The sequence below is a fragment of the Streptomyces sp. NPDC005492 genome (genome assembly GCF_040605995.1).
Lineage (GTDB): Bacteria > Actinomycetota > Actinomycetes > Streptomycetales > Streptomycetaceae > Streptomyces.
Map to the genome: position 1 here is coordinate 1 of NZ_JBEXDX010000028.1, position 112,956 is coordinate 112,956.

At 70.9% G+C, this 112,956-nt stretch carries 100 protein-coding genes and 1 pseudogene; 47 read left to right on the forward strand and 54 right to left on the reverse strand.

Annotation, left to right across the window (positions count from 1 at the left end; all coding sequences use genetic code 11):
* Positions 1–99 precede the first annotated feature (99 nt).
* From ABZT04_RS30350 to otr(A), 4 genes are all read right to left on the reverse strand, one after another.
* Positions 100–1,341, reverse strand: a complete 1,242-nt coding sequence (locus ABZT04_RS30350) for a family 16 glycosylhydrolase (protein ID WP_356060173.1) — start codon at positions 1,339–1,341, stop codon at positions 100–102.
* A 131-nt stretch (positions 1,342–1,472) separates the two neighbouring features.
* A complete protein-coding gene (locus ABZT04_RS30355; RefSeq protein ID WP_356060174.1) occupies positions 1,473–2,066 on the reverse strand; it encodes a VanZ family protein in 594 nt (197 codons plus the stop codon).
* A gap of 42 nt (positions 2,067–2,108) precedes the next feature.
* A complete protein-coding gene (locus ABZT04_RS30360; RefSeq protein WP_356060175.1) occupies positions 2,109–2,771 on the reverse strand; it encodes a DUF4230 domain-containing protein in 663 nt (220 codons plus the stop codon).
* 266 nt (positions 2,772–3,037) lie between these two features.
* The gene (gene otr(A) / locus ABZT04_RS30365) at positions 3,038–4,897 is read right to left on the reverse strand and encodes a tetracycline resistance ribosomal protection protein Otr(A) (RefSeq protein ID WP_356060176.1); all 1,860 of its coding nucleotides are present in this window, start codon (positions 4,895–4,897) and stop codon (positions 3,038–3,040) included.
* A 195-nt stretch (positions 4,898–5,092) separates the two neighbouring features.
* On the opposite strand from otr(A), the gene ABZT04_RS30370 reads away from it, so the two are divergent.
* Entirely contained in the window at positions 5,093–6,046 is a 954-nt protein-coding gene (locus tag ABZT04_RS30370; protein WP_356060177.1) for a ribose-phosphate diphosphokinase, read from the forward strand.
* Positions 6,047–6,101: 55 nt separating this feature from the next.
* Positions 6,102–7,295: an elongation factor Tu gene (gene tuf, locus ABZT04_RS30375; RefSeq protein ID WP_356060178.1), complete on the forward strand. Its 1,194-nt coding sequence runs from the start codon at positions 6,102–6,104 to the stop codon at positions 7,293–7,295.
* Here tuf and ABZT04_RS30380 read toward each other — a convergent pair.
* Complete coding sequence (locus tag ABZT04_RS30380; protein ID WP_356060179.1) at positions 7,288–7,725, reverse strand: anti-sigma factor antagonist; 438 nt, start codon at positions 7,723–7,725, stop codon at positions 7,288–7,290. The genes tuf and ABZT04_RS30380 overlap by 8 nt on opposite strands.
* 81 nt (positions 7,726–7,806) lie before the next feature.
* Positions 7,807–8,256, reverse strand: coding sequence for a MarR family transcriptional regulator (locus tag ABZT04_RS30385; RefSeq protein WP_356060180.1), 450 nt, complete (start codon positions 8,254–8,256; stop codon positions 7,807–7,809).
* Positions 8,257–8,371: 115 nt separating this feature from the next.
* Between ABZT04_RS30385 and ABZT04_RS30390 the strand changes: the two genes are divergently transcribed.
* Together ABZT04_RS30390 and ABZT04_RS30395 are read left to right on the forward strand one after the other, a co-directional pair.
* Positions 8,372–9,826 (forward strand): aldehyde dehydrogenase family protein, encoded by a 1,455-nt coding sequence (locus tag ABZT04_RS30390; protein WP_356060181.1) that lies wholly within the window; start codon positions 8,372–8,374, stop codon positions 9,824–9,826.
* A 25-nt stretch (positions 9,827–9,851) separates the two neighbouring features.
* Positions 9,852–10,958, forward strand: a complete 1,107-nt coding sequence (locus ABZT04_RS30395; RefSeq protein ID WP_356060182.1) for an NAD(P)-dependent alcohol dehydrogenase — start codon at positions 9,852–9,854, stop codon at positions 10,956–10,958.
* A 215-nt stretch (positions 10,959–11,173) separates the two neighbouring features.
* On the opposite strand, the gene ABZT04_RS30400 is transcribed toward ABZT04_RS30395, so the two are convergent.
* Entirely contained in the window at positions 11,174–12,124 is a 951-nt protein-coding gene (locus tag ABZT04_RS30400; RefSeq protein ID WP_356060183.1) for an NADP-dependent oxidoreductase, read from the reverse strand.
* A 71-nt stretch (positions 12,125–12,195) separates the two neighbouring features.
* Between ABZT04_RS30400 and ABZT04_RS30405 the strand changes: the two genes are divergently transcribed.
* The gene (locus ABZT04_RS30405) at positions 12,196–13,143 is read left to right on the forward strand and encodes a helix-turn-helix domain-containing protein (protein ID WP_356060184.1); all 948 of its coding nucleotides are present in this window, start codon (positions 12,196–12,198) and stop codon (positions 13,141–13,143) included.
* 58 nt (positions 13,144–13,201) lie between these two features.
* The gene (locus tag ABZT04_RS30410) at positions 13,202–14,029 is read left to right on the forward strand and encodes a hypothetical protein (RefSeq protein WP_356060185.1); all 828 of its coding nucleotides are present in this window, start codon (positions 13,202–13,204) and stop codon (positions 14,027–14,029) included.
* 7 nt (positions 14,030–14,036) lie between these two features.
* Here the strand turns inward: ABZT04_RS30410 and ABZT04_RS30415 are convergent, their stop codons facing one another.
* Positions 14,037–14,600 (reverse strand): TetR/AcrR family transcriptional regulator, encoded by a 564-nt coding sequence (locus ABZT04_RS30415; RefSeq protein ID WP_356060186.1) that lies wholly within the window; start codon positions 14,598–14,600, stop codon positions 14,037–14,039.
* Positions 14,597–14,959 (reverse strand): DUF1304 domain-containing protein, encoded by a 363-nt coding sequence (locus ABZT04_RS30420; RefSeq protein WP_356060187.1) that lies wholly within the window; start codon positions 14,957–14,959, stop codon positions 14,597–14,599. The genes ABZT04_RS30415 and ABZT04_RS30420 overlap by 4 nt, the downstream gene beginning before the upstream one ends.
* A gap of 256 nt (positions 14,960–15,215) precedes the next feature.
* Between ABZT04_RS30420 and ABZT04_RS30425 the strand changes: the two genes are divergently transcribed.
* Genes ABZT04_RS30425 through ABZT04_RS30445 form a run of 5 tightly spaced genes read left to right on the forward strand, consistent with a single transcriptional unit; the run spans position 15,216 to position 19,536 of the window.
* On the forward strand, positions 15,216–16,925 hold the full coding sequence (locus ABZT04_RS30425) for an ATP-binding protein (protein WP_356060188.1): 1,710 nt from the start codon (positions 15,216–15,218) through the stop codon (positions 16,923–16,925).
* The gene (locus tag ABZT04_RS30430) at positions 16,922–17,332 is read left to right on the forward strand and encodes a roadblock/LC7 domain-containing protein (RefSeq protein WP_356060189.1); all 411 of its coding nucleotides are present in this window, start codon (positions 16,922–16,924) and stop codon (positions 17,330–17,332) included. Before ABZT04_RS30425 ends, ABZT04_RS30430 begins: the two co-directional genes overlap by 4 nt.
* The gene (locus ABZT04_RS30435) at positions 17,329–17,700 is read left to right on the forward strand and encodes a DUF742 domain-containing protein (RefSeq protein WP_356060190.1); all 372 of its coding nucleotides are present in this window, start codon (positions 17,329–17,331) and stop codon (positions 17,698–17,700) included. The genes ABZT04_RS30430 and ABZT04_RS30435 overlap by 4 nt, the downstream gene beginning before the upstream one ends.
* Entirely contained in the window at positions 17,681–18,286 is a 606-nt protein-coding gene (locus ABZT04_RS30440; protein ID WP_356060191.1) for an ATP/GTP-binding protein, read from the forward strand. Before ABZT04_RS30435 ends, ABZT04_RS30440 begins: the two co-directional genes overlap by 20 nt.
* The gene (locus ABZT04_RS30445) at positions 18,283–19,536 is read left to right on the forward strand and encodes a cytochrome P450 (RefSeq protein WP_356060192.1); all 1,254 of its coding nucleotides are present in this window, start codon (positions 18,283–18,285) and stop codon (positions 19,534–19,536) included. The genes ABZT04_RS30440 and ABZT04_RS30445 overlap by 4 nt, the downstream gene beginning before the upstream one ends.
* A 69-nt stretch (positions 19,537–19,605) precedes the next feature.
* Here ABZT04_RS30445 and ABZT04_RS30450 read toward each other — a convergent pair whose 3' ends face one another.
* The 3 genes from ABZT04_RS30450 to ABZT04_RS30460 all read right to left on the reverse strand — a co-directional run bounded on the left by ABZT04_RS30450 (position 19,606) and on the right by ABZT04_RS30460 (position 23,956).
* Positions 19,606–20,637: a 7-epi-alpha-eudesmol synthase gene (locus ABZT04_RS30450; RefSeq protein WP_356060193.1), complete on the reverse strand. Its 1,032-nt coding sequence runs from the start codon at positions 20,635–20,637 to the stop codon at positions 19,606–19,608.
* A 177-nt stretch (positions 20,638–20,814) separates the two neighbouring features.
* Positions 20,815–22,446 carry an amidohydrolase gene (locus ABZT04_RS30455; protein WP_356060194.1) on the reverse strand — a complete coding sequence of 544 codons (1,632 nt, stop codon included), beginning with the start codon at positions 22,444–22,446 and terminating at the stop codon, positions 20,815–20,817.
* A gap of 19 nt (positions 22,447–22,465) precedes the next feature.
* Complete coding sequence (locus ABZT04_RS30460) at positions 22,466–23,956, reverse strand: APC family permease (RefSeq protein ID WP_356060195.1); 1,491 nt, start codon at positions 23,954–23,956, stop codon at positions 22,466–22,468.
* A gap of 133 nt (positions 23,957–24,089) precedes the next feature.
* On the opposite strand from ABZT04_RS30460, the gene ABZT04_RS30465 reads away from it, so the two are divergent.
* From ABZT04_RS30465 to ABZT04_RS30475, 3 genes are all read left to right on the forward strand, one after another.
* Positions 24,090–24,809: a helix-turn-helix domain-containing protein gene (locus ABZT04_RS30465; RefSeq protein WP_356060196.1), complete on the forward strand. Its 720-nt coding sequence runs from the start codon at positions 24,090–24,092 to the stop codon at positions 24,807–24,809.
* A 16-nt stretch (positions 24,810–24,825) separates the two neighbouring features.
* Positions 24,826–25,290, forward strand: coding sequence for a pyridoxamine 5'-phosphate oxidase family protein (locus tag ABZT04_RS30470; protein ID WP_356060197.1), 465 nt, complete (start codon positions 24,826–24,828; stop codon positions 25,288–25,290).
* Positions 25,291–25,446: 156 nt separating this feature from the next.
* Positions 25,447–25,839 (forward strand): VOC family protein, encoded by a 393-nt coding sequence (locus tag ABZT04_RS30475; RefSeq protein ID WP_356060198.1) that lies wholly within the window; start codon positions 25,447–25,449, stop codon positions 25,837–25,839.
* Positions 25,840–25,845: 6 nt separating this feature from the next.
* Here ABZT04_RS30475 and ABZT04_RS30480 read toward each other — a convergent pair whose 3' ends face one another.
* Positions 25,846–26,148 (reverse strand): DUF4235 domain-containing protein, encoded by a 303-nt coding sequence (locus tag ABZT04_RS30480; protein WP_356060199.1) that lies wholly within the window; start codon positions 26,146–26,148, stop codon positions 25,846–25,848.
* A gap of 104 nt (positions 26,149–26,252) precedes the next feature.
* Between ABZT04_RS30480 and ABZT04_RS30485 the strand changes: the two genes are divergently transcribed.
* Entirely contained in the window at positions 26,253–27,236 is a 984-nt protein-coding gene (locus ABZT04_RS30485) for a cation diffusion facilitator family transporter (RefSeq protein ID WP_356060200.1), read from the forward strand.
* Positions 27,237–27,315: 79 nt separating this feature from the next.
* Here the strand turns inward: ABZT04_RS30485 and ABZT04_RS30490 are convergent, their stop codons facing one another.
* Positions 27,316–27,765, reverse strand: coding sequence for a nitroreductase family deazaflavin-dependent oxidoreductase (locus ABZT04_RS30490; RefSeq protein ID WP_356060201.1), 450 nt, complete (start codon positions 27,763–27,765; stop codon positions 27,316–27,318).
* 197 nt (positions 27,766–27,962) lie between these two features.
* Between ABZT04_RS30490 and ABZT04_RS30495 the strand changes: the two genes are divergently transcribed.
* The 3 genes from ABZT04_RS30495 (at position 27,963) to ABZT04_RS30505 (ending at position 29,988) form a co-directional block, all read left to right on the forward strand.
* Positions 27,963–28,403, forward strand: coding sequence for a nuclear transport factor 2 family protein (locus ABZT04_RS30495; RefSeq protein WP_356060202.1), 441 nt, complete (start codon positions 27,963–27,965; stop codon positions 28,401–28,403).
* A gap of 142 nt (positions 28,404–28,545) precedes the next feature.
* A complete protein-coding gene (locus ABZT04_RS30500) occupies positions 28,546–29,769 on the forward strand; it encodes a cytochrome P450 (protein WP_356060203.1) in 1,224 nt (407 codons plus the stop codon).
* A 12-nt stretch (positions 29,770–29,781) separates the two neighbouring features.
* Positions 29,782–29,988, forward strand: a complete 207-nt coding sequence (locus ABZT04_RS30505; RefSeq protein WP_356060204.1) for a ferredoxin — start codon at positions 29,782–29,784, stop codon at positions 29,986–29,988.
* Here the strand turns inward: ABZT04_RS30505 and ABZT04_RS30510 are convergent.
* Entirely contained in the window at positions 29,963–30,871 is a 909-nt protein-coding gene (locus ABZT04_RS30510; protein WP_356060205.1) for a sigma-70 family RNA polymerase sigma factor, read from the reverse strand. The two genes, ABZT04_RS30505 and ABZT04_RS30510, sit on opposite strands and share 26 nt — an antisense overlap.
* Before the next feature lie 68 nt (positions 30,872–30,939).
* Here ABZT04_RS30510 and ABZT04_RS30515 point away from each other — a divergent pair, with 68 nt between their 5' ends.
* Positions 30,940–31,614: an NAD(P)H-dependent oxidoreductase gene (locus ABZT04_RS30515; protein WP_356060206.1), complete on the forward strand. Its 675-nt coding sequence runs from the start codon at positions 30,940–30,942 to the stop codon at positions 31,612–31,614.
* A gap of 2 nt (positions 31,615–31,616) precedes the next feature.
* Here the strand turns inward: ABZT04_RS30515 and ABZT04_RS30520 are convergent, their stop codons facing one another.
* Entirely contained in the window at positions 31,617–32,168 is a 552-nt protein-coding gene (locus ABZT04_RS30520) for a helix-turn-helix domain-containing protein (protein WP_356060207.1), read from the reverse strand.
* A 98-nt stretch (positions 32,169–32,266) separates the two neighbouring features.
* On the opposite strand from ABZT04_RS30520, the gene ABZT04_RS30525 reads away from it, so the two are divergent.
* Together ABZT04_RS30525 and ABZT04_RS30530 are read left to right on the forward strand one after the other, a co-directional pair.
* Positions 32,267–32,725, forward strand: a complete 459-nt coding sequence (locus ABZT04_RS30525) for a nuclear transport factor 2 family protein (protein ID WP_356060208.1) — start codon at positions 32,267–32,269, stop codon at positions 32,723–32,725.
* Between the two features lie 9 nt (positions 32,726–32,734).
* Positions 32,735–33,265, forward strand: a complete 531-nt coding sequence (locus ABZT04_RS30530; RefSeq protein WP_356060209.1) for a flavoprotein — start codon at positions 32,735–32,737, stop codon at positions 33,263–33,265.
* Here the strand turns inward: ABZT04_RS30530 and ABZT04_RS30535 are convergent.
* The 6 genes from ABZT04_RS30535 to ABZT04_RS30560 form a co-directional block, all read right to left on the reverse strand.
* Positions 33,262–34,116: a hypothetical protein gene (locus ABZT04_RS30535; protein WP_356060210.1), complete on the reverse strand. Its 855-nt coding sequence runs from the start codon at positions 34,114–34,116 to the stop codon at positions 33,262–33,264. The two genes, ABZT04_RS30530 and ABZT04_RS30535, sit on opposite strands and share 4 nt — an antisense overlap.
* 255 nt (positions 34,117–34,371) lie before the next feature.
* Positions 34,372–35,682 (reverse strand): alpha-glucosidase/alpha-galactosidase, encoded by a 1,311-nt coding sequence (locus ABZT04_RS30540; protein ID WP_356060211.1) that lies wholly within the window; start codon positions 35,680–35,682, stop codon positions 34,372–34,374.
* A 38-nt stretch (positions 35,683–35,720) separates the two neighbouring features.
* Complete coding sequence (locus ABZT04_RS30545) at positions 35,721–36,548, reverse strand: carbohydrate ABC transporter permease (RefSeq protein ID WP_356060212.1); 828 nt, start codon at positions 36,546–36,548, stop codon at positions 35,721–35,723.
* Positions 36,545–37,492, reverse strand: a complete 948-nt coding sequence (locus ABZT04_RS30550) for a sugar ABC transporter permease (protein ID WP_356060213.1) — start codon at positions 37,490–37,492, stop codon at positions 36,545–36,547. Before ABZT04_RS30550 ends, ABZT04_RS30545 begins: the two co-directional genes overlap by 4 nt.
* Before the next feature lie 24 nt (positions 37,493–37,516).
* Positions 37,517–38,812 carry an ABC transporter substrate-binding protein gene (locus tag ABZT04_RS30555; protein ID WP_356060214.1) on the reverse strand — a complete coding sequence of 432 codons (1,296 nt, stop codon included), beginning with the start codon at positions 38,810–38,812 and terminating at the stop codon, positions 37,517–37,519.
* Between the two features lie 10 nt (positions 38,813–38,822).
* A complete protein-coding gene (locus ABZT04_RS30560) occupies positions 38,823–39,791 on the reverse strand; it encodes an endo alpha-1,4 polygalactosaminidase (RefSeq protein ID WP_356060215.1) in 969 nt (322 codons plus the stop codon).
* Between the two features lie 259 nt (positions 39,792–40,050).
* On the opposite strand from ABZT04_RS30560, the gene ABZT04_RS30565 reads away from it, so the two are divergent.
* Positions 40,051–41,022: an aldo/keto reductase gene (locus ABZT04_RS30565; RefSeq protein ID WP_356060216.1), complete on the forward strand. Its 972-nt coding sequence runs from the start codon at positions 40,051–40,053 to the stop codon at positions 41,020–41,022.
* 7 nt (positions 41,023–41,029) lie between these two features.
* On the opposite strand, the gene ABZT04_RS30570 is transcribed toward ABZT04_RS30565, so the two are convergent.
* Positions 41,030–41,749 carry a phytanoyl-CoA dioxygenase family protein gene (locus ABZT04_RS30570; protein ID WP_356060217.1) on the reverse strand — a complete coding sequence of 240 codons (720 nt, stop codon included), beginning with the start codon at positions 41,747–41,749 and terminating at the stop codon, positions 41,030–41,032.
* 576 nt (positions 41,750–42,325) lie between these two features.
* On the opposite strand from ABZT04_RS30570, the gene ABZT04_RS30575 reads away from it, so the two are divergent.
* Positions 42,326–44,128 carry a ricin-type beta-trefoil lectin domain protein gene (locus tag ABZT04_RS30575; protein ID WP_356060218.1) on the forward strand — a complete coding sequence of 601 codons (1,803 nt, stop codon included), beginning with the start codon at positions 42,326–42,328 and terminating at the stop codon, positions 44,126–44,128.
* A gap of 2 nt (positions 44,129–44,130) precedes the next feature.
* On the opposite strand, the gene ABZT04_RS30580 is transcribed toward ABZT04_RS30575, so the two are convergent.
* The 4 genes from ABZT04_RS30580 to ABZT04_RS30595 form a co-directional block, all read right to left on the reverse strand.
* Complete coding sequence (locus ABZT04_RS30580; RefSeq protein WP_356060219.1) at positions 44,131–44,625, reverse strand: universal stress protein; 495 nt, start codon at positions 44,623–44,625, stop codon at positions 44,131–44,133.
* Between the two features lie 16 nt (positions 44,626–44,641).
* Complete coding sequence (locus tag ABZT04_RS30585; RefSeq protein ID WP_356060266.1) at positions 44,642–45,892, reverse strand: arsenic transporter; 1,251 nt, start codon at positions 45,890–45,892, stop codon at positions 44,642–44,644.
* Positions 45,893–45,962: 70 nt separating this feature from the next.
* Entirely contained in the window at positions 45,963–46,673 is a 711-nt protein-coding gene (locus ABZT04_RS30590) for a DUF4232 domain-containing protein (protein WP_356060220.1), read from the reverse strand.
* Between the two features lie 124 nt (positions 46,674–46,797).
* A complete protein-coding gene (locus ABZT04_RS30595) occupies positions 46,798–48,168 on the reverse strand; it encodes a serine/threonine-protein kinase (RefSeq protein ID WP_356060221.1) in 1,371 nt (456 codons plus the stop codon).
* 46 nt (positions 48,169–48,214) lie between these two features.
* Here ABZT04_RS30595 and ABZT04_RS30600 point away from each other — a divergent pair, with 46 nt between their 5' ends.
* Entirely contained in the window at positions 48,215–48,766 is a 552-nt protein-coding gene (locus ABZT04_RS30600; RefSeq protein ID WP_355911171.1) for an RNA polymerase sigma factor, read from the forward strand.
* 21 nt (positions 48,767–48,787) lie between these two features.
* Here ABZT04_RS30600 and ABZT04_RS30605 read toward each other — a convergent pair whose 3' ends face one another.
* Positions 48,788–51,163: a SpoIIE family protein phosphatase gene (locus ABZT04_RS30605; RefSeq protein WP_356060222.1), complete on the reverse strand. Its 2,376-nt coding sequence runs from the start codon at positions 51,161–51,163 to the stop codon at positions 48,788–48,790.
* 256 nt (positions 51,164–51,419) lie between these two features.
* On the opposite strand from ABZT04_RS30605, the gene ABZT04_RS30610 reads away from it, so the two are divergent.
* Positions 51,420–54,518, forward strand: a complete 3,099-nt coding sequence (locus tag ABZT04_RS30610) for a glycoside hydrolase family 2 TIM barrel-domain containing protein (protein ID WP_356060223.1) — start codon at positions 51,420–51,422, stop codon at positions 54,516–54,518.
* Positions 54,519–54,566: 48 nt separating this feature from the next.
* Here ABZT04_RS30610 and ABZT04_RS30615 read toward each other — a convergent pair whose 3' ends face one another.
* Positions 54,567–55,307, reverse strand: a complete 741-nt coding sequence (locus ABZT04_RS30615) for an alpha/beta hydrolase (RefSeq protein WP_356060224.1) — start codon at positions 55,305–55,307, stop codon at positions 54,567–54,569.
* A 326-nt stretch (positions 55,308–55,633) separates the two neighbouring features.
* Between ABZT04_RS30615 and ABZT04_RS30620 the strand changes: the two genes are divergently transcribed.
* On the forward strand, positions 55,634–57,877 hold the full coding sequence (locus ABZT04_RS30620) for a glycoside hydrolase family 9 protein (RefSeq protein ID WP_356060225.1): 2,244 nt from the start codon (positions 55,634–55,636) through the stop codon (positions 57,875–57,877).
* 227 nt (positions 57,878–58,104) lie between these two features.
* Here ABZT04_RS30620 and ABZT04_RS30625 read toward each other — a convergent pair whose 3' ends face one another.
* Positions 58,105–59,571 (reverse strand): cytochrome bc complex cytochrome b subunit, encoded by a 1,467-nt coding sequence (locus ABZT04_RS30625; protein ID WP_356060226.1) that lies wholly within the window; start codon positions 59,569–59,571, stop codon positions 58,105–58,107.
* Entirely contained in the window at positions 59,568–60,497 is a 930-nt protein-coding gene (sigJ, locus tag ABZT04_RS30630; protein ID WP_356060227.1) for an RNA polymerase sigma factor SigJ, read from the reverse strand. The genes ABZT04_RS30625 and sigJ overlap by 4 nt, the downstream gene beginning before the upstream one ends.
* A gap of 168 nt (positions 60,498–60,665) precedes the next feature.
* Here sigJ and ABZT04_RS30635 point away from each other — a divergent pair, with 168 nt between their 5' ends.
* Both ABZT04_RS30635 and ABZT04_RS30640 read left to right on the forward strand, forming a co-directional pair.
* Complete coding sequence (locus ABZT04_RS30635; protein WP_356060228.1) at positions 60,666–62,279, forward strand: DHA2 family efflux MFS transporter permease subunit; 1,614 nt, start codon at positions 60,666–60,668, stop codon at positions 62,277–62,279.
* Positions 62,276–62,887, forward strand: coding sequence for a hemerythrin domain-containing protein (locus ABZT04_RS30640; protein ID WP_356060229.1), 612 nt, complete (start codon positions 62,276–62,278; stop codon positions 62,885–62,887). Before ABZT04_RS30635 ends, ABZT04_RS30640 begins: the two co-directional genes overlap by 4 nt.
* A gap of 12 nt (positions 62,888–62,899) precedes the next feature.
* Here the strand turns inward: ABZT04_RS30640 and ABZT04_RS30645 are convergent, their stop codons facing one another.
* Together ABZT04_RS30645 and ABZT04_RS30650 are read right to left on the reverse strand one after the other, a co-directional pair.
* Positions 62,900–63,589, reverse strand: coding sequence for a 2OG-Fe(II) oxygenase (locus ABZT04_RS30645; RefSeq protein WP_356060230.1), 690 nt, complete (start codon positions 63,587–63,589; stop codon positions 62,900–62,902).
* 29 nt (positions 63,590–63,618) lie between these two features.
* A complete protein-coding gene (locus tag ABZT04_RS30650) occupies positions 63,619–64,116 on the reverse strand; it encodes a methylated-DNA--[protein]-cysteine S-methyltransferase (protein WP_356060231.1) in 498 nt (165 codons plus the stop codon).
* A gap of 137 nt (positions 64,117–64,253) precedes the next feature.
* Here ABZT04_RS30650 and ABZT04_RS30655 point away from each other — a divergent pair, with 137 nt between their 5' ends.
* Positions 64,254–64,499, forward strand: coding sequence for a hypothetical protein (locus ABZT04_RS30655; protein ID WP_355911205.1), 246 nt, complete (start codon positions 64,254–64,256; stop codon positions 64,497–64,499).
* A 3-nt stretch (positions 64,500–64,502) separates the two neighbouring features.
* The gene (locus tag ABZT04_RS30660; protein ID WP_355911208.1) at positions 64,503–64,880 is read left to right on the forward strand and encodes a toxin Doc; all 378 of its coding nucleotides are present in this window, start codon (positions 64,503–64,505) and stop codon (positions 64,878–64,880) included.
* 13 nt (positions 64,881–64,893) lie between these two features.
* Here ABZT04_RS30660 and ABZT04_RS30665 read toward each other — a convergent pair whose 3' ends face one another.
* Complete coding sequence (locus tag ABZT04_RS30665) at positions 64,894–65,787, reverse strand: helix-turn-helix transcriptional regulator (RefSeq protein WP_356060232.1); 894 nt, start codon at positions 65,785–65,787, stop codon at positions 64,894–64,896.
* A gap of 137 nt (positions 65,788–65,924) precedes the next feature.
* Here ABZT04_RS30665 and ABZT04_RS30670 point away from each other — a divergent pair, with 137 nt between their 5' ends.
* A complete protein-coding gene (locus ABZT04_RS30670) occupies positions 65,925–66,788 on the forward strand; it encodes an oxidoreductase (RefSeq protein WP_356060233.1) in 864 nt (287 codons plus the stop codon).
* A gap of 389 nt (positions 66,789–67,177) precedes the next feature.
* Positions 67,178–68,818: an RICIN domain-containing protein gene (locus tag ABZT04_RS30675; RefSeq protein WP_356060234.1), complete on the forward strand. Its 1,641-nt coding sequence runs from the start codon at positions 67,178–67,180 to the stop codon at positions 68,816–68,818.
* Here the strand turns inward: ABZT04_RS30675 and ABZT04_RS30680 are convergent.
* The 3 genes from ABZT04_RS30680 to ABZT04_RS30690 form a co-directional block, all read right to left on the reverse strand.
* A complete protein-coding gene (locus tag ABZT04_RS30680; protein WP_356060235.1) occupies positions 68,811–69,788 on the reverse strand; it encodes a 2-hydroxyacid dehydrogenase in 978 nt (325 codons plus the stop codon). The two genes, ABZT04_RS30675 and ABZT04_RS30680, sit on opposite strands and share 8 nt — an antisense overlap.
* A gap of 49 nt (positions 69,789–69,837) precedes the next feature.
* Positions 69,838–70,533, reverse strand: coding sequence for an alpha/beta fold hydrolase (locus ABZT04_RS30685; RefSeq protein WP_356060236.1), 696 nt, complete (start codon positions 70,531–70,533; stop codon positions 69,838–69,840).
* Between the two features lie 350 nt (positions 70,534–70,883).
* Positions 70,884–71,435, reverse strand: coding sequence for a hypothetical protein (locus tag ABZT04_RS30690; protein WP_356060237.1), 552 nt, complete (start codon positions 71,433–71,435; stop codon positions 70,884–70,886).
* A 369-nt stretch (positions 71,436–71,804) separates the two neighbouring features.
* On the opposite strand from ABZT04_RS30690, the gene ABZT04_RS30695 reads away from it, so the two are divergent.
* Positions 71,805–72,242, forward strand: coding sequence for a protease inhibitor (locus tag ABZT04_RS30695; RefSeq protein WP_356060238.1), 438 nt, complete (start codon positions 71,805–71,807; stop codon positions 72,240–72,242).
* A gap of 150 nt (positions 72,243–72,392) precedes the next feature.
* On the opposite strand, the gene ABZT04_RS30700 is transcribed toward ABZT04_RS30695, so the two are convergent.
* Both ABZT04_RS30700 and ABZT04_RS30705 read right to left on the reverse strand, forming a co-directional pair.
* Positions 72,393–72,770, reverse strand: coding sequence for an STAS domain-containing protein (locus ABZT04_RS30700; protein WP_356060239.1), 378 nt, complete (start codon positions 72,768–72,770; stop codon positions 72,393–72,395).
* 240 nt (positions 72,771–73,010) lie between these two features.
* Entirely contained in the window at positions 73,011–74,513 is a 1,503-nt protein-coding gene (locus ABZT04_RS30705) for an MFS transporter (RefSeq protein WP_356060240.1), read from the reverse strand.
* 122 nt (positions 74,514–74,635) lie between these two features.
* Between ABZT04_RS30705 and ABZT04_RS30710 the strand changes: the two genes are divergently transcribed.
* The 3 genes from ABZT04_RS30710 (at position 74,636) to ABZT04_RS30720 (ending at position 76,454) form a co-directional block, all read left to right on the forward strand.
* Positions 74,636–75,478 carry an alpha/beta hydrolase gene (locus ABZT04_RS30710; RefSeq protein ID WP_356060241.1) on the forward strand — a complete coding sequence of 281 codons (843 nt, stop codon included), beginning with the start codon at positions 74,636–74,638 and terminating at the stop codon, positions 75,476–75,478.
* A gap of 100 nt (positions 75,479–75,578) precedes the next feature.
* Complete coding sequence (locus ABZT04_RS30715; RefSeq protein ID WP_356060242.1) at positions 75,579–75,920, forward strand: metalloregulator ArsR/SmtB family transcription factor; 342 nt, start codon at positions 75,579–75,581, stop codon at positions 75,918–75,920.
* A 6-nt stretch (positions 75,921–75,926) separates the two neighbouring features.
* Positions 75,927–76,454 carry an SRPBCC family protein gene (locus ABZT04_RS30720; RefSeq protein WP_356060243.1) on the forward strand — a complete coding sequence of 176 codons (528 nt, stop codon included), beginning with the start codon at positions 75,927–75,929 and terminating at the stop codon, positions 76,452–76,454.
* A 4-nt stretch (positions 76,455–76,458) separates the two neighbouring features.
* On the opposite strand, the gene ABZT04_RS30725 is transcribed toward ABZT04_RS30720, so the two are convergent.
* From ABZT04_RS30725 to ABZT04_RS30740, 4 genes are all read right to left on the reverse strand, one after another.
* Entirely contained in the window at positions 76,459–79,275 is a 2,817-nt protein-coding gene (locus tag ABZT04_RS30725; RefSeq protein ID WP_356060244.1) for an NHLP bacteriocin export ABC transporter permease/ATPase subunit, read from the reverse strand.
* 1 nt (position 79,276) lies between these two features.
* The gene (locus ABZT04_RS30730) at positions 79,277–81,499 is read right to left on the reverse strand and encodes an NHLP family bacteriocin export ABC transporter peptidase/permease/ATPase subunit (RefSeq protein ID WP_356060245.1); all 2,223 of its coding nucleotides are present in this window, start codon (positions 81,497–81,499) and stop codon (positions 79,277–79,279) included.
* On the reverse strand, positions 81,496–82,302 hold the full coding sequence (locus tag ABZT04_RS30735) for an HlyD family efflux transporter periplasmic adaptor subunit (protein WP_356060246.1): 807 nt from the start codon (positions 82,300–82,302) through the stop codon (positions 81,496–81,498). The genes ABZT04_RS30730 and ABZT04_RS30735 overlap by 4 nt, the downstream gene beginning before the upstream one ends.
* A gap of 94 nt (positions 82,303–82,396) precedes the next feature.
* Positions 82,397–82,612 carry a type A2 lantipeptide gene (locus tag ABZT04_RS30740; protein ID WP_356060247.1) on the reverse strand — a complete coding sequence of 72 codons (216 nt, stop codon included), beginning with the start codon at positions 82,610–82,612 and terminating at the stop codon, positions 82,397–82,399.
* A 662-nt stretch (positions 82,613–83,274) separates the two neighbouring features.
* Here ABZT04_RS30740 and ABZT04_RS30745 point away from each other — a divergent pair.
* Positions 83,275–84,651 (forward strand): S1 family peptidase, encoded by a 1,377-nt coding sequence (locus tag ABZT04_RS30745; protein WP_356060248.1) that lies wholly within the window; start codon positions 83,275–83,277, stop codon positions 84,649–84,651.
* Between the two features lie 82 nt (positions 84,652–84,733).
* On the opposite strand, the gene ABZT04_RS30750 is transcribed toward ABZT04_RS30745, so the two are convergent.
* Complete coding sequence (locus ABZT04_RS30750) at positions 84,734–86,830, reverse strand: SpoIIE family protein phosphatase (protein WP_356060267.1); 2,097 nt, start codon at positions 86,828–86,830, stop codon at positions 84,734–84,736.
* 546 nt (positions 86,831–87,376) lie between these two features.
* Here ABZT04_RS30750 and ABZT04_RS30755 point away from each other — a divergent pair.
* Positions 87,377–87,679 (forward strand): annotated as a pseudogene (locus ABZT04_RS30755) (LuxR C-terminal-related transcriptional regulator); the annotation flags it as partial.
* On the opposite strand, the gene ABZT04_RS30760 reads toward ABZT04_RS30755, so the two are convergent.
* The 4 genes from ABZT04_RS30760 to lanKC all read right to left on the reverse strand — a co-directional run bounded on the left by ABZT04_RS30760 (position 87,602) and on the right by lanKC (position 95,144).
* Positions 87,602–89,893: an ATP-binding cassette domain-containing protein gene (locus ABZT04_RS30760; RefSeq protein ID WP_356060249.1), complete on the reverse strand. Its 2,292-nt coding sequence runs from the start codon at positions 89,891–89,893 to the stop codon at positions 87,602–87,604. The pseudogene ABZT04_RS30755 and the gene ABZT04_RS30760 overlap by 78 nt on opposite strands.
* 442 nt (positions 89,894–90,335) lie before the next feature.
* Positions 90,336–92,240 (reverse strand): ABC transporter ATP-binding protein, encoded by a 1,905-nt coding sequence (locus ABZT04_RS30765; RefSeq protein ID WP_356060250.1) that lies wholly within the window; start codon positions 92,238–92,240, stop codon positions 90,336–90,338.
* Positions 92,241–92,331: 91 nt separating this feature from the next.
* A complete protein-coding gene (locus tag ABZT04_RS30770; protein WP_033278838.1) occupies positions 92,332–92,448 on the reverse strand; it encodes a SapB/AmfS family lanthipeptide in 117 nt (38 codons plus the stop codon).
* A 74-nt stretch (positions 92,449–92,522) separates the two neighbouring features.
* A complete protein-coding gene (gene lanKC, locus ABZT04_RS30775; protein WP_356060251.1) occupies positions 92,523–95,144 on the reverse strand; it encodes a class III lanthionine synthetase LanKC in 2,622 nt (873 codons plus the stop codon).
* Between the two features lie 207 nt (positions 95,145–95,351).
* On the opposite strand from lanKC, the gene ABZT04_RS30780 reads away from it, so the two are divergent.
* From ABZT04_RS30780 to ABZT04_RS30805, 6 genes are all read left to right on the forward strand, one after another.
* Complete coding sequence (locus ABZT04_RS30780) at positions 95,352–97,796, forward strand: SpoIIE family protein phosphatase (protein WP_356060252.1); 2,445 nt, start codon at positions 95,352–95,354, stop codon at positions 97,794–97,796.
* A gap of 80 nt (positions 97,797–97,876) precedes the next feature.
* Positions 97,877–98,161, forward strand: coding sequence for a hypothetical protein (locus ABZT04_RS30785; RefSeq protein ID WP_356060253.1), 285 nt, complete (start codon positions 97,877–97,879; stop codon positions 98,159–98,161).
* Positions 98,162–98,252: 91 nt separating this feature from the next.
* The gene (locus tag ABZT04_RS30790) at positions 98,253–99,320 is read left to right on the forward strand and encodes a glucose-1-phosphate thymidylyltransferase (protein WP_356060254.1); all 1,068 of its coding nucleotides are present in this window, start codon (positions 98,253–98,255) and stop codon (positions 99,318–99,320) included.
* Entirely contained in the window at positions 99,317–100,288 is a 972-nt protein-coding gene (gene rfbB, locus ABZT04_RS30795; RefSeq protein WP_356060255.1) for a dTDP-glucose 4,6-dehydratase, read from the forward strand. The genes ABZT04_RS30790 and rfbB overlap by 4 nt, the downstream gene beginning before the upstream one ends.
* A complete protein-coding gene (gene rfbD, locus ABZT04_RS30800; protein ID WP_356060256.1) occupies positions 100,288–101,169 on the forward strand; it encodes a dTDP-4-dehydrorhamnose reductase in 882 nt (293 codons plus the stop codon). The genes rfbB and rfbD overlap by 1 nt, the downstream gene beginning before the upstream one ends.
* Complete coding sequence (locus ABZT04_RS30805; RefSeq protein ID WP_356060257.1) at positions 101,166–101,969, forward strand: class I SAM-dependent methyltransferase; 804 nt, start codon at positions 101,166–101,168, stop codon at positions 101,967–101,969. The genes rfbD and ABZT04_RS30805 overlap by 4 nt, the downstream gene beginning before the upstream one ends.
* Here ABZT04_RS30805 and rfbC read toward each other — a convergent pair.
* The 5 genes from rfbC to ABZT04_RS30830 form a co-directional block, all read right to left on the reverse strand.
* Positions 101,959–102,567: a dTDP-4-dehydrorhamnose 3,5-epimerase gene (gene rfbC, locus ABZT04_RS30810; RefSeq protein WP_355911290.1), complete on the reverse strand. Its 609-nt coding sequence runs from the start codon at positions 102,565–102,567 to the stop codon at positions 101,959–101,961. The two genes, ABZT04_RS30805 and rfbC, sit on opposite strands and share 11 nt — an antisense overlap.
* Positions 102,568–102,620: 53 nt before the next feature.
* Entirely contained in the window at positions 102,621–104,588 is a 1,968-nt protein-coding gene (locus ABZT04_RS30815) for a glycosyltransferase family A protein (protein WP_356060258.1), read from the reverse strand.
* 147 nt (positions 104,589–104,735) lie between these two features.
* Positions 104,736–105,329, reverse strand: a complete 594-nt coding sequence (locus tag ABZT04_RS30820) for a hydrolase (protein ID WP_356060259.1) — start codon at positions 105,327–105,329, stop codon at positions 104,736–104,738.
* Between the two features lie 30 nt (positions 105,330–105,359).
* Entirely contained in the window at positions 105,360–106,757 is a 1,398-nt protein-coding gene (locus ABZT04_RS30825; RefSeq protein WP_356060260.1) for an MFS transporter, read from the reverse strand.
* Positions 106,754–107,215, reverse strand: coding sequence for a MarR family transcriptional regulator (locus tag ABZT04_RS30830; RefSeq protein ID WP_356060261.1), 462 nt, complete (start codon positions 107,213–107,215; stop codon positions 106,754–106,756). The genes ABZT04_RS30825 and ABZT04_RS30830 overlap by 4 nt, the downstream gene beginning before the upstream one ends.
* An 86-nt stretch (positions 107,216–107,301) precedes the next feature.
* Here ABZT04_RS30830 and ABZT04_RS30835 point away from each other — a divergent pair, with 86 nt between their 5' ends.
* Both ABZT04_RS30835 and ABZT04_RS30840 read left to right on the forward strand, forming a co-directional pair.
* Entirely contained in the window at positions 107,302–107,805 is a 504-nt protein-coding gene (locus tag ABZT04_RS30835; protein ID WP_356060262.1) for a metallophosphoesterase, read from the forward strand.
* A 38-nt stretch (positions 107,806–107,843) separates the two neighbouring features.
* Positions 107,844–109,256, forward strand: a complete 1,413-nt coding sequence (locus tag ABZT04_RS30840; RefSeq protein WP_356060263.1) for an MFS transporter — start codon at positions 107,844–107,846, stop codon at positions 109,254–109,256.
* 215 nt (positions 109,257–109,471) lie between these two features.
* Here the strand turns inward: ABZT04_RS30840 and ABZT04_RS30845 are convergent, their stop codons facing one another.
* Entirely contained in the window at positions 109,472–110,572 is a 1,101-nt protein-coding gene (locus tag ABZT04_RS30845; RefSeq protein ID WP_356060264.1) for an XdhC family protein, read from the reverse strand.
* A gap of 178 nt (positions 110,573–110,750) precedes the next feature.
* Here ABZT04_RS30845 and ABZT04_RS30850 point away from each other — a divergent pair, with 178 nt between their 5' ends.
* Positions 110,751–112,718 carry a translation factor GTPase family protein gene (locus ABZT04_RS30850; RefSeq protein ID WP_356060265.1) on the forward strand — a complete coding sequence of 656 codons (1,968 nt, stop codon included), beginning with the start codon at positions 110,751–110,753 and terminating at the stop codon, positions 112,716–112,718.
* Positions 112,719–112,956 lie beyond the last annotated feature (238 nt).

Consider the following 112,956-nt stretch of genomic DNA (forward strand, 5'->3'; position numbering starts at 1 on the left):
GCCTACACGATGGGTCCCCAAATCCCGCAGGGGACCGTCGACTTGGGGAACGGTCGGTGGAGACAAGTTCACCTGGTTGCCGCACTAGGCCTTACGAGGTCAGCCGACCGTCCACTTCTGGTTGGCGGCGCCCGAGCAGGTCCAGATCTGGAGCGGCGTGCCGTTGGCGGAGTTGTTGCCGGTGACGTCCAGGCACTTGTTGGCCTGTGGGTTGACGATGTCGTTCGCCGAGCTGACGGCCCACTGCTGGGCGGCGGAGCCGTTGCAGTCGTAGAGCTGGACCTTGGTGCCGTCGGCGGTGCCGCCACTGGCCACGTCCAGGCACTTGCCGAGGGCGCGGATCGTGCCGTCGGAGCCCACGGTCCACTGCTGGGCCGCCGAGCCGTTGCAGTCGTAGAGCTGGACGGCGGTCCCGTTGGCGGAGTTCGCCCCGTTGACGTCCACGCACTTGCCGGCCAGGCCCTTGATCGCCACGCCCGCCGCCGTGTCGCTCGTGGTCACCGACACCGAGTCCACCACGAGCTGGGCCGGGAAGGCCGTGGCGCTGTTCGGGTCGCCCGGCCAGTCGCCGCCGACCGCCAGGTTGAGGATCAGGAAGAACGGCTTGTTGAACACCCAGGTGTTGCCGCCCACGTCGGCGGGCGTGCGGGTCTCGTAGACGACACCGTCCACCGACCACTTGATCGAGTTGGGCGCCCAGTCGACGGCGAAGGTGTGGAAGGCGTCCGCGAAGGCCGCGCCGTTCGCCAGCGTGTAGGCGGCGCCGATCCCGTTGGCGCCGGAATAGCCGGGGCCGTGGATGGTGCCGTGGACCGTGGAGGGCTCGAAGCCGACGTTCTCCATGACGTCGATCTCGCCCGATCCGGGCCAGCCGGCCGTACCGATGTCGGTGCCGAGCATCCAGAACGCGGGCCACATGCCCTGCCCGCGCGGGATCTTCATCCGGGCCTCGACGTGCCCGTACTGCGCGCTGAACTTCCCGGAGGTGTTCATCCGGGCCGAGGTGTACTGGCAAGTGCCGTACCAGCACTGGTAGTTGGCGGGGTTCTCCTTCTTGGCCGTGATCACCAGGTGGCCCTGGCCGTCCAGGGCCGCGTTGTTGGTGCCCGATGTGTAGTACTCACGCTCGTGGTTGTTGACGTTGTCGCCGGTCTCCTGCGTCCACTTCGAGGAGTTGACGGCACTGCCGGCCGCCCCGTCGAAGGTGTCGGAGAACGTGACGGCGTCGGCCTGTGCTGCCGAGGAGGAGTCGGCCCGCGCCGGACCGATCGCGGCGGACGCGACCAGTGCGGCGGACAGAGCGGCGAAAAGACATCTGCGGAGCATGCGTGGGGAGGCCACGGCATTCCCTTCTGTACGGCGGCCGTGGGGACCGACACGCCGACCGGGGTGGGGGGTGAAAGCGTCGCCTCTTGATTTAAGAAGTGAGATAAGGGGAGCGTCAATACCTTGGTACGGACCAGTAGTTGAAGTCAGGGAGCGGTCTTCGACGCTTTGGCCGCCTTGGATGTCTTTGTCGTCCTGGCCGCCTCCACAGGCTTCCGCGCGTGCAGCGTCCGGCCGAGCCGGCGCCCGAGCAGGACCCAACCGATCAGCGCGCCCGAGGTGTTGAGGATGACGTCGTCGATGTCGAAGGCCCGCCCGGTGATCAGCGCGCCCTGCGCGAACTCCACGAGGAGCATCACGGTCGCCGTCAGCAGCAGCACCTTCAGGATGCCGCGCGCCCGGGGCGCGAACACGGGTATCAGCACCCCGAACGGGATGCCGAGGACCACGTTTCCGCCGATCTGCTTGACGGCGTCCCGCAGGGCGGGCTGATCGACATAGGCCTTCAGGGAGCGGCCCGGATGCAGGTTGGTGTGCACGAGCGCCTTGGACGCGGGCGACGGTTCCAGGGTGAGCTTGGCCAGTACGACAGCGAACCCCACCATGAAGACGAACCCGAGCAGCATCGCCAACAGGCGTACGGCAAGGGGTAGTTTATGGCGCCCGCGGTCGGGCCGGCTCGGCGTCGACGCGGGCTCCGTCTTCTTGGTTGTGCGCAGGCGCGGGACAGTACGGGCCATGCCGTGCTCCTCCAGTGTGGTCAATGGTCCAGCAGCGTCCGGTCAGGCGCTGTAGGTGATCTTCACGTCGGTGAAGCCGAGCGAGCCGAGGAGTCCCTTGAGCATGTTGGTGGTGTTCGTCTCGGCGCGCGTGGTCAGGCCGCTGGTCTTCGCCGCCTCCCCGATGTGCTTGGAGGCGAGCTTCTGCACGGCCTGCTCGCTGTTGGGGTTGTCGGAGAAGATGTCGCCCAGGCGGTCCAGCAGGCCGCGCTGCTTGGAGACCGTGTAGGAGTGGTCCGGGTCGAGCGCGGGCTTGCCGAGAGTCGCGTGTGGCAGCTTGATGCTTGCCGATGTGCGGTCGTCGTTGACCGTCACGTCCTGCTTGCCGAGCTTGCCCAGGTCGACATAGCCCTCCACGGTGCCCGCTCCGACGTACAGCGTGCGGGTGCCGCGGATCGCGTCGGGCAGGTACTTGGCGTCCTTCTCCAGATCCACGACGACCTGGAAGTTGCCGGAGGCCGCGTCGTAACGGCTCATGTCCTGAATGGACTTGAGCAGGGCCGGGCCGGAACGGTCGTGGGTCTCGGTGCCGAAGATGTCGCGCAGGCCCGGGAGCACGGCCAGCCTGAGCCCGGCGAACAGCACGGCGATCACGACGACGACGGCGGTGAGCACCTTCGCCCAGCCCGGCATGCGCCGGTTCACACGGCTGATGGAAGTCGTCATGGGGACGGCCCTCCCTTCCTCGGTATGCGCATGCCCCCCAAATGCCCTGTCAGACCGACCTGTTGGTCGAACGGTCAACCTGACGGGAGCACGGAGGGCGCACAGGGGTGAAAAGTCACGGTTCCGGCCCGCCGGGAGACCCGGATGACCGCAGTCAGCATTTCCCGGCCGCGTCACCCCATGCGTCCCGTGACCGATCCGGAGTCTGGTCCGCTCCGTCCTGTGACACTGGCCGCGGATTCCCCGACCGCACTGGTCAACACCCCTCAGTGGAACCGCAGTTCACGGTCCCCGGACGGACGTGACCACCACATCCCCTCACCGTGCGTGAGCCCGGGCAGGGCCAGTTCCATGTCCCGCACCCGGCGGGCCGGCAGCTCGCCGGTGATCAGCCAGGTGCCGACGCCTCCGGTCGTGCCCGTGAACTCGGCGCGACAGGAGGCGAGGTGTGCGGTCACCGGTGCGAGCGCGCTCAGGGGTACCTCTGTCTCGAACGCGACGTACGGCTCGTACAGCCGCGTCCGCGCCAGCCGCAGCGCCCGGCGCAGCACGATCGGGGTGAGGCCGCGGAAGTCGGCCGCCGTGCTGAGCGGGGCGACGAACCCGGACCGGATGAGGGTGACCCGGTAGTCCGTGACGGGTGCGCCATGCAGCCCGCGGAGCAGAGTCGCGTGGACGGTGTCCTCGACGGCCTGGTGGAACGCGCGGGGGAGGGCGCCGAGTTCGGTCTCGTACGCGAAGACCCCGCCGGAGCCGCGCGCTCCCGGTTCCACGCGCAGCCCGACCGTCGCCCAGTAGCGGGTGCGGTCGTGCCACGGCAGTTCGTCGCAGGCCTCGCCGGTCCCGGCCGGGCGTTCCAGGAAGCGCACCCGGCTCGGCTCGAAGTCGGCCTCGATGCCGAAGTCCTGGACGAGGGTCGCCGCGAGGACCTCCTTCTGGACCTCGCCGTACAGGAGCAGCGCGGTCTCCCCGGATTCGGTCGGCCGCGCGTGCAGCAGCGGGTCCTGGTCGGCCAGCGTCAGCAGGGCCGAGCGCAGGGCCGCCGACTGCTCGCGCCGCCGCGCCCGGACCACCGTCTCCAGGGTCGGCGGCGCGAACTGCGGTGCCCGCTCGGTGAGTTCACCGAGCCGGTCGCCGACCCGGATGTCCTTCGGGCCGGTCAGCGCGCCGATGTTCCCGGCGGTGAGCGGGCCGGACCGGCCGATCACATCGAGCCGCGTGACCCGGCCGGAAACCTCCACGGCCCGGCCGTCCGCCCCGTGCCGGCGGAACGTGAGCCGCTGCTGCGGGGCCACCTCACCGTCGTAGAGCCGCAGATACGCGGTCCGCTCGCGGCCCGGGCCGGGGCGGACCGCGAAGACCGTGCCCCTCGGGGTGCCCGGGCCCGTGGTCGGGGCCGGCGTCAGCCGGGTCAGGTGCTCGACGAGTTCGGGGACGCCCTGGCCGCCGAGGGCCGAGCCGAACAGGAGCGGGTGGACCGAACCGTCGGCGGTGCGGGCGGCGAGGGCCTTGCGCAGGTCGTCCGGGGTGGGGTGCGGGCCGTCGACGACGGCCGCGAGGATGTCCGGGTCGACGTCGGCGAGTGCCTCGGCCAGGTCCGGGTCGCCGGGCGGCCGGGGTCGGACGCGGGCGCCGGGTGTGCCGAGGTCCGTCACGTCCGTCAGCGGGACGATGTGCGGGGTCAGCAGGCGCCGGACGTCGGCGAGGAGGGTGTCGGCGCGGGCCCCGGCCCGGTCGATCTTGTTGACGAAGACGAGCGTGGGCAGCCGTAGCCGCCGCAGGGTCCGCATCAGGACCCGCGTCTGCGCCTGGACGCCCTCCACGGCGGACAGCAGCAGGACCGCGCCGTCGAGCACCTCCAGGGCGCGCTCGACCTCCGCGACGAAGTCCGAGTGGCCGGGGGTGTCGATCAGGTTGATCTGGGTGTCGCCGGACGTGAACGCGGCGACGGCCGAGCGGATGGTGATCCCGCGCTGCCGCTCGATCGCGCCGTCGTCCGTACGGGTGTCACCGGCGTCGACGCTGCCGAGCCGGTCGATGGCGCCGTGGTCGAACAGCAGCCGCTCGGTGAGGCTGGTCTTACCGGCGTCGACGTGGGCCAGGATTCCGATGTTCAGGGTGTGCATGCGTGGTCGAGTCCTCGAGAACCGTCGTCCAGTGGGGAGGCTGGTGGATTCCGAGGAGTCGGCGCATCTGGGGTTCCTGACGTGAGGCGTGGATGGACGCGGTCATCATGACGTGCGCCGTCGGGGCGTCCGCAACCGGTTTTCGGGGTCAGTAGCATGAGGCACGGCCGGGAATGATCATGCGAGGAGCAGATCGTGCGAGACATCGCCGTGTTCAGCGGGAGTGCCCACCCCGAGTTGGCGAAGGAGGTCTGCGCGCATCTCGGTGTACCGCTCAGCCCCACCCGCGTCAGCCGGTTCGCCAACGACTGCCTGGAGGTACAGCTTCAGGCCAACTGCCGGGAACGGGACGTCTTCCTGATCCAGCCGCTGGTCAAGCCGGTCCAGGAGAACCTGGTCGAACTGCTGTTGATGTGCGACGCGGCGCGCGGCGCCTCCGCCGGGCGGATCACCGTCGTCATGCCGCACTACTCCTACGCCCGCTCCGACAAGAAGGACGCCCCGCGCATCTCGATGGGCGGCCGGCTGGTCGCCGACCTGATGGTGGCGGCGGGCGCGAGCCGCGTGCTGGCCATGACCCTGCACTCGCCGCAGGTGCACGGCTTCTTCTCGGTCCCGGTCGACCATCTGCACGCGCTGCGCGAACTCGCCGTCCACTTCCGGCAGTACGACCTCTCCCGCACCACCGTCGTCTCACCGGACCTCGGCAACGCCAAGGAGGCCGCCGCGTTCGCGCGGCTGATCGGCGCCCAGGTGGCGGCCGGTGCCAAGCAGCGGTACGCGGACGACCGGGTCGTCATCAGCTCCGTCATCGGTGACATCGCGGACCGGGACGTCATCGTCCTGGACGACGAGATCGCCAAGGGCAGCACTGTCCTCGAACTCCTCGACCGGCTGCGGGAGTTGGGGCCGCGCTCGATCCGAGTGGCCTGTACCCACGGCCTGTTCGCGGCGGGCGCGCTGAAACGGATCGGGGAGCAGCCCGACGTACTGGAGATCGTCTGCACCAACACGGTGCCGGTGCCCGAGGAGGAGCGCACCGAGAAGCTGCGCATCCTGTCCATCGCCCCGGCGCTCGCCGAGGCCGTCCGCCGCATTCACAACGGCGAGTCCGTCAGCGCCCTGTTCGACGCGCCGCCGAACGAATAGACAGGAAGGGACGGAGCAACGCTCGGCAGCACCGAGGTGATCAGGAGGACTCGCCGTGGCGAAGGCGAAGTTCGAGCGGACGAAACCCCATGTGAACGTCGGCACCATCGGTCACATCGACCACGGCAAGACCACCCTGACGGCGGCCATCACGAAGGTGCTGCACGACCGGTTCCCCGACCTCAACCCCTTCACGCCGTTCGACCAGATCGACAAGGCGCCCGAGGAGCGGCAGCGCGGCATCACGATCTCGATCGCCCATGTCGAGTACCAGACCGAGCACCGGCACTACGCGCACGTCGACTGCCCCGGGCACGCCGACTACATCAAGAACATGATCACCGGCGCCGCTCAGATGGACGGCGCGATCCTGGTCGTCGCGGCCACCGACGGTCCCATGCCCCAGACCAAGGAACACGTACTGCTGGCCCGGCAGGTCGGCGTGCCGTACATCGTCGTCGCCCTCAACAAGACGGACATGGTCGACGACGAGGAGATCCTGGAACTGGTCGAGCTGGAGGTGCGGGAACTGCTCACCGAGTACGAGTTCCCCGGCGACGACCTCCCGGTGGTCAAGGTGTCCGCGCTCAAGGCCCTGGAAGGGGACCCCGAGTGGACCGCCTCGGTGCTCGAACTCCTCGCGGCCGTCGACGAGTTCGTGCCCGAGCCGGTACGGGACGTGGACCGGCCCTTCCTGCTGCCGATCGAGGACGTCTTCACCATCACCGGGCGCGGCACGGTCGTCACCGGCCGGATCGAGCGCGGGGTGCTGAGGGTCAACAACGAGGTGGAGATCATCGGCATCCACCCGCAGAAGACCAGGACGACCGTCACCGGCATCGAGATGTTCCGCAAACTCCTCGACGAGGGCCGGGCCGGCGAGAACGTCGGACTGCTGCTGCGCGGGGTCAAGCGCGAGGACGTGGAGCGCGGCCAGGTCGTCATCAAGCCCGGATCGGTCACCCCGCACGTCGAGTTCGAGGCCCGCGCCTACATCCTGTCCAAGGACGAGGGCGGCCGGCACACGCCCTTCTTCCACAACTACCGCCCGCAGTTCTACTTCCGCACCACGGACGTGACCGGTGTGGTGACCCTGCCGAAGGGCACCGAGATGGTCATGCCGGGCGACAACACGACCATGCATGTCGAGCTGATCCAACCGATCGCGATGGAGGAGGGGCTGAAATTCGCGATCCGCGAGGGCGGCCGGACGGTGGGGGCGGGGCAGGTCACCCGCATCATCAGGTAGGCGTGGTCTCCGCCTCCTCCAGGGCCGCGTCCAGTGTGGGCCGGGGCGGCAGCAGTTGCGCGAGTCCGGTGATCCGGAGGATGCGCAGGGTCAGCGGATGGGTGCAGACGAGGTACAGCCTGCCGCCCCGGTCCAGCACCCGAAGCCGGGCACGGAAGAGCAGGCGGAGGCCCGAGCAGTCGAAGAACTCGACGTGCCGCAGGTCCAGCACGACGCGTGCGCCCTGCCTGCCGGTCACCCGGTCCAGATACGGGATGATCTCCATCGCCGCGGCGATGTCGATCTCGCCGCGTAACTCCAGCACCGTGAACCCCCGTTCCCGGTGAATGTGCAGAAACCGGGTGAGTGGTGCGGGTTCCTGCTGCACGACCACATCCCCTCCAACAGCCCCCGCCCTGCAAGTTACCCTCGATGGAGTGAATTTGAGCATGTTCGATTGACATATGTCTTCGAATCGAGCCAGAGCTTTCTGTGATGTGCGCGGCACGGACCGCCCCGGCGTGCGCCCGGCCTACGACAGGGCGTGCCAGGCCTTGGTCAGTGCCTGGCGGAACTGCTCGCTCTGGTGCGCCGTGAGCTCGCGCACCATCCGCTCCTCCAGCTCCCGCACCGGCTCCGCGCAGTCCGTCAGCAGTTCGCGTCCCTCGCCGGTCAGCAGGATCAGCAGCTCGCGCCGGTTGCGCGGATTGCGCTCCCGGCGGATCAGCCCGCGCCCCTCCAGCGAGCGGACCAGGTCGGCGATGGACTGCGCGGTGACGAAGGAGTCCCGGGCCAGTTGTGCCGCGGACAGGCCGTCGTGTCGCTCCAGGACCGTGAGCGCGGTGTACTGGAGTGCGGTGATGCCGTACGGCTTGACCAGCTCGTCCAGATGTGAGCGGACGACCAGCTCCACCTGCTTGACCATGTACAGCAGGGACGGGGGTGCCTTCGTTGGCTGGGATGTTGCCTGGGTGCCGACCATGGATTCAGCCTAGAGCATTGACAGGAAACCTGTCTGTAATGAGACTGCGGACCAGACGAGCAACCAACAGGAATCCTGTTGGTTGAAATCTTGGCAACGATGCTGAGGAGTGGCGATGACCGCCTTCGAGATCGAACCCGGCCGCCTGTTCGTCGGCGGGCAGTGGCGCGAGGCCGCCGACGGAGCACGCACCGAGGTGGTCGACCCGTCCCGGGGCCGGGTCGTCACCACGGTCGCCGAAGCGGGCCCCGCCGACGTGGACGCGGCCGTCCGCGCCGCCCGTGAGGCCTTCGACAGCGGCCACTGGTCCGGGCTCAGCGGCCGTGAGCGCGGCCGGGTCCTGCACCGCGTCGCCGAACTCATCCGAGAGAACGCCGACGAACTCGCCCGACTGGAGAGCCTCGACGTAGGCAAGCCCATCACCCTGTGCCACGCCGTCGACGTGACCAACGCGGCCAACGACTACGAGCACTACGCCGCCCTCGCGTACTCGCTGGACGGCGCGACCCGCGACACCCCCCTCAACGCGCTCGCCTACACCAAGCGCGAGCCGCTCGGCGTGGTCGCGGCGATCACCCCCTTCAACTTCCCCCTGATCCTTGCCGGTTCGAAGCTCGCGCCCGCCCTCGCGGCAGGCAACACGGTGGTCCACAAGCCCGCCGACGAGACCCCGCTCAGCGCCCTCTACATGGCCGGACTGCTCCAGCGGGCGGGCGTCCCGGACGGTGTCGTCAACGTCGTCACCGGCGCCGGACCGGTCGCGGGCGAGGCCCTGCTGCGGCACCCGGGCGTCGACAAGATCGCCTTCACCGGCTCCACCGCCGTCGGCCGGCACGCCGCCAGTGTCGCCGGTGAGAACCTCACCCCCGTGACCATGGAACTGGGCGGCAACGCGGCCCACATCGTCTTCGAGGACGCCGACCTGGAGAAGGCGGTCGGCGCGGTCATCAAGGGCTTCGTCTTCAACACCGGCCAGTTCTGCATGGGCGGCCCCCGCCTGCTGGTGGCCCGGCCCGTCTACAGCACCCTCCTCGGCATCCTCGCCGACGCCGTCCCCGGCGTCCCGCTCGGCGACCCCCGGCTGCCCGAGACCGTCGTAGGACCGATGGCGGGGGAGAAGCATCTGCGGAAGGTCGAGGAGTACGTCGAACTCGCCCGCAAGGAGGGCGCTCGGATCGTCTGCGGCGGCGAACGGCTCGATCTGGACGGCGGCTACTACTACAAGCCCACCGTCATCGCCGACCTCGCCAACGACTCCCGGGTGATCCAGGAGGAGATCTTCGGCCCGGTCCTCACCGTGCAGCCCTTCGACACCGAGGACGAGGCCGTCGAGCTCGCCAACTCCACGCCGTACGGCCTGGCTTCGGGTGTCCAGACCGGCAACCTCGCCCGCGCCCACCGCATCGCGGACCGGCTCCAGGCGGGCATCGTCTGGGTCAACGACTGGGCGATGCTCGACCCCGCCGTCCCCTTCGGCGGTGTGAAGGACTCCGGCTTCGGCCGCGAGTACGGCCCCGAGGGCCTCGCCGCGTACACCCGGACCAAGTCCGTCGTCGTCTCGCTCGACTGACCGCCACCACCTAGGAGTTCGCACGATGTCCACCACCACGCGCGCGGCCGTCGTCGAGTCGGGCGGCGCACCGTTCACCCTCGCCGACGTCGAACTGGCCGAGCCCGGCCCGCACGAGGCACTCGTCCGGGTCGTCGCAACAGGCCTCTGTCACACCGATCTTGGCGTGGCGAGCGGCGGACTGCCCTTCCCGCTTCCCGGAGTTCTCGGTCACGAGGGCGCCGGTGTCGTCGAGGAGGTCGGCTCCGCCGTCACCGGTGTCGCACCCGGCGACCATGTCGTCCTGTCCTTCACGTCCTGCGGCGACTGCCGCAACTGCCAGGGCGGCCACCCGGCGTACTGTGCGACCTGGCTGCCGCTGAACCTCATCGGGGGTCGCCGCGCCGACGGCAGCAGCACCATCAGCCGGGGCGGAGAGCCGCTCGGCGGGCACTTCTTCGGTCAATCCTCTTTCGCCGAGCGGGCGTTGGTCGACGAGCGCAGCCTGGTGAAGGTCGACCCGGAGGTGCCGCTGGAGTCGATCGCCCCGCTGGGCTGCGGAGTTCAGACGGGAGTGGGCGCCGTCTGGAACGTCCTCAAGCCACGGCTCGGCGACACGGTGGTGGTGCTCGGCGCCGGGGCGGTCGGGCTCTCCGCCGTGATGGCCGCCGCCCTCACCCCCGCCACCCGCATCATCGCCGTCGATAGGATCGCCGAACGCCTGCTGCTGGCAAAGGAGTTGGGTGCCACCCACACCGTCAACGCCGGGGAGGCGGACCTCGGCGAGGCCCTCGCGGTGCTGACCGACGGACAGGGTGCCGACGGCATCGTCGAGACGACCGGCAGTGTCGCCGTCCTCCGCCAGGGCGCCGACGCGCTCGCCGCCCGGGGCACGCTGGTCGTCGTGGGGGCGCCGCCGTTCGGCAGTGAAGTCGCCCTGGACGTCAACGGGTTGCTCCCCGGGAGGCGCATCGAGGGTCTCACCCTCGGTGACAGCGAGACACAGAGCTTCATCCCCGCGCTGGTGCGGCTGGTGAAGGAGGGGCGGCTCCCGCTGCACCGCCTGATCACGACCTATCCCTTCGCGGACATCGACCAGGCGGTGCGGGACATGAGCGCGGGCAAGGCCATCAAGCCCGTGCTCACCTTCTGACCGGGCCGACCGCCTGCGGCTGGGGCAGCCGTTTCCGACCGGCTGGCTGTTTTCGGCCGGGCCGACTGTTTCCGACTGGGCTGCCTGTCTTCGACCGGTTGGCTGTTTCCGAACCGGCCGGCCGTCTTCCACCGGCCGGCCGTCGTCAACCGGCTGACGATGTCCCGCCGGGCCGGCCATGTACGACAGGCCGGCCGGCCCGGCCGTTCTCCGGCTCAGTCGACCGTCAGCACCAGCTTGCCCGCGGTGCGGCCGGTGCCGCCGAGCGCGTGTGCCTCGGCGGCCTCGGCCAGCGGGAACGTCCCGGCGATCGTCGCGCGCAACTTGCCCGCCTCGACGAGGTCCGCGACGGCCTCCATATGGGCGCGGTCGGAGTCGACGAGCATGCGCACCGCCCGTACTCCCAGCCGTTCGGCCTCCTCATAGAAGTCGTCCTTGCCGATCGGCGAGATCGAGACCACGACCCCGCCCGGCCGCAGCACCCGCAGCGAGCGGAGCGAGGTGTCGCCGCCGAGCGTGTCCAGGACGACGTCCACGTCCTTCACGGCCTCGGCGAAGTCCGTCTCCCGGTAGTCGATCGCCTCGTCCACGCCCAGCTCGCGCAGGAAGTCGTGCTTGCCCGCGCTCGCCGTGCCGATCACGTACGCGCCCCGCGCCTTCGCGATCTGCACGGCCACATGCCCGACCCCGCCGGCCGCCGCATGGATCAACACCCGCTGTCCCGACCGCAGTTCGGCCGCCTCGACCAGCGCCTGCCACGCCGTCAGCGAGACCAGGGGCAGCGCGCCCGCCTGGACGTGGTCGATCCCGGCCGGCTTGCGGACGAAGAAACGGGCCGGCGCGGCCACGTACTCGGCGTGCGCACCGTGCCCGAACGGATAGGACAGCATCCCGAAGACCTCGTCGCCGGGCGAGAAGCGGGCGACGCCGATGCCGACCGCCTCGACGACACCCGAGACGTCCCAGCCGAGGACGAAGGGCGGCTCGCCGAGGAAACCGCCGTTGGCCCGGTGCTTCCAGTCGGTGGGGTTGACCCCGGCGGCCCGCACCCGGATCAGGATCTCGTTCGGGCGCGGCGCGGGCCGCTCCACCTCGGCCACTTCCAGGACCTCGGGGCCGCCGAGAACGTGCTGAGTGATGACGCGCATGGTGTTCACAGTGCTCATGGTCGTCCAGCCTGCCGGGAGCCGCACGGCAAGAAAATGGCATGATGGCCAACCTTCGATAGGATCGTGCCATGCAGCATGTGGAACGGGTCGTGGTCCTGGCGCTCGACGGCGTCTACCCCTTCGAACTGGGCATCCCCAGCCGGATCTTCGGCGCAGCCGGTGGCCGCTACGAGGTTTTGACCTGCACCGTCGACGGCCGCCCGGTGCGCACCAACGCCGACTTCTCGATCGCGGTGGACCACGGACCCGAGATCCTCGAAACGGCGGACACGGTCGTGGTGGCCTCCATGGCGACCACGCACATCCCGACCGGGCTCCCCGCCGAGATCGCCGACGCCCTCGCCCGGATCCGCCCGGACGCCCGGATCGTCTCGATCTGCACGGCCGCCTTCGTGCTCGCCGCCGCCGGCCTCCTCGACGGCCGCCGCGCCACCACCCACTGGCATGTCGCCGACCGCCTCCGCGCCGAGTACCCGAAGGTCGAGGTCGACCCGGACGTGCTCTTCGTCCACGACGGCCGGATCCTCACCTCCGCCGGAGCGGCCTCCGGCGTCGACGTCTGCCTGCACATCGTGCGCACGGACCACGGCAGCGAACTGGCCAACTTCGTGGCCCGCTGCTGCGTCGTCCCCCCGTTCCGTGACGGCGGCCAGGCCCAGTACATCCAGCGGCCGGTGCCCGAGTCCGGTGCCACGAGCACGGCCGCCACCCGCGAATGGGCCCTCACCCGCCTCGACGAACCCCTCGCGCTGACCGACCTCGCCCGTCACGCGGGCATGAGCCTGCGCACCTTCGCCCGCCGCTTCCACGACGAAGTGGGGCTCAGCCCCGGCCGCTGGCTGATCCAGCAGCGGGTCGTCCGCGCCCGCGATCTGCTGGAGGCCAGCGACCTCTCGGTCGACCAGATCGCGGGCCGCGTCGGCTTCGCGACCGGCGCGTCCCTGCGCCAGCACCTGCACGCGGCGATCGGGGTGTCCCCGCAGGCATACCGGCGTACCTTCCAGGAAACCCGCTGACCCCGAACGTTCCGGGCCACCCGCACGTCGTAGGAACAACACGCGAGGGGGATGGGTCATGCGCAGAGGGCTCGCGGCGGTTGCCGCGCTGGTGGCCGCGACGGCGGCGGGATGTGGCACCGAGGACGGGGCGGACGTCGTGGTCGCGGGCACCCCGCCCGCCACGCCCTACGCCGGACCGCTGTACGTACGGGCCACCGGCTCCGACGAGTGGGGCGCCGCGGGCCGGGCGCTGGAGTGCGACGGCGAGATGTACCCGGGCGACGGCGCCGAGGCGTGGAGCAAGGGCGACGGCGGCAAGACCCCCGAGGGCGGCCTGCGGGCGTACTTCGACATCGAGCAGCCGGACGTGCCGCACACCGGCTACCGCGTCGAGCGCGAAGAGAGCGGGCGCGTCCTGTTCTCGTACGACGTCGACGGCCGTACGAAGGTCGCCGTCGTCGTCGCCAAGGACCAGAAGAACAGGCCGGGTTGGGGCCCGGAGAGCAGCGCCTCCTGCGACCCGGCCGAACTCCCGGCGGGCTTCGCCGAGGCGCACGGATACGAGATCTGGACCGACCGGGACGGGCATCGCGTGCCGACCACACGGGTGAGCAGCTCGGTCGGCGCCGCCCACTGCGACTGGCAGAAGGCGCACTTCCTGCAGACCGGCAAGGACGAGAAGGCCAGGCTGTACGCCCGCGATCCGGACGGGGTGCTGCCGTCCGGCATGCTCACCGCCCCCTACGATGGCGACGTCCCGATGCCCGCGACCGCCCGCGACACCGGATACCGGTACCGCCACTGGCAGTTGTGGCTCACGGCCGACGCGTCGAAGGCCTACGTCCGCACACCCGACGGCGTGGAGGCCTGGCCGCTGGTGAAGACCGGCGTGGCCTGTCAGTGAGCCGGTGTCACCGGCTCATGTGCAGGGCGACCAGCAACTGCCATACCTGGTCGGCGATTTCCTCCGCCGTGCCCTCCAACAGCCCGTGCAGCCAGTCGGCCAGGACCCCGCCGAAGGTCCCGGCGACCGCCGAGGCGACGAGCGGGGCGTCCGCCGCACCCGCGAGTTCACGCTCACGCAGGCTGTAGGCGCGCAGGTCCCGGTGCAGGACCCGGCCGAGCGGACCGCCGCCGCCCGGGCTCAACAGAGCGCGGTACAGGGCCGCGTGGGGGAGCAGCCCGGCGAAGAACTCCGGCAGCGCGGGCGGCGCGTGCACCGGATCGGGCCGGCCGCGCCAGGCGTGCAGCGCCTCCACCGCCTCCCGTACGACATCGGCGCAGGCGTCGACCGCAAGCGCTTCCAGGCCGTCGTAGTGGACGTAGAACGTGGCCCGGCCGACCCCGGCCCGGCGCACCAGCGCGGCGACGCCGACCTCCTCCAAGGGGTGCTCGGCGCACTCGTCGAGGAGAGCCTGGCGCAGCCGTGCCCGGGTGCGGGCGGCCCGCCGGTCCTCGGGCTCGGCGCGGCTCACCGGGCGATCAGGACGGCGGCCAGGGCCAGCGCGCCGGGCAGCGCCTGCGCGAACAGGATGCGCCGGTTCGCCGTCACCGCGCCGTACACACCGGCGACCAGGACACAGCTCAGGAAGAACACCTGGGCGCGGAAGCCGGTCGGGTCGGCGGCGATCAGGCCCCAGATGAGACCCGCGGCGAGGAAGCCGTTGTACAGGCCCTGGTTGGCGGCCATGGGCGCGGTGGCTCTCGCCATCTCGGGGTCGAATCCGTGCAGCCCCCGCCCGGGCTTCTTCTGCCACAGGAACATCTCCAGCACCAGGATGTACAGATGCAGCGCGGCCACCAGCCCCACCAGCACGTTCGCGAGCGTTTCCATGATCAGCAGACTCCTCGTCGTCTTGGACAGGTGTCCACTATAGCTGGACACATGTCCATGTTCAGACTTTCCGGAGAGTGACGGAACCCTCACTTCCGCAGGGCCGTGAGGTTGATCTTTTACGGTTCAAACCCGATAAGCTCCCCTGCGGCGCAGCGAGTTGACCTGATCGTGACCGGTCGGCTCGCGGTCGTCCTCCTGAGTGCGGTCTGTCCTCGCACACCCCTGTTCGTTCGTGTCGCTTCGAAGGATGCAGATGGAACTCGCCACTCCGCCACCGGCGGCGCGGGCCCCTGGCGCCTGGTACGGCTGGTGGCTGATGCCGCTGGCCTTAGGAGGTGGAACCGTCGCCGCCACGTGTCTGAGCCCGGAGCGAATAAGCGAAAGCGTCGCCGGAGCGGCGGCGACCGCGGCCAGTGCCGTGTGCGTACGACTGCTTGTCCGGACCCAGGCTCAACTGCGCCGTTCCGAAAGCGGTTTCCGCACCGCGCAGGCCGAGCACTCCCAGCAGTGGCAGCAGCATGTGACCGGCCTGGAGCGGAAGTTCAGCGCCGAACGCGCCACCCTGGAGGCGCAGTTGGCCGAGCACGCCGGCGCCTACGACGCCCAGCTCGCCGACCGTCGCGACGCCTACGAGGCACAACTCACCGAGCAGGCAAGGGCGTACGAGGAGCGGCTGACCGCGCAGTCCGAGTCCTACGAGAGCCGGCTCGCCGACCAGGCCGAGGTGTGGCAGGAGCGGCTCGCCCACCAGCTCGGCGCGGTGGCCCGGCTCGCCGACGAGCAACTCCCGGAAGCGCTCAGGCAGTTGCGCGCGGGTGACGCCATCGACGACCTGCTGCCGGTCGCGAACCAGTGCGCGAAGGTCAGCGCCGAGTTGCAGGCCGAACTCCGCAAGGTGCTGCGGATCTCGCTCATCGGCGTGGAGGAGGAGTTCAACCGCTCCACCGCAGCCGAGCAGGCCGTCATCAGCATCGGCAACCGTATCCACGTACTGACCGGCAAGCTCCGCGGCCGCCTGCACGAACTCCAGGGCGAGCACGGGCGGTTGCCCGCCGTGGCGCGCGGTCTGATGGAGCTGGACCAGGAGATCGGCCCTGCCGACTGTCTCGCCGCGAGCGTCGGTGTGCTCGGCGGCTCGGACCGCCCCGGCCGGCAGTGGCAGGAGCCGCAGCGGCTGCTCAGCGTGGTGCGCGGTGGCATCGGCCGTATCAAGGACTTCCAGCGGGTCGACGTACGCCAGTTGCCCGAACTCGGCGTCGACGGCGGGCTGGTGGACCACCTCACGCTGATCTTCGCCCACCTCCTGGACAACGCGGCCCGCTACTCCCCGCCCACCGAGCCGGTGATCGTCTCCGGCAAGGAGGTGCCCAACGGCGTCGGCATCGAGATCCAGGACTCCGGCAAGGGCCTGAGCGAGGAGTCCAAGCGCGAGGCCGAACACGCCCTGGCGGGTACCGGCGGCGGATCCGGGCTCGGCGGTATCTCGGAGGACGCCAGCATCGGTCTCCGTGTCGTCGGCACCCTCGCCCGCCGCTACGGCATCCGCGTCACCTTCGCCGACTCGCCCTGGCTCGGCACCTCGGTCGTCGTCGTGGTCCCGCACAAGTACTTCAGCCAACTGCCTCCGGCCGCCGTGACCGGCACCCCGTCGTTCCAGGCTGCCGCGACCGCCGCGATGACACGTGTGCGGACCGGCGCCGAGACCCCGGCCGAAACCGTTCCGGCGGAGGACACCACACCCGGCGGGCTGCCCAGGCGCCGTAGCAAACGCGGCGAGACGGCGCGGTCCGGGCCGGCCGGGCGGACGGGGGAGATGGCCGTCTCCGTCGTCCCGCCCGACGCCTCCTTCACCGGCCTGGCCGCCTTCGCCACCGCCGGACGGGAGACCGCGGCGGAGGAATCGGCGTCCGCGGGCCGTGAGTCCACCGAGCACAGCACTGAAGAGAGCGACAAGTCCACATGACGCAGCAGGGAACCGACGTGAGCTGGGCGCTCCGCGATCTGGTGGAGAGCATCCCGGAGATCCGCTTCGCCCTGGTGGCCTCCAGCGACGGCAAGGCGATCACCTCCTTCGGTGCGGAGGACCCCGACGACGTGGACCGCTTCGCCGCCGTCGTGGCCGGACTGCAGGCGCTGGCCCAGCCGGTCGCCGAGCAATTCCCCAAGTACGCGGGGCAGTTGAGGCTGGCGATGATCGAGGTCGACGGCGGCCATCTCTTCGTCGTCCGCGCGGGTGTGGAGACCTATCTCGGCGTACTGGCCCGCGAAGGCCTCGACCAGGGCCTGCTCGGACACCAGATGCGGGACCTGGCCCGCAGGATGGGCGAACTCCTCGGCACCACCGCCCGCCTGGAGGATCACTCTGGATGAGTGCTCCCCGCCGGCCCACTGACCCGTCCGGCCTTGAGCGCTACTACGTCCTCACCCGAGGACGCAGCGGACCGGGCGGTTCGGCGTCGAGCCTCGACGTGGCGACCCTCATCGTCTCCCGCACCGCACCCGTACCGGGCATACAGCACGAGCACGAGGAGATCCTCCGGCGCTGCCGCGAGCCGCTGTCGGTGGCCGAACTCGGCGCCCATCTCGGGCTCCCCTTCAACATTCTCGCGGTGCTGCTGGCGGATCTGCTGGAGGCGGACCGCGTCGAAGCCCGTGACCCCATCCCGGCGCACGGCGCCGGCCGCGGGCCCGACCTCGCGCTGCTTGAGGAGGTACTCAGTGGACTTCAAAGGCTTTGACCGACCCGGCTCGGCGGCCGGTGACGGTGTTCGCTCGGTGAAGGTGATGATCGCCGGCGGCTTCGGCACCGGGAAGACCACGATGGTCCGCTCGGTCAGCGACATCAAGCCGCTCACCACCGAGGAGACCCTCACCGAGGCGAGCGCCGACGTCGACCACCTCATCGGGGTGGCCGACAAGACGCAGACCACCGTCAGCCTGGACTTCGGCAAGATCGGCATCAACGACGAACTGGTCCTCTACCTGTTCGGGACGCCCGGCCAGGAGCGGTTCTGGTTCCTGTGGAACGGGCTGTTCAAGGGCGCGCTCGGCGCGGTGGTCCTGGTGGACACCCGCCGGCTCGCCTCCAGTTTCCGGGCGATCGAGGAGATGGAGCGGCAGGAGGTGCCGTTCGTCATCGCGCTGAACGTCTTCCCCGACTCCCCGCGGTTCCCGGTCGACGAGATCCGCGACGCCCTGGACATCGCCCCGGACATCCCGGTCGTGGCCTGCGACGCCCGTGACCGCTCCTCCAGCCGTGACGTACTGGTCGCGCTGATACGGCACCTGAAGGACCGCTCGGCCGTCGCACTGGAGCCCCGATGAACGACCAGACGTTAAACGGCCCCGACGCCCCGCGCGGCTGCCCGGTCGACCACGGCTCGGGCGAGGACCTCACCCGGCTGTACGGGCCGGAGGCGGCGACCGACCCGAGGGGCATCTACGAGCGGCTGCGCAAGGAACACGGCTCCGTGGCACCGGTGTTGCTCGAAGGCGACGTGCCCGCCTGGCTGGTGCTCGGCTACCGCGACAACCGGCGGGTGCTGGACAGCCCCCGCCAGTTCACCCGGGACGCGCGGATGTGGCGGGACTGGCGGGAGGGCCGGGTCTCGGAGACCTCGCCGTTGATCCCGATGGTCGGCTGGCGTCCCGACTGCGTCTCGCAGGACGGCGAGCCGCACCGCAGGCTGCGCGGCGCGGTGACCGACGGACTGCTCGCCGCGTCCGGCCGCGGCGTCCGGCGGCACGCCACCTACTTCGCGAACAAGCAGATCGACGCGTTCGTCGGCACCGGCCGCGCCGACCTGGTGGCGGAGTACGCCGAGTACCTCCCGATGCTCGTCCTCACCCGCGTCCTGGGGCTCCCCGCGGCGGACGGGAACCGGCTCGTCGAATCCAGCGCGCAGGTCCTCAAGGGCGGCGAGGACGCCCTCCTGCACAACGACCGCATCATCGAGATCCTCGGTGAACTCGCCGACCGTAAAAGGGCCGAGCCCGGCTCCGACTTCACCACCGCGCTCATCGGGCACCCCGCGGGACTCGACGCGGAAGAGGTCGTGATGCATCTGCGGCTGGTGCTGATCGCCGCGCACACCACCACCAGCAATCTGCTGGCGCGGGTGCTGGAGCGGATCCTCACCGACACCTCGCGGCTGTCCGGCCTGGTCAGCGGTCAGTTGACCATCTCGGCCGTCGTCGAGGAGGTCATGTGGGACACCCCGCCGCTGGCCGTGCTGCCGGGCCGCTTCGCCTCGGCGGATCTCGAACTCGGCGGCCACCGTGTCGAGGAGGGCGATCTGCTCGTCCTCGGCCTGACCGCGGGCAACGTCGATCCGGAGATCCGGCCCGACGCGGAGGTGTCCATGCAGGGCAACCAGTCGCATCTGGCGTTCAGTTCGGGGCCGCACGAGTGCCCTGGGCAGGGAATCGGGCAGGCGATCATCGAGGTCGGCGTGGATGTGCTGCTGCATCGGTTGCCGGGGCTGCGACTCGCCGTAGCGGCGGAGGAACTGACGTCCACGGCGTCCACGTGGGAGTCCCGACTGGACTGTCTGCCGGTCGAGTTCGCGGTGTGACGGCAACGGGTGCGCGGGGGCCGGCCGCGCACCCTGAAGGGCGTGGCCGCCGCCGGCGGCCACGCGGGGTCAGACGGCCAGCAGGTCGTCCACCGACCCCTTGCCCGCCAACTCCGCGGTGACCGCCGGGCCTTCTTTCCCCGCCGCGTAACGGCCCGACACCAGCGCCCACTCGTAGTTGCCGTTGATCCAGTGCTGGATGGCCTCGACGCCTTTCCGCACCCGGATCCGTTCGTCCTCGTCCAGCCCCAACTCGTCGCACATGTGAGGGACTTGGGCCTCCAGTCCGAGGTACTCGGTGAGGCACGCGTTCGTCATCCGGTACGCCTCCCCGGCCGCCTCCTCCCAGGAGCAGCCGCGTTCGCGGTGGAGCACGGCTATCAGGTTGTGGCCGTCGCCCCGGCGCCGCTCGCGCTCGAAGGAGTGGATGTCGTTCATGAAGCCGATGGTGTCGGCGGCGAGATCACGCATGCGTTCCATCAGCGGATGCGCCTGTACCTGGGCCGGCACCTCGAAGCCGCTGCTGCGTTCCCCGGCGTCGATGCTGTGGTGGATGCCGACCGTACGGCGCCGGAACTCCGTGTACTCGTCGAGGTCCAGCGTGCCGGCGATACCCCGGGCCGCCAGGTCGACCTCCTCGCAGTGCGCCACCAGGAACCGTCCCCAGGACGCCGCGAACCGGGTCCGCCAGGTCAGGGACATGCCGTCCGAGAGGTGGTCCCACACCTGGGCCCAGGCCACGGTGATCGGGCAGACCACCCGCGGCCTGCTGCCCGCCGGACGCAACGGCGTCACGATCAACTCCCGTGCGACCTCCAGGATCCGGTCGGCGCGGTCGGGCCGGTTCGCGTCGAACTGGTCGTCGAAGAGGAACGCCAGCGAGAACCAGTTCATCAGGACGACCATGTCGGCGGCCGACGCGTGCGGATAGGTGCGGGCCGCCGCCTGCGGGAGATCCCACGACCGGTACTCCTCGAACCCGGCCTGGCTGCGCACCAGACCCATGTCCCAGATCCAGCGCAGATGGCGGGCTCGGGCGTACTCCAGATGATCGCTGACGGGAGTGTCGAAGGGGAGATCGAAGGTGACGTCCTGAGGCATGCGCTTCCTTTCGGGAGACGGAACACGGGAGTCCCCCACTGCGAGCGGGCGGTCCGTACGACCGCCCGCGACCTCGAACTACGCTTCCTGGTACGAAAGTTGAACCGAGAAGCGGTACGAGGCTGCCCAGAGCGTAAATGATCTACGCGGTGCCCCGGTCGTGATCTCCGTTACTGCTCACGCCTCCTGAGCTGCGTACACTCCCACCCCTCCCACATAGGTCAGAGCCACCCTCGTCTCCGCGATCTCCTCCGGCGGATTGGCGAACGGGTCGCGGTCCAGGACCACCAGATCCGCCAACGCCCCCGCCGCCACCCGGCCGGTGTCGTCCAGATGGTTCGCGTACGCCGAACCCGCCGTGTACGCCGTGATTGCCTCCGCGAGCCCGAGCCGCTCGCCGGGCAGGAACACCGGCCCGGCGCTTCCGGGTTCGACCCGGTTGACCGCGACATGGATGCCCTGGAGCGGATCGGGACTGCTGACCGGCCAGTCGCTCCCCGCCGCGAGGGTGGCACCGGAGCGCAGCAGCGCCCCGAACGGGTACTGCCACAAGGCGCGTTGGGGTCCGAGGAAGGGAATCGTCAGCTCGTCCATCTGCGGTTCGTGCGCGGCCCACAGCGGCTGGATGTTCGCGACCGCACCGAGCCGAGCGAACCGCGCCACGTCGTCGGGGTGCACCACCTGAAGGTGCGCCAGATGCGGCCGGGAGTCGCTGGGGCCGTTCACTTCCCGCGCCGCCTCGACCGCGTCCAGCGCGTTCCGTACGGCCCGGTCGCCCAGCGCGTGGAAGTGGCACTGGAAGCCGAGAGCGTCCAACTCGGTGACGTACTTGGGCAGTTGCTCCGGGTCGATGAAGTCGGTGCCCCGATTGGCCGTGGCGCAGCCGCACTTGTCGAGATAGGGGTCCAGCAGGGAGGCGGTACCGGTCTCGGCGACCCCGTCCAGCATCAGCTTCACACTGCCCGCGCGGAACCTGCCGTGGCTCAACGCGGCCCGCCGCTCGACGAGTTCGGGGATCTGCTCGGCCCCGCGCTCCCGGTCCCACCACAGCGCGCCGACCACCCGTGCGGTGAGCGAGCCGTCGCGGGCCGCCGTCAGATACGCGTCCGACGGATCAGCCATCCCCGCGAACTTCCCGACGATCGCGTCCTGCCAGGCCGTGATGCCGAGCGCGTGCAGATGCCGCTGGGCGTGCAGCAGTGCGGCCAGCCGGTCGGCCGGGGTGGTGGGCGGCGTGAGCCGGCCGACCAGCTGCATCGCCCCCTCCTGGAGCGTCCCGGACGGTTCACCCGACGCGTCCCGCTCGATCCGCCCGTCCGCCGGATCGGGCGTGTCCCGCGAGATGCCCGCGAGTTCCAGGGCACGGCTGTTCACCCAGGCCCCATGATGGTCCCGGTTGGGCAGATACACCGGCCGGTCCGGCACGACCGAATCCAGCAGCTCCTTCGTCGGCGTACCGCCCTCGAACGCCTCCATCGACCACCCGCCCCCGGTGATCCACTCCCGCTCCGGATGCGCGTCCGCATAGGCGCGCACGGCGGCGAGCGTGTCCTCGGCGGTCTTCGCCCGCGTCAGATCGCACTGGGTCAGCTCCAGCCCCGCAGGCACCGGATGCACATGCGCGTCCTGGAACCCGGGCAACAGCAACCGCCCCGCCAGATCGACGACTTGGGTACCCGGCCCGGCGAGGTCGTGCACCTCGTCATGTCCTACGGCGGTGATGCGGTCGCCGGTGACGGCCACGGCGGTCGCCGTGCGGCCCTCGGGGGTGAGAACGGGGCCGTTGGTGAAGAGGAGATCTGCGTGCATGATCCGTTTCCTTGGGGGTTCAGCCGGAGGTGGCGAGCAGATGGGGGGCGTCGGCGTCGGTGCCTTCCCCGGACTGGAAGTAGGACGACCCGCGTACCCACTTCGCCCAGGCGGCGGCCACGAAACCCGACACGATCATCGCGACCGGGGTGAGCAGCAGGAACCAGCCGTTGTCCGCGCTGAGTTCGAGGTGGTCGGTGGAGGTGTAGAAGGACCAGCAGAGGTAGCCACCGAGCCCCAGCAGGGCCAGCGCGCTCAGCGTGGGCAGCACCACCGCGCGCACGCCCTGCCGCCAGTCCTCCCGCAGCAGCGAGCGGAACCGCACGGCGGCGGCAAGGGCGGTCAGCGCGTAGGAGAGGGCGACGACGATGCCCACCGCGTTCACCGTGGCCATGATCATGTCGGCGAGGCGCGGGATCACCAGCGCCAGCGCGGCGACGGCCGCCGCCAGCGCGCCGATCAGCAGGGTGCCGGCCGCCGGAGTGCCGTAGCGGGAGCTGACTTTGGACCAGACCGGCCCGAGGGTGCGGTCCCGGCTCATCGCGAACATGCCTCGGGCGGTGGGGATGACACCGGCCTGGAGTGAGGCGACCGCCGAGAACATCAGCGCGACCAGCGGCAGCGCGGCCAGCGGCTGAGAGGCGAGCCGGTCGCCGAAGTACGCCAGGCCCTCGGCGCCGTGGCCAGCCAACTCGCCCTCGGACAGCACCCGTTGGAAGGCGATCGAGCCGAGCAGGAACAGCCCCAGCATCGTCACCAGGGTGATCAGCCCGGCCCGGGAGGCGTCGCGCGGGTCGCGCACCTCCTCGTTCACGGTGAACGCGGCCTCGAAGCCCCAGTAGCAGAACACCGACAGCAGCAGGCCCTGCGCGAGGGCGGACGCCGAGGGGATCGCGAAGGGGTCGAACCAGCTCAGGCTGAAGGCGTGCGGGCCGGTGACGATGCCGTAGCCGCAGAAGCCCAGCAGGACGACGTACTCGAAGATCAGCAGTCCGGTCTGGAGGCGGGCGGCGGTGCGGACGCCGGTGACGGCGGTCAGGGTGACGGCGACCAGGACCACGATGCCCACGGCGGTGGTCTGGGCCGTCGAGCCCGGGTCGAGGGCGAGCCCGGCGAGCCGGTGGAGTCCGGCCTCCCCGGCGAGCTGGATCATGGCCGAGCCGGTGACCGCCGTGGTGTACGCGAGGAAGGCGATCGTCGCGACGATGTTCACCCAGCCGACCAGGAAGCCGAGCCACGGAGTGAGCGAACGGCCCACCCACACATAGCCGTTGCCCGCGTTCGGCTCGACCTTGTTGAGCCGGGAGTAGGCGCCCGCTATGCCCAGGATCGGCAGGAACGCGAGCAGCATGATGGCCGGCAGATGCAGCCCGACCACCCCGGCGGTCACGCCCAGACCGATGCCGATGCTGGTGGTCGCGGCCGTGCTGGACGCGGCGATCGCGACGCCGTCCAGCAGACCGAGGGTCTTGCGCAGTGCGGGCCCCGACGGGGGTGGCGTGTCGATCATGGCGTGCTCTCCGCTCGCACCGGGGGGCCCGGACGGCCCCGGTGAAGGCACATGAAACTGCCCGGGCCCTTAACAGGTCAACGGTGTTGTCATAAGGTGCGGACACCCGGACCGAGCAGCGAGGAGGTGCCGTATGAGCGACCGTGTCGTCCCGGCCGCCGACCGGCGGCGCCGACGCCCCACCAAGCAGGGCGTCGTGCTGTCCGAGGAACTGATCGTCGAGACCGCCCTCAGACTGATCGAGGAACACGGCGCCGACGCCCTCTCCGTACGCCGACTCGGCCGGGCCCTCGGCGCCGACCCCAGCTCCCTGTACCGCTACTTCCGGCACACCGACGACCTGATGCTGGCCGTCGCCGACGAACTGATCGGCCGCACCCTGCGCACCTGGCGCCCCACCGGCGACTGGCGGGCCGACCTGCGGGACCTGGGGCTGCGCATGCACGCCGGAGCGCTCGCGCACCCGGCGGCAGCGGTGCTCAGCTCGTACCGGGTGACCGGACGGGAGCACGAGATCCAGGCCGTGGAGACGATCCTCGGGGTGCTGCGCGGGGCCGGTTTCCCTGATGCCGAGGCGGTGCGGATCTATCACGCCTACGTCGACCAGGCCCTCGCCTTCGGCGCCCTCGACTCCGCGAACACCGTGCTGCCGAAGCCCGCCCGCGAGGCGGAGGCCGCCGTATGGCAGGCGATGTACGCCCGGCTGCCCGCCGACACCCACCCGCACATCGCGGCCACGGCGCGTCATCTCGTGGCCACCATGCGGCACAGCTCCTACCCGGCGGCCCTGGACCTGCTGCTCAGCGCGGCGGCGGCGCGGCTCGCCGAGATCCGCGCGGCGGAGGAGGGCTGAGCGGCAGACTGGGGCCATGACTCAAGAGCCCGCACGCACCGCGAAGCAGCGCAAGCAGGACACCCTCCGTCGGCTGGAGCATGACGAGGACGCCTGGGTCGCCACGGCCGGCGAGGACGGGGGAGCGCCCTATCTCGTGCCGCTGTCGTTCGTGTGGGACGGCTCCACCCTGTTGTTCGCCACCCCGGCCGCGAGCCCGACGGGCCGCAACCTCGCCGCGACCGGCGTCGCGCGGATCGGCATCGGTCCGACCCGGGACCTCGTGATGGTCGAGGGCACCGTCACGATGCTGACGGCCGCCGATCTGCCCGAGGAGGACGCCGAGATCTTCGCCTCGAAGACCGGCTTCGATCCGCGTCAACTGGCCACGCCCTACAGCTACTTCAGGGTTCTTCCGCAGCGGGTGCAGGCTTGGCGGGAGGCCAACGAGCTCAAGGGGCGCGACCTGATGCGCGACGGGGAGTGGCTGGTGGCCGACTGATCCCGTTCTCCTTGGACGGGGAACGTGGGGCGAAGTCCGTTGAACGTTCGTCGATCGGAGCCCGGCTTCGGCATCAACTCGCCGAACGGGGATATCCGTTGGGTGCGTGGCACCGGACTCGATCCTTGCGCGCACGAACCCTCGGAGGACTGACCCATGGCACTCGTGAACGCAAGTTTCGTGGTGCTCGACGCGATCGAGCCGGAGAAACTCGCCGTGTTCTACACGGAGTTGCTCGACGGCGAACAGACGGACATCACACTCGACCAGGTGGAGATCAGGGGTGCCGACGGGACGCGGCTGGCGTTCCGTCGGGACGTCAGTGCCACCCCGCCGAGCTGGCCCCGCGCGGAGAACAACCAGCAGGTCCACCTCGACTTCCTGGTGGAGAACCTGGACGAGGCGGAGCGCCGGATAGTCGGCCTCGGCGGGCGTCCGCTGGAGACCAAGGACATGCCGGGCCCGTACGAGGAGCGGGTGTACGCGGACCCGGCCGGCCACTCCTTCACCCTCCGGCCGGTGCCGCCCGCGGCGACCGAACAGGGCTGAGCCGGATCACTCCCGGCCGCCCTTGTCCTGCGCGGGCCAGATCCCGGTCGAGCGCTCGATGGCCTTCGCACCCGTGCGGTCCGCCGCGCTGCGCGCCACCGCGAACAGGGCGCCCTGGAGCGCGGCGGCGAGCAGGATCTCGGCCCAGCCGCGGTCCCGGTCCAGCGGGTCGGGGGCGTTGTCCTCATGCCGTATCGCCTTCCATGTGGCACGGAAGGTGCGCCCGGCGAGGGCGCCGCTCGCCAGGCCCAGGACGATGCCGACTGGCTTGTAGACGAGGGGGAGTTTCTTCTTCTTGTTCCTGGCCACGGGGGTCTCCTTCTGCCGGCGAGCGGTCGGAACTCCGACGGTGTCATCGAAACCGAGGCTTCGGTAGGGGGTGTGAGCGGCACCCTCAGGGGCATTCGGCGAGAATGAGCGACACAGCCTCCGACCACGCATCCGACGGCAGCACCGACCGGAAGACCCGCGTCACCGTCCTCGTCGCACTCGCCGCCAACCTGGTGATCGCGGCCGCCAAGGCCGTAGGTGGTGTGATCGCGGGATCGCCGGCCCTGCTGTCGGAAGCCGCGCACTCGGTGGCCGACAGCCTCAACGAGGTCTTCCTCCTCGCCGCGCTGCGCCGCAGCAGCCGCCCCGCCGACCAGAAGCACCCCTTCGGATACGGCAAGGAGCGGTTCTTCTGGTCCCTGCTCGCGGCCGTCGGAATCTTCGTGATGGGCGCCTGCTTCTCCGTGTTCCAGGGCGTCGAGGCCCTGCGCAACGGCGCGGAGGAGACATCCACCGGCTATGTGGTGGGTCTGATCGTGCTCGTCGTGGCCCTGGTCACGGAGGGAATCTCGCTGCTGCGTGCCCTGCTCCAGGTCCGCGCCCAGGGCGGCGGCAAGGATGCCCTGCGCGACCCCGCGCTGCGTACCGTCGTCGCCGAGGACGGCACCGCCGTGCTCGGCGTGACCCTCGCCATCATCGGCATGGCGCTCCACATGATCACCGGGCAGGTGGTGTGGGAGGCCTCCGCCTCGCTCGCGATCGGCGTGCTGCTCGGCTACGTCGCCTACCGCCTGGGCCGCGACGCCCGCGACCAGCTCATCGGCGAGGCCGTCGACCCGGAACTGAGCGACCGGATCCGCTCCCTGCTGGCGGCGGAGCCCGAAATCGACAGCGTGGAAGCGCTGTTCACGATGCGGATGGGGCTCGACTCGGCGATGGTCGCCGCCCGGATCGACCTGGTGCCCGGCATGGACAGCGAGCGGGTCGAGGAGGTCTCGGTCCGCATCAAGCGGTCGCTCGCCCGGGCGGTGTCCGAGGCCGGCGAGATCTTCCTGGACATCACCGACCGGCCGGCGCGGGAGGCAGGAGAAAGCCCCGCCGCGACGGGGGAGCGCGGCGGGGCCTGAACATCGGGTGCCCGACGGGCACCGGTCCATGCGTCCCGGAACCGGAATCTTTTCCGCGCCCGGGAACGGGGTGGGACGATCAGCTACCGTCGGCCGGTTCGAGGACGAACAGGGGGATCTCCCGGTCCGTCTTCTCCTGGTACTCGGCGTACGGCGGATACGCGGCGACCGCCCGCTCCCACCACTCGGCCTTCTCCTGGCCGGTCACCTCACGGGCCGTCATGTCCCACTTCCGCGGCCCGTCCTGAAGCTCGACCCGGGGATCGGCCTGGACGTTGAAGTACCACACCGGATGCTTGGGCGCGCCGCCCTGCGAGGCGACCACGGCGTAGCGTCCGTCGTGCTCGACCCGCATCAGCGGGGTCTTGCGGATCTTCCCGCTCTTGGCACCTACGGTCGTCAGCAGGATGACGGGCAACCCCGTGTCCATCAACGTCGTCCCCTTGGTGCCGCCGGAACTCTCGTACAGCTCCACCTGATCGCGCACCCACTGCGCCGGGCTGGGTTCGTACTCACCCTCAAGAGGCATGGCATCCGTCCCATCTCGCGTTCTTCGACTGTCTGGCACCGGGATTCAACACCGGTCGCTGCGTGATTCATCCTTACCGCGACACTGTTCGGCCATGCCCCTCCACCGGGTGATGACCTCGGAGGTAATCGCACCGGAACGGCCCCTCCGGCACAGTCGGTACCCCGCACGACCACCGGCCGAGAAAGGGCACCCGCATGTCGTCCCAGACCACCCGCGATGTCGTGGAGGACCTGCTGTACCGAATCGGGCACGCCGAGCCCGAGCGCATCGCGGAGCTGTACGCCGAGCACGCCGACTGGAAACTGAACTGGCCACAGGACGAACACGGCCGCACCGCCACCCCGTGGATCCGGCACCGTGCCACCCGCGCCGACGCGGCCGACCACTATCGGAACCTCGCCGCCCACCATGTGCCCGAAGAGGCGGACACGGAGATCGAGCGCATTTTGGTCGACGGCGAGGACGCGGTGCTGTTCGGCGAGATCCGGCTGACTGCGAGGTCCACCGGACGGCCTTATCGGGCCAGGTTCGCCCTCCACCTCACCGTCCGGGACGGACTGATCGTCCGTCACCATGTGTACGAGGACAGCCTCGCCGTGGCCCGGGCCTTCGCGGTCGAATCGAGCGCGCTGTGATCTTGGGATCGAGCGAACCGGACCATCAGCTTCAGCCAGATTGTAGGTGCCACCGATCTGGCCGAACTTAAGGTGGCTCCATAGGTGCCTCGGGCATCTAATGAAGATCGGCAAGACGCACTCTTCGTCTGCGAGGTCTTCCATGACGGATCTGACGGATCTGACCGAACCGAAGGACCGAACCGAACCCGTCGCCTTCCCGCAGGACCGCACCTGCCCCTACCACCCGCCCACCGGCTACGACCCCCTGCGCGCCGACCGCCCGCTGACCCGCGTCACGCTCTACGACGGCCGTACGGCATGGATCGTCACCGGACATGCCGTCGCCCGCGCGCTGCTGGCCGACCAGCGCCTGTCGACGGACCGTACGCATCCCGATTTCCCCGTGATCAACGAACGGTTCAACGTGGTCCGGAACCGGCGAGTCGCCCTGCTCGGTGAGGACGACCCCAAGCACCGCACCCAGCGGCGCATGATGATCCCCGGCTTCACCGTCAAGCGCGCCACCGCGATGCGGCCCGGTATCCAGCGGATCGTCGACGGACGGCTCGACGCGATGATCGCCCAGGGGTCGCCCGCCGACCTGGTGTCCGCGTTCGCGCTGCCCGTACCGTCGATGGTGATCTGCGCGCTGCTCGGTGTCCCGTACGCCGACCACGAGTTCTTCGAGGCCCAGTCCCGGCGGCTGCTGCGCGGCCCGAAGCCCGAGGACAGCCAGGACGCGCGTGATCAACTGGACCTGTACCTCGGCGAGTTGATCGACCGAAAGCAGCGGGATCCGGGTGAGGGGCTGCTCGACGATCTCGTCCGGGAGCAACTGCGCGAAGGGGCCCTGGACCGCACCGAGTTGCTCTCCCTCGCGGTCATCCTCCTCGTCGCGGGCCATGAGACGACCGCCAACATGATCTCCCTGGGCACCTTCACCCTGCTGCGTCATCCCGAGCGGCTGGCCGAACTCCGCGCCGATCCAAGCCTGTTGCCGGACGCGGTCGAGGAACTCATGCGGTCGCTCTCCATCGTGGACGGGCTGATGCGGCTCGCCGCCGAGGACATCGAGGTGGACGGCAGGACCATCCGGGCCGGCGAGGGCGTGCTCTTCTCGACCGCCGTCATCAATCGCGACGAGGGCGTCTACACCGCCCCGGACACCCTGGACTGGCACCGGCCCACCCGCCACCACGTCTCGTTCGGCTTCGGCATCCACCAGTGCCTCGGCCAGAACCTGGCCCGCGCCGAGCTGGAGATCGCCCTGCACAGCCTCTTCGACCGCCTGCCGACGCTGCGCCTGGCCGCTCCGGCGGAGGAGATCCCCTTCAAGCCCGGCGACACGATCCAGGGGATGCTGGAACTCCCCGTGACCTGGTAGAGGCTGCGCTCCATGCACACCGAAATCCACATCGACAAGGACGTCTGCATCGGGGCGGGCCAGTGTGCCCTGGCCGCCCCGCGCGTCTTCACCCAGGACGACGACGGCTACAGCACGGTGCTTCCCGGAAGGGAGGACGGGGGAGACGACCCCATGCTGAGGGAGGCGGCCCGGGCCTGCCCGGTGAGCGCCATCACGGTGTCCGACACAGTGGGCTGAGCGGTCGACCGGCCGCATTCAGCACACCCACCTCGGTCTCCCGCAGCCGCTCCTGATCCGCGATCACCTCGTACGCGCTGACCTGCCCGCCCTCCGCCGTCACCCGCAGGGCGAGCAGCAGCCGTCCACCCGGAGCGACCACGATGCCTGCGTCCCCGTCGACGAGGGCCACGGCCGCGAACCGGGTCCGGTCCCGCAGCAGTACCGTCCCCTCCGCGACCGCCCGGGCCCCCCGCAACACGGCCGGCACCCCGGGCGGCAACGCGGCCGGTTCGGCGCGGCGGACCACGTCGGGCGCGAGTACGTCGAGCAGCGCGCCGAGGTCACCGCCGCGCGCGGCGGCCAGGAACGCCTCGACGACCTCGCGGTGCCGGTCCAGTTCGGCGTCCGGCACCACTGGCGTGCCCCGCACCTTCTGCCTCGCCCGGCTGGCGAGCTTCTTCGCGGCGGGCCGGGACCGGTCCAGGATCGCCGCGATCCGGTCGAACGGCACCGCGAACAGATCGTGCAGCACGAACGCGACCCGCTCGGCCGGACCCAGCGTGTCCAGTACCACCAGCAGCGCGAGCCCCACCGAGTCGGCGAGCACCGCCTCGTCCTCGGGCAGCACACCGGCGCTCGCCTCGGGCGCGTCGTCGCCGTAGGGATCCTCGCGACGGGACGCGCGCGAGCGCAGCATGTCCAGGCAGATACGGGAGACGACCGTCGTCAGCCAGGCGGCCAGGTTGTCGATGTCGTCGCCGCCCGCGCGGCTCAGCCGCAGCCAGGCCTCCTGGACCGCGTCCTCCGCCTCGGCGACCGAGCCCAGCATCCGGTAGGCGACCGCCCGCAACTGCCCGCGCCGCTCCTCGAACCGCTCCGCCAACTCGTCGTGCCGCCGCATGGGTCACCTTTCCTCGTCGTGCTCCGTCACCTCTCCGACGAACCCGGACCGACCGAGGTGACCCCACCATGCTGCTGCACATCGACTCCAGCGCCGACACGACCGCCGACTCCGTGACCAGGCAACTCACCGAGACCTTCGTACGCACCTGGCACACCGCGCACCGCACGGCCGACCACCGGCACCGTGATCTGTCCGCAGAGCCGGTGGAGCCGATCACCCCCGCCTACACCACCCTCGGCCGCCGCGTGGAACGCGAGGGCTTTGTCCCGCCGGCCAAGGTTCCCGCGCTGATCGAGACCGCCGCCGAGCGGTACGAGTGGGACCTGACCCACCCGTACATCGCCGAACTGCTCGCCGCCGACACGCTGTTGCTCGGTGTCCCGATGTACAACTTCTCGATCCCCGCGACCCTGAAGGCCTGGATCGACCGCGTCACCTTCCCCGGCGCGCTCACCGACCCGGACACCGGCGAGACCCTGCTGCGCGACACCCGCGTGGTCGTCGTCATGGCGCGCGGCGGCGGATACGGCCCCGGCACCCCGCGTGAACACTTCGACTTCCAAACGCCTTATCTGAAGGCCTACTTCGGGAATCTCGGAGTGCCACCGGAGAACCTCCACCTCGTCGCCGCCGAGCTGACCCGGGTCGACGTCCTGCCCCAACTGGCAGGCCTGGAGCACCTGGCGGCGGTCTCCCTCACCCGGGCCCGCGCCGCGCTCACGGCGCTCGCCGCCGCCTGAACTCAGCGGGCCCGCAGCAGCGACCGGGCCGCCTCGCGCGCCTGTGCCGCCGGCTTGGCGCTCCCGGTGATGCCCGCCGTGACCATGGCACCCTCGGCCAGCAGGAAGAGCTGCCCGGCCAGTACGGCGGGCAGCCCCGCGTCCGCCACGAGACCGGCGAGATACTCGCCGAACGCCCGCTTGTGCGCCCGCACTTGGGCCGCCACACGCTCCGAGGACGCGCCCAGCTCGCCGTAGGAGTTGATCCACGCGCACCCACGGAAGTCCGCCTCGCCGAACCACTTCTCCAGCCAGTCGAAGACGGCGGGAATTCGCTCCAGCGGATCATCGCGCCGCTCGACGTACTCGGCGAGGCGTCCGCGCCAGCGCACATCGCGCCGTTCAAGATAGGCCTCCACCAACTGCTCCTTGGCGGGGAAGAGTTGGTAGAGCCGCTTCAGCGACAGCCCGGACGCGGTGCGGACCGCGTCCATGCCGACGGCCTGGACGCCCCGGGCGTAGAAGAGCGTCTCGGCGGCGTCCAGCGCCTGCTCACGGGCGATCGCGCTGTCCATCGAACCGACCCCTCCTTGACCTGAGAACGTGCGTTCTCTACGTTAGCAGTCACCGCGAGAACGTACGTTCTCCGCCCCTCGCCGCTCTGGAGACGACCATGGCCGACCGACCTCCCCTCCCGCCCTTCACCCGCGAGACCGCCGCGCAGAAGGTCCAGGCCGCCGAGGACGCCTGGAACACCCGCGACCCGCAGCGAGTGGCCCTCGCGTACTCGGAGGACTCCGTCTGGCGCAACCGCGACACCTTCGTCAGCGGCCGCGTCGAGATCGTCGAGTTCCTCACCGCGAAGTGGGCACGCGAGCACGAGTACGCGCTGCGCAAGGACCTGTGGGCCTTCGAAGGCAACCGCATCGCGGTCCGCTTCCAGTACGAGTGCCGGGACGCCGAGGGTCAGTGGTGGCGGTCGTACGGCAACGAGTTGTGGGAGTTCGACGAGCACGGGCTGATGACCCGGCGCGAGGCCAGCATCAACGACCTGGCCATCGAGGAGAAGGAGCGGCGCGTGTTCGGGACGCGGCCCGAAGCGGAGCGCGGGCGGTCGTTCCCGCTTCAGTAGGCTCCCAGGGTGACCGAACAGGACTCGAAGCCGAAGGCCTTCCTCTACGTCGTCGTCTGCGCCGCCGGTATCGCCGCGGACGTCACGAAGCTGATCACCGCCGCGCAGGAGCGGGGCTGGGAGGTCGGGGTCATCGCGACCCCGGTCGCGATGGGCGGCTTCTTCGACACGGCCGCCGTCGAGGCACAGACGGGCCGCCCGATACGTTCGGCGTGGCGCACCCCTGGCGATCCCCGCCCGTTCCCGCCCCCGGACGCCGTGCTCGTCGCGCCCGCCACCTTCAACACGATCAACAAATGGGCGGCCGGTACGGCGGACACTCTCGCGCTCGGCACCCTCTGCGAGGCGTACGGCCTCGGCGTCCCGACCGCCGTACTCCCGTGTGTGGGCGAGGCGTTGGCGGCCCATCCCGCCTACCGAGCGAGTCTGCTGCGGCTGCGCGGGATGGGCGTCCGATTCGGGGAGCCGTACTCTGGCGAGGTCCAGGAGGACGGTGTCCGACCGGAGTTCGGCTGGGAGCGGGGACTCGACCTGCTCTAGGAGCAGCCCACCGTCGGACCCGCCAGCATCCCCCCGGTGTAGAGCGTCTGTCCCTGGGGCATCCAGTAGCCCAGCTTCGAAACCACCGTGGAACAACGGGACTTGAGGGAGACCCGAACCACCACGGTGTCCGGGTGTCCCGGCTGGAGATCGGTGAGCGCGCAGTCCAGGGCGTGCGGCAGCCGGACCCGCGAGGGGTAGCGGCCGACCAGCGGATTGACGCAGCGGGTGTCGGAGGTGGTCAGCTCCGCCCCCGTTCCCTCCTCCGCGATCAGCCCGAACCGCGCGCTGCCGTCACCCTCGTCGCTGTCGCGCCGCACCGTGTACCTCAGGGTCGTCACCGCGTTGGGCCGCAGCGCGCTTCGGTCGACCTCGATTCCGTGCGTCGCCTTCGGCTTGGGCGCGGTCAGGGTCAGCGTGGCGTGGACCGTGCCCTGCACATCCACTCCCTCGGGCGCGGAGCGGACGCGCACGGTGGCCGTGAAGTCGTACGTCCCCGGGCCCGGATACTGGCCCGACCCGGGCAGCGTGCCGGACGCGACCGTCTCGCCGGCGCGCCGCGCGGTCCAGGTGCCCGAGGTCCGGCACGCGAACCGGACGACCGCCGAGTGCCGCCGGCAGGTCGCGGGAGCGGACACCGCCATGGTGGGAGTGCCGGTGCCCGCACACAGGCTGACGGCGGCCCGCTGCCCATGATCCCCGTGCAGGACGCCCGCCATCGCGCACAGGGTCGACGGCGGCTCGGGCGCGGGCGGCGCAGGGTCCGTACCGCCCCACGCGGGCGACACCAGGGCCAGCGGCAGCACGGCCGCCCCCATCAGGATCCTCAGGCTGGTCGAACGTCTCGGCACCGCGTTCCTCCCGAACGGCCACGACCGGCCGGACGCCGGTCGCCTGCGCCGAGAATGCGGGACCCGGACAGCCGCCTGACCGCTCCCACGCCGGTCGGCGGGGGAAGGTCACACCAACGCCAGATGTCGGGGAGCGGCGTGGCGTTGCTCCCGGCTCTGTTCCGTGCCCGGCGGCCAGAGGACGCCGGTGCCGGTAAGCGCGCAGCGTCGACCTCGTCCGGCGGCCAGGGCGGGCATCCCTCCTCCGCACGCCCGTCAGTGCCCCAGCCGCACCCGCAGCTCCGGTTGCAACAGCTCCCCATGCGCCCGTACGAGGTCGTCGCACAGGTCCCAGATCCGCTCCACCGGCAGCGCTGCCGCCGTCGCCGGGTCGGTCATCGCCGCGTGGCGGATGTGGCGTGGGTCGCCGTCCGTGGCCGCGCGTACCACCAGGTCGGTGACGGAGACGTACGCGCTGTTGAGGGCCGCGCACTGCGGTGGCAAGGTGCCGATCCGGGTCGGTTGGACGCCCAAAGCATCGACCAGGCAAGGGACTTCGACGATCGAGTCGGGCGGGAGGTTGTCGATCAGGCCCAAGTTGGGGACGTTGCCGTAGATCGTGCGGGGTGTGCCGGTGACGATGCTGTGGACGATCTGCGGGGCGTATTCCAGTGTGCCTTCCACCGGGAGCGGGGCTCCCAGGGCCAGAGCCTCGCGGGTGCGTTCGTAGCTCGCCGTATTCTCCTCGATGATCTCCAGGTACGCGCCGACCGGGAGCCGTAGCCGCTCGATCTCCTCGGTGTGGTGGAGATACCAGGGCACGTACTCGGCGGAGTGCTCGCTGGTCTCGGTGGGGTAGTGGCCGAGTCGGCGGTACATGTCCACGCGGACCCGGCGCAGCAGTCCGGGATCGCGGGCGATCGTCTCGTCCAGCAGCGGGTAGAGGCTCCGCCCCGATCGCTCGAAACGCAGCACCCACGCCTGGTGGTTGACACCGGCGGCCAGATACGAGACCTCCTCGAAGGGAACGCCCACGAGCCGGGCGAGGTCGTGCATCGTCCAGTACACCGAGTGGCACAGGCCGGTCGCCTTGAGGGCGGGTGCGATCCGGCTCAGGTAGAGCAGGTTCATCGCCATCGGGTTGGTGTAGTTCAACAGGTGGGCGTCCGGGCAGAGTTGAGACATGTCCTCCGCCAGCGCCTTCAGCACCGGGAACGTGCGCAGCGCGCGGAAGACGCCACCGATGCCCAGGGTGTCGCCGATCGTCTGGCGCAGTCCGTAGCGGGCCGGGATCGCGAAGTCCGTGCGGGTGGCCTCGTTCATGCCGACCTGGACGATGTTGATGACGAAGTCGGCGTCCGCCAGGGCGGCCCGGCGGTCGAGGTGCGCGGTGATCTCCGGTTTGGCGCCGCGTACTTCGGCGATGTGCCGGGCCGCGCCCTCCGCCGTCGCCAGCCGCTCCGGGTCGATGTCGTGCAACGCGATCCGGGCATGGGCGAGTTCGGGGTAGGAGAACAGGTCGGCCAGCAGGCCCTGCGTGAACACCACACTGCCGGCGCCCACGAAGGCGATCCTGACGTCGGTCATCGGGCTCCTCCGAGAGTGGGTCAAGTACCGTGCGTGGCTCATCCCTTGAGCCCGCTGGACGTGAGCGACTGGATGAAGGTCTTCTGCGCCAGCAGGAACGCGACCAGCACCGGCACCACCGTGACGACGTTGCCCGCCATCACCGCCGACCACTGGGTGTGATGCTGCCCCTGAAAGGTCGTCAGGCCCAACTGGAGGGTGTAGCGGGAGTCGTGGTTGATCGCGATCAGTGGCCACGACAGGTCGTTCCACGTCGACAGGAACGTCAGTACGGCGACCGTGGCCAGCGCCGGCCGGGCCAGCGGCATCACGATGGAGAACAGCACGCGCAGCCGCGAACACCCGTCGATCCAGGCCGCTTCCTCCATCTCCCTCGGCAGCGCGAGGAAGAACTGCCGGAACAGGAACACCGCGAACGGCGTCACCAGAGAGGGCAGGATCAGCGCGCCCAGCGTGTCGATCAGCCCGAGCCACTTCATCACGAGGAACGTCGGGATCATCGTGAGCTGGAACGGCACGACCATCGTCGCCAGCATCAGCCCCAGCAGTAGCCGCGACCCGGCGAACCGCATCCGCGCGAACGCGTACCCGCCCAGCGACCCGAACAGCAGATTCGACACGACCGCCACCGAGGCCACGATCAGCGAGTTGGCGAACCAGCGCGGGAACATCGCGTTGCCCAGCACATACCGGTAGCCGCCCAGGTCAACTCCCTTGGGCCACAAGGCGGGTGGGAACCGGTTGATCTCCGCGTTCGACATCACCGAGCTGAGCAGCAGCCACACGAACGGCAACGCGAAGCACAACGCCAGCGGCGCCAGCACCAGATGCCACGCACTCACCCGCCGAGCACGGCGCGCAATCATCGCGCCCCTCCTTCCGTACGGCCCTGCCGCCGCCGTACGACCCGCAGCGCACCGCCCGCGACCAGCAGCGCCAGCGCGAGGACGTACGCGGAGGCGGCGCCGTAGCCCGCGGTGAACATCTGGAAGGCCTGCTGCCAGACGAAGTAGACGATCACCGTGGTCGAACCGAGCGGACCGCCCTTGGTCGTCACATAGATCAGGTCGAAGACCTGGAGCGAGGTGATGAACTGCCACAGCAGCAGGAACACCGTCACCGGCGTGAGCGCGGGCAGCGTCACATGGCGCAGCACCTGGGCCCGGCCCGCGCCGTCGATGCGGGCCGCCTCGACGAGTTCGGGCGGCACGTCCTGGAGCGCGGCCAGATAGACGACGACACAGAAGCCGACCCCGCTCCACAGCGAGATCAGCACCAGCAGATACAGCGCCTGGTCCGGGTCGGCGAGGAACCCCTGCGCGGAGATACCGAGATGGTGCAGCAGCGCGTTGGCGACGCCGAACTCCGGGTCGAGGATGAACGAGAACAGCACGCCCTGCGCGGTCGCCGACACCACGAACGGGATGAACACCAGCGTGCGGTACAGGCCGATGAGCCGGATCCGCCGGTTGAGCGCCAGGGCCAGCGCGAGTCCGCCGACCAGGCTGAGCGGTACGTACAGCGCCGCGTACAGCAGCGTGTTTCCCACCGCCGTACGGAAGTTGGGGTCCCGGGCGAGGGCCCGGTAGTTGTCGAGGCCGACCCAGCGGCCGGGCGTGACCAGGTCGTCGGCGCGGAACGACAGCAGCAGCGACCAGACGACGGGCACCACGCTCAGCCCGAGGATCACCACGACGGACGGGGCGATGAACGCCCAGGCGGTGGAGCGTTCTTGACGCGCCCGGCGACGCGCGGCCGGAGCGGTGACGGGCCGGGCCGGCAGGGTGAGGGCGCGGGGCAGTGTGGACATCGGGGCTCCCGGAAGGGGGGAAGGTCACCTGGGGATCAGCAGGGCCGCGTCGGCCTTCTCGGCGCAGGTACGGAGCGCCTTCTCGGGAGAGTCCCGGCCGAGCAGCACCGAGACGATCGCCTCGCCCAACGCCTGCGAGATCTGCGGATACGCGGCATGCACGGGCCGGACGCGGGCCGAGCGGAGGGTGTCGGTGAAGACGTCGAGGCCGACGGTAGAGGCACTGTGCTCCCGCCATTCCGGCCGCGCGGCGGTCCCCGTGCTCAGCGGCAGGCCGCCGGCCGAGATGTCCCAACGGACGTCATGGGCAGGCTCGTTGAGCCACTGGACGAACTGCACGGCGGCACGGGACCGCGCCGAACCGTTGTCGAAGACCGTCCAGGTGTCGGGCCCGGAGATGGTCACCGCCCGCCCGCTGTACGTCGGCAGGGGCACGACCCCGTAGTCGACCTTCGCGGTGACGATGTCGGGGAGTTCCCAGGGGCCGGTGGCGACCATGGCCATCCGGCCGTTGAGGAACACCTGGTAGAGCTGCTCGCTGCCGGGCTTGGTGTCCAGGTACACGCTCTTGTCGCGGCCGAGTTGGGCGACCGTCCGCAGGGCCTGGACGCCCTGGTCGGCGAAACCGATGTGCTTGCCGTCCGGCGCGACGACCTCGCCGCCCAGATCCCACAGCATCGGCCACAGCCGCCACACCGTGTCTTCGTCGCCGACGGCCGGCCATCCGGTGCCGAAGACGCCCCGGTCGTGGTCGGTCAACTGCCGTGCGGCGTCGGTGAATTGCAGCCAACTCCAGCCGGGCTTCGGGTAGTCGAGCCCCGCCTCCCGGAACAGCTTCCTGTTGTAGACGACGGCCAGCGAGTCGAGCACGGCGGGCGCGGCGCGCACCCGCCCGTTGACGGTGACCGCGTCGCGCACCGGCTTCCAGAACGAGTCCCAGGGCGTCGGACCCTCCCGCATAGCGGACGTCAGATCGACGACACGCGGGCTGCGCGCCACGCTCGCCAGGTCCGAGCCGAAGATGTAGGCGATGTCCGGGTAGGAGCCGGCGGCGAGCGCGGCGGTCACCTTCTGGAGCATCGCGTCGGCCAACACCCCACCCCCGCCCGCGTCCACGCGGATCCTCGGATGGGTCCGGTTGAACTCGGAGACCAGCGCCTCCACGGCCTTGCGGCCCGTGTCGGACTGCCCGTGCCACAGCTCCACGATCACCCGGCCGTCCGCGCCGACCCCGTCCGAGGCACCGCCCGCACACCCACTCGCGGCACCGATCGCCGCGGCCCCGAGCAGCACCCCGCGGCGCGACATTCCCTTCGTCATGGCGACCTCCTCACCGCACCTTGCGGACGTAGTCGGCGCTGCCGGGCGTCGACACGTCGACATCCCGGCGCACGATGCTGAGTCTGTTCCCGAAGTCCGAACGGGCCTTGCGCAGACCGGAGTCGGAGTACTCGATGACGATGACCCGGTCGTCGAAGGCCTTGGCGTACTCCCCGCACTCGTCGTACTCCGCGCACTCCTCCGCCACCGCGAAGTCGAGCCCGGTCCGCTTCCTGATCCCGGCCAGCTCCACCGTGTTCTTCTGGGCGATGGCGAGGTGACGGACGTGCGCGTGGCGGGAGAGGAGGGTGATGAAGGCGGTCGCGTCGTTCGCCGTCAGGAGGTGGTGGGAGCGGGTGTAGCTGTCGTAGTTGTCCGGCTCGACGGCGTCGAAGCCCTTCGCCGCGCAGCCGTCGATCCACCGCTCGACCCGGGCCGCGATCCGCTCCCGCTTCGCCGCCGTACCGATGTCGAGCAGCGCCTCGCCCCAGTCCTCGTCGACGACCACGTTGCCCTGCGCGTCGCGCAGCAGCAGGTCGGCGGGCCAGGAGGCGCGCTCGTCGGGCTGGGCCTGGAAGGCGTTGACGTAGCAGATGTTGTAGAGGCCGGGCGCGGGCGACGCCGTACGGTCGCGGCTGACGATCCGGACGCCGGGCGGCGGGGGATAGGCGCCGCCGATCTGGTAGTCGAAGTCGGCCTGCCTGGGCGGTAGTTGGACCCTTTCGGTCGTCGAAGCCGACGGGCTCGCAGGCGCTGAATCCGACGGGCTCTCCGGCGTGGAGCGGGACGGGCTCGGTGGCGACGTGCCGGTCGGCGCCGAGCGCGACGGGGCCTCCGACACCGGCCGCGAGGGTCGTTCCGGCGTTGCGCCGCCGGTCGAGGTTCCGCACGAGACCAGTACCGATGTGACCACGACGGCGGTGCTCAGGACCGCGGCCGTCCCGAGACCTCCGACGCGGGAGACACCCTTGGCGGGCATGTCCGGCTCCATCAATCGCGGGTACGACCCCGCCTCGGACCGGATGGCGTCGCGGTCCTGGCGACTGTGGCCGGGCTTGGAACCTGTCCGCTACCGGCTGGGCGCACCTCTGTGTACCGCGCCGCACGCGCGGGCACGTCCAGGATCAAAGCGCCCCCGACCCCACCCGTCAAGGGCGCCTGCCGCACGCGTGACATGGAGCACTCTTCAAGTCGTACGCTCCCCACTGGTACCGAATCCGAAGGCAGGAGCAGCAACGATGCAGTACGTGAAGCTCGGTTCGACGGGCCTGGACGTCTCGCGGATCTGTCTGGGCTGCATGACCTACGGCCTCCCGGACCGCGGCGTCCACGAGTGGACCCTCGACGAGGAGGCGTCCCGCCCGCTGATCCGGCAGGCGCTGGAGGCCGGGATCAACTTCTTCGACACGGCCAATGTCTACTCCGACGGCACCAGCGAGGAGATCACCGGCAGGGCGCTGCGCGACTTCGCCCGCCGCGACGAGGTCGTCCTCGCCACGAAGGTGCACGGCCGGACCCGCCCAGGACCCAACGGCGCCGGACTCTCCCGCAAGGCGATCCTGTCCGAGATCGACCTCAGCCTCAGCCGCCTCGGCACCGACTACGTCGACCTCTACCAGATCCACCGCTACGACCCGCACACCCCCATCGAGGAGACGATGGAGGCGCTGCACGACCTCGTCAAGGCGGGCAAGGTCCGCTACATCGGGGCGAGTTCGATGTACGCGTGGCAGTTCGCCAAGCACCAGCACATCGCCGAGCGGCACGGCTGGACCAAGTTCGTGTCCATGCAGAACCACTACAACCTCCTCTACCGCGAGGAGGAGCGCGAGATGCTGCCGCTCTGCGCTGACCAGGGCGTCGGCGTGCTGCCCTGGAGCCCGCTGGCGCGCGGGCGCCTCACCCGGGACTGGGGCACCACCACCGAGCGCAGCAGCAACGACAACTTCGGCAGCCGCCTCTACCAGGAGGGCGACCGCGGCATCGTCGAAGCGGTCACCCGCATAGCCGGCGACCGAGGCGTCCCGCGCGCCCAGGTCGGCCTCGCCTGGCTGCTGCACCAGAGCACGGTGGCCGCACCGATCGTCGGCGCGGGCAAGCCCCAGCACATCGAGGACGCGGTCGCCGCCGTCGAACTGGAGCTGAGCGACAAGGAGTTGGCGGAACTGGAGCAGCCCTACACACCGCACGCGATCAGCGGCCACTCCTGACGGACCGTCAATGCGGGCCGTGCGGGGCGAACTCCGTGCCGCACGGCCCCGCCCCGGCGCTCTCCGCCAGCGCCACCCGCTCGCCGCTCATCGAGATCGTGCGGTAGAACCTCCCCACGCGCTCGGCCGAGCGGCCCACGTAGTGCCCGATGAACGACCGGCGGAAGCGGACCGCGCTGCGGTTGGGCTGCGAGCCGTGCACCAGGCTGCCGTTGAAGAACAGGACGTCCCCGGGCGCCATGTCGACCGGCACGGCCGAGAGTCCGGGCGGCGGTGGCACGTACTCGCGCGCGAAGGACACCCCGGCATCCGCCTCCTCCGGACAGAACAGCCCATCCCTCCATGCGGCCACACAGGTGCCCGGCTCGGCCCGCAGATAGAAGTTGTCCTGGTGCAGCGCCTGGCCGCGCGCCCCCGGTGGCTTGAAGTAGAACATGCTCTGCGCGGCCAGCACCGCCTCGCCCAACAGGGTCTCCAGGACGCTCCGCAGCCGCGGGTCCAGGAGGAAGCGCAGGGCGAGAGGGTTGATTTCGTGCGGGTGCATCACCCTCGGGTGGGTCCGCAGCGGATCGCCCGAGGTGCGCGGTTCGAAGTGCCCGGGCACCGGACCGGACGCGTGCATGGCCGCGAACTCCGCGCGCAGCCGCTCGATTTCGTCGTGTCCGAACAGTCCGCGTGCGACGGTGAAGCCGGCCTCCTCGAACGCGCCGATGTTCGTGGCTGACATGCGCGACCTCCTCGACGTGGTGTCACGACCACCGTCTCAGGAGTCGGGGCACTCGCCTATTGGTTGCGCGCCAACTCCGTCATCGGCGAGGTCATGAAGTTGTCAACTCCTGCTATGGCACCGTCCCGCCCGGCAACGGTGTCATTTGCTCGAACATGACCTGGGAAGACGGCGGGAAGGGCGGTGTCCCGGCCCGGCCGGCCGGTGCTTCGGGCGGTCTCCGGCCAATGGTTTCTGGATTTCCGGTGCGGATACGGAGTCAATCCCATAACGGACCTGATTGACGAATCGTCAATTGGCGGGGGTCGGAACGTAAACCACAAAACCGTGGGAGACCTTGTTCCGTCTCGCTGACCTGTGCAAAGGTGTGCCTGTCGGTGCGCAGGCATATACATGATTCCCCTCTGCGCGCACGAGGCCGCTCCCGTACGCCACCCCCCTTGCTTCAAAAGAGCTGCCCCAGGCGGACGTTAGAGATGCCGTACATCGGACGGGCATGCCCTGTCGGCTCGTCGGCACGGCCGCATACCCATTGGTATGGACTAAATCCCGCGTTTCACCTGGAGGAATGCAGCCGTGACGGACTCAGGTCCCTCGAATTCCCCGACTTCCGCTCACCACTTCGAAGTGACCGACGAACAGCTCAGCGCCGAGCTGAAGAAGTGGACGGGGACGACACCAGCGCTGCAACCCGTCGGCGAACTGCTGGACCGGCACTGGGAAGCGGCCTTCGCCTATGCGGGGCTGTGCACCGACGGACCGCACCACGCCGGAATGCTCACCACGGCCGCTTTCACCCGGCTCTTCGGAGAATCCCTGCGGCAGTCCGGACCGAGCGCGGCCTGGCGGCCCCAGGTGCTGGTCACCGTGCGCCGTATCGCCGCCGAATGGGACACCGACCACCGGCAGGAAATGCTCCACCCCGATCTGCGCTCACCGTCCGGTGACGGTGGCCGGGTCGCGGCCCGGCTGCTGCCGGTGCCCGAACGGCGGCTGCTCTCCCGGGCGTTCCAGCGCTTGCCTCAGACGGCGCGCACCCTGCTCTGGCACCTCGAGGTCGAGTCCGAGCCGGTCTCCATAGCCGCCGGACTGGTCGGCCTGGACGAAGAGGGCGCCCGCATCGAACTCGGGCGCGCCGTCACGCGGTTGCGTGAGGAGTGCCTCCAGGTCCATCGCGAACTCGCCCACGACGACGAGTGCCAGCTCTACATCCGGCTGCTGGACGTGACCTTCCGGCGCGGTGGCGCGGAGGTCGACCCGGACCTCGCCATGCACCTCACGGTCTGCAAGCACTGCCGGCACACCGCCGACCAGCTCAACCAGTTCAACGCCGGACTCGGCGTGGCACTGGCCGAAGGCGTGCTCGGCTGGGGCGCACGGGCCTACCTGGAGGTCAGGGCCGGCAGCCGCAACCTGCCCGCCGAGATGTCGACCGCCTCGACCGACCTGGCCGTGCGGTCCGGACCGCGCCGCGGCGAACTCAGATCGGCCCACAAGGCGGCCCGCCGCGTCCGCCGCCGCAACCTCGCCGTGGCCGTGCTGACCGTGAGCGGACTCGTCGTCCTTCCGCTCGTCCTGTGGGCCCACGGCGGTTCCGACGACGCGAAGACCACGACCGGGAACCAGGCCGCCGGTGCCTCCGGCACCGGCAAGGAATCCGCCAACCCCTCCTGGGTCGGCAAGAACGACACCACCCAGGGCACGCTCAGCGGCCGTCTGCACAACGTCGAGTCCGGCCTCTGCATCGGCATCGTCGGCAACAAGCCCCTCGATGGCGCCGAGGCCGCACTGCAGACGTGCTCCTCGGCGGCCGGCCAGCAGTGGTCGTACGAGACCGACGGACAGTTGCGCAGCACGGCCGACCCCGGTCTGTGCCTCGACTCGCACCTCGCCTTCGAGGTACAGCTCGCCCCCTGCACCGGCGCGTCCTCGTCGACGGCCAAGAACATCCGCTACGACTTCACCCTCCAGGGCATCCTCGTACCGCGCTGGAACCAGGACCTGGCCCTGACCCCCGCCTCCACCGACGGCGGCGGCGCGCTCGTCCTGAAGACCCGGGCGGACGGCTCGGCCCAGCGCTGGGTCTTCGACACCTCGAAGGCCGACCCGCAGATGCAGGTCGTCAACTGGGACACCGACACCACCGGGTCACCGACTCCCACGACCAAGAAGGCCGCCCCGACGGCATCACCCACGCCGACGGCCACACCCACCCCGACACCGACGGCATCGACCCCGCAGTCCACACCGACGACGTCCGCCCCGACGCTCGACTACTGCGACTACTACCCGTCCTACTGCTCGGGCAACGGCCAGGGCGGCTGGGGCGGAGGCGGCGGGTACGGGGGCGGCTACGGCGGCAGCGGGCACGGCCGCTGACCTCAGTGCGGGCGGTGCGGCGGAGGCGGTGGCAGCGTGGCGATGCCCGGCGCCGCCTCCGGCCACACCAGCAGCACCGGACAGGGCGCGTGATCGACGGCGAACCGTACGGCGGGCCCGAGACTGTGCGGACCCAGCCGGGCACGGTCGCCGTCGCGGGCCAGCACCAGCAGATCGGCGTCCTCGGCGGCGGCCACCACCTCACGCTCGACCCGCCCGGCCCGCTCCATCGCGGTGCACGGCCGCCCCAGCCGGTCGGCGGCAGCGGCGAGCAGATCCGCCGCCGACGTACTGCCCAGATCCTCGAGGCGGGTCCCGGGATCACGTCCCGGAGCGCCCCGGCCGAGCAGCCCGGCGAAGGCCCCGTGCGCGAGACCGGGCACGTCCGGCCCGCTGACATGCAGCAGCACCACCTCGGAATCCTCCGGCGCATGCGTGCGGACGGCGTCCACACAGGCGGGCCATGTGCCCTCGACCAGCCAGGCGATCACACGCATTCGGCCTCCCTCGGGGTCAGAGAACCTGGAGCGACACCCACAGTGCCAGCACGGCAGGGACGAGCGCCGACGGCACGGCGAGCAGCCCCAGCTTCGTGAACTCCTTGAGATCCACGCCGTGTTCGTGCTGATGCACGATCCGCCGCCACAGCAGCGTCGCGAGCGAACCGGCGTAGGTCAGGTTCGGCCCGATGTTCACCCCGAGCAGCACGGCGAGCACGGCACCGGGCCCGGACTGCGCGGTCAGCGGCAGCAGGACCAGCACGGCCGGCAGGTTGTTGATGACATTGGCCAGTACGGCGGCCAGGGCGGCGATCCCGAGCAGGGCCGCGATGCCGGTCCCGCCGGGCAGCACGTGAGCGAGCGCGTCCGAGAGCCCGTTGTCCACCACGGCCCGCACCACGATCCCGAGCGCCAGCACGAACGCCAGGAAGGAGGGCGCGGCGGCCCGCACGATCGTCAGCGGGGTCGCCTGCCGCCGTAGGAGACCCCGGCCGGCCATGACGAGCGCGCCGGCGAGCGCGGCCCACGCCGGATCGATGCCGACCGCCGAGGTCAGCACGAACCCCGCGAGGGTGCAGGCGACGGTCGCCAACGCGAACACCGGCACCCCGGGCGTGTCCCCGGAGGCAGGCTGAGGCGCCGCGGCCGCGAGGTCACGGGCGAAGAACTTCCGGAACACCAGGTACTCGGCGCCGATCGCGACCAGCCAGGGCAACGCCATCAGCCCGGCGAAGCGGGTGAAGCTCAGACCGCTCGCGGCGAAGGCGAGGAGGTTCGTCAGGTTGGAGACCGGCAGCAGCAGCGAGGCCGTGTTCGACAGATGCGTGCAGGCGTAGATGTGCGGCTTGGGCCTGACCCCCATCCGGGACGCCGTCGCGAACACGACCGGCGTCAGCAGCACGATGGTGGCGTCCAGACTGAGCACCGCGGTGATCGCCGAGGCGAGCGCGAACACCGCCGTCAGCAGCCGTCCCGGGCTGCCCTTCGCCCACTGGGCCATCCACGCCCCGCAGGCCCTGAACAGCCCCTCCACATCGCAGAAATGGGCGAGCACCAGCACTGCGGCCAGAAAGCCGACCACCGGTCCGAGTTGCTCGGCCTCCGCCCGCGCGTGGTCGAGCGAGATCGCCCCGGTGGCCACGGCGATCCCGGCGGCCGGGACCGCCATCACCGCCTCCGGCCACCCGAAGGGCCGGACGACGGCCCACACGAGGACGGCGACGAGCAGGACGACGGACAGTGTCTCGGCGAGCGGGGTGTTCAGGGGACGGTCCTCCGGGGCGCGATCAGTGGTGCCCGCCCCATGAAACCAGGCCGTGCAGACACGTCCGCGGTCAGGCGCCCGTGCCCGCGCTGAACACCGACAGGCGCACCGAGGACGAGTTGCCCGACACGGGCACCGCGCCCGCCGTCCACGCCACCTTCAGCGGGTCCTTCTCGTCGGGCGGGGTCACCACCAGCGTGGTGGGGGTGGCCGTCTTCGCGCCGCTGATCTCCGGGTTGGAGAAGGTCAGGCCCGCCCAGGCGCTCTGCCCCGGCTTCAGCGTGACAGTGGTGGCGGTGCTGCCCGACTCGCGCTGGGGGTCCGGGCCCAACTGGGTGCCCGAGGCGTTCACGAACGCGGCGCCGGGAAAGCCGCGCACCGTGCAGGTACGGCCGGAGGTGTTGGTGAGCACGATCGGGAAGTTCTCCTGCCCGGCGCCCGGGTCGTTGCCGCCCACCTTCGCCTTCAGCTCGGAGGTGTGGCACCGGCTGCTGATGGTGGTGACGCCGCCACCGGAACTTGCCGACGAGGACGTGGAGGAACCGGACGAGGTCGAAGTCGAGTCGGACCCGGTGGCGGTGTCGCTGCCGCTCGACGAGGCGACCGGCGCGCTGGACCCGTCGGCCGAGGCGTCGCCGCCCGCGGGCGCCGCCGTACCCGACTCGGTCTGCGGGCTGCTCACCGTACCGCTGCCGTTGCCGCAGGCGGTCGTCAGGCCCAGGACAGCGACCGCGCTCACGAGCAGGGCCGCCCGGCGCAGGGACTGAGACGTGTTGACCATCTTCGACACTCCTGGAAGTTCACCTCACAGCGCCTCGCGCGCCGTCACAGAGGTCGGATGCGCGTGCGCGCCGAAAGGTTCGCGGGATCATGGGATTTTTTTCCGGCGGTGATTCCGACGGTGATCAGGTGACCCGGAGCGAGCGGAGTATGCGCGCGGTCGCGTCACCGCTGTGCTGCCGTATCTGTACGTAGACCTGGGGCTGCGCCGCGCCGCCGACCATGCGGAGCGCGGTCTCCGACAGGGTGCCCGTGCCGCCCGAGCAGTCGCTCCAGGTGCGGATCGTGCCGCGCCAGCTCGCACTCGAGTAGGCGTGGCTGCCGTCGTAGTGGCAGCCGGAGTGGCCGATGCCGTCCACCTTGGGCGTCACGCTGCCGTGCTCGCTGAGGCCGATGAAGACGCCATTCACGTCCGCCGAGAGGTCCGGCCACTTCGCGAGGTCGTCGGCGACCGCCAGCCCCGGCTCGTGCCCGGCCGTCAGCCCGATCGCGTGCGGATCCCAGCCCGAGTCGCGCAACTGACGGCCCCAGGCGGCGGGCACCTCGGCCACCACGCGCCCGGTGCTGTCCTTCACCCGCAGGTCCGAACTCCCGGACGACGACGGCAGGTTGAGCACCGCGACGGCTGTCCCGGCGGCCACGACGACGAACAGACCCGTCATCAGCGCGACGCCCCGGTGCCGGCTGCGCGGCTTCCGCACCGTGAGCTCGGCGGCCAGCCGCTCCAGCTCCTCCGCGAACGCGCGTGCCGTCGGCCAGCGCCGCTCCCGGGCCGGCTCCAGCGCGCGCAGCAGGGCCCGCTGGACCTCCGGGGGCACGTCCGGTCGCAGCCGGTCCGGCCGTACGACCTGACCGGGCGCCCCCGGAACAGTGCCGGTGACCAGCTCGTAGCCGACCGCGCCCAGGCTGTACACGTCGGCGCGCTCGTCGATGCCCGAGCCGGCCTGCGCCTGCTCCGGCGGCTGGTAGCCCGCCGACCCCGCGGCCAGGGTGAGGCCCGAGGCGTGCGCCAGGCTCTTGGCCAGGCCCAGGTCGGCGAGCAGGACCCGGCCGGTGCCGTCCGGGGCGGTGCGCAGCAGCACGTTGCTCGGCTTGATGTCCCGGTGCACGATCCCCGCCTCGTGCAGCGCGGCGGCGCCCCGGGCGGCCAGCGCGGTCAGCCGCAGCGCCTCGGGGACGGGCAGCGGACCCGCGGCGAGGACGTCGGCGAGGGTACCGGCGTCGGCGTACTCCATCACGAAGTACGGCCGTCCGTCGGGCAGCTCACCGATGTCGTAGACCTGCACCACCCGGTTCGAACCGGCCCTGCGCAGCAGCCGGGCCTCGGACAGGAAGCGCTCCCGGACATCGAGACGGTGCGCCCAGTTCTCGGCGAGGACCTTCACCGCGACCGGTGCTTCGAGCTCGTCGTCGTGCGCGAGCCAGACCGTGCCGAACGCGCCGCTGCCGAGGCGGCGTTCGAGGCGGTAGCGGCCGATCTGTTCGACGGAGTGCATGGGACTATCATGCCTGCTCGTAGATCGAGGCGGAGGAGTGGAGCCCGTGCGCGAAACGGCGCCGACCGAGGACCTGGCCCGACTCGCGGCGGCGGGTGACCCGGCCGCCCTGGACACGCTGCTGCGGGTGATCCAGCCGGAGGTCGTACGGCGGTGCGCGCGGTTCCTGCCGTGCCGTGAGGACGCCGAGGAGGCGGCGCAGGACGTCCTGCTGCAAGTCGCCCGGAAGATCGGCACGTTCGAGGGCCGCAGCCTGTTCAGCACCTGGCTGTACACGGTCGTCGCCAACGGCTCCCGGCAGAAGTACCGCGAGCTGAAGCGGCGGGCCGCCGAGCAGCCCGCGGTGATCGACGTGACGCAGCAGGTCGACCCGCGCACCACGAGTGTCATCGCCGGGTCGAAGATCGACCTGCTTGAGGCGCTGGAGCGCCTTGAGCGGGAGCATCCGCACCTGGTCGCGCCGCTGGTCTACCGGGACATCTGCCAGCTCGAATACGCCGACGTCGCCGAGCGGATCGGCATCCCCCTCGGCACGCTCAAGTCACGGCTGCACGAGGCCCGCCGCCAGGTCAGGCCCTGGCTGACCGACGCCTCCTGACCCGGCTCGGTCCTGGTCGAATCACTCCTGGTCGAAGAGGGACAGCTCGGCCCAGATCGTCTTGCCGTCGGCCGTGTGCCGGGTGCCCCAGCGCTGGGTGAGCTGGGCGACCAGCAGCAGTCCGCGCCCGCCCTCGTCCCAGGTCTTGGCGCGGCGCAGGTGCGGCGCCGTGTGGTTGGTGTCGGACACCTCGCAGATCAGCGTCTCCTCGTCATGGATCAGCCGCAGCCGGATGGGGCGGGCGCCGTACCGGATGGCGTTGGTGACCAGCTCGCTCACCACCAGCTCGGCGGTGAAGCCGGCCTCGCTGAGGTTCCAGGTGTCGAGCTGCTCGACGACCTGCTTGCGGATCGGGGCGACGAGCGAGGGGTCGGCGGGGATGTCCCAGGTCGCGACCTGTTCGGGCGGCAGCCCCTGGGTGCGGGCCAGGAGGAGGGCCACGTCGTCGGCCGCGCCGCCCGGCGGGAGCACGGCGTGCAGGATCCGGTCGCAGCGCTCGTCCAGCGAGTCCGAGGGCGCGTACAGGGCGTCGAACAGCAGCCGGTGGCTGTCGTCGAGGTCCCGCTCGCGGTTCTCGACCAGCCCGTCGGTGTACAGCGCGAGCACGGTGCCCTCGGACAGCTCCAGCTCGGCCGACTCGAAGGGCAGTCCGCCCAGGCCCAGCGGCGGTCCCGCGGGCAGGTCGACATGCTCGGGCGGCCCGCCCGGCCGGAGCATGATCGGCGGCGGATGTCCGGCCCGGGCCAGCGTGCAGCGCCGGGACACCGGGTCGTACACCGCGTACAGACAGGTCGCGCCGACCTCCCCCGGGCTGCCGTCGTTGCCGGCCTCCGCGGAGAGCCGGACGACCAGGTCGTCGAGGTGGGTCAGCAACTCGTCGGGGGCCAGGTCGATGTCGGCGAGAGTGCGGACGGCGGTGCGCAGCCGGCCCATGGTGGCGGAGGCCTGGATGCCGTGGCCCACGACGTCCCCGACGACCATGGCGACCCGCATCCCGGACAGCGGGATCACGTCGAACCAGTCGCCGCCGACCCCGGCGCGGGCCGCCGGCAGATAGCGCGAGGACGCGTCCAGGGCGGCGGTGCGCGGCAGTTTGCGGGGGAGCAGGCTGCGCTGGAGGGCGAGCGCCGTCTCGCGTTCGCGGGAGAAGCGGCGGGCGTTGTCGATACAGACGGCGGCGCGGCCCGTGACCTCCTCGGCCAGCAGGACGTCGTCGTCGGTGAACGGGTCGATGCGCCGGTACCGGGTGAGGACCGCCACGCCGAGGGTGACACCGCGTGCCTGGATCGGTACGGCCATCGAGGAGTGGATGCCGTACTCGTGGACCCGCTTGGTCCGGGCGCGGTCCCAGGCGAGCCAGAGCTCGAGGTCCCGGCCCGAGGCGACGAGGGGGCGGCCCGCGACCAGCGCATCGGCCTGCGGGGACTGCTCGGGGTACAGCTCGAACTGGCCGGGTTTGACGACGGCCTCGGGGTTGCCCTGCTGCCACGACCGGTGGGCGGTCCGGCGCAGTCTGACCGGCGCGGTGATGGCCGTCGGCAGCTCGCCGCCGTGCTCCTGCGGGTCCAGCAGGTCGATGCTGACGAAGTCGGCCAGCGCCGGCACACAGACATCCGCCAGCTCCTGGGCCGTACGGGTGACGTCGAGGGTGGTGCCGATGCGCACGCTCGCCTCGTTCACGATCTGCAGCCGCTCGCGCGCCAGGTAGTTCTCGGTGAAGTCGTGCGCGGCCAGACACACGCCCCGCACCCGGCCCTCGGCGTCGGTGAGCGGCGCCATCCGGGCGAGCCAGGCGTGCGCGGCGTCCTCGCCGCCGGTGCGCATGTAGATCTGGAAGTCCTGGGCGGTGCCCGCGGCCAACACCTGGAGCATGTACTGCTCCAGCAGCTCGCTCTGCGTCTTGCCGCCGATCTCGGTGACCCGCAGGCCCCGGATGCGTTCCTCGGGCAGGCCGATCACGTCGCCCATCGCGTCATTGACCCGGCTCAGCCGCAGCCGCTCGTCGTAGACCGCGATGGCACACGGCGACTGGGTCAGCGCCGCGGTGGCGAGGGGGTCCTCCTCGGAGTCCGGGCCGCCGCCCTCCAGAGGCGTCACGACGAGCCATCGGCCCGGGCCGCCCTCCAGGGGATGCTGGCGGTGGGCCAGCAGCCACACGGACATGGTGCCGCCGTCGCGGTGGCGCAAGGTGACGGTGCCGTCGCAGCGGGCGCCCGCGATGTCCGGCAGCTCCTCGGCGCCGTCGGCCAGCAACCGCACGGCCGGTCGGCCCACGACCTCGTCGGCGGTGTGGCCGAGGAGCCGCCGTGCCCCTTCGTTCCACTCCAACAGAGTGCCGGCGTCGTCGATGACAGCCCGCGCCGTCGCGGCATCGTCGAACGGGTACACCGGTCTCATCGTCGCCACTCCATCGCGCACACTCACAGTGAACAAACACGTCACTTGTGTTCCAGCCTAGTGCGTCACGGTCCCGCGCGGACGAAAACCCCCAGAGCCGGGGGCAGTGGTGGTCAAGGGTGAAATCCGGTCGAAGTACCGCGCGGGACGGCCGTCCTCCGCCGCACTCTTGACGGCCCGGTGTGGCACTCCGTCAGAATCTGTTCGGTCACGATCAGTTGTGAGTACTTCTGGGCCCTGATGAGGGAGAGCCGCCATGACGGTCACTCGCAGATCGGTTTTGATCGCCTCTACGGCCGCGCCGACGGCCGCATCACTCCTGGCCGCCCCGGCCGCACGCGCCGCCGGGACCGCGGCGGGCACGGCCGGCCGCCACACGGTCGCGCTCCGGGACGGCTGGCGCTTCGCGCTGGTCGACCCCGGCGGGATCACCGACCCGACCGGCGCCTACGCGGACGCCGCCGCACCGGACTACGACGACTCGGCCTGGCGCCAGGTCGCGGTCCCGCACGACTGGAGCATCGAACAGACCCCCACGACGGCCTACGGAACGACCAGCGGCACCGGGTTCTTCCCCGGCGGCCTCGGCTGGTACCGCATCGCCTTCACCCTGCCGCCCGCCTTCGCGGGCAAGCGGATCTCGGTGGAGTTCGACGGCGTCTACATGGACTCCCACGTCCACTGCAACGGCACCGAGGTGGGCCGCCACCCCTACGGCTACACCGGCTTCGCCCTCGACCTCACCGACCTGGTGCACACCGACGGCAGTACGGAGAACGTCATCGCGGTGAAGGTCCAGAACCAGCTCCCCAGCAGCCGCTGGTACTCGGGCAGCGGGATCTACCGCGAGGCCCGGCTGGTGATCACCGACCCGGTCCACGTCGAGCGCTGGGGCACCTACATCACGACCCCGGACATCACCGCGCAGCGGGCCGTCGTCCGTGTGCGGACGTCCGTGCTGAACGAGTCAGGCGCCCCGAGCGAGGTAGAGGTCCGATCGCGGGTCGTCGACCCCGGCGGCCGGACGGCGGCCCGCGCCACCACCACCGTCACCGTCGCCGACCGCGCCACCGAGATCCATGAACTCACCGTCCCCCAGCCGAAGTTGTGGGACATCGGCAGCCCCGGCCACCGCTACACCCTGGAGACCGAACTGCGCGTGGCCGGCCGGACCGTCGACACCCACCGCACCACGTTCGGCATCCGCACCTACCGCTTCGACCCGGACGAGGGCTTCTCCCTCAACGGCACCCCCACCAAGATCAAGGGCGTCGACCTCCACCACGACCAGGGCGCCCTGGGCTCCGCGATCAGCATCGACGCCGTACGCAGGCAGTTGAGCATCATGAAGTCGATGGGTGTCAACGCCTTCCGCACCTCCCACAACCCGCCCTCGCCGCAGATCGTCCAGGCCTGCGAGGAGTTGGGCATCGTGATGATGGTCGAGGCCTTCGACTGCTGGCACACCGGCAAGACGACCTACGACTACCACCGCTTCTTCGACGACTGGTGCGAACGGGACGCCACCGAGATGGTCCTCGCCGCCCGCAACTCGCCCGCCGTGGTGCTGTGGTCCATCGGCAACGAGATCCCCGACTCCACCTCCACCGCCGGACTCGCCATGGCCGACCGCATCATCGGCGCGATCAAGGCGGCGGACGACACCCGTCCGGTCGTCATCGGGTCGAACAAGTACCACGGCGTACCCGCCAAGGGCTCCGCCGCCGACCTGATGCTCGCCAAGCTCGACGGACTCGGCCTCAACTACAACACCGCCAAGTCGGTCGACGCCCTGCACGCGGCCTATCCGAACCTGTTCCTCTTCGAGTCGGAGTCCTCCTCGGAGACCTCCACGCGCGGCGCCTACCAGGAACCGGAGCATCTCAACACCGGCGAGAATTACACCCCGGGCAGACGGGACACCTCTTCGTACGACAACAACCTCGCCTCCTGGACGATGAGCGGCGAGTACGGACACAAGAAGGACCGGGACCGGAAGTGGTTCGCGGGACAGTTCCTGTGGTCGGGCATCGACTACATCGGCGAGCCCACGCCCTACGACGTCTTCCCGGTCAAGGCGTCCTTCTTCGGCGCGGTCGACACGGCCGGCTTCCCGAAGGACATGTACCACCTCTTCCGCAGCCAGTGGGTCGACGAACCCATGGTCCATCTGGTGCCGATGAGCTGGAACCACGAGCCGGGGCACACCGTCGAGGTCTGGGCCTACGCCAACGTGGACACCGTCGAGCTGTTCCTCAACGGAAAGTCCCTGGGCACACGGACGTTCGACACCAAGAAGACCATCGACGGCCGCACCTACCTGGAGACCACCGAGGCCACCGGCGACGACAAGACCTTCACCACCGGCCCCTACCCGGGCAGTTACACCAGTCCTAACGGCAGCGCGGGCAAACTCCACCTGACCTGGCAAGTGCCGTACAAGCCGGGTGAGTTGAAGGCGGTCGCGCGCAGCGGCGGCAAGCAGGTGGCGACGGACGTGCTGCGCACGGCGGGGGCCGCACACGCCGTGCGCCTCACGGCCGACCGCGACTCCCTTGCCGCGGACGGGCGTTCACTGGTGTTCGTGACCGCGGACGTGGTCGACGCCCATGGTGTGGTGGTGCCCGACGCCGAGCATCTGCTCGCCTTCGAGGTGAAGGGCGGGTCCCTGGCCGGGCTGGACAACGGGCGGGAGGAGAGCGCCGAGCGCTATCAGGCCGGCACCCGCACCGCCTTCCACGGCAAGGCACTTGCGATCGTACGGTCCGGTACGGAGGCGGGTGCGCTGAAGGTGACGGCGCGGGCGGCGGGGCTGCGGACCGGCACGGTGACCGTGCGGACGACCCCGGCCCGTTCGGCGGCCGGGACCCCGGCGCCGCACTTCGCGGCCGACCACCCGGCGCCGCCGAACTACCCCTACGCCGACGCCAGTTACTCGGGTCGCCCCGACACGCTCCCGGCCGCCATGCTGGACGGCGAACCGGCCACCGGCTGGTCCAACGCCTTCGCCAAGTCGGCCACGGCCCTGCTGCCCGCCTTCAGCGGTGCCCGTGCGAAGGACTGGGTGTCGGTGGACTGGGGGAGGACGCGGTCCTTCGACCGGGTGGAGGTGTCGTTCACCGTGGACACGCTGCACAGCCTGCCCTCGGCGGTGACGGTCGCGGTGTGGGACGGCCGCGTGTGGGTGCCGGCCGAGGGGACGGCCGTCGACTGGGCCACCGCCTCGGACGCCCCGACCGTCATCACCTTCGACGCCGTGCGCGGATCGCGGGTACGCCTCACGCTGACGAGCGCGCATCCGGGGACGGCCCAAGGGGCGGTGCGGATCGGCAAGTTGGAGGCTCCGGCCGGATAGCGCGGTGGGAGGCACCGTCCGCGTGGGCCGGTGCCTCCCACGTTCCCCCTACTTCAGGTGCCGGGTGAAGAACTGGCCCGCGCTGTCACCCGCGAACTGCGGGACACCGGTGTGGCCGCCCATGTTGGCGTGCAGGGACTTCTCCTTGGAGCCGAAGGCGTCGAACAGGTCCAGGGCCGCCTGCCGGTCGTTGCCCTCGTCGTCCCACTGCAACAGGACGTGCAGGGGGATGGTGATCTGCCGGGCCTCCTCGAACATGGAGCGCGGCACGAGACTCCCGGCGAAGAGACCGGCGGCCGCGATGCGCGGCTCGACCAGCGCGAGCCGGATGCCGATGGAGATCACTCCGCCCGAGTATCCGACCGGACCGCCGATCTCGGGCAGCGCGAGGAGGGCGTCCAGGGCGGCCTGCCACTCAGGGACAGCCTTGTCGACCAGTGGGAGGACGAGGGCTTCGACGATGTCTTCGCCGACCGGTTCGCCGGCCTCCATCGCCCGGCGCAGGTCGGCGCGGGCCTGCTCGATGGCGGGCCAGCGGGGCCGGTCGCCGCTTCCGGGCAGCTCGATGGTGGCCGTGGCGAAGCCCTCCGCCGCGGAGTGCAGGGCCCGGCCCACCAGTCGGGGGTACATCCTGCGCAGCCCGAGGGGAGGGTGGCCGAGGAGGATCAGCGGCACCGGTGCGGACGCGGACGCCGATTCGGGCGTCCACAGGGTGCCGGGGATCTCGCCGAGGGTGAAGTCGCGTTCGAGGACGCCGTCGTCGATACGCCGTTCAGAAGTGAACTGCATGGTCGTGCCTTTCGGGAGAGCTGCTGTACGGCGCTCCCGGACGACCTAGCGTCCGACCGTGACCCCGGAGGAGAGCACCCATGTCGATTCTGTGTTCACGGGTACCACCTCCTCGTTCTCTCGCACGGCCTCCGGAAAGGTAGCAGCGGCCGCCGTGGCCCACCAACGGGTTTTCGCGGAGGCGCCGGCAAGCCGCCGCAACTCTGTCCGGTCCGGACCGTTGACGGAATGTCATGTCTCGAACAGCATGGCCACCGTCCGCACTTGGGAGCGCTCCCATCGCGTGCGTCGCCGGAGCACGCCCCACGTCCACGAGGAGTCCAGACGTGAAACGACGCAGAACGACCCTGCTCGCCGCCACGGCTCTCCTCGCGGCCGCGCTCACCACCCTGCCCGCCGGCCCGGCCGGGGCCGACGAGGTCGAGCAGGTCAGGAACGGCACCTTCGACACGACCAGCGAACCCTGGTGGACGACCAGCAACGTCACCGCCGGCCTGTCCGACGGGCGGCTCTGCGCGGACGTGCCGGGCGGCACGACCAACCGCTGGGACGCCGCCGTCGGCCAGAACGACATCACGCTGGTGAAGGGCGAGTCGTACAAGTTCGCCTTCACGGCGTCCGGTTCGCCCGAGGGGCAGGTGGCGCGGGCGATCGTCGGGCTGTCCGTGTCGCCCTACGACACCTACTACGAGATCAGTCCCGAGCTGAGCGGGTCGGGCAACTCCTATGCGTACACGTTCACTTCGCCCGTCGACACCACACAGGGGCAGGTCGCCTTCCAACTCGGCGGCTCCAGCACGGCCTGGCACTTCTGCATGGACGACGTGTCACTGCTCGGCGGGGTGCCGCCGGAGGTGTACCAGCCGGACACCGGCCCGCGTGTGCGGGTGAACCAGGTCGCCTATCTGCCGGGCGGCCCGAAGAACGCCACGCTGGTGACCGCCTCGACGGCCGTGCTGCCCTGGCAGTTGAAGAACGCGGCGGGTGCGGTGGTCGCGCACGGGCGGACCGTGCCGCGCGGTACCGACGTGGCGTCCGGGCAGAACGTGCAGTCGATCGACTTCGGCTCCTACCGGGGGCGCGGCGAGGGCTTCACGCTGGTGGCGGACGGGGAGACGAGCCGTCCCTTCGACATCGGGACCGCCGCCTACGAGCGGTTGAGACTGGACTCGCTGAAGTACTACTACACACAGCGCAGCGGCATCGCGATACGCGAGGACCTGCGCCCCGGCTACGCCCGCCCGGCCGGTCACCTGAACGTCGCCCCCAACCAGGGCGACGCGAACGTACCCTGCCAACCCGGCCTGTGCGACTACACACTTGACGTCACCGGCGGCTGGTACGACGCGGGGGACCACGGCAAGTACGTCATCAACGGCGGTATCTCCACCTGGGAGTTGCTGAGCACCTACGAGCGCTCGCTGCTGGCCCGCACCGGACAGCCGGGCAAGCTGCGCGACGGGACGCTCGCCATCCCGGAGAGCGGCAACAAGGTGCCGGACGTGCTCGACGAGGCCCGCTGGGAGCTGGAGTTCCTGCTCAAGATGCAGGTCCCGGACGGGCAACCGTTGGCCGGCATGGCGCACGACAAGGTCCACGACGAACAGTGGACCGGGCTCCCGCTGCTGCCGAGCCAGGACCCCCAGAAGCGTGAGCTGCACGCGCCGACCACCCAGGCGACCCTGAACCTTGCGGCCACGGCGGCGCAGGCGGCCCGCCTGTACCGGCCCTACGACCGCGAGTTCGCGGCGAAGGCGCTGAAGGCGGCACGGAAGGCATGGGCGGCGGCGCTGGCCCACCCCACGGTGTACCCGGACCCGAACGACGGCATCGGCGGTGGCGCCTACCCCGACGACAACGCGACCGACGAGTTCTACTGGGCGGCCGCCGAGCTGTATCTCACCACGGGGGAACGGCAGTTCGCGGACCACGTCGTCAACTCCCCGCTCAACACGGCGGACGTCTTCGGCAGCCTCGGCTTCGACTGGGCCCGGACGGCGGCACCGGCCCGCCTCGACCTCGCGACCGTCCCCAGCCGACTGCCGGGCAGGGACCGCATCCGCCGCTCGGTGACCGAAGCCGCGGACACCTACCTGGCCACCCTCCGCACCCAGCCCTACGGCATGCCGTACGCACCGCCCGGCAACCTCTACGACTGGGGCTCCAACAGCCAGATCCTCAACAACGCCCACGTCATCGCCACCGCGTACGACCTCACCGGCGCCACGAAATACCGCGACGGCGCGCTCCAGAGCATGGACTACATCCTCGGCCGCAACGCCCTCAACATGTCGTACGTCACCGGCTACGGCGAGGCCAACTCCCACAACGAACACAGCCGTTGGTACGCCCACGAACTCGACCCGAACCTTCCCAACCCGCCCCCGGGCACCCTTGCCGGAGGCGCCAACTCATCCATCCAGGACCCGTACGCCCAGAGCAAACTCACCGGCTGCGTCGGCCAGTTCTGCTACATCGACGACATCCAGTCCTGGTCGACCAACGAGACGGCGGTGAACTGGAACGCGGCGCTGGCGTGGATGGCTTCGTTCGTGGCGGATCAGGGATGATCCGTGGATGGGCAGATTCGCCGAGGTCGTCGTGCTGGCCCTCAGCGCGCACGAGGTGATGGAGCCGCTGACCCGGGACGATCCGGGGCGCACCTGGCGGGGCCGCTTCGTGCCGATCCGGAGCCAGTGGGGTACGTCGTTCGGAGTCGGCTGGGCCGTGGAGTTCGAGCGCATGCGCCCGAGGGAAGGGCCACCTCCGGGATCCGCGGCCCGCCTGGTAGCGGCCGTCAGGGCTCACGCTCGACCAGTTCCCTCGGCCGCTTGTGCGCGGTCAGGGTGTGGAGTTCCGCCTGGTCGAGTGGCTCGTGCACCTCTACGTACTCGCCGTGTGGCAGGCGTTTGATCACGCCGGTCTCGCGGCCGTGCAACACCAGTTCCGTGTCGCGGAGTTGGAGGCCGAGGCAGATGCGGCGGGTGATCGCGAAGGCGAGTGCGGGGACGGCGAACACCGCTACCCGTACCGCCCACGTCACGGTGTTGATGGACAGGTGGAGGCGGGTCGCCACGATGTCGTTGCCGCCGCCGGCCAGGAGGACGAGGTAGAGGCTGATCCAGGCGACGCCGATGCCCGTGCGGGTGGGGCCGTTGCGGGGGCGGTCCAGGAGGTGGTGTTCGTGTTTGTCGCCCGTACGCCAGGACTCCAGGAACGGGTACACGCCGATGAAGACCAGAAGGAGTGGGAAGACCACGATCGGGATCAGCACCCCCAGCACCAACGTGTGGCCCCACAGCGTGACTTCCCAGCCCGGCATGACACGGACCAGGCCCTCCGCGAAGCCCAGGTACCAGTCGGGCTGGGCGCCGGTGGAGACCTGGTCGGCGCGGTAGGGGCCGTAGGACCAGACGGGGTTGATCGACGCCACCGCCGCGACGACGGTGATGGCGCCGAAGACCAGGAAGAAGAAGCCGCCCGCCTTGGCGAGGTAGACCGGCATGAACGGGGCGCCCACCACGTTGCGTTCGGTGCGGCCGGGGCCCGCGAACTGGGTGTGCTTGTGGTAGACGACCAGGAGGATGTGGACGACCACCAGGGCCGCCATGATGCCGGGGATCAGGAGCACGTGGAGCGAGTAGAAGCGGGACACGATGTCGTGGCCGGGGTACTCGCCGCCGAACAGGAACATCGACAGGTACGTTCCGACGATCGGGACCGAGAGCAACGCGCCGTCGACGAAGCGCATCCCCGTGCCCGACAGCAGGTCGTCCGGCAGTGAGTAGCCGAAGAGGCCCTCGAACAGCCCGAGGAACAACAGGGTCCAGCCGAACAGCCAGTTGATCTCGCGCGGCTTGCGGAACGAGCCCGTGAAGAAGTGCCGCATCATGTGCGTCAGCATCGCGGCGATGAAGACCAGCGCCGCCCAGTGGTGCAACTGCCGGATCAGCAGCCCGCCTCGCACGTCGAAGCTGAGATGCAGCGTCGAGGCGTACGCGTCGGACATCCGGATGCCGTTCAGGGGGACGTAACTCCCGTGGTACGTCACCTCGTTCATCGACGGATGGAAGAAGAGGGTGAGATACACGCCGGTGAGGATCAGCACCACGAAGCTGTACAGGCAGATCTCGCCGAGCAGGAACGACCAGTGGTCCGGGAACACCTTGCGCAGGTACTGCTTGCCGAGGGAGTAGATGCCGAGCCGGCCGTCGAACCAGTCGGCGACGCGCTCGCCCCGCGACGGGTCGGGAGTGGCGGTCATGCCTCGTCCTCCTCGTCCGCGTCCTTGTGCACATGCGTGAGCTTCTCGGGGTTGGTCACGATGTACACCCCGGACACCTGGTCGCCCTCGGGCGTGAGGTCCATGACCATCACCGCGTACGGCGAGTCGCCCTCGAACAGCACCGCCGCGTCGTCGCCGTTGACCCGCCGGAACCGCAGCTCCAGCTCCTGCGGCCGGTGCCTGGCCGCGAAGGAGTTGATGAGGCGGACGGCCTTGTCCCGGCCGTGCACCGGGCGCAGTCCGGCCGGCCTGCGCTTGCCGCCGCTGTCGGTCCACACCGTGACGTCCGGGGCGAGGATCTCCATCAGCGAGGCGATGTCCCCGCCGACGGCGGCCCGCACGAACCGTTCGGTCGCCTCCCGCCGTACCCGCGGATGCGCCTCGTACAGCGGCCGCCGCGCGTGCACATGGTCCCGCGCCCGGTGCGCGAGCTGTCGTACGGCGGCCGGGGTGCGGTCGAGGACCTCCGCGATCTCGGTGTGGGCGTACCCGAACACCTCGTTGAGGACGAAGACCGCCCGCTCCAGCGGGCTCAGCGACTCCAGGACGACCAGCATGGCCAGCGACACGGACTCGGCGCGCAACGCCGGGTCCTCGGTGTCGTCGGCCTGGTCGACCAGCGGTTCCGGCAGCCACGGGCCGACGTAGGTCTCGCGGCGGCGGTTGACCGTCGCGCGGCGCTGGAGCGCGTGATTGACGGCGATCCGGACGAGATAGGCGCGCGGGTTGGCGACGCTGTCGAGCGGGGCGCGCCGGGCGCGGGACGTCCAGGACAGCCAGGTCTCCTGGAGGACGTCGTCGGTGTCGGCGACGCTGCCCAGCATGTTGTAGACGAGGCCGAACAGCAGCTCCCGATGGTCCATGAAGACATCGGTCGCCTCTTCGGTGACAGCGATCTCGGACATAGGTGCGCCTCCCCAGTGGCGTGCTCACTACTGCGAGGGGTGGCGGGGGCCGGAATGTGACAGCCGACGGGCGGAATGTGACGTACGTCTCGGTGAATGGGCGCGGTGTCACACCGGCCAGTCGCACCGCCCTCTTGAACGCGAGTCCTACGCAAGGAGACCGACATCGTGTTCAAGAAGTGGCACGGCAACCCCTGGGCGATCCTCGTCACGCTCTCGCTCGGGTTCTTCATGACCCTCCTCGACCTCACGATCGTGAACATCGCGATCCCCCAGCTCGGAGCCGACCTCGACGCCTCCCTCGACGAGATCCTGTGGATCGTCAACGCCTACACCCTGGCGCTGGCCGTCCTGTTGATCACCGGCGGACGCCTCGGCGACCTGCGCGGCAAACGCAATCTGTTCGCAGCCGGAGTCACCCTCTTCACCCTGGCCAGCCTCGCCTGTGGCCTCGCGCAGGACCCGGCGCAGCTCATCGGGTTCCGCGCGGTGCAGGGGTTGGGCGCGGCGCTGCTGATGCCGCAGACCCTGTCGATCATCGCCGAGGTGTTCCCGGCCGACCGGCGCGGCGTGGCGACGGGCATCTGGGGCGCCGTGGCAGGAGTGTCCGGCGCGCTCGGCCCGATCCTCGGCGGGGTGCTCATCACCCATCTGTCCTGGCGCTGGATCTTCTTCGTCAACCTGCCGATCGGCGCCCTGGTGCTCGTGCTGACCATGGCGATCATCCCGGGCACCCGACGCACCGTACGGCGCCGCTTCGACACCCTCGGCGTCACCCTCGCCTCAACTGCCCTGTTCTGCCTGGCCTTTGGGCTGACGGAGGGACAGCGGTACGACTGGAACGCCGGGATCTGGACCCTGTTCGGCGTGGCCGCCGCCCTCTTCGCCGGCTTCCTGCTGCACGAGCGCGGACAGCAGGACGGCGAACCCCTCGTCCCCTTCTCGCTCTTCCGGGACCGCAACTTCAGTCTCATCAACTTCGTCGGCGTCACCGTGTCGTTCGGCGTGGTCGGGATGTTCCTGACGCTGACGATCTACCTCCAGTCCGTGCTCGGCTTCAGCGCCCAGAAGGCGGGTCTGGTCCTGCTGCCGGTGGCGCTCGGCTCGTTCGTCATGGCCGGCCCCGCCGGAGCGCTCGCGGACAAGATCGGCGGCAAGTTCATCCTGATGAGCGGGCTGCTCGCCTGGGCGGGCGGCCTGGTCTGGGTCGTCGGCGTCGCGGACGTCGGCACGCACTGGCCGGCCATCGCCCTGCCGCTGTTCCTCACGGGTCTCGGCGTCGGCTGCACCTTCGCCCCCATGGCCACCGAGGTCATGCGCAACGTCCCGCCCCGGCTCGCCGGCGCCGCCTCCGGGGTCACCAACGCGCTCCGCCAGGTCGGTTCGGTACTCGCGGGCGCCGTCATCGGCGCGGTGCTCCAGGCCCGGCTCGCGTCGACGCTCACCGACCAGGCGCAGGCACGAGCAAGTCAACTCCCCGCCGCCTACCGGGAGTCGTTCGTCTCCGGCTTCGCCAAGTCGGAGTCCGACATCGGTGCAGGGCAGCAGGGCGGCTCGCCGTCCGGCGTCCCGCACGACATCGCCGAGCGGATGCGCGCCCTCGCCGGACAGGTCTTCGGCCATGGCTTCGTCGACGCGATGGGCTCCGCCGTGTACGTCTCCGCCGCCGTCCTGCTCACCGGCGCGCTGGCCTGTCTCGCCGTACGACGACACAACGGGCCGTCCGCCAATCCGCACGCTCTGCCCGTGTCCGAGCCCGAGTTGAAGGAAGCCGCGCGATGACCATCGACTTCACGCCCATGTACGCCTCCCACGACGCCTTCCGGCGCGACCTGGAACGGCTCGCCGCGGCGGTCGCCGAGGACCGGGCGCACACCGCTCCCGTTCTCGCCGGGTGGGAGAACTTCACGCACCAACTGCACATCCACCACACCGCCGAGGACAGCGACCTGTGGCCACGCGTCCGCACGCGGATCGAGGGGCGTTCGCGGGACCTCGGGATGCTCGACGACATGGAGGCGGAGCACGGCCGTATCGACCCGTTGCTGGCCGCGGTGGACGCCGCGCTGGCCGACCGGGCGTCCGAACTCCCCGATCTCGTACGGGCGTTGCGGGCCACCCTCGACGACCACCTCAAGCACGAGGAGGACAGCGCGCTGCCGCTGATGGGGGAGGTGCTGACCGACGCGGACTGGGCGGCCTTCACCGGACGGCTGCGCGAGACCCAAGGGCTGCGCGGGGCCGCGGTGTTCGTGCCCTGGCTCGTCGACGGGGTGCCGACGGCGGACCGGGACCGGTTCCTGGGGGCGTTCCCGCCGCCGGTGCGGGTGCTCAACCGGCTGTTCTGGGAGGGGAGTTACCGACGCCGGGGGCTGTGGGCCGTCCGATAGGGCCGCCGGTCGCTAGGTGGCGTCGTGGAACACCAGCCCCAACGCGTGCCGTCGGCCGGAGCGGACGGTGCTCACCCCGTGCCGCATCGCCCCGGCCGACCAGCCGCGCTTCGTCCGCACCGGCCGGTCCCGGGTGGTGAACACCAGGCCGTGGCCCTGCCGCAGCGGGGTCGCGGTGCCCCGGGACTGGGCCCGGGGCCGCTGCTCGACCATCAGGAACTCGCCGCCCGTGTAGTCGGTGCCGTACTCGTCCAGGCCGATCACCACCTGGAGCGGGAAGACCAACTCGCCGAACACATCGCGGTGCAGCGCGTTCCAGTCGCCCTGGCCGTAGCGCAGCAGGATCTGCGCCGAGCGGTCCTGCCCGGCCCGGTGGCAGCGCTCCAGCCACTCCTCCAGCGTGTCCGGCCAGGGGGCCGGGCGGTCGAGCCGGGCCGCCCAGTCCCGGGCGATCGGCAGCAGGCGCGGGTAGAGCGCGGCGCGCAGGGCGGCTACCGGTGAGGGCAGGTCGTGCGTGAAGTAGCGGTACTCGCCGGAGCCGAACCGGTGCCGGGCCATGTCGACCGTGGTACGGAACAGCTCGGGCTTCTCGTACAGCGCGGCCAGCTCGCGGCACTCGGCCGGCGTCAGCAACCGCGCGGTCGGCGCGCTGCCGTAGAGGTCCAACTCCTTAGCCAGAGCTGACCAGTTGGTGCGATCCATGACTACTCCCTCCTCGTCCCGGCCGGCCATCAGTCGAGCATCGGCTGCAACGCGCCCTCGTGCGTCAGCAGCCGCACCTTGCGCTCGACCCCGCCGGCGTACCCGCGCATCGAGCCGTCCGCGCCGATCACCCGATGGCACGGACGCACCAGCAGCAGCGGGTTGGCCCCGATCGCCGCGCCCACCGCCCGGACCTCGCCGCGCGGCACCCTGAGCCGCCCGGCGAGCACGCCGTACGTCGTCGTGGTGCCGTACGGGATCTCGTCCAGGGCCCGCCACACCCGCTGCTGGAACTCCGTTCCCTCGGCGGCGAGCGGGAGTTGGAAGCGGGTGAGGTCTCCGGCGAAGTACGCGGACAGTTGCCGGGCGACGTCGGCGAAGGCCGGGTCGTCGTGTCGCGGGTCGGCACCCGTACTCGGGCGGTCGGTCATGGAGAGGGAGGTGAGCGTGGTGCCGTGTGCCGAGGTCTTGCCGGTCAGGAGCAGCTCGCCCAGTGGACTGTCGATGACTGTCTGGATGGTGGTCATGTGGTCGAGTCTGCTCCGGTACGGCGGCCGGGTCCGGCGGGATTCGGACATGGTGTTGGGACTCTCTTGGTACCGCACGGAATGCCTCTTGACCTGGTGATATTTACGGGTGAGTACCCGAGCGGTACGGTGTGGGCATGCCAGCTCTCAACGTGGAGTTCAGCGAGCGCGAGCTAGAGGACCTGCGGCAGATCGCCAAGGAGCGCGGTACGTCGATGAAGGCGCTCGTGCGGGAGGCGGCGGCGGCCGACATCGCCAGGCACCGGGCGCTTCAGGAGGGTGCGGAGGCCTTCCGCCGGTTCTTCGCGACACACGCCGACGAATTCGCCGCCGCGTTTCCCGACGACGAACCGTCGGCCAAGGGCGAGGGGCGGGTCGCCTGACGTATGCCCGCCGCTATCCATATCGACGTGCCCTGGCTGCTCCAGCGCCATGAGGAAGTCCTCCCGGACCAGCCCACCATCAACGACTTCTCCGCGTTAGTGGCAGCGGTCGCCCGGCACCGGGTCGATCCGCCCCGCCTCGGCGTCGACTCCGACCCGGCCTGGCGGGCCACCGCCCTGCTGCACACCCTCGCCCTGCTCAAGCCCCTGCCCTCGGCCAACGCCCGGTTCGCCTGCGCCACCGCGGTCGCCTATATGTTCGTCAGCGGCGTCGGCATCGATCCGCCCTACGGCGCCCTCGTCGACCTCACCCGCGACCTGATCTCCGGCAAGACGGATGTCTACGGCGCGGCCGACCGGCTGCGGTCCTGGCAGATCTGACAGAGCCGAGGTGTCACGGCTCCTCGTCGAGGCGGGCGGCCTCCTCGTGGGCCCGCGGGTTCTCCTCGCGCGGTCCCTCGCCGGACGCGGCGAGGCTGCCCAGCAGACCCAGCAACTCCGCGCTGCGGCCGGCCGGTTCGGCGTGGAAGACGACCACGTTCAGCCCGTCCGTGCCCGGGATCTCGAACTTGTTCGACCGCAGCTCGAAGTCGCCGACCATCGGGTGGTGGAGGAGGCTGGTCCGGCCGAGCATCGGCCGTACCTCGTGCCGGCTCCACAGTGACCGGAAACGGTCACTGCGCACGGACAGCTCACCCACCAGCTCCACCAACCGCGGATCGTCCACGTCGGGACCGATGTGGCCGCGCAGGGTCGCCACGCCCTCGGCGGTCAACTCCTCCCAGTCGCGGCGCAGTTCACGCTCGGCCGGGTCGAGGAACACGGCCCGCAGCAGGTTCACGCCCGGCATGTAGTTCGGTGACAGCGCCCGGCACAGCGCGTTCGAGGCGAGGCAGTCCGTGAACCGGTTCTGCACATACGCGGGATGCCCGGTCCAGGTGTCCAGCAGCTCACGGACGCTCGCCGGCACCGCCTCGGGCCGCCTGGCCCGTCTGCGCGACACGGCCGGCCGCTCCGGCCGCGCCAGGCTCAGCAGGTGGGCGGTCGCGGAGGCGTCCAGGCGCAGCACCCGGGCCAGCGCCTCCAGCACCTGCACGGACGGATTGCGGTCCCGGCCCTGCTCCAGACGCAGGTAGTAGTCCGAGCTGATGCCGGCCAGCAGGGCGACCTCCTCCCGGCGCAGCCCGGGGACTCTGCGCAGGCCACCGCCGCTCAGGCCCACGTCCTCGGGCCGGACCCGCTCACGGCGGGCCCGCAGAAACTCACCGAGCGCGTTCTTGCTGTCCACACCCACCACCGTAGATCCGAATCCGCGCAGGTGGGTGTCCCTGTCGCTCCCAGGAACATCCGGGTACTGCCTGTCAGGCCGGGACCGGCGCAGAGTCGGTGACAGGACCCCACCTACCCATCGAAAGGCACGCCATCATGGCCGACACCGTTTCCGGCGGCACCCTCACCCTCGCCGACGACCTCACCATCACCCGCATGGGATACGGCGCCATGCAACTGGCCGGCCCGCACGCCTTCGGACCGCCCAATGACCGCGCCGAAGCGGTTGCCGTCCTGCGGGAGGCCGTCGAGCGGGGCATCACGCACATCGACACCAGCGACTTCTACGGCCCCGTCGTCGTCAACGAGATCATCAGGGAGGCCCTCCACCCCTACCCGGACGACCTGCACCTGGTGACCAAGGTCGGCGCCCGGCGTGGCCCCGACAGCAGTTGGATCATGTCCCGGCATCCGGAGGACCTCAAGGCGCAGGTTTACGACAACCTGCGCAACCTCGGACTCGACGCACTCGACGTGGTCAACCTCCGGGTCGGCGGGCTCGACCGCGCCGACGAGGAGTCGATCGGCGACAAGTTCGGCGCCCTGGCCGAGTTGCAGAAGGCGGGGCTGATCCGGCACCTCGGGCTCAGTACGGTCTCCGCCGACCAACTCGCCGAGGCCCGGGCCATCGCCCCGGTCGTCACCGTGCAGAACCTGTACAACCTGGCCAACCGGCAGGACGACGCCCTCGTCGAGCGGTGCGCCGCGGAGAACATCGCGTACGCCGCGTACTTCCCGCTCGGCGGCTTCACCCCGCTCCAGTCGCAGGTGCTCTCCGACGTGGCCGCCCGCTTGGACGCCTCGCCCCAACAGGTCGCCCTGGCCTGGCTGTTGCAGCGCTCGGCCACCACCGTCCTCATCCCGGGCACCTCGTCCCGCGCCCATCTGCGCGACAACATCGCCGCCGCGGACCTGGTGCTGCCGGCCGACGCGATCGCCGAACTCGACACCATCGGCTGAGATGAGGGCGGGGGTGGGCCACCCCCGCCCTCGGGGCCGCCGACCGAGGGCGGGAGGAGCAAGGTCGGCGGCCGTTTGGCGCGGGAGAGCCGCCGTCCAGCGCGAGGCCTTCGAGAAAGGCCGGTTCAAGTGGAACGCGCAGTGGTGTGCGCCGGGAGCGTGCGTGAGGCACCGGCGTGTGCGTGCGGTTCACACGGGGCGCATGGAAAGTCGAAAGCCGGTGCTGGTGAACCGAGTTGTCACCGGGGTCTGACTTTCTTTCAACGATGTGGATGTTACCCAAGTGCCTTGTTGGGTTCGGTGGGTTGTGCAAGGGTGAAACACCCGCGCGGGGGTAAAGCCCGGGGCTCATTCGCCTGTTGATGAACCGAATCCGAGGAATCCACTCCGTGTCCATCCCTCACCCCCCTCGCCCTCCTTACCCTCCGCCGGACGGCGGGGCCCCCGAGGAATCCGACGAGACCCTGGCCGCCCGGCTGCGCGGCCGTCCGGAGGGGGAGGCCGTCCATTCCGTCGCGCTACTCATGGCACGGCACTGGCAGCCGGTCCAGGATTACGCGGGCGTCTGTCTCGCCGCCACCGGCAGCGCCCCCGTGATGGCCACCGCGGCCGCCTTCCACCAGGTGTTCGACCGGCTGACGTTCGGCGAACACGGCGTGGCCCTGCGCCCCCGACTGCTGCTGACCGTGCGGGACACGATCCGCGAGTGGACCTCGGAAGAGCGAATAGCCGGTGTTCTGCCGGACCTGGAGAAACCCTCCGGGGGCCGCGCCATGCGGTCCGCCAAGTCCATGACAGCCGAAAATCGCAAGCTCGCCGAGCGCTCTTTCCAGACCCTTCAACCGCTCGCCCAGTGTCTGCTGTGGCACACCGAGGTCGAGGCGGAGCCGATAACCGTTCCGGCCGCACTCCTCGGGATGGACACCGACACCGCGTCGGCCGCACTCCGACAGGCACACGACAAATTCCGGGAGGGCTGTGTACGCGCCCACCGGGAACTCGCGCCGACCAAGGACTGCCGCTTCTACAACCGGCTCCTCGACGTACCGATTCGACGCGGTGGCGTACTGCTGCCGGATGTCCAGCAGCATCTGGCCCAGTGCCGCTACTGCCGTTTCGCCGCCGAACAACTGAGTTATTTCGAAGGCGGGTTGGGCGTCCTGCTCGCGGAGGCGGTACTCGGCTGGGGAGCCCGCCCCTACCTCGCATCGCGTCCCGGCCGCGCCCGGCCCGACACGCGAACGAGGACCGCCTCCCGGCACGGCGCGCACAGCGCCGGCCCCACGGGGCGGCACCGGCTGCTCTCCCGGCTCCCCGCACCGGGCCGCCGGATCGTGGACGCGGCCCGGTCGGCGCGCTCCGCGAGGTCGTCACGATCGCTCATGGTCGGCGTCGGCCTGATCGGCTCAGGCGTCGTCGCGCTCGTACTCGCCGTCAGCCTCTGGCCGGACCACGACGGCACCGCCGACCCGGTCGCCTCCGGCAGCGCCAACGGCGGCTCCGGACACGTCTCGTCCTCGGCGCCCGGCACGGCCCGGCTCCCCGCCGCACCGCAGCGGACGACGCTGCGCAACGCCGCCGCCGACCTGTGCCTCGACATCAAGGGCACCGTCAAAGCCGGCGCCGGCACCAGCCTGGCCGTGTGCTCGTCGGCCACGACCCAGGAGTGGTCGTACGAGACCGACGGGCTGCTGCGCAGTGTGGCGAACCCCGCGCTCTGCCTGGACTCGCACGCGGACGCCGGTGTCGTCGTCCTCGGCACCTGCGCCGACGCGAAGGCCGGGCGTGGCAACGATGTCCGCTACGACCTCACCGTGCAGGGCGAGTTGCTGCCCCGCTGGCAATCGGGGCTCGCCCTGACCTCGACCACGAAGGACCCCGGCGCCGACATCGTCCTGAAGGTCCGCGACGGTTCCGCCACGCAGCACTGGCTGACCGACTCGGTGTCGGCCAGCCCCGGTTCGCTGTCGACCTCCGGTACGGGAAGCCCGTCACAGCGCCCCGCGGAGATCGCGGACCGGCTCAGTTGACGACATCGCCGGGCGGCTTCCCGGTCAGGAAGTCCGCGGCGTTCTGTACGGCGGCCAGGGCGATCCGGATGACGGTCTCCCGGGTGACGCCGCCGACGTGCGGCGAGAGCACCACGTTCGGGGCCTTGAGCAGACGCAGGGCAGGGGTCGGCGGTTCGGGGTCGAAGACGTCGAGACCCGCGCCCGCGAGGGTGCCCGCATCCAGGGCGTCCGCAAGGGCGTCCTGGTCGATCAGGGCACCCCGCGCGGTGTTGATCACGAACGCGGTCGGCCTGAGCAGCGCGAGCCGGTCCGCGTCCAGGAGATGCCGGGTCTCGTCCGTGAGGGGCGCGTGCAGGGTGACGTAGTCGGAGCGGCGCAGCAGTTCGTCGAGGGGGAGATGCCGTGCGCCGCCGAGCCGGGCGGCCGTCTCCTCGGGCACGGCGCGCCGGCCGGCGTAGACGACGGCCATGTCGAACGCGGCCGCGCGGCGGGCCACTTGCTGCCCGATGGAGCCGAGACCGACGATGCCGAGGGTCTTGCCGGACAGCTCGGTCAGCGAGCCCTGCAGCCGGGGCAGCGCCCAGTCGCCCGCCGCGAGCGCGGTGTGCGCGGGGACGACGCGCTTGGCGAGGGCGAGCATCAGGGCGAAGGTCTGCTCGGCCACGTTCTGTGCCTCGGCGCCGCTGGAACCGATGGTGCAGACAAGGACGCCCCGGGCGCGCGCGGCATCCAGGTCGACGTAGTCGAAGCCGTGGCTCGCGCACTGCACCAGCTTCAACTCCGGTGCGGCGGCGAGGTGTTCGGAGGTCACCGGGGAGAGCGCGGTGATGACGACGTGTGCCGCGCGCAGGGCCGTAAGGTCCTCGTCGACGGTCTCCACGACGGTGACGTCCACCCCGTCGGGCAGCAGTGTCGCGAGTCCGGCTCCTGCCGTGCGGCCGCCCATGTGGGGTGGGACGACGGCCAGGACGTTCTTCGTGGGGGTCATGCGGGATCCTCGTCGAGGTGGGGGAGGCGGGTACGGATCCGCACGCGCGTCAGGAGCGGGCGGCCGAGTCGGCCAGGACGCGGGCCAGTTCACGGGGACGGGAGAACATCGGCCAGTGGCCCGTGTCCATCCGGACCAGCTCCCAGCGTCCGCTGTCGACCAGTTCGCCCACCGGGTCCATCAACTCGTCGCCGTCGAGCAGGCACTTGACGTAGGTGGCCGGCAGTTCGCCGAGCGGGCGGGTCAGGATCGCCGGTTCGGTGAGCGTGGCACCCGGGTGCGGGGTCCCGTCGGTCACGATGCGGGCGATCTGCTCGTCTGTGAGGTCCTGTCCCGCGTAGTCGGCCGGGTCCAGGGGTGGCCAGTCGCCGTCGTGCTCGTCCAGCGACTTCCTGATGTGGTCGCTCGGGAAGCCGTCCAGGAACGACGTGCCGTCGACCGGCACATTCGCGTCGACGAACACCACCCGGGCCAGCCGGTCACCGATCCGCTCGGCCGCCTGACCGACGGGCACACCGGAGTAGCTGTGTCCGACCAGGACGACCTCCCGCAGATCGAGGCGCTCGACCTCGTCGACGATGTCCTGCACATGGGTCCGTTGTCCGGCCGGAACCCCCTGCTTCTCCGCGAGCCCGGACAGGGTCAGGGCATGCACCTCGTGGCCGTCCCCGCGCAGTTCGGCCACCACCTCCTCCCACGCCCACGCACCGAGCCACGCCCCTGCCACCACAACGAATCGAGTCATGCCGCCCAACGTAGCCGCCGGGTCTGACAACGACCCCGCGGAACGATCAGATCGCCTGCACCGGAGGGCACACGGGGGCGACTCGACCGAAGTCGGCTGTCGCGTGCTCGCGTTGGGGCGTCGGATCGACACTCAGCGCGCCGCCGACCGCTCTGAGGACCGGTGGCCGCGAGCCCCTGCCGGAAGGAGGGGCCGAGGTCGATCGGGAAGGCGCCCAGCACGCCGGTGGAGAGGGTGTGGGCATCGCCGAACGCACCCGGCACAGCTCGAGCGAGGCCGAGGTGAGGTCCGCGCCGGAGAGGCGGTCACATCCTTCGTGCCGCGGTCGGAGGAATCATCCACCGCTGTTCCTAGGCGCTGTCGCCCGTCGCATCCTCAGGCTCGGCGTCCGGCCCCTGGGCGCGGACCCGTTGGACGTGTTCGAGGGAGTCGCGGAGTTCGGTGAGCCAGTCGTCGGTGTGGCGTTGGACGAGGCGGACGCACCAGGCCAGGGCGTCGCTGCGGCTGCGGGCCACGCCGGCGGCGATGAGGGTGTCGAGGACCTGGCGCTCGGGCTGGCGCAGCCGGGTCATGACGGGTGCGGAGATGTGGGTGAACAGGGAGCGTTCCCCGGCGCACTCCACACCCCACGAGACCTTCCTGCGGAACCGGTGCTCCGCCTCGCGTGCGACCGCGATCCGAGTCTCCCGGGTGCGCTCGCGGAACTCCTGGACCCGGCCCTGGACGGCCGCCTCCTTCTCGGCGTCCGACACGTCCTCGGCGAGCCGGGGCGCGGGGATACGGCCGATCACGGTGACCTCCTCGCGGTCGACCGTGACCTCGACCAGCTCCTCGAAGAGGTCGTCGGGCAGACGGCCGGTGAACCAGCCGCGAAGCTTCTCCTGCTGCTCTGTCGTAATCATGTAATGACCATTACTCGCGAGCGCGGCGAACGCAAGGGGCTGCGGCGGAGTGCGCCGAGAGCTGAAGCGGAACGTTTCGGGACTGTTTCAGGACGATTGGTGAGCACGGGTAAACCGGCCATCCGGCTCGATCCGGCGATCGTCGGGCCCACCGTTCCGGGGCCCACACGTTCGAATTCTGTGACTTCGCGCCACTGATTCAACACGCAAGGTTACTGAAACCTGTGGGTCGGATGTGAGTTTCGGCGGCGGACTCGGCAGAGTGGCGCCCGCCGGTCCGGCACCGACCGAGCGGGACCGGCACCACGTCGGACCGACCACGAACCGATGGTTCGTCATCGGTCCGCATCGAGCGGAAGGATGCACACAATGCGGAACACCGCGCGCTGGGCAGCGACTCTGGGCCTGACGGCCACCGCCGTCTGCGGGCCCCTGACCGGGACCGCCCTCGCGGCCCACGGCACCGGCCCGTCCGCGCTCTACGCCCCCTCGGCCCTGGTGCTGACCATGGGTCACGGCGACGATGCCGCCCTCGCCACACCGGAACGAGCCGTGACCCTCACCTGCGCGCCGACCTCCTCGGGCACCCACCCGGCCGCCGCCGAGGCCTGCGCCGAACTGCGCGGTGTCCGGGGCGACTTCGACGCCCTGGCGGCCCGGGACGACGTGCTCTGCAACAAGCTCTACCGCCCCGTCGTCGTCACGGTCGACGGTGTGTGGCAGGGCAGACGCGTCTCCTACGAGCGCGTCTTCTCCAACGAGTGCGTGAAGGACTCCTTCGGATACGGAGGCGTCTTCACGTTCTGAGAGACCGGGATCGCACGATCTCCGTGAGCACCAGGGAGGGTCCGTAGCTGGGGAGTGCGTGCCCCTGTCACGGAGGACTGCGATCCCGCACCAGGGGTCGGCCGGGCGGTGTGGGGTCGCCCGCCGGCCCCTGGCATCATGTGTGCCGCCTTAGTCGGCGCAACCGGAAGGCGCCGGAAGGGCGCGGAGCGGTGGGAAACGGCCGGACAGGCCCGAGGCGCGCAGCAGGCGGTCGATGCGCGGCCCGTCGGAGACGATGCGCAGCCGGCCGCCACGCTCCCTGGCCCGCCGCTCGGCCCGGCACAAAACGCGCAGCCCCGAGCAGTCGAGGAACTCGACGGGCCGCAGATCGACCAGGACGTCGGGCTCGGCGACCGCGGTCGCCGCGTCCAGATGCTCGATGACGAAGTCGGCGGTCGCCATGTCGATCTCGCCGGAGACCTCGATCACGGTGAAGGGGCCGCTCGACCGGGTCCGGGCACAGGAGTTGGCGGCGGGCCTGTCGCGTTCGTCCGCTTCGGCAGTCATGGCCGCTCCACCTCGGCACGGGGCGCTTCGGGTCTCGGTAGTTACCCCGCTGAGGTCCCGGGCATCCCTGAACTCGCCGCCCGCAAGATCTAGTTCACTCGACATGGTGAATTCCGGTCTGAAAGGTTGACTTTCTGTCGGTAGTTCAGGCGTCCGGTCCGCCGGAAGTGAAGAGGGGCCGCCGTCTCCCTGCGGACGGCGGCCCCTCGATCCGTGCGGCTCAGGCTGAGGTGCGGCGGATCACATGTGGACGACCGGGGCGGCGTCCGCGTCCTGCTGCGGGACGCCGCGGCGGTAGAGCCCGAACGCGATCAGGGCGCCCGCGGCGAAGAAGCCGGCCGACCACCAGAAGGCGGTGGTGTAGCTCTCGATCGTCGCCTGGGCCTGGACCAGCTTGCTGGTCGCGTCCTTCCCGGCCAGGTAGTCGGTCGCGGCGCTCGCGGCCAGCGTGTTCAGCAGGGCCGTGCCGACCGAACCGCCCACCTGCTGCATGGCGTTGACCGTCGCGGAGGCGACACCCGCGTCCTCGGCGGCCACACCGCCCGTCGCGAGCTGCATCGCCGGCGGCATCACCATGCCGAGGCCCGCACCGATCACGATCAACTGGGGCAGCACATGGCTCGCGTAGGAAGAGCCGACGCCGATACCGGTCAGCCAGGCCATGCCGAGCATGGCGATCGCGAAGCCCAGCGGAATGATGGTCTTCGGGCCCAGCCGCGGCACCAGGACGGTGGTGCCCACCTGCGCCATCACCATCAGCGCACCGATCATCGGCAGGAACGCGACACCGGTCTTGGTGGGGCTGAAGCCGAGGTTCAACTGGAGGTAGTAGGTCAGGAAGAGGAACACGCCGAACATGCCCGCACCGGTGATCAGTACGGTGATGAACGAGGCGGCCCGGTTGCGGTCGAGCAGGATGCGCAGCGGCAGCAGCGGGTGCTTGGCACGCGTCTGCCACCAGGCGAAGGCCGCGAGCAGCAGACCACCGGCGATCAGGAAGCCCCAGGTCTGGGGTGAACTCCAGTCGTGCGTCTCGGCGTTGGAGAAGCCGTAGACGACGGAGAAGAGACCACCGGCCACCAGTGCCGTGCCCGGCACGTCCAACTTGGAGCCCGCCGCGTCGCGGTGGTTGGTGAGCAGGACCCAGCCGCCCGCGAAGGCGACGAAGGCGATGGCGACGTTGACGTAGAGCGTCCAGCGCCAGTCGAAGGCGTCGGTCAGCACCCCGCCGAGCAGCAGACCCACCGCACCGCCGGCGCCGGCGATGGCGCCGTAGACACTGAAGGCCCGGGCGCGCTCACGGGCGTCGGTGAAGGTCGTGTTGAGCAGGGAGAGCGCGGCCGGTGCGAGCAGCGCGCCCGCGACACCCTGGAGGGCGCGTGCGGTGACCAGCATCTCGAAGCTGGTGGCGGCTCCGCCGAGGGCGGAGGCGGCGGCGAATCCGACGACACCGACGAGGAAGGCGGTCTTGCGGCCGAACAGGTCGGCGATCCGGCCGCCGAGGAGCAGCAGGGAGGCGAACGCGAGGGCGTACGCGGTGACGATCCACTGCCTGTTGCCGTCGGAGAAACCGAGGTCCCTCTGGGCCGACGGCAGGGCGATGTTCACGATGGTGGCGTCGAGGACGACCATCAACTGCGCGACGGCGACGATCGCGAGGATCCACCACCGCTTCGAGGGGGCCGCGGACTGCGCCTCCCCGGCACCCGACCGGGTGTCTTCGGTCAGAGTCTTCTGGGACATCGGGAACCACTCCAGGGAAGTCGTTCGGGGTTTACCAAAACGTAAACGAAACGGTTTCGTACACATCGACACTAGAGCACTTTCAGCGAAACGGCAACGTTTCGCTGGGGATGGGATCAGGCATGCGTAGTGGCGTGTGCGAGGCCGATGGGGCCGGGCTGTACTACGAAGTGCGCGGCACCGGACCGACGCTGCTGCTGATCAGCGGGGCCGGGGGAGACGCCGGGTACTACTCCGGCATCGCGGAGTTGCTCTCCGACGCCTTCACGGTGATCACCTACGACCGACGCGGCAACTCGCGCAGCACCGGCCGGTCAGGGGCGCCGATGGATCTCGCCGTGCAGGCAGCCGACGCCCGAGCCCTCGTCGACGGCCTGGCCGGCGGGCGGGCCCTGGTGTTCGGCAACAGCGGAGGAGCGATCATCGGGCTCACGCTGGCCGCGCTGCACCCGGAGGTGATGGCGGGCCTCATCGCCCATGAACCCCCCGCCGTGAACGTCCTGCCCGACGGCGACCCCGACTGTGGCTTCTTTGTCGAACTGGCCGCACTGTACGAGCGGGGCGGGGCGCCCGCGGCCGGCCGCCGGTTCGCGGAGACGACGCGCGGCGAGGGGACGTACCGCTGGCCCGGTGACCTCTGGACACGGTTCCTCGGGAACCAGGAACACCTCTTCGGCGCCGAGTGGTCCGGCTTCGCCGCCTTCCGTCCCCACGAGAACGCGCTCAAGTCGGCCCCGTTCCCCATCGTGTTGGGCGCGGGATCGGAGGACCGGGGCACGTACTACGCCCGCCCGTCGATCGAGATCGCCCGCCGGATCGGAGCACCGTGGGTCGAATTCCCCGGTATCCACATGGAGTTCCTGCGCGACCCGGCCCGATTCGCGGCGGCGGTCAGGGTGTTGGCGACCCAGATGCACAGCCGTGGCGGGGATGTTCCGCCACTCTGGGAGGGCGTCAGCCAGTGAGGACCGAGCAGCTCTCTGACCAACGCCGGCCGCGGCCGTGCCCGGTGGGCCTCTGGTGAATGCCTTGACCGGCATATAACCGAAGAGGCATATTGGACTCATGTCCGATGCCCCGCTCTGGACCGCCCTCGCCGATCCCCACCGGCGGGCCATCGTCGCCCTGCTCCTGGAGCGGCCCCGGCCCGTGGGTGAGATCGTGGAGTCCTGTGGTCTGAGTCAGCCCAGCACGTCGAAGCATCTGCGGGTACTGCGGGACGCGGGCCTGGTCCGGGTGCGGCAGGACGCGCAGCGCCGGGTCTACGCGCTCGACCCCGCGCCGATCGCCGCACTCGACGCCTGGCTCGCCCCCTACCGCGAGCTGTGGAACCACAGCCTGGACAGGCTGGGCCGCCGCCTCGACGAGGCGGCGGAGGACACCCCGCACCCCACCCCGAAGGACTGATCCGCCATGTCCGTCGACCTCACCGGAACGTATCTGACCCTCGACGACGGCCGCCCCGCCGTCCGGTTCAGCCGCACCTACGACCAACCGGTCGACCGTGTCTGGCAGTTCGTGACCGACCCCGACGAACTCGCCCAGTGGTTCCCCTCGCGCGCCGAGTTCGAGCTGCGCCCAGGCGGCACGGTCACCTTCAGCGGCGACCCCAACATGCCGGAGTCCAGCGGCCGCGTCCTCGCCGTCGAAGCGCCCCGGCACCTCTCCTTCGAATGGGGCGGCGACGAGCTGCACTTCGACCTGGAGGAGATCGAGGAGAAGCGCACCCGCTTCACTCTCACCAACGTCCTGAGCGCCGCGGACACCGCGTCCCGCAACGGCGCCGGCTGGGAGGTCTGCCTGGCAGCCCTCGACGCGAAGGCCCGCGGCGAGCGGTTCGAGGGCCCGCACGCGGGTGCCGGCGCACCCTGGAAGGAGTTCTACGACGGCTATCTCGCGGCCGGCGTCCCCTCCGGCGCGCCGGTCCCCGGCCTGGACTGACCCCTCAGGCCATCTGCCGCCGCACCAGCTCGTGCAGTCGGCCGCCCGTGTCCGCCAACAGCTGGGCGGGCGGCCCCTGTTGGGCGACCTTGCCGTCCTCCATGACGATCACGCGGTCGGCGTCCAGGACGGTCGAGAGGCGGTGCGCGATGACGATGCGGGTGGCGTTGAGCGCCTTGGTGCTCTCGATCACCGTGCGCTGGGTCTCGTTGTCCAGGGCGCTGGTCGCCTCGTCGAAGAACAGGATGCGCGGCCTGCGGATCAACGCCTGCGCGATCATGAGGCGTTGACGCTGGCCGCCCGAGACCGCGCCGCTGCCCGCGACGATGGTGTGCAGGCCCATCGGCATCCGCTTGATGTCCTCGGCGAGCCCTGCCATCTCGGCCGCCGCCATCGCCTCTTCCGGCGTGAACGGCTCGGTGCCGCAGATGACGTCCAGGATGGAACCGGTGAACGGCTGCGCGTGCTGGAGCACCACCCCGCACTGCCGCCGCACCGCCGACTGGTCGAGGGCGCCGAGGTCCTGGCCGTCGTAGAGGACGCTGCCGGAGACCGGCTTGTCGAAGCCGATCAGGAGGCGCAGCAGGGTCGACTTGCCGCAGCCGCTGGGGCCGACGATCGCCACGAACTCGCCCGCGCGGACTTCGAAGGACACGTCGTCGAGGACCAGGGGGCCGTCGTCGGCGTAGCGGAACGACACCCGGCGGGCCTCGATCGCGCCGGAGAGCTGCCCGGGGCGGGTGCTCGCGGTGCGGACCTCGGGGGCCGCGTCGAGGACCGGCCTGATCTCCTCGAACAGCGGCAGCGCGGACACCGCGGAGACGAAGGCACCGGTCAGGCTGGTGACGGAGGTGAGGACCATCGTCACCGAGGTGTTGAAGGTCAGGAAGGCGGCGGCCGACATCGAGCCGCGCGCCGGGCCCGCGAGGAGCATGAACATCAGCAGGGTGCAGACGGGCAGGTACACCGCTCCCATGACCGTGGTGAGGTTCTTGATCCGGCCGACCTTCTGCTGGAGTTCCCGGCTGCGCGCGAACTCGGAGGCCCAGGCCGCGTAGGCGTAGTTCTCGGCCGCGGCCACCCGCAACTTCGGTAGGCCGCGCAGGGTCTGGAACGCCTGGTTGTTCAGTTTGTTGTTGAGGACGACGAGGCGGCGCTGCCAGCGCACCTGCCACAGGCCGAGGCCGAGGAACACGGCCGCGATCACGACGAGCATGCCGATCGCCGCCAGCGCCATCGAGGAGCTGTACCAGAACAGCAGCCCGAGGTTCATCAAGCCGACCGTCACCGACTGGGCGACCACGGGCCCAACTCCGGCCAGGAGACGGCGGATCGAGCTGATGCCCATCGCCGCGCTCGCCAGCTCGCCCGTCGAGCGTTCGGTGAAGAACTTCGTGGGAAGTCTCAACAGCCGGTCCCAGACGGCCGGTTGGAGGGTGGCCTCGATACGGCCCTCCAGGCGGAGGATGGTGAGGTTCTCCAGCAGCATGAAGGCCGCCGCGACCACGCTGGTGACCATCACGGCCAGACAGACCTGGACGATCAGTCCCGTCTGGGCCTTCGGCACGAACTCGCCGAGCACCTTGCCCGTGGCGATCGGCACCAGCGCCCCGATCGCGACCGTGACCAGCCCGCTGATCAGCAGGTTCGACAGGTCGCCGCCGGTGCCGTGCATGCTGAACCGCAGCAGCCTGAGCGGACTGAGCCGCCGCTCGGGCAGCGGGCGGTAGAACATCACCGCGCGCGGCTCGAACTCCTCCGCGTTCGCCTTCTCGATCGGCGTCTCGCGCCCGGTCGCCGGATGCACGGCGACATAGCCGCCGCGCCGCCACAGCAACGCGACCGGCGCCCCCGACAAGGCCCGGTGGCCCACCAGCGGACCGACGTTGTCCCGCCACCAGCGCCCGTCGAGCCGTACCGCCCGCACTCGGACCCGGGAGGCGAGGGCGATCCGCTCGACCGGATCGAGCCGCTCGCTCTCGCTGCCACTCTGCGCGGGCTCGGCCAGCGTGATGCCCGCCGCCTCGGCGACCACTTTGCAGGCCGCGTACGACGCGTCGGCGTCGGCGGCCGTGGTGCGCCGCGCCGAGGACTTGCCGATCGACGCCAGCAGTGTGCGGTCGGCCTGGGCGCGCACCGCCTCACCGGCCTTGATACCGGCGGCCGTTCGTGTCTCGTGGGTGCGCTCCACCTGCTCGATCCACTTGTCCAGCGTGGACAGCAGGCGGTACTGCTGGTCGACCATGCCCTGCCAGACACCCGGGTCCATCAGCAGGTCGGCCGCCGCCTCCGCGCCGTACATCGACCCGTACTGCACACTGCCCGGCGGCACCTGCATCCAGAACACGTCGTCGTCGGTGAGCGCGGCGGCCCGATCGCCGGCCATCGGTGCCTGGAAGAGGATGGAGAGCCCGCGGCCGACACCGAGGGCCAGAGCGTATTCGAGCGGGCTCGAAGTCGGCGGCACGTACTGGGGGTTGCCGTACTCGTCGTACGACCAGGTCTGGGTGTTCGCGGGCTGGTACAGCTCGCGCAGACCGATGCGGTGCACCACGCAGTCCCGCAACGGGCGTGCCACCAGCGTGTGTTGGGGCCCGGCGACCGGGCCGAGCAGCAGCGAGCCCGCCTCCAGGCGGCCGAGGTGGTGCCAGTGGCCCTGCTGCACGGCGTCCACCGCGAACAGGTCCATGGCGCCCGACGCGACCAGCCACAGCACCTGCGGGCCTTCGAGGTCGAGTCGGTTGAGTCCGGCGCAGTCGATCGGCGTGCCCAGGGATCCCAGCGCGCCGAGGACCAGGTCGCCCTCGTGAACGGACGTCATCTCACCGCTCCTTGACCAGCGTGGCGTACGCGCCGCCGGCCGCCACCAGGGCGTCGTGCCGCCCGCGTTCCACGATCGTGCCGTGTTCGAGCACGACGATCTCGTCGCTGTCGCGCACGGTGCTGAGCCGGTGCGCGATCACCACACAGGCGCAGCCGCGCTTGCGCAGGTTGTCCATCACCACCTGCTCGGTCTCCGCGTCCAGGGCACTGGTCACCTCGTCGAGCACCAGGATGCTGGGCCTGCGCACCAACGCCCGTGCGATCTCCAGGCGTTGACGCTGGCCGCCGGAGAAATTCCGCCCGTCCTGCTCGACCCGGCTGTGGATGCCGCCGGGCCGCCGCATCACGACGTCGTACAGGGCCGCGTCCCGCAGTGCGTCCGTGACGGCCTCGTCCGGGATCGACGGGTCCCACAGCGCCACGTTGTCGCGGACCGAGCCCTCGAAGAGGAACACGTCCTGGTCGACGAAGGAGACGGAGGCGGCGAGCGCGCCGCGCGGGATGTCCTCCAGTCGGTGCTCGTCGATGCGGATCACGCCCTCCCAGGGCGTGTAGAGACCCGAAATCAGCCTGGACACCGTCGACTTGCCGCTGCCGGAGCCGCCGACCAGTGCCACCTGCTGACCCGGGCCGACCGTCAGCGAGAAGCCGGTGAGCAGCGGCTTGTCGAGGGGGCTGTAGCCGAAGGTGATGTTCTCCAGCTCGACGTGTCCTTGCAGCCGGCGCGTCGAATCGCCGCCGCCCCCACGGGAGTAGAGGGGATCTGCCTGGAAGTTCTCGACGTCCTTGAGGCGGGCCACGTCGGCCGCGAAGTCCTGGATGCGGCCCGCGACACCGTTGAGCCGGGTGATCGGCGCGGTGAAGCGGGTGACGAGCGCTTGGAAAGCCACCAACAGGCCGACGGAGATGTGCCCTTCGACCGCCCGCATACCGCCGATCCACAGGATCAGCGCGCTGTTGAGCGAGGCCAGCGTCGGCGCGACCACGCCCAGCCAGGCGCTCGGCACGCCGAGCCGCTGCTGCTCCTCCAGGGTGGTGGCGTGCTGTCCGGCCCACTTGCGGAAGTAGCCGTCCTCGCCGCCGGTCGCCTTCATCGTCTCGATCAACTGGAGGCCGGTGTATGCCGTGTTGGTGAGTCGGGCGGAGTCGGCGCGCAGTTTCGCGGTGCGGGTCGCGCGCAGCCGGATGACGACCCGCATCGCCACCACGTTCAGCAGCGCCACCCCGATGCCCACATACGTGAGTTGGGGGTCGTAGGTGTAGAGGAGCAGCGCGTACAGCACCACGACCACCGCGTCGACGCCCGCCGCCGAGAGGTCGCGGGCCAGGGTCTCCGCGACCGAGTCGTTCGACTGGAGGCGCTGCACCAGGTCGGCCGGGCTGCGCTGGGAGAAGAACGTCACCGGCAGCCGCAGCAGATGGCGCAGGAAGCGGGCGCTGGAGAGGGTGGAGGAGATGATGCGGCCGTGCAGCAGGTTCGTCTGCTGGAGCCAGGTCAGCAGCAGGGTGAGCAGGACGCAGGTGCCCATCGACGCGAACAGGACGCCCAGCAGGGAGGTCTGACCGCCGATCAGGAACATGTCGATGTAGGTCCGGCTGAGCGCGGGCATCGCCGCGCCGACCAGGACCAGCAGCAGACTCGCCAGGACGGCGGCCGGCATCGTGCCCGCGGTGCCGCGCAGTCGGGCCGGCATCGCGCCGAGGATGCCCGGCTTGCGGCCGCCCTTCTCGAAACCGTCGCCCGGCTCCATGACCAGGACGACTCCGGTGAAGCTGGAGTCGAAGTCCTCCATGGGCACGAACCGGCGGCCCTTGCCGGGGTCGTTGATGTACACCCCGCGCCGGCCGAGACGCCGGCCCATGCCGTCGTAGACGACGTAGTGGTTGAACTCCCAGAACAGGACCGCCGGGGAGCGCACCTCGGCGAGGGCGGCGGTGTCCATCTGCATGCCCTTGGCCGTGAGGCCGTAACTGCGGGCCGCCTTCAGGAGATTGCTGGCGCGCGAGCCGTCCCGGGAGACACCGCAGGCGATGCGCAGCTCCTCCAGCGGGACGTGGCGGCCGTAGTGGCCGAGGACCATCGCGAGGGAGGCGGCGCCGCACTCGACGGCCTCCATCTGGAGCACCGTGGGTGAACGGACCGTCTTCGCACGGCCCTTGGGCACCGGGCGCTTCGGCGGGGCGGAGCGGCGCCGCGAACGGGTGTCCTGTGCGCGGCTCACGGCAGCAGCCAATCGAGGGGACGCTGATCGGCCAGCCGGATCGAGGCCGAGGCCATGGTCATGGAGGTGAGGGCGAAGGGCGGTCCGTCCTGGGACGACCACTTGTAACCGCTCTTCGTGCGCGCCGACTTGTCGAGCTTCACCAGCACGGCCACCGGTCTGCCCTTCTTGGTGAACTGCTCGCCCAACTGGCTGTCCCCGAGGAACGCGGAGATCTGCTGCGCCGATTGGGCCGACCGGTCCACGGCCTTCACCTGGCCGCGCAGCACGCCGTACGTCTGGGTCGGCACCGAGGAGACGGTCAGGTCGACGGCGGCGTTCGCGGGGATCGAGGCCGCGTTCTCGGCGGGGACGTACACCGTGGCGTAGAGCGGGTCAGTGGCGTGCGCGACCTTCTCCACGGCGGCGACGTTCGCGCCGGTCTGGATGATCTGGCCGATGGTGGCGGCGAGCGCGGTGATCCGGCCCGCGGCGACCGTGCGCACGACGGAGTCGCCGTCGGCCGTACGGACCTTCAGGACCGGGGAGTTGGCGGGCAGCCGTTCGCCCTCCTGGGCGAGGACCGCGGTCACCTGCCCGGCGACGGGACTCTGCAGGATGTAACTGCCCTCCCCGTGCGTGAGGATGGCGGACGCCCCGACCGTGGACGCCACGGAGCCGGTGACCGCCCACACGGAGGCGGCGGCCACCACGATCACCGTCACGGAGAGCACGAGCCAGCCCTGGGGACGCGCGAAGCGCACCGGAAGATCGAGCTCCTCGGGCGACTGGAGCTTGGCGAGGGCCTGTTGGCGGAACTGCACGGGACTTCCCTCACCTGTGGGAGAGATCTTTTACGGCAACCCGAGAGTCCCGGAGCCGGGAAACGGCTCCGGGACTCGGTGGAACAAGGTGCGATCAGAGACCGGCGACCAGGTTCGTGACGGGGGTCACGTTCAGGCCGGTGACACCCTGGACGGTGCCGACGACCGTGTCGACCAGGCCCGAGACCGGGGCGACGCCGTCCACCAGGCCGGTGACGGTGCCGAGGGCGTTCACGGACAGACCGCCGGAGACGTTGTCGAGCTCGGCGTCGGAGATCTCGACGGTCTCAACCTGGGGGGTGGAGTTCATGATGGAACTTCCCTTCATATGGATATTCACAAGGGGGGAGCGGCCCCCTCTGGGGACAGAGCGACGGCCGCGGCCGCAGGCGCCGGGCGCCGTTCACCGGAGCCGTGGTGGCTCCTGCGGTGCGATGGATCAAAGCACGCTGCGGGTGGACGCAGCCAATCAAACATCCGTCTCACCAGGGCACTTGAGCCCCACACGTGGCGAACCGTGCAGGCGCGCGCACCGCATGTCGGCGACTTCTTCACACCCTGCACGTCATCGCTGCGCGACGACCCCTTGCCGACCCGACGCGGAATCAGGCACTCCGTACCAAAGGAGTCCCTGGGTGTGTGCGCATGTGCAGATACGCCGCAGCCGGTGACTTCGTTGGGTACGCGCTGTGCAGATTCCCTGAAGTGAGGATTCCGCTCGCTGTTCTCGACCGACCGTTGCCGACCGATCGCGTTCCGTGTCGGTTCGGGGGTGTCCGGGCCGGGTCGGTGTGCGAGCAGGCCGGGGCGGCCGTTGCGCTGTGGGTCATGGCCGATTCGCTGTTTTGCAAAGGAAGTTGGGAAACGGAATTGAACGCCCCGTGTGACGCGTGCGTATCAACGGGCATCCAGGCGCCCCCATCGGCCGCCGCACAGCGGCCACAGACCCCGGTCCCCAGGAGGTCGAGAAGTTTGAGTCACAAGCGAATTCCGAAGCGCAAGGCCGCGATAGCCGTCGGCGGTGTCGCTGCACTCGGAGCGGCGGCGATCCTGCTGCCGAACGCCAACGCGTCCCAGGACAACTCGGCAGGCGCCGCCACCCCCAAGACCCTCAAGGCGACGGGCGCCGCTGACCTTTCGTCACAGATCGCCGGACTGCTGGGCGACGCCTTCGCCGGGTCCTACTACGACAGTGCCTCCCAGCAGCTCGTCGTCAACGTGGTCCCGGGCGACAACAACAACGTGGTCGTCCAGGCGAAGAAGGCCGGCGCCAAGGTGCGTGAGGTGCAGAACAGCACCGCCGAACTGACCGCCGCCGCAAAGGTGTTGAAGACCAAGGCCACCGTCCCCGGCACGGCCTGGTCGGTCGACCCGAAGACCAACAAGATCCAGGTCCTCGCCGACAGCACCGTCACCGGCTCCGACTGGGACACCGTGCTGTCGACGGTCAAGAGCCTCGGCACGAACATGGCCACCGTCAAGAAGACCGCCGGCTCCTTCAAGACGCTGGTCTCGGGCGGCGACGCCATCTTCGCCCAGACCGACCAGGGCGGCGTCCGCTGCTCCCTCGGCTTCAACGTCACGGCGAGCGACGGCACCCCCGCCTTCCTGACCGCCGGACACTGCGGTGTCGCGGCGAAGGAGTGGTCCGACACGCAGGACGGCCAGCCGATCGCCACGGTCGACCAGGCCACCTTCCCCGGCAACGACTTCTCACTCGTGAAGTACGACGACCCGGCCACCCAGACCACGAGTGACGTCAACGTGGGCAACGGCCAGACCGTCCAGATCACGCAGGCCGAGGACGCCACGGTCGGCACGCAGGTCTTCCGGATGGGCTCCACCACCGGTCTGCACGACGGCACGGTCACCGGACTCGACGCGACCGTCAACTTCCAGAGCGAGACCGACCCCAACGGTGTCGACACCGTCAACGGCCTCATCCAGACGGACGTGTGTGCCGAGGCGGGTGACAGCGGCGGCTCGCTCTTCACCCAGGACGGCGGCGCGGTCGGCCTCACCTCCGGCGGCAGCGGCGACTGCACCAGCGGCGGCGAGACCTTCTTCCAGCCGGTCACCGCCGCGCTCACGGCGACCGGGGCCACCCTCGGTGACGCGGGCGCCGGTGCCGGCGCGGGCGACGACACCGCCACGGCGGACCCGTCGGCGACCGCTGCCGACCCGTCCGCCACCGACGGAACCGGCGACCAGTCCGGAGCCGTGGACCCGTCCGCCACCGACGGCACGGGCGACCAGTCCGGAGCGGTCGACCCGTCCGCCACGGACGGCACCGGCGACGGGACGGGCACCGGAGCCGACGACGGCTCCTCGCTCACCTCAAGCCACTGACCCGACCCCTTCCAGCGGTTCAAGGTCGGCGGTGGATCGGTCCGGCCCTCCGGCGGGAGGGCCGGACCGCCCTGCGTTCAGGTCAGACAGGCCCCAGGGCCCGCAGCAGCAACAACGCCACGTCGTCGATCCGCTCCCGGGCCGCCGCGCTGTTCCGCACGAGCGCGTCGGCGATCTCCTCCAGCGGCAACTCCCCGGCATCGGCGAGGCGTTGACCCAGTTCGGCCAGGGCGTCCTCGATGTCCACGCCGGGCGACTCGATGAGCCCGTCGGTGTAGAGGGCCAGCACGGAACCGGGTGCGAGATCGACCTGGGTCGTCGGATAGGTCGCCTCGGCGTCGATGCCGAGCAATGGGCCACCGGCCAGGTCGAGCACCCGCACCCGCCCGTCCGGACGGCGCAGCAACGGCGGCGGATGCCCGGCCCGCGCCATCACGGCCGTTCCGCGCGCGGGATCGAGCCGTAGATACAGACAACTCGCGAACAGGTCGGAGCCGAGGTCGATCAGCAGCCGGTTGGTGCTGCGCATGACCTCCTCCGGGGCCTGGCCCACGGTCGTGTACGCGCGGACGGCGGTCCGGATCTGCCCCATCAGCCCGGCCGCCGTCACGTTGTGCCCCTGCACATCGCCGATCACCGCCGCCAGGCCCGCGGTGGTCACCAGGTCGTAGAAGTCGCCGCCGATCTCCATGCCCTGGGTGGCCGGCAGATAGCGGGCGGCGGCCTCGATGCCCGGCAGCGGCGGCAGCGAGTGCGGCAGCAGCGCCGCCTGCAAGCCGTGCGCCAGCCGGTTCTTCGCGTCGTAGAGCAGCGCACGCTCCAGCGCCTGTGCGATCAGCCCGCCCAGACTCGTCAGGACGGCCCGCTCGTCCGCGGGGAACGTGTGCGGCTCCGCGTACGCCAGCACACAGGTGCCGACCGGCCGCCCGGACGCGATCAGCGGCAGATACGCCCAGGCCGCGAACCCGTCGGGCGTGGAGTGCCGGTTCGGATACAGCCGTTCCAGCTCCTGGCGTGAGTCGAAGAACGCCGGCACCCCGCTGTTCAGTGCGGCCGTCCCGGGCGTCGACTCGGTCAGCGCCATCCCGTCGAAGCGCTCGACGACCTGCGGGTCGGGATAGCCGCGGTGCCCCAGCACATGGAGCCGCCCGCCCCGCGAACCGAGGACGACCAGCGCCTGGCTGCCCACCGCCGGGGCGACCTCGTCCGCGATCAACTGCACCACGTCCTCCACCCCCACCGCCTCGGTGAGCGCCCCCGCCAGGCTCAGCACCTGCGAGATGGTCACCAGCCGCGAGGGCCCGTCGCCGGGCTGCGGCCCCGCCCGCGCCAGCTCCGCGACCGCCCGCGCCCGGCTGATCCGTACGCTCAGCCCGGTCGTGTTCGGATACAGCCGGAACGACAGCCACTCTCCCGGCGGCCGCAGCGCCACGAACGACGTGACCTGCTGACTGAGCAGCGCGGCCCGGTAACGGTCCTCGTACACCGGGTCGTTGAGCCAGGGCACCGCCGCCCACAACTGGGTGCCCAGCAGTCGGCTCACCGACATGCCGAGCAGCTCTCCGGCCGCCGCGTTCGCGAAGCCGACCCGCCCGTGCAGATCCAGCGAACACAGCCCGTACGGCAGCCGGGCCACCATCCGGGCCGCCTCGACCGTGCCCAGCGTCCCGGCCACACTCGTCGCGGGTCCCGTCGCGAACAGATCGGGCTCCGCGCTCACCGGACGCCGCTCCTCCACGGCCCGCTCCAGCCGGACCGCGAGCCGCTCGCAGGCGGCCGTGAGCTGGTCCCGGTCCCGGTCGGACAGGACCGGCGGATGCGAACCGGGCCAGGTCACGAACACCGAGCCGTAGACCCTGGACGGGGTGGCGATCGGCACCGCGGCCAGCGCGAAGGGGTAGGGCAGGACGACCGCGATGCGGGGATAGCGGCGGGCCATGTCCTCCTCGCCGCCGATCCAGATCAGCCGGCGCTCGCGCGCGGCCTCGGCGACCGGGATCGGCGCGCTCAGCCCGACCCGCTCCCAGGGCGCCGCGAAGGCGCGCGGCAGCCCCGCCATCACCGCCATCTCCAGAACCGGCTCGTCGGGCGTCAGCAGATACACCGCGCCGGAGTGCGCGTGGACGCCGTCCATCATCGCGGCCAGCGCCAGGGACAGCATCGGCCGGCCGACCGGCATCCCGGCGACCGTCGGCGTCTGCCCGTCCGACACGCCGACCACCTCCTCGCCCGGCGCCGCGTCTCTCAGGGATCAGGCTCCACCCTGGGAGCCCCACGCGCACGGCGAGCACCGTCGGCCCGGGCGGTGCGGCGCGTCGCCGTACCCCCGGAGCCTCGACCCAAGCCTCCCCGATAGAAGCGCGCGGCGGTGTACGGGCGCCCCGCGTGCGCCCCCGCGCACCCTGTTGGCCGGTTCTCCAGGCTCGCTGACGGTCGCGGTCGCGAACAATGGGTTGGCGCGAAACCACCTGGGACCGGCGAACGGCGAGTCGAAGGGGCGGCAGTGATCCGGCTACTTCTGGTGCACGACGCGTGTCTGGTGCGATCGGTCCTCGCGGAGTGGCTCCGCAGGGAACCCGACCTGGAGGTCCACGACACCCCGTGGCGCACCGCACCCGGACGCGTCCGGTCCGGCCGGCCGGACATCTGCGCGGCCGACCTGGACTGCTCCGACACCTACGGCCTCCCACCGCTCGGCGAACTCTGCCCGCGCGGCGCCGGCCGCATGCCGCCGCGCCTCCTCGTGCTGGCCACCGCGCACCGGCCCGGCCTGCTGAGACGGGCGATCGAGGTGGGCGCGCTCGGCTATGTGGACAAGGCGAGCCCCCCGGAACACCTGGTACACGGAATCCGGCGCGTCGCGGAGGGGAAACGTTTCGTCGACGATTCGCTGGGTTTTGGTTTTCTGAAGGCCGCGGAGATGCCGCTGACCCGGCGGGAACTGAGCGTGTTAACCCTGGCCGCCGAGGGCGCCTCCATCGCGGAGATCGCCGGGAGTCTGCACCTGTCCCACGGGACCGTGCGCAACTACATGGCGGCCATCACCCGCAAGACCGGGGCCCGCAACCGCGTCGACGCGATCCGCATCTCGCAGGGGGAGGGCTGGCTCTGAGGCCCAGGAGCCGACCAGGTCCCGGTAGAGCGGGGAGCGGCGCAGCAGTTCGTCGTGCGTACCGAGGGCGGTCTCCCGCCCGTCCATGACGAGCACCCGTTCCGCCCGGCGGGCCGAGCTGATCCGGTGGGCCACGACGACCAGCGCGCCCCCTGGCCGCGCCCGCCCGGCGAAGGCACGCTCCGCGCGTTCCTCCGCGTCCGGGTCGAGATGGCAGGTCGCCTCGTCGAGGAGGGCGAGCGGGGCGTACGACAGATAGGCCCGGGTCAGCGCGATCAACTGCCGTTCACCGGCGGACAGTTGCGCAGGTTGGACCGGGGCGGCGGGCCCGCCGAGGGCTTCGAGGAGCGGGGTGAGCCCGACCGCCTCGGCCGCGGCCAGCAGCTCCGCCTCGGGCACCGGGTCCGGCCGCAACTGCCCGAGGTTGTCGGCGAGGCTGCCACTGAACACATACGCCTCCTGCGGAATCAGCACCCGAAGGGCACCCGCCTCGGCCACCGACCGCCCGTACACCCGGACCGCGCCCCCACTGGGCCGGAGCAGCCCGGCGACGAGCGCGGTGAGCGTGGACTTCCCGATACCGCTCGGCCCTACGACGGCCAGGTGGCCGCCGCACGGGAGGTCGAGGTCGAGACCGCGCAGGACGGGCTCGCTCGCCGGGCCGTAGGCGAAGGTGAGGGAGGTGAGGGAGAGGGCTGGGGGGTTGTCCGGTGGGGGTGTGAGGGGGGAGCCGCTGGTGCTCGGGCCGTGGAGCAGGTTCTGGGTGACTGCGGCGGGGGACGGCTTCGGGGGATTGTCGGGTGGTGGGGCGGGCAGCGGGGGCGCTAGGTCAGAGCCGGTGGTGCTCGGGTCATGGACCCGGTTCTGGGGGGTGGGCAGGGGGTGGGTTGGCGTGTTGTCGGGTGGTGTGGCGGGCCGGCTCGGGCGGGGAGTGGCCGGTGGCTGGGGGGTCAGGCGGCGTAGGACGACCGCGAGGCGGGAGCCGTTGGTGCTCGGGTGGTGGGCCCGGTTTCGGGGGGTGGGCAGGGGGTGGGTTGGCGTGTTGTCGGGTGGTGTGGCGGGCCGGCTCGGGCGGGGAGTGGCCGGTGGCTCGGGGGCCAGGCGGCGTAGGACGACCGCGAGGCGGGAGCCGCTGGTGCCCAGGCCGTGGACCAGGTTCTGGAGGGCGGGCAGGAGGGACTGGGTGACATAGGCGAGGGCTCCGAGCAGGGCGCCCGGGGTGACGCCGTGGCGGAGGAGCCAGGGGGCCGTGGCGAGCAGTAGCAGGACCGGCAGTTGGCCGCCGATCGCCAGGGACGCCACGCGCGGGACGCCCCAGCGGGCCAGCGAGCGCGCGGCCCGCAGTTCGGCGTCGACGAGGTGCCCGGTGTCGGAGGCGACCCGCTCCTCGGCGCCGGCCGCCGTGATGTCCCGCAGTCCGGGGCAGACGCTGCCCAGCCGGTCGGCGAGGGCCTCGTCGGCGCGCAGGAAGACCTCCTGCCGCCGGGCCAGCGGACGCAGGGTCGCCGCGAACAGGGCCACTCCGGCGACGAGCGGCGGCACCACGACGAGCAGGAGCAGCGGGGCGAGCGAACACAGCCCGGCGAGTGCGCCCACGGCGGTGAACAGAAACGACCGGGACACCATCACCAGCCCGGCGAAGGTGTCCCGGGCCAGCTCCACCTGCTGGGTCAGCCCGGACAGGGCACTCCGGTCGGCCTCCGCCACGCCCCGCGCGACCACCCGCTCGACGAGCCGGTCCCGCAGCGGTTCGACCAGCGCGGCGACAGCCCCGTACACCCGCCCGGTCCCCACCGCACCGACGGCGACCCCGACCCCCGCCACACCGAGCCACCCGAGTCCGACCATGGCCCGCCCGGCCAGAAACCCGGCGTCCAGCGATCGCGCGAGCCCGTACCCGACCAGAAAGGTCTGGCCGGTCTCCAGCACCGACCAGCCCCCGAGCCGGACGAGAACGCGCCATCGTGCGGCGAGGAAGCGGAGGCCGCGTCGAGGGAGACCGCGGTCGTTGGGCGGTTGGGTGCGCTGCGTGGGTTCGTTGTGGGGCGGGGCGGGGGTCTGCCGTCGTTCATGGAGGTTGTGTGGCTCGGCGTGCTGCGTGGGTTCGGCCGAACTGCTGCCGGGGCTCACTGGAGTCGGCCGTCGTCCGTGCGGCAGGGGTAGGTCGTCGCGACGGACGGCGCCGTCGACCTGGCCCTCGCCATGCCTCCCGATCCGGGCCGCGCCCCTGCGCCGACGCCGCCACGCGCCTCTGCCTGTCGGCGGGTTCGCCTCGGGGTGACCGCCGGTCTCGTCGTGGCGGTCAGGTGGCTCATGGCGTGCCCGATCGTCCCCGCGCGCCATCGGTACGGTCCGCCGTGGGTCCGCCCGGTCCTCCGCGCCCGGCTCCCTGTCCGGCTGCGTATGCGTCATCGGCCCGCCCCGCTCTCTGTGCGTCGCGGCCTGTGTGCGCCATTGCTTCGGGAATCCGTCGGCTTCGTGCCTGGCTCGGTGCTCGTCATTGGTCTGGCTCGCTTTTCGTGTCTCGCGGCGCGCACGCCATCGCCCCCGGAATTCGTCGGCTCCATGCCTGTCATCGGCCCGACCCGCTCTCTGTGCGTCGCGGCGCGCGTACGCCATCGATCCCGGAATCCGTCGGCTCCGTGCCCGTCGTCGTCCCGGGCTCGTTCTCTGTGCCGCGCGGCTCGTGTGCGCCGTCGCTCCCGGAATTCGCCGTGCCGCCCAACGCCCCCGGGCCCCCCTTCCGTACCCCCGCCGGGGCGCCGTCGTCCCCGCCCCCGAACACCGCCCGATAACCCGGCGTCCCCCACAACTCCGCATGGGTCCCCACCGCCCGCACCCGCCCCCCGTCCAGCCAGAGCACCCGGTCCGCGCGGGCCGCCGTCGCCGCGCGGTGGGCCACGAGGAGGCGGGTGCCCGGTGTGGTGGGGTCGGTGAGGGACTTCGTGAGGTGGTTTTCCGTGACCGTGTCGAGGCTGGAGAGGGCGTCGTCGAGGATCAGGAGGCGGCCGGGGTGGGCGAACGCACGGGCCAGGCCGAGGCGTTGGGCCTCGCCGCCGGAGTGGGGGGCTTTGGCGCAGGGAGTCTCGTAGCCGTGGGGGAGGCGGTGGATGAAAGTGTCCACCTGGGCTGTGTGCGCCGCCGCACGGACGGTCGCGGGGGAGGGGGTCGGCACGCCGAAGGCGATCGTGTCCTCGATGGTGGTGCCGAGGAGCGCCGGGCGGTCGAAGGCGTAGCCGATCGCACCGCGCAGGTCGGCGTGGCGCAGGTCGCGGAGCGGGATTCCGTCGAGGAGGACCTCACCCTCGTCCGGGTCGGTCAGCCGGCCCGCCACCGCGGCCAGCAGCGACTTGCCCGCACCCGAGCGGCCCACGACCGCGAGCGTCGTGCCGCCGGGAACCACCAGGTCGATCCCGTCCAGTACGGTGCGTCCGCCGCGCCGCGCGGTCACTCCGAGCAACTCCAACTGCCCTGAGCCGGAGGGGAGTTGACGGCATCCATAGGTCGGGGCGGGTTCCGTCAGGACCTCGGCCAGGCGTCCTGTCGCGGCCCTGGCGCGCATCAGGCCCGCGAGCTGTCCCACCAGCACGCCGACGCCGGTCGCCAGCACCGCGTACCGGGAGGCGGCCAGTACGTCACCCACCGTCAGGCGGTGCATGGTCAGCAGGCAGCCCGCCACCGCCACGACGGCCAGTTGAAGGAGCGGCGCCACGGTCACCGCCTGCGCGGCGGCGCGCCCCTGCACCCGCCACATGCGGTGCCCCGCGCGCGAGAGGTCGGGCAGTGGCCGCAGAATCCGTGCCGTCTCCCGGCCCGCCGTACCCGCCGCCCGGATCGTGCGGGATCCGTCGATCGCCTCCGCCAGCGCCGCCGCGATGAGCCCCTGCGCCCGCTGGTACCGCGTCACGCACTCGGTGGTGTCCCGGGCGAGCGCGCGCAGCAGCAGGGCGAGGACCGGTGCCCCGGCCAGGAACACGGCCGCCAGCCACGGATCGATCAGCGCCAGCGCGACCACACCGCCGACCGGGCCAGCCAAGGCCGCCAGCAGCGCGGCCAGCGCACCCGGCGCCGTCCCGGCCTGCGCGGCGTTCCCCACCAGCCGGGCGACCAGCTCACCGGAACCGAAACGGGCGCCCGCCCGCGGTCCCACCGCCAGCACATGTCCGCCAACCAGCCCGCGCAGCCAGGCGGTTGAGCCCGCCGTGACCGTGCCGCCCAGCACCGTCCCGCACGCGTCCAGCAGCGCGGTCAGCAGCACCAGCCCGGCGCACGCCCCCACCCAGCGGCCGGCCGGGGCGTGTGTCAGCAGCAGGTCCAGGGTCCGCCCCAGGACGGCCGGCAGCACGAGCGCCGCCGCCGTGGCCGCCGTACTCACCCCGCACAGCGCCACACAGCGCGGCCCGCTGTGCCGGAGCGCCGAGCGCAGCAGCGCGCGGGTCGCCGCGGCCCCGGGGTCGTCCTCGGCGCGAGTCGTCATACGGCAGCCCCTCGCAGAGACATGACGGGGGCCCCGGGCGGCCCACCCCTCGTGGGAGCGGGCCGCCCGGAGCCATGGGCTCACCGCTTCGTCAGAGACAGAGCAGAACGCTCGCCGCGCTGACGCAGGAGAGCAGGCTGACGGTGCTCGCGCCGCCGCCGTCGTTGTGCTCGTCGGATTCCATCGTCTGCAGGTCGAGAAGTGCCATGAGGTGTCCTTTCGTTGTGGGGACGGGGTGTTGTTCTTGGTGTCACGACTCCGTCAGATCTGAGATCTGGGATTTCAGATCGCGGAGCCGCGTTGTGTGGGCCGCCCGGACGGGGGCGGCAGGAAGGGCAGCCCGGCCGGGACCTCGGTGTCGCCGAGGGCCGCGCCGAGCGCGAGCAGGCACCCGGCCGTGCCGGTGCCCAGGTCCATCGACAGGCGCATCATCTGGTGCCCGGGGAAGGCGAGTTGGCCCTCGTAGGCCATGGCGAACCAGCCGAGGCCGGCGACCTGTTCGGTCAGCCTCCGCCCGTCCGCGCCCGTCCTTGCGAGGTGCAGGATCATGCCCGCGCGGCCCTGGAAGAGACCGGGCTGCGCGTAGAAACGCGAGGTGGCGGCGGTGCGGATGCCGGCGCGAGCTTGCTCGAACTCCTCAGCCCCGTCCGGTAGATGGGCCAGCAGCTCGTCCACGACCATCCCGATGCCCACGCTCCCGTCGCCGAGGTACGGCAGCGTCCGCCAGCCCTCGTCGACCTCCAGCCCGCCGCCGCGCTGCACGACACAGCACTCCAGGTCGCGTCGCAGCGCTCCGGCGGCGGCGTCCAACAGCCGCCGTTCGCCGGTCAGTTCGTACTGCCGGAGCAGGAACAGCGCGGGCCCGCTCGCTCCCCGCAACAGCCCGGCCCGCCGCCGGGGCGTCGCGGGGCGCGGCTCGGCGAGCCGTCGTACGACGATGTCCGCGGCCTCGGCCGCCCGCTCGCGCAGCTCCGACTCACCGGTGTCGGCGGCCAGTTGACCGAGAACCAGGCCGAGTCCCGCGAGCCCGCCGTGCAGATCGGAGGACAGGTTCTGCCAGCGCTCCCGGAGGATGCCTTCGATCAGGTCGAGGGCCCGCTGCCGGTGGCCGAGCCGGTCCAGGACATGGGCGACGCCCGCGAGACCGTCGTACAGACCGAGCGGGGTGCCGACCGGTGGCGGGGCGGTGTGGTTCAGGAGCCAGCGCTCGCCCTCCTCGTGGCGGTCGGCCCCCACCGCGTCGAGCGCGTACAGCACACCGGCCGCGCCGTGCGCCAGACCGAGCCCGCCGCCGTCGGAGAACTGCGCGACGTCGCCGGGGAAGAGCCGGTCGGTGCGCTCCGGAGTCGCCGACGCCCAGATCGCCTTGACCATCGAGTCACGGCTGTAGGGCCAGTCGCCTGGCTCCACGAGACCGACGGAAGCACGCGGACCCGGCGTCGGTGCTCGGCCCTCGCTCACGTCACGGGTGATCTCCGTGACCGCCTCGTCCAGGAACTCCCTTGGCACGTCCGGGAATTGACCGGCGATCACCTCGGCCAGATGGGCCGCCTTGGCGCGGTCGACCACGAACAGGGTGGTGACGGGCAGGAACAGGGCGAGCCGCAGACAGGCCAGCGCGTACCGGTCGACGTCGACGCCTCTGCGGTCCGGCGGGGCGAAGAAGCCCGGGTGGGCGACGACCTGCCGGCCGTTCTCCTCAGCCGGTGCCGCCGCCTCGAAGTCGATGAGGAACACCGACTCCTCGTCGGGCGCGACGATCACGTTGAAGATGTGCAGGTCGTTGAAGACGATCCCGCGCGCGTGCACGGCCTCCAGCGCCCGCTCGACCGCACGGTGGATCTTCAGCGCCCACGCCGTGTACGCGGCGACCGCGGCCGGGTCGGGGTCCGGGGTGAGCAGCGGGTGGCGCTGCGCGAAGAAGGAGTTGAGCGGTTGCCCCTCGACGAAGTCCATGACCAGGAACCGGTGCTCGCCCAGCATGAACCAGTCCCGCACCTCCGGCACGACCCCGGTCCCGGCGACCCGTTCGAGCGCCAGCTTCTCCCGCTCCAGGCGGGTGATCGCGTCGGCACCGTCCGAGGCCAGCCCCGCGTGCGGGCGTCCCTCCTTGAGGACGACCTTGCGCCCGTCCCGGGTGTCGGTGCCCGCGTACACCCCGCCGCCGTTGGAGAAGTGCAGCGCCTTCTCGATGCGGTACGGCAGTTCGCCGACCGTCGTGGTGTTGCGGGCCGCGAGATGGGGCTCCAGGAACGCCGGCAGCGTCACCCACTCCGGGACCTGGAAGGACGGCGCCCGCCGGTCCGGTACCAACCGCCCCTCGCCGTCCCGCACCGCCGGCACCAGAGAGCTCCGCTCGTCGACGACGAAGCTGCGCGCGAAGGCGCCGTAGCGGACGTAGAGCGGACCGTCGTACCAGCGCAGATCGGTGAGGATGTACGGCCCCTCGAAGCCCTCAAGGAGCTTGCCCAGCTCGCGCAGGATCTGGTGGAGCTGCTCCTCGTCGGAGGGGTAGACGGTGACGAACTTGCCGCTGGTGTCCCGGCCCGCGTACTTGGTGTTGCGCAGGTGCAGCAGGTGCGGGCCCGGTACGAACTTGAACGGGATGCGGCGCGGCACGCAGTACTCCCACACCAGGGTGGCGATCTTGTCCGCGTTCGCCCGGGTGGCCGAGGCGTGGATCTTCCAGCCCTGGGCCGGTCCAGGCGACGGGTTGCCGTCGTCGTCCAGCGGGGTCAGGGTCAGCCAGTCGCCGATCCTCGCCGAGGTCCAGCCGTCGGGGACCTCGCGGCGCGCGGTCCCGTACAGGGTGGGGGCGGCGTTCGGACCGGCCGCGGACAGGCGGTCGGGTGTCTCGTAGAAATGCCGGTCGGCGAGCGCGTACACCTCGTACCGCTTGTCCATGGTCGTCCCCCTCCGTGGCCCGGCTCGAATCTCCCAGCCGGGCCGAGGCAGCGGACAGTCACGGCTGTCACGAGATCGCCGTGCGGAACGCACGCGTAAAGATTTGTTCGGCGTGTTTCGAGCAGGCCGAGGGCCATCCGGTCCCTCATCTCCACGGAACGGTCACAGGGGCTGCGCAGTCGCTGCATAAGCGCTGTAATTACGGACGTGGTCAGTGAGGGCGCTGTTGGACGCAGAACGAGAACGCTGCGTGCCGAACTTGCCCTCAAGACGCTCACGACCGATCTCGACGCCCGCGAACGGCTGCGTCGGATCCTCGAACAAACCCTCGTCTTCGCCGGTGCCAGCTTCGCCGGGGTGTACACGCCCGGTGACGACGCCGACCTGCTGTGTCTTGTCGAGTCGGTCGGTGTGCCGCGAACGCTGTACGGGCTGCGGGACAGCTATCCGGCCTCCGGTGGATCACCGGCCGCCGAGGTGCGCCGGGCCGGGCACGCGGTGTGGCTCGGGCCCGAGGAGCTCGCGGCCGGCTGCGACTCGCGCCGGCTGCCGTCGGGGGAGTTCCATCTGGCGGCGCTGCCCGTGCGCGGGGAGCGGGGCGGGGGCTGTCTGCTCGCGGTGAGTGAGCGCCAGGACGGGTTCGACACCGAGGACCGCGCGTGCCTCACGCTGATCGCCGAGGCGGTCGCGATCCCGGTCCCGGCCGAGGCCGTGGCGGGCGGGGAACTGCCCGCGGGCTCGTTCGACCTGGCCATGGACACCGGGCGGGTCGAGGTCGGCGGAGACATCCTGGCGCTGTTCGGGCTCGGCCCCGACGACTTCGACGGCAAGGTCGAGACCCTGCTCGGACTGACCGTGCCGGAGGACCTGCCCTCGCTGATGTCCGTCGTCGAGCCCGACCACATGGCCATCGGCGACCGCGAGCTGGAGTTCCGCGTCCTGCAGCCCTCGGGACCGCCGAAATGGCTGCGGCTGCGCGGCAGGCTGCTGCCCGGCGGTGACGGCCGCCCGGCCCGCCTCGTCGGTACCGTCGGAGACGCCTCCCAACTGCGCTCCGGCGTCAACGACGTGGCCCGCGTCCAGCGCCTCGCCGCCGCCCTCGCCATGGCCCCCACGGTCCACGACGTCAGCCAGGCCGTCGTCGCCGCCCTGCGCAAGCCGCTGCGCGCCGACCGGATCGCGCTCGCCGAACTGGAGGGCGACCGGCTCGTCGTCACCGTCCTCGATCCGCCCGAACCCGGGGCCTGGCCCGAGCTGTGGCGCCAGGAGTGGCGCAGCGAGTGGCCCGACGCACCCGTGCGCGCCATGCCCACCCTCGCCGCCGCCCTGCGCGAGGGCCGCGCCGTGATCCGGCCCGCCGGAACCGACCTGGAACCCGCCCTCGCCGAGGTCGGCCCGGGCGGCCTCGCCGTGCTGCCGCTGTCGGCCGGCGGCCGGGTGTCCGGGGCCTGTCTGATCGGCTGGGACGAGCCGCACGTCTTCGGCCCCGACGAACGCGCCCTGCTCACCGCCTCCGCCGGCCTCGCCGGACAGGCCCTGATGCGCGCCCACGCCTTCGACGCCGAGCACGAACTCGTCGGCATGCTCCAGCGCCAACTGCTGCCGCGCAGGCTGCCGAAACTGCCCGGCGGGGTCGCCGTCGCCCGCTATCTGCCGACCACGGCCGGTCTTGAGGTCGGCGGCGACTGGTACGACGTCATCCCGCTGCCCGACAACCACGTGGCCCTCGTCATCGGCGACGTCCAGGGCCACAACGCGGGCGCCGCCACCCTCATGGGCCAGATGCGCACCGCGCTGCGCGCCTACGCCGTCGAGGGGCACCCGCCGGACGTCGTCGTCTCGCACGCCAACCGGCTCCTCATGGACCTGGAGACCGATCTCTTCGCCACCTGCTGCTATGTCGACGTCGACATGGAGGAGGGCTCGGCCTGGTATGTGCGGGCGGGCCATCTGCCGCCCGTCCTGCGTCACCCGGACGGCGGAACCGAGGTCCCCGAGGCGGACGGCGGCCCGCCGCTCGGCGTGGTCACGCAGGCCGACTTCCCCATGAGCCCGCTCCGGCTCCAGCCCGGCACCGTCATCGCCCTGACCACCGACGGCCTGGTGGAGTCCAAGGAGGCCGACATCGACGAGGGCATCGACCGCCTCGCCCACGGCCTCGCCGTCTCCGACCCCGCCCACCTCGGACTCGTCGCCGACGCCCTGCTCGGCAACGCCCGCCGCGACGACGACGTCGCCCTGCTCCTCATGCGCTACGACGGCCTCGCCACCCGCCCCCGGCGGGAGAACTGGACGGTGTGGCGCGTCCCCGAGGCGGCCCGGCACGCCCGCCGCTTCACCAAGCGCACCCTGCGTCTGTGGGGCGTCACCGAGGAGACCGACGTCATCCTCCTCATCGTCTCCGAGCTGGTCACCAACGCCCTGGTGCACACCGACGGACCGGTCCGCCTCGACCTCACCCTCGTCAACCACCGGTTCCGCGTCTCCGTGGCCGACTCCTCGCCGCGCACCCCGGTCAAACCCACCAGCATCGGCTGGGAGGCCACCGGCGGCCGCGGCATCCTCCTCGTCGAGGCCATGTCGGCGGCCTGGGGCACCGTGCCGGTGAGCGGCGGCAAACAGGTGTGGGCCGACATCGCGCTCGACGCGTAGACCGCCGCACGGGTGCCTGCCCGGCGCGTGACGGCAGGTCGGGGCCGCAGCGCGCGCCCGCCGTGATGGGGTGCGTGCTTGTGGCACACACCTTCGAAGAACTGGTCGAGAAGCAGCGCGCGGCCCAGGAGGCACGCGCCCGGGTCCAGGAGATGCGGGACACCCTGGGATCCCCCGCCCACGAACCCTGGACCGAGGCCCAGACCGACGTCTACGAGACCGCCTGGCGGGCCTGGCGCGACCTGGCCCGGGACGTCCAGGCAGCGGTGAACGAGTACGCCAAGGAGCAGGGTCTCGACCGGGCGGAGGTCGAAGCGGACGTACAGCGCAGAGCGGGCGATATGCCCGGTCAGGACGCCCTCTAGACACCTAGGCGCCCACCTATCGTTGGACTGTCGTAACAAATGAACGAGGGGAGGAATGATGAACGTGCAGGTGTGGCGCTAAGGTGAAGCGATGAAGGCTCTCGTTCTCTCCGGCGGCACTGGATCCCGCCTGAGGCCGATCACACACACATCGGCAAAACAGCTCGTCCCGGTGGCCAACAAGGCCGTCCTTTTCTACGGGCTCGAATCACTCGCCGACGCAGGCATCACCGAGGTCGGCATCATCGTCGGCGACACCGCGGCGGAGATCGAGGAGGCGGTGGGCGACGGGTCGAAGTTCGGCCTGCAGATCACCTACATCCCGCAGGACCGTCCCCTCGGACTGGCCCACGCCGTCCTCATCGCGCGCGAGTACCTCGGTGACGAGGATTTCGTGATGTACCTCGGCGACAACTTCATCGTCGGCGGCATCACCGGACTCGTCGAGGGCTTCCAGGACAACAAGCCCGACGCGCAGATCCTCCTCACCCACGTGCCCGACCCCCGCTCCTTCGGCGTCGCCGAACTCAGTGACTCCGGCCAGGTCATCGGCCTGGAGGAGAAGCCCGAGCACCCCAAGAGCGACCTCGCCCTGGTCGGTGTCTATCTCTTCACGCCCGCCATCCATGACGCGGTACGCGCCATCAAGCCGTCCTGGCGCGGCGAGTTGGAGATCACCCACGCCATCCAGCACCTGATCGACGAGGGCGCCGACGTGCGCTCCTCCGTCATCCACGGCTACTGGAAGGACACGGGCAACGTCGTCGACATGCTCGAGGTCAACCGGACCGTCCTGGAGAGCATGGACCGCCGTATCGACGGCGAGGTCGACGACGTCTCCGAGACCATCGGGCGCGTGGTGATCGAAGAGGGCGCGCGCATCGAGAAGTCGCGCATCGTCGGACCCGTCGTCATCGGGTCCGGAACCGTGGTGAGCAACTCCTACGTCGGACCGTTCACCTCGGTCGCGGAGAACTGCCGGATCACCGACAGTGAGCTGGAGTTCTCCATCGTGCTGCAGGACTCGTCCATCGCAGGGGTGGGCCGGATCGAGTCCTCGCTGATCGGCAAGCACGTCGAAGTGACCCCCGCTCCGGGGGTACCCAGCGCCCACCGCCTCGTTCTCGGAGACCACAGCAAGGTGCAGATCCGTTCATGAATCTCCTCGTCACCGGCGCCGCCGGCTTCATCGGTTCCACGTACGTCCGTACGCTCCTCGCCTCGGACGCCTCTGACGCGCCCCGCATCACGGTGCTGGACAAGCTCACGTACGCCGGCACGCTCGACAACCTCGAACTCGACCATCCGCGCCTGGAGTTCGTCCAGGGCGACATCTGCGACGCCGAACTGGTCGACAAGCTGATGGCCGAGGCGGACCAGGTGGTCCACTTCGCCGCCGAGTCCCACGTGGACCGCTCGATCAACGGCGCCGCCGACTTCGTCCGCACCAACGTGGTGGGCACCCAGGTCCTGCTGGACGCGGCCCTGCGCTACGACGTGCCGTTCGTGCACGTCTCCACCGACGAGGTCTACGGCTCCATCGAGACCGGCTCCTGGCCCGAGACCCACCCGCTGGCGCCCAACTCGCCGTACTCCGCGTCGAAGGCCTCCTCCGACCTGCTCGCCCTGGCCTACCACCGCACCCACGGCCTGGACGTCCGCGTCACCCGCTGCTCCAACAACTACGGGCCGCACCAGTTCCCCGAGAAGGTCATCCCGCTGTTCGTCAGCAACCTCCTCGACGGCAAGAAGGTCCCGCTCTACGGCGAGGGCCTCAACGTCCGCGACTGGCTGCACGTCGAGGACCACTGCGACGGCATCGAGCTGGTCCGCACCAAGGGCCGCGCGGGCGAGGTCTACAACATCGGCGGCGGCACCGAGTTGAGCAACAAGGAACTCACCGGTCTGCTCCTCGAGGCCTGCGGCGCGGACTGGGACCGGGTCGAGCGCGTCGAGGACCGCAAGGGTCACGACCTGCGCTACTCCGTGGACTGGTCCAAGATCCACGACGAGCTCGGCTACTCCCCGAAGCGCGACTTCGCCTCGGGCCTGGCCGACACCGTCGCCTGGTACCGCGACAACCGGGCCTGGTGGGAGCCCCTCAAGGCCAGGGTGGAGCGCGCCTGATGAAGTGGCTGGTCACCGGTGCCGGCGGGATGCTCGGCCACGATGTGCTGGAGGAACTCGCCCGGCGCGGTGAGCAGTTCGTCGGTCTCGGCCATGGCGACCTGGACATCACCGACCCCGATTCGGTGGACCGGGCGTTCGCGGAGCACCACCCCGACGTGGTGGTGAACTGCGCGGCGTACACCGCCGTCGACGACGCCGAGACCGACGAGGAGCGGGCCCTTCGTATCAACGGCGAGGGGCCCCGGCTCCTGGCCCGCGCCTGCGCCACCTCCGGCGCCCGCCTGGTCCACGTCTCCACCGACTACGTCTTCGACGGCGAGGCCCGCAGCACGCCGTACCCGGAGAACCACTCCACCGCCCCGCGTACCGCCTACGGCCGAACCAAACTGGCGGGCGAACAAGCCGTGTTGGAGGAACTCCCGGTTAACAGCGCGGTTGTGCGCACGGCTTGGCTGTACGGCGCCTGTGGGGGTAACTTCGTCCGCACGATGATCGAGCTGGAGGCACGTCGCGACACTCTCGACGTCGTCGACGACCAGCGCGGTCAGCCGACCTGGACCGCCGACGTCGCCGTGCGGATCGCCGATCTCGGCGCCCGTGTCGGCCAAGTCGAGGGCGCGCACGGGGTGTTCCACGCGACCAGCTCCGGTGAGACCAGTTGGCACGGTCTCGCCCAGGAGGTGTTCCGGCTCATCGACGCCGACCCGGAGCGCGTCCGCCCCACCACGAGCGCGGCCTTCGTCCGTCCCGCTCCCCGCCCCGCCTACAGCGCCCTCGGGCACGAGCGGTGGCGGGAGGTCGGCCTGGAACCGCCCAGGGACTGGCGGTCCGCCCTGCACGAAGCACTTCCGCATATCCGCAAGGAGATTTCTTCGTGAAACGTCATGAGTTCCTGCGGGGACTCCACAAGTCAACCGCGAACCGCAACTACCTGGAGATCGGCGTCAACGACGGCCGCAGCCTGACGCTCTCCCGGGTGCCCAGCGTCGCGATCGATCCCGCGTTCAAGGTGGTCACGGAGATCCGTTGTGACGTCCACCTGGCCAAGGCGACCAGTGACGACTTCTTCGCCCGGGACAACCCGCTGGTGCACCTGCGGGGCGGCCGTCACCCGCTGCGTCAACTGGCCCGCAACCGCAGCCCGTTGGGCTGGTGGCGGACCACCACGCTGGACCTGTCGTTCATCGACGGCATGCACCTCTTCGAGTACGCGCTGCGCGACTTCATCAACGTGGAGAAGCACTCGGACTGGGCCAGCGTCATCGTCTTCGACGACATGCTGCCGCGCAGCATCGACGAGGCGGCCCGGGACCGGCACACCGACGCCTGGACCGGCGACGTCTACAAGCTCGTCGAGATCCTCGCCCGCTACCGTCCCGACCTGGTGACGGTCCTGGTCGACACCCAGCCCACCGGGCAGTTGGTCGTCTTCGGCGCGGACCCGAGCAGCACCGTCCTCAAGGACAAGTACGACGAGATCGTCGCCGAGTTCGAGGTCCCGGACCCGCAGAAGGTGCCCGAGGCGATCCTGGAGCGCACCACCGCGGTGCAGCCCGAGGCGCTGCTCGGCGCCGGCTTCTGGGGTCCTCTCGCCAAAGCCCGTGACCGCGGGACCAAGCGGTCCCGCGGCTGGGAGCCCCTGCGCCGCTCGGTGGAACAGCTCAGCGTCAGCCGCTGACCTGCCCACCCCGCAGTCGCTCGTAGTAGGCGGAGCAGTCCGCGTAGGACGGAAGAAGTCCTGACTGCTCCGCCTCTGCCAATGTGGGCGCCTCGGCGTCCTTCTCGGACAGCACCGGCTCGAAGCCCTCGGGCCACTCGATGCCCAGCGCCGGGTCGAGCGGGTTGATCCCGTGCTCACGTCCGGGCGCGTAGCCCGTCGAACACAGATACACGACCGTCGCGTCATCGGTCAGGGCCATGAACGCGTGCCCCAGCCCCTCCGCGAGGAACACCGCGTGCTTGGTGTCGTCGTCCAGCCGGACGGCCTCCCACTGACCGAACGTGGGAGAGCCGACGCGGATGTCCACGATCACGTCGAGGACGGCGCCGCGCACGCACTTCACGTACTTGGCCTGGCCCGGCGGCACGTCGGAGAAGTGCACTCCGCGCAGCACACCGCGCCGCGACACCGAGCAGTTGGCCTGCGCCAGATCCAGGTCGTAGCCGGTGGCCTCGCGGAACTCCTCGCCCCGGAACCATTCGTGGAAACTGCCCCGGTCGTCAGGGAAGACCTTGGGCTCCAGGACCCAGGCGCCTTCTATCCCCAGTGCTCGCACGTTCTTCCGTCCTCCATGACTTGCTCGGGCAGTGCTGTTTCGCTGTGGCGGTGCTACTTGTTCAGGGCGCGCTTCAGCTTGCGCGCCACCCGGCGGGCCAGCCCGGGCTTGGGCTTGGCGGCCACCGGCTTGGAAGCGGGCTTGGGCTCGGCGGGCTTGGCCGACTTGGGCGCCGCCGACACCCGGATGCCACCGGCCTCACCGCTCAGCCGCACCGGCAGCGCGAGGAAGCGCTTCCCCGTGGCGGCCGGGGTCAGGCACACCGACGCGGTCCACGCCAGGTCCTTCAGATCGGCGGCGGGCACCTCGGCGGCCAGCCGTGCGCCGGAGGACTCGGGGGAGACCGTGCCGGGCACGTCCAGGGTCGTACCGGACGACTTGTGGGTCAGGCGCAGTAGTACGTCGGTGGCGGCGGCGACATGGAAGGGGAGCAGCACGCCGACGCGGGAGCCGGTGACCGTGAAGTCCCCGGGCTTGAGATCGCCGAGGCCCAGGCGCTTGCTCGCGCGGTCGACGTCCAGGGAGAAGTTGCCGTGCGGCTCGGTGTAGTACGGCAGCATCACCTGGCCGACGACGACACCGGCGTGGCCTGCGTTCTCGCCGTGCTGGGGGACCGGGCCGAGGCGGCACTCCTTGTTCCAGGAGCCGATGACGACGCGGACATAGGTGTCCCAGAGGCCGTCGCTCAGCGGGACGCCGCCAGCGGCGGTGGCGGGGTCGACGGTGGCCGTGGCGTGCAGCACCAGGCGGACGCCGTCGCCGTCGGCGACTGTCTCGTGGGTGATCTCGACGGGCTGGAAGTGCGAGGCGGCGCTGGCGCGTTCACGGACGACGAAGTCGGCCGTCGCCTTCTTGAAGAGGTGAGTGGCGTCGGCCGTGAGCATGGCCGTCGCCTCGGCGAGGTTCTTCGGCTCCGGGTGCTTGGGGCAGGGGGCGCCCTTGGCGGGGAAGAACGCCGGCTTGCCGTCGATGACGAACTCGGCCTGGTAGTGGACCAGCAGCTTGCCGTCACGCCACTCGATCTCGCCCGGGATCGCCTGCGGCTTGAGCGACGCCTCCCACTTGGCGAGGTCGACGAGGTCGTCGTAGCGGTCGGCGGCGGCGAGAGCGGCGACGACCCGCAGTCGCGGAGCGAGACCGGCCGCGACACCGGGGCCGAAGCGCTCGGTCATGACCCCGCGGATCTCCTTGAGGAGTTCGCGGCGGTAGTCGTCGGGGGCCTTGAGGAGCCGGCCGCCGCCGAGGCGCTCCATCATCTCCACGCGCAGCCAGCGGCGGTAGATCCGGTCGCGGGCCGGGCCCGGCTCGGTGTACTTCTCGACGACGTCGAGGGCCTCGCGCAGGTTCTTGAAGTAGCCGACGGGGTCGAAGCGCTGGAAGCCGGCGTTCGAGGCGTCGTCGCGCTTGATGTGGTAGTAGCAGACGTAATCGCTGAGCACGGCGACGTTGTCGGCGGCGAGGTAGGCCTCCGTCACGAAGACGTGGTCCTCCAGGCGGCGACGCCCCTCGGGGAACCGCAGGTTGATGCGGTCGAGGAAGGAACGGCGGAGCATCTTGTGCGGGGTGAGGCTGTCCATCAGCGGCACGGTCTCGACCGACGCGCGCGGGTGGTTCTGACGGAACAGCTCCACGGGGACGCCGCGGCCCTTGCCCGCCATCTTGCCCACGATGACATCGGCGCCGTTGGCCACGCCGTAGTCGTACATCCGCTCAAGGGCCTCGTCGCCGAGGTAGTCGTCGTTGTCGACGAACATGACGAACTCGCCCCGGGACGCGGCGATGCCGACGTTCCGGGGCTTGCCCGACCAGCCCGAGGCCTCCTGGTGGATGACCCGGATGTGGGGGTGCTCGGCGGCGACCTCGTCGAGCCGCGCGGGTGTGCCGTCCGTCGAGCCGTCGTTGACGAAGATCGCCTCGTACTCGTCGTTAGGCAGGGACTGCCTGAGGAGAGAGGAGATGCAATCCTCGATGTAGGGCCCTGGGTTGTACACAGGGACGACGACACTGACCTTGACCGACATCCGGCTTCTAGCCCCCTTGTTTGCGCTGCGTTTGCGCTGCCCGTTTCCCGATGTGGAACGGCGCGGTGGGGTGATGCTAACCCGGTCCGTCTCGATGCCGCCCATTGGGCTGGTGTTGGGCAGGGGTTAACCCGACGTGGACCGACGTCAGCTCACGTCGTGCGTCTTGGCCAGAAGTTCCAGGATTTCTGCGGACGTACCCGTTTCACCCAGACGGGGAAAGATCCGCTCGATGCTGTGGGCGTGCGACACGGGGTCCAGGTCGCTCATCGCGTCCGTGGCGAGGGTCACGTGATAGCCGTGCTCGTGGGCCGCGCGGGCGGTGGACTCGACCCCGATGCTGGTGGCGATGCCGGTCAGCACGATCTGCGTGATGCCGCGGCGGCGCAGTTGGACATCGAGGTCGGTGCCGTGGAAGGCGCCCCAGTTGCGCTTGACGATCTGGATGTCGCCGGGGTGCCCGGCCAGTTCGTCGACGACGACGTCCCAGCCCTCGGGGCGGGCCCCGCCACCGGCGCGCTGCTGCTCGGTGCGGCCGGGGACCGCGTCCGCGCCGTCGGCGGCGAAGGATACGCGGACCAGGACCACGGGAAGGCCGGCGGCGCGGAAGGCGTCGGCGAGTTCGACACTGCGGGAGACGACCTCGGGGCCGCTGTACGGCTGGGTCGGGGCGCCGACGATGCCGCCCTGGAGGTCGATCACGACGAGGGCGGTGCGCGGGTCGAGGGTGGTGAGTGCCATGAGGGGAGGCCTTTCAGGAGGTAAGGGGGCTCAGATGGTCTTCGGGGTGAGAGTGCGCAGGGAACGGTCGGGCAGGGTGATCGCCAGGAGCAGCGCCGACCCGGCGGCCATGAACAGGGCCAGGTCGTGCAGTCCCGGGGTGTCGGCGCGGTGCGGGAAGAAGGCCGCGGTGGCCGCCGAGGCGGCGAGCGCGCCGAGGTACATGAAGGTGCGCAGCAGTCCGGCGGCGGACGCGATGCGTGCGGGCTCGGCCTGCCGGTACAGGGCGTTCTGCCCGGCCAGACCGAGCAGGCCCTGCGGTACGCCCAGCACCGCGCCGACGGCGAGCAGCAGCCAGACCGGGCTGTGGGAGCCGACCAGGAACAGCCCGGCGCAGCCGACGACCTGGACGGCGCTGCCGATGAGCAGCTTGGCGCGGATCGCCTCACGGCGGCCGGTGAGGGAGGAGACGGCGAGCGCGCTGACCGACAAGGGGAGCAGGACGAGTCCGGCGCCGGCGGCGTGCAGCCCGCGTCCCTCCTCCAGCCACTGCGTGTAGCCGTAGAGGAAGGCGTACGAGGTGGTGTAGCCGAGGAACTGGCGCAGGTACGTGGTCACCAGGGGGAGGTTGCCGCCCAGCACCCGCAGGTCGACGAAGGGCTCGGGGACGCGCAGTTCGCGTATGCCGAAGCCGACGGCCGCGGCGAGGGAGAGCACCGGCAGATACCAGTGGTCGAGTCGCGGGGCGGTCAGGAAGATCATCAGTGAGACCAGCATGACGGCGAACAGGAGCATGCCGGGCGGGTCGACATCGCGCCGGGTACTCGCCGTGCCCTTACTCGTTATGGGCAGGCGCAACGCACCGAGCACCAGACAGGCCACGGACAGAGGCACGTTGACGGTGAAGATCGCGCGCCAGCCGCCGACGCCGATCAGGAAGCCGCCGAGCGTGGGCCCGATCACCGACACCGTCTGCGCGGAGACGGCGAGCGCGGTGAGGACACCCGCAGGACTGTCCTGCCCGGTGCGCTCCGCCTCGCTCCGGGTCAGTTGCATCGCGGCCGGATAGGCGGCCGAGGTGCCGAAGCCGAGCAGCACCCGGGCGGCGATCAGCACCCCCAGTGACGGCGCGAGGGCGCCCATGAGTCCGGCGATGCCGACCAGGGCCGTACCGATGAGATAGAGCCGGCGCGGACCGTACGTGTCGACGAGCCGCCCGATGACCGGCTGGCCCACGGCGGTGGCGAGATAGAGCGCCGAGACCAGCCACACCGTCTGCGAGGGCGGGGCGCCGAAGGCGATGCCGATGGGCACGAGGGCCACGGCGATCATCGAGGAGTTGATCGGGTTCAGTACGGAGCCGAGGACCATCGGCGCGATCAGGCGCCGGTCGAAGCCGGTCGGTGCGGGGCGGGCGGTCCGTGGTGCCTGGGTGAGCTTCGGTATCACTGCTCCGACAGCCGTTCCATCAACGTCAGCGCGTCGAGGATGGTCCGCCGCTCCCGCTCGGTGTAGCGGTCCTCGAAGGCGCGGGCCAGCCACTCCTCGCGGACCTGCCGGTTGTCCTCGATGCGCTCGCGTCCGGCCTCGGTGAGGGTCACGAGCTGTCTACGGCCGTCCTCGGGGTCGGGGTTGCGGCGGATCAGCCCGTGCTGGTCGAGGGCGGCGAGAGTGGCGGCCATCGACTGCGGCCTGACCCCCTCGGCGGACGCGAGGGCGCTGGCGGTGGCCGCGCCGTGCTTGCCGACCAGGGTGAGCGCCGACTCCTGCGAGGGCGTGAGGTCCTCGTCCGTCGCGACCTCACGGATCCTGCGCCGCAGCCGGCTGAGCACCACGCGCAGATCGCGCGCGGAGCGGGCGGCGGAGTCCGAGATGCCCGCGGGTGTGCCGGTGCGGTGCTGATCCATGGCCCCACCGTAAATCCGTCAGTGGAAACTGTCCAGTCGGAACTGAACAGCCTGACCTGAAGATCTGGCCCGCCTAGGCTGGTGGCGTGCGACTGCTGCTGATGTCCGACACCCATCTCCCCAAGCGCGCCAGGGAACTGCCCGCGCAGCTCCTCGCCGAACTCCCGCGCGCCGACGTCGTGTTCCACGCCGGCGACTGGGTCGACACCGCGACCCTCGACCTGCTGGAGAGCCGCAGCCGCCGACTCGTCGGTGTCTACGGCAACAACGACGGCCCCGAGCTGCGCGCCCGGCTCCCCGAGGTGGCGTACGCCGAACTGGGCGGCCTGCGTTTCGGCGCCGTCCACGAGACGGGCCCCGCCCAGGGCCGCGAGGCGCGCTGCGCCGACCGCTTCCCCGACCTGGACGTACTGGTCTTCGGGCACAGCCACATCCCCTGGGACACCACGGCCCCCACCGGCCTGCGCCTGCTCAACCCAGGTTCCCCGACCGACCGCCGACGCCAGCCGCACTGCACCTACCTCACGGCGACCGTCACCAAGGGCACCTTGACGGACCTCGTGCTGCACCGGCTGCCGCCCAGAAGCTGACCGGGATCGCCGGCGCCCAGTGGGGTACGCGAGACAGCATGGCCGATACACGAGAGGCCCGGCCGCTCGCCGCCCGCCGGGACGCCGCGCCCCGGACCGTCCTGCTCGTCATGTGCGCCGGCTACTTCCTGGTCCTGCTTGACGTCACCGTCGTCAACGTCGCCCTGCCCCGCATCGGCTCCGGCCTGCACACCGACATCGGCGGCCTCCAGTGGGTGGTCGACGGCTACGCCCTGGCACTCGCCGCACTCATGCTCACCAGCGGCACGACGGGCGACCGTTACGGCCACAAGCGCGTCGTGCTCGCCGGGCTCGCCGTCTTCGGCGCGGGCTCCCTCGCCTGCGGGCTGGCTCCGGACGTGGCCGTTCTGGTCGCCGCCCGGGTGGTGCAGGGCATCGGTGCCGCGCTGCTGCTGCCGGGGACGCTGGCCATCATCAGCCGCGCGTTCCCCGAGGACGCGGCACGCGCGCGTGCCATCGGCGTCTGGGCGGGCGTCGGCAGCCTGGCCCTGCCCGCGGGACCCCTGCTCGGCGGGGCACTCACCGACTGGCTCGGCTGGCGGGCGATCTTCCTCATCAACGTGCCCGTCGTCCTGTTCGCACTGGTTCGCTCGGCGGCCGTAGTCCAGGAGAGCCGGGAGGCACGAGCCCGGCGGCTGGATCCGCCCGGACTGCTGCTGGGCGGTCTGCTCCTGCTCGCGACGACGTACGCCTTCATCGAGGGCGGACGCAGGGGAGCCGGTTCCCCGAACGTCCTGGTCGCCGCATCCGTCGCCGTCCTGGCCCTCGTGGCGCTCACGGCGGCCGAACTCCGGCGCGGCGACGAGGCGATGCTGCCGCCCGCGCTGCTGCGCAGGCCCGCGTTCGACGCGGCGAACGCCACCGCCGGGATCATGAACCTGGGCACCCTGGGCACCTTGTTCGTCCTGATGCTGTACCTGCAGTCAGTGCAGCACCGCTCGGCACTGGTCGCGGGACTGGCCGTCCTCCCGCTGTTCGCGCCGCTCGCGGTGATCGCCCCCTTCGGCGGCCGGATCACCAGCCGCATCGGATCCCGGCTGCCGGCCACGACGGGCCTGCTGATCGCCGCGACCGGCCTCGCCCTGCTGACCCGCACACAGCCGCACTCCGGCCTCCCGGCCCTCCTCCCCGCCCTCCTCCTGTGGGGCATCGGCTGCGGCCTCCTCACCCCGGCGGTCGTCGCCGCGGCCATCGCCACGGTCCCCGCCGACCGCGCCGGCCTGGCATCCGCCGTCAACAACACCGCACGCCAAACGGGCGGCGCGATCGGCATCGCGGTGGCGGGTGCGGTCGCGGGGGCACCGGAGGACGCGGGTCGCTTCTTGCGGGGGTTTCATGCGGTCGCGTTGGGTTCGGCGGGGCTGTACGGCGGGGCGGCGGCGATGGCGGTGACGTTGTTGCCGGGGAGGTTGCGGTTGTTCAGGGGGTGAGAACTCCGGGGGAGTGTAGGGGAGTTGAGCCGGTGTCGTGGTGGCGGGAACGGTTCCCGGGCCCACGGAGGATGCGGCTGGTTTCCTGCGCGGGGTTCATGTGGTCGCGCTGAGAACTCCGGGGAGTCGTCAGGGAGTTGAGCACCTGCGCCAGGCGGACTGCGCGCTCGTTCATGGGTGCTCCGGCCGCATGCAGGCTCTGGCCGCGGGCCACCTCACCGCCCCCGATGGATCGCCCCCGCCCCCTCCGTCAGCGCGACCCCCGTCCCGCCCCACCGCAGCGCGACGATCTCAGCCGCCACGGACACGGCCACCTCCTCGGGAGTGCGGGCGCCGAGGTCGAGGCCCACCGGTGAGCGGAGGCGCGCCAACTCGGCCTCGCTCAGGTCGGATTGGAGAAGGCGCCGCATCCGGTCCTCGTGCGTGCGGCGGCTGCCCATCGCCCCGATGTACGCGGCCGGTCGGCGCAGGGCCTCCTCCAGCAGTGGTACGTCGAACTTCGGGTCGTGGGTCAGGACGCAGATCACCGTCCGCTCGTCGGTGTCCGTGCCGCGCAGATAGCGGTGGGGCCAGTCCACGACCACCTCCACGCCCGGCGGGAACCGCTTCGGCGTGGCGAACACCGGGCGGGCGTCGCACACCGTGACCCGGTATCCGAGGAAGTCGCCGATCCGGGCCACAGCCGCCGCGTAGTCGATTGCGCCGAAGACCAGCATCCGGGGCGGTGGCGCGAAGGAGTGCAGGAACACGGTGACGGAGTCCTCGCGTCGCTCGCCGCGCGGGCCGAAGTGCCGCAACCCCGTTGCCCCGAGGGCGAGTTCACCACGGGCGTCGGCCGTGACCGCCACGTCGAGGCCGGTCGTGCCGAGGGTGCCGCCGACCCGGTCCGGCCAGACGGCGAGGGTGGCACCGCGCGCGGCCGGACCGTCGATCACGGTCGCCACGGTCACCGGTTCACGGGCGGCCACCGACCGCGCGACCGCCCCGAAGGAGGGATCGGCCTCGGGCGTGACGGGCCGTACCAGCACGGTGATCTCTCCGCCGCAGGTGAGCCCGACCGCGAAGGCGTCCTCGTCGCTGTACCCGAAGGTCTCCAGCCGGGCCTCGCCGCTCGCCACGACCTCCCGCGCCAGCTCGAAGACGGCGCCCTCCACACAGCCCCCGGACACACTGCCCACGACCTCGTCGTCCGGGCCCACGGCCATCGCCGCACCGGGATCGCGCGGCGCGCTGCGGCTGACCGCGACGACGGTGGCCAGACCGAACGGATCCCGCGCCGCGTACCAGCGGCCGAGCTCCGGGAGGATCTCCCGCACGATGCGCTCCTCTCATCGCCGTAGTTCCCTGTACGGACGTTAATCCGTTGGCAGCGCTCCCGCCGCTCTGCTGCACTGAGGGGCGTCAGTCACCGACGACCGAGGAGCCCTGAGATGCGCGCACCGTTCATGTCCGCCCAGGAAGGAAGGCCCCCCTCATCGAAGGACATGACACCAGGTGCACTTGCTCAACCTCGGAATCCTCGCGCACGTAGACGCGGGTAAGACCAGCCTGACCGAGCGGCTGCTCCACTCGGCCGGTGTGATCGACGAGATCGGCAGCGTCGACGACGGGAACACCCGCACCGACACCCTCGCTCTGGAGCGGCAGCGGGGCATCACCATCAAGTCGGCCGTCGTCTCGTTCCCGGTCGACGACGTGACCGTCAACCTCATCGACACCCCCGGCCACCCGGACTTCATCGCCGAAGTGGAGCGCGTGCTCGGCGTGCTCGACGGCGCCGTCCTGGTCGTCTCGGCCGTCGAGGGCGTCCAGCCGCAGACCCGCGTACTGATGCGCACGCTCCAGCGGTTGCGCATCCCGACGCTCCTCTTCGTCAACAAGATCGACCGCCGCGGGGCGCGATACGGGGATCTCCTGTCGTCGATCTCCGAGCGGCTCAGGGCAGCGGTCGTACCGATGGGCTCGGTCGAGGACCTCGGCACTCCGGAAGCCGCCTTCCTGCCGGGCCTGGGCCCGGACGCGGCGGCCGTCCTCGCCGACCACGACGACGAACTGCTCACCGCGTACGTCGAGAACACCGTGTCCCGCGACCGCCTGCGCGCGGCCCTCGCCGCCCAGACCTGCCAGGCCCTCGTGCACCCGGTCTACTTCGGCTCCGCCATCACCGGCGCCGGCGTGGACGCGCTGATCACCGGCATCAGGGAGCTGCTCCCCGCCGCCGACGGCGACCCCCAAGGCCCGCTCTCCGGCACGGTGTTCAAGGTCGAGCGCGGCCAGGCGGGGGAGAAGGTCGCCTACGCGCGGATCTTCTCCGGCACCCTCCGCACCCGCGACCGGATCGCCTTCGGTGACGCGGGCGCGGAGGGCAAGGTCACCGCGGTCAGCGTCTTCGACCGCGGCACGGACATCGGCTCCGACTCCGTCCCGGCGGGCCGGATCGCCAGGCTGTGGGGCCTCGGCGAGATCAGGATCGGCGACGCGATCGGCGTACCGAGGAAGGCGTACGACCATGTCTTCGCGCCGCCGACCCTCGAAACCGTCGTCGTCCCGGGCCTCGGCACCGACCGGCGCGCCCTGCACCTCGCGCTCACCCAGCTCGCCGAGCAGGACCCGCTGATCGGCCTGCGCCACGACGAGGTACGCCAGGAGACCGCGGTCTCCCTCTACGGCGAGGTCCAGAAGGAGGTCATCCAGGCCACGCTCGCCGAGGAGTTCGGGGTGCACGTCACCTTCCGCGAGACGACACCGCTGTGCGTCGAGCGGCCGGTCGGCACGGGCGCGGCGGTCGAGTTCAACAAGAAGGGATCGAACCCGTTCCTCGCCACGGTCGGCCTGCGCGTCGACCCGGCCCCGGTCGGCTCGGGTGTGCGGTTCGCTCTCGACGTCGAGCTGGGCGCGATGCCGTACGCCTTCTTCAAGGCCGTCGAGGACACCGTGCGCGAGACGCTCGGCCAGGGTCTGCGCGGCTGGCGGGTCACCGACTGCGTGGTCACCATGACGCACTCCGGCTACTCGCCCCGGCAGAGCCACGCCCACCAGGGCTTCGACAAGAGCATGTCGAGCACGGGGGCCGACTTCCGGGGGCTGACCCCGCTGGTCCTGGTCGAGGCGCTGCGGCGGGCGGGGAGTCAGGTGTACGAACCGATGCACCGGTTCCGCGTCGAGGTCCCGGCCGACACCCTCGGGGGCCTGCTGCCGGTGTTCGCCGCGCTGCGCGCCGTACCGCAGACCACCGAGACGCACGGGTCGCGCTGTGTGCTGGAGGGGACGGTGCCCGCGGCTCAAGTGCACGGGCTGGAGCGGCAGTTGCCGGGGCTGACACGCGGGGAGGGTGAGTGGGGATGCGTCTTCGACCACTACGCGCCCGTCGCGCACGGCGCCGTTCCGGAGCGGGCGCGCACCGACCACAACCCGCTGAACCGGAAGGAGTACCTGCTGAACGTCACGCGCCGGGTCGCCTGATGTGTCAACAGGGCAGGTAGAGGGCAAACTTACTCATGAGTCAGCAGTGTTGACAGTGTCAGGAAATCACCGGACTGTAGTGGACATGACGAATATCCGGGCGCGTTTGATCGTTGTCCTGGTTGTCCTCTGCGGATTCCTGTCGGTGGCGGGCGGTCGGCTGCGCGCTGCTGACGCCGTTCACAGCCGTCTTCGCGTACGCGGCCGTCGTCATCGGATACGTCTACGGCGTCCTGCT

Bases quoted from the DNA above. Each gene is read 5' to 3' on its own strand.
- ABZT04_RS30655 (WP_355911205.1), top strand. From the start codon at position 64,254: ATGCCAGCTCTCAACGTGGAGTTCAGCGAGCGCGAGCTAGAGGACCTG.
- ABZT04_RS30430 (WP_356060189.1), top strand. From the start codon at position 16,922: ATGACGCAGCAGGGAACCGACGTGAGCTGGGCGCTCCGCGATCTGGTG.
- ABZT04_RS30815 (WP_356060258.1), bottom strand. From the start codon at position 104,588: ATGTCGGTCAAGGTCAGTGTCGTCGTCCCTGTGTACAACCCAGGGCCC.
- ABZT04_RS30510 (WP_356060205.1), bottom strand. From the start codon at position 30,871: ATGCGGCGGCACGACGAGTTGGCGGAGCGGTTCGAGGAGCGGCGCGGG.
- ABZT04_RS30685 (WP_356060236.1), bottom strand. From the start codon at position 70,533: ATGACTCGATTCGTTGTGGTGGCAGGGGCGTGGCTCGGTGCGTGGGCG.
- ABZT04_RS30650 (WP_356060231.1), bottom strand. From the start codon at position 64,116: ATGACCACCATCCAGACAGTCATCGACAGTCCACTGGGCGAGCTGCTC.
- ABZT04_RS30470 (WP_356060197.1), top strand. From the start codon at position 24,826: ATGACTCAAGAGCCCGCACGCACCGCGAAGCAGCGCAAGCAGGACACC.
- ABZT04_RS30545 (WP_356060212.1), bottom strand. From the start codon at position 36,548: ATGATTGCGCGCCGTGCTCGGCGGGTGAGTGCGTGGCATCTGGTGCTG.
- sigJ (WP_356060227.1), bottom strand. From the start codon at position 60,497: ATGTCCGAGATCGCTGTCACCGAAGAGGCGACCGATGTCTTCATGGAC.
- ABZT04_RS30790 (WP_356060254.1), top strand. From the start codon at position 98,253: ATGAAGGCTCTCGTTCTCTCCGGCGGCACTGGATCCCGCCTGAGGCCG.
- ABZT04_RS30460 (WP_356060195.1), bottom strand. From the start codon at position 23,956: ATGATCGACACGCCACCCCCGTCGGGGCCCGCACTGCGCAAGACCCTC.
- ABZT04_RS30660 (WP_355911208.1), top strand. From the start codon at position 64,503: ATGCCCGCCGCTATCCATATCGACGTGCCCTGGCTGCTCCAGCGCCAT.
- ABZT04_RS30700 (WP_356060239.1), bottom strand. From the start codon at position 72,770: ATGACTGCCGAAGCGGACGAACGCGACAGGCCCGCCGCCAACTCCTGT.
- ABZT04_RS30645 (WP_356060230.1), bottom strand. From the start codon at position 63,589: ATGGATCGCACCAACTGGTCAGCTCTGGCTAAGGAGTTGGACCTCTAC.
- ABZT04_RS30595 (WP_356060221.1), bottom strand. From the start codon at position 48,168: ATGCACTCCGTCGAACAGATCGGCCGCTACCGCCTCGAACGCCGCCTC.
- ABZT04_RS30740 (WP_356060247.1), bottom strand. From the start codon at position 82,612: ATGAACTCCACCCCCCAGGTTGAGACCGTCGAGATCTCCGACGCCGAG.
- ABZT04_RS30390 (WP_356060181.1), top strand. From the start codon at position 8,372: ATGACCGCCTTCGAGATCGAACCCGGCCGCCTGTTCGTCGGCGGGCAG.
- ABZT04_RS30355 (WP_356060174.1), bottom strand. From the start codon at position 2,066: ATGGCCCGTACTGTCCCGCGCCTGCGCACAACCAAGAAGACGGAGCCC.
- ABZT04_RS30820 (WP_356060259.1), bottom strand. From the start codon at position 105,329: ATGGCACTCACCACCCTCGACCCGCGCACCGCCCTCGTCGTGATCGAC.
- ABZT04_RS30420 (WP_356060187.1), bottom strand. From the start codon at position 14,959: ATGGAAACGCTCGCGAACGTGCTGGTGGGGCTGGTGGCCGCGCTGCAT.
- ABZT04_RS30565 (WP_356060216.1), top strand. From the start codon at position 40,051: ATGCAGTACGTGAAGCTCGGTTCGACGGGCCTGGACGTCTCGCGGATC.
- ABZT04_RS30400 (WP_356060183.1), bottom strand. From the start codon at position 12,124: ATGAGCACTGTGAACACCATGCGCGTCATCACTCAGCACGTTCTCGGC.
- ABZT04_RS30770 (WP_033278838.1), bottom strand. From the start codon at position 92,448: ATGGCACTTCTCGACCTGCAGACGATGGAATCCGACGAGCACAACGAC.
- ABZT04_RS30405 (WP_356060184.1), top strand. From the start codon at position 12,196: ATGCAGCATGTGGAACGGGTCGTGGTCCTGGCGCTCGACGGCGTCTAC.
- ABZT04_RS30725 (WP_356060244.1), bottom strand. From the start codon at position 79,275: ATGACGTCCGTTCACGAGGGCGACCTGGTCCTCGGCGCGCTGGGATCC.
- ABZT04_RS30720 (WP_356060243.1), top strand. From the start codon at position 75,927: ATGTCCGTCGACCTCACCGGAACGTATCTGACCCTCGACGACGGCCGC.
- ABZT04_RS30520 (WP_356060207.1), bottom strand. From the start codon at position 32,168: ATGGACAGCGCGATCGCCCGTGAGCAGGCGCTGGACGCCGCCGAGACG.
- ABZT04_RS30640 (WP_356060229.1), top strand. From the start codon at position 62,276: ATGACCATCGACTTCACGCCCATGTACGCCTCCCACGACGCCTTCCGG.
- ABZT04_RS30465 (WP_356060196.1), top strand. From the start codon at position 24,090: ATGAGCGACCGTGTCGTCCCGGCCGCCGACCGGCGGCGCCGACGCCCC.
- ABZT04_RS30705 (WP_356060240.1), bottom strand. From the start codon at position 74,513: ATGTCCCAGAAGACTCTGACCGAAGACACCCGGTCGGGTGCCGGGGAG.
- ABZT04_RS30525 (WP_356060208.1), top strand. From the start codon at position 32,267: ATGGCCGACCGACCTCCCCTCCCGCCCTTCACCCGCGAGACCGCCGCG.
- ABZT04_RS30495 (WP_356060202.1), top strand. From the start codon at position 27,963: ATGTCGTCCCAGACCACCCGCGATGTCGTGGAGGACCTGCTGTACCGA.
- ABZT04_RS30680 (WP_356060235.1), bottom strand. From the start codon at position 69,788: ATGACCCCCACGAAGAACGTCCTGGCCGTCGTCCCACCCCACATGGGC.
- ABZT04_RS30710 (WP_356060241.1), top strand. From the start codon at position 74,636: ATGCGTAGTGGCGTGTGCGAGGCCGATGGGGCCGGGCTGTACTACGAA.
- ABZT04_RS30695 (WP_356060238.1), top strand. From the start codon at position 71,805: ATGCGGAACACCGCGCGCTGGGCAGCGACTCTGGGCCTGACGGCCACC.
- ABZT04_RS30515 (WP_356060206.1), top strand. From the start codon at position 30,940: ATGCTGCTGCACATCGACTCCAGCGCCGACACGACCGCCGACTCCGTG.
- ABZT04_RS30475 (WP_356060198.1), top strand. From the start codon at position 25,447: ATGGCACTCGTGAACGCAAGTTTCGTGGTGCTCGACGCGATCGAGCCG.
- ABZT04_RS30690 (WP_356060237.1), bottom strand. From the start codon at position 71,435: ATGATTACGACAGAGCAGCAGGAGAAGCTTCGCGGCTGGTTCACCGGC.
- rfbD (WP_356060256.1), top strand. From the start codon at position 100,288: ATGAAGTGGCTGGTCACCGGTGCCGGCGGGATGCTCGGCCACGATGTG.
- ABZT04_RS30830 (WP_356060261.1), bottom strand. From the start codon at position 107,215: ATGGATCAGCACCGCACCGGCACACCCGCGGGCATCTCGGACTCCGCC.
- ABZT04_RS30670 (WP_356060233.1), top strand. From the start codon at position 65,925: ATGGCCGACACCGTTTCCGGCGGCACCCTCACCCTCGCCGACGACCTC.
- ABZT04_RS30550 (WP_356060213.1), bottom strand. From the start codon at position 37,492: ATGTCCACACTGCCCCGCGCCCTCACCCTGCCGGCCCGGCCCGTCACC.
- ABZT04_RS30560 (WP_356060215.1), bottom strand. From the start codon at position 39,791: ATGCCCGCCAAGGGTGTCTCCCGCGTCGGAGGTCTCGGGACGGCCGCG.
- ABZT04_RS30555 (WP_356060214.1), bottom strand. From the start codon at position 38,812: ATGACGAAGGGAATGTCGCGCCGCGGGGTGCTGCTCGGGGCCGCGGCG.
- ABZT04_RS30590 (WP_356060220.1), bottom strand. From the start codon at position 46,673: ATGGTCAACACGTCTCAGTCCCTGCGCCGGGCGGCCCTGCTCGTGAGC.
- ABZT04_RS30385 (WP_356060180.1), bottom strand. From the start codon at position 8,256: ATGGTCGGCACCCAGGCAACATCCCAGCCAACGAAGGCACCCCCGTCC.
- ABZT04_RS30410 (WP_356060185.1), top strand. From the start codon at position 13,202: ATGCGCAGAGGGCTCGCGGCGGTTGCCGCGCTGGTGGCCGCGACGGCG.
- ABZT04_RS30485 (WP_356060200.1), top strand. From the start codon at position 26,253: ATGAGCGACACAGCCTCCGACCACGCATCCGACGGCAGCACCGACCGG.
- ABZT04_RS30840 (WP_356060263.1), top strand. From the start codon at position 107,844: ATGGCCGATACACGAGAGGCCCGGCCGCTCGCCGCCCGCCGGGACGCC.
- ABZT04_RS30455 (WP_356060194.1), bottom strand. From the start codon at position 22,446: ATGCACGCAGATCTCCTCTTCACCAACGGCCCCGTTCTCACCCCCGAG.
- ABZT04_RS30540 (WP_356060211.1), bottom strand. From the start codon at position 35,682: ATGACCGACGTCAGGATCGCCTTCGTGGGCGCCGGCAGTGTGGTGTTC.
- ABZT04_RS30610 (WP_356060223.1), top strand. From the start codon at position 51,420: ATGACGGTCACTCGCAGATCGGTTTTGATCGCCTCTACGGCCGCGCCG.
- ABZT04_RS30605 (WP_356060222.1), bottom strand. From the start codon at position 51,163: ATGAGACCGGTGTACCCGTTCGACGATGCCGCGACGGCGCGGGCTGTC.
- ABZT04_RS30715 (WP_356060242.1), top strand. From the start codon at position 75,579: ATGTCCGATGCCCCGCTCTGGACCGCCCTCGCCGATCCCCACCGGCGG.
- ABZT04_RS30765 (WP_356060250.1), bottom strand. From the start codon at position 92,240: ATGACGACTCGCGCCGAGGACGACCCCGGGGCCGCGGCGACCCGCGCG.
- ABZT04_RS30580 (WP_356060219.1), bottom strand. From the start codon at position 44,625: ATGCGTGTGATCGCCTGGCTGGTCGAGGGCACATGGCCCGCCTGTGTG.
- lanKC (WP_356060251.1), bottom strand. From the start codon at position 95,144: ATGGACAAGCGGTACGAGGTGTACGCGCTCGCCGACCGGCATTTCTAC.
- ABZT04_RS30435 (WP_356060190.1), top strand. From the start codon at position 17,329: ATGAGTGCTCCCCGCCGGCCCACTGACCCGTCCGGCCTTGAGCGCTAC.
- ABZT04_RS30450 (WP_356060193.1), bottom strand. From the start codon at position 20,637: ATGCCTCAGGACGTCACCTTCGATCTCCCCTTCGACACTCCCGTCAGC.
- ABZT04_RS30570 (WP_356060217.1), bottom strand. From the start codon at position 41,749: ATGTCAGCCACGAACATCGGCGCGTTCGAGGAGGCCGGCTTCACCGTC.
- ABZT04_RS30395 (WP_356060182.1), top strand. From the start codon at position 9,852: ATGTCCACCACCACGCGCGCGGCCGTCGTCGAGTCGGGCGGCGCACCG.
- ABZT04_RS30425 (WP_356060188.1), top strand. From the start codon at position 15,216: ATGGAACTCGCCACTCCGCCACCGGCGGCGCGGGCCCCTGGCGCCTGG.
- rfbB (WP_356060255.1), top strand. From the start codon at position 99,317: ATGAATCTCCTCGTCACCGGCGCCGCCGGCTTCATCGGTTCCACGTAC.
- ABZT04_RS30750 (WP_356060267.1), bottom strand. From the start codon at position 86,830: ATGCCGGTCGGCCGGCCGATGCTGTCCCTGGCGCTGGCCGCGATGATG.
- ABZT04_RS30445 (WP_356060192.1), top strand. From the start codon at position 18,283: ATGAACGACCAGACGTTAAACGGCCCCGACGCCCCGCGCGGCTGCCCG.
- ABZT04_RS30500 (WP_356060203.1), top strand. From the start codon at position 28,546: ATGACGGATCTGACGGATCTGACCGAACCGAAGGACCGAACCGAACCC.
- ABZT04_RS30380 (WP_356060179.1), bottom strand. From the start codon at position 7,725: ATGCTCAAATTCACTCCATCGAGGGTAACTTGCAGGGCGGGGGCTGTT.
- ABZT04_RS30625 (WP_356060226.1), bottom strand. From the start codon at position 59,571: ATGACCGCCACTCCCGACCCGTCGCGGGGCGAGCGCGTCGCCGACTGG.
- ABZT04_RS30615 (WP_356060224.1), bottom strand. From the start codon at position 55,307: ATGCAGTTCACTTCTGAACGGCGTATCGACGACGGCGTCCTCGAACGC.
- ABZT04_RS30490 (WP_356060201.1), bottom strand. From the start codon at position 27,765: ATGCCTCTTGAGGGTGAGTACGAACCCAGCCCGGCGCAGTGGGTGCGC.
- ABZT04_RS30360 (WP_356060175.1), bottom strand. From the start codon at position 2,771: ATGACGACTTCCATCAGCCGTGTGAACCGGCGCATGCCGGGCTGGGCG.
- ABZT04_RS30505 (WP_356060204.1), top strand. From the start codon at position 29,782: ATGCACACCGAAATCCACATCGACAAGGACGTCTGCATCGGGGCGGGC.